This is a genomic window from Sphingobacterium sp. MYb382 (genome assembly GCF_037572665.1).
In the GTDB taxonomy this organism is placed as follows: domain Bacteria; phylum Bacteroidota; class Bacteroidia; order Sphingobacteriales; family Sphingobacteriaceae; genus Sphingobacterium.
In genome coordinates this window covers 230,687-346,029 of the sequence record NZ_JBBGZT010000024.1, presented here as the reverse complement: position 1 = coordinate 346,029, position 115,343 = coordinate 230,687, and the positions used below count along the sequence as shown (strand labels likewise).

Here is a 115,343-nt window from a genome sequence, read left to right as displayed (position 1 = left end):
AGTAGAGTAGTAGGGGCTAAAAAAGCAAGAGGGCTTGTCTCCGTTAGGAAACAGGCCCTCTTTATATACTAAAGGGTGTGTTGCTCTTAAAATCTGAAGATTGGATCAAAGCTCTCACTTCCGGAGTAGTTCTGACCTAAATCAATTAATTCACCAGTTTTGATGTTAATCACCATTCCGTGTACAGCTAATGGCTGACCATTTTTCCAAGCTTTTTGTACGATAGGTGTTGTACATAAGTTGAAAACTTGCTCTTTAACGTTAAGTTCAACAAGTCTATCTACTTTTTTCTCATCCTCCGCAATTTCGTCGATTTCAGCTCTATTCAATCGGTATACATCTTTGATGTGACATAACCAGTGGTCAATAACACCGTAAGATGTATGACTTAAAGAAGCAGCAACACCACCACAACCGTAGTGACCAGCGATAACAATTTGTTTAACTTTTAATACGTTTACTGCGTAGTCTAATACCGATAGCATACTCATGTCGCTATGGATACATAGGTTGGCAATATTACGGTGTACGAAGACTTGACCAGGCTTTTTCCCCGTAATTTCGTTAGCAGGAACACGGCTATCGGCACAGCCAATCCACAATACCTCTGGTTTTTGCCCTTTGGCTAATTGTTCAAATCGACCTGTTGTATCGTTCGCTACAAACTCTACCCAGCTTTTGTTTCCGTCTAAAATTTCTTGAAAGCCTTTTTCTAAATCTTTATTTTCCATATATATATCTTTCTATAGTGGTCGGGTATTTCTCCCGCCGAATTTACTGTATTAATTATTTTCTGACAATTATTTTTTGTAACTAATCGATTCGAGTTCAATATTTAACCCTTTGCTGACGGCATTTAATTCAAAATCACGGAGCACTTCAATGACATCCTTGTCAATAAATTTACTCGCTTTGCCGTCGATACGAATCGAAGAGATGTTTTTCGGTAAGCTGTGTAGCTTCTGCTGAATAGGCACTTTATTTAAGAAAGATACCTCTTCTGCTAAAATCATAACCGCTGTTTGGTCACCTTCTTTACCGGTGATTTCCATTTTGAAAGCATTGTTCATATTGGCACGGATGATATAACATACGGCAACTAAGATTCCAATACCTACACCGACTAATAAATCGGTAAATACGATTGCAACAACTGTAATTGCAAATGGAATAAACTGATCTAATCCTTTGCGTAACATAGATTTGAAAAGCGCAGGGTTAGCCAATTTATAACCTGTGTGCAATAAAATTGCAGCTAAACATGATAATGGAATCAAGTTGATCAACATTGGAATAGCCATTAAAGCAACCAATAACCACACCCCGTGTAACATGGCCGACTGTCTGGTACGTCCACCAGCCTGTACGTTGGCCGACGAGCGGACAATAACAGACGTTAAAGGAAGACCACCCAATAAACCGCTACTCACGTTACCGACACCTTGAGCGATAAGCTCTCTGTTGGTTGGTGTAACACGCTTAAAAGGATCTAGTTTATCTACTGCCTCAATACTAAGGAGTGTTTCTAAACTAGCGATGATGGCTAACGTTGCCGCAACGATCCATACCTCTTTATTAAGTATTTGTCCAAAATCAGGGAATGCAAAGAGACCGGTGAACTCTTGAAATGAATTAACAATAGGGATGAGTACAAAGTGATTAGCTGACAGCGCCATTGTTGTACCTTGGAAGGCAAACGCTAACCCAACACCCAGTAGCACAACAACAAGCGGAGCTGGCACTTTATTCAAACCTTTCAACTTCGGCCAATAGATTAACACGGCAATTGACAATAAACAGATGAGCGTTGCTCCCCAATTGACAGTTGCGGCGATGGTATCACCAAAAGCAGCAATGCCGCCGCCAGCTTCAACCTCAAAAGCATGGTTTTCTAGCATGCCGAGAGCCAAAGGGATTTGTTTTAAGATAATGGTAATCCCAATAGCGGCAAGCATACCTAAGATCACGGATGAAGGGAAATAATTTCCAATCATACCTGCTTTTATAATGCCTAATATAAGTTGCATAATACCAGCGATAACAACCGCTAGCAAGAAGGTTTCATAAGCTCCTAGTTTTTCTATAGCTGTGAAAACAATTACGGTAAGTCCCGCAGCAGGTCCACTTACACTTAAGGGTGATTTACTAATGGCCGCTACGACAAGCCCCCCAATTACACCGGTAACAATTCCTGAAAACAATGGCGCACCGGATGCCATTGCGATGCCCAAGCATAGTGGTAATGCTACTAAAAACACCACAACACTAGCAGGGAAGTCATATTTTAAGTCTCTTTTCGATAATTTCAGAAAAGCAGACGTACGAGTTCCTAACATAAAAGTAATACTAATTTTTGTTCAATTTCATTTGATAAAATCCACACGAGTCCCTATCAAAACATACTAACTATGCTTTGAGCAAACCCCTGAGGCGGGCAAAATGAAAATTAACAGTTAGGAGGCGGAGTGGGTACTGAAGGATGAAAAACTTGAAATAGCTTTTCATTTTTTAGGTAGTGTCTTTCGCGCGCGCTGCTTTCAACGAGCGGAATGAAAGCTTCATAATCTGAAACAATAGTACTGCTGAAAAATTTCGAACCTACCTCGTGTAAATCTTCAGAAAGATTATTCCCTTTGGCGGTATTTTCAATTTCAAGTTGAAGTACTACTTGTAATATCGTTCCTTGATCTAATACATCCACAAAAATAGGCGTAGCCGAAATCAACATCTTGATTACGAATACTGCGAAGCAGATTTTAGCTGCTACGCGCTGTTTTGCCGATATGTATTTACTTGTGATCATCATAGTGAACTAATGCAAAAATACGAAAAAGCATAAAAAGAACAGTAGTTATTCTGTATTATAATTGTTATTTTTTTGTAAAGGATTCCAAAAACGATGATAAATTTTTAACGATAAAGCATGTTTTTTTAAACTATTCCTAGTTATATTAGCGTATGGAAATTAATCAAGCGACTTTCATTGAGCGTATTACCGCCTCGTATGCTCCTAAGGGAGATTCTATTTTACTTGGTGCTGGAATCTGGAATGGGGATATTATCGCCGCGGCGCCCGTTAATTTAGCGTTGAAGATGATGAATCGACATGGCTTGATTGCTGGTGCAACAGGTACCGGCAAAACAAGGACCCTACAATTGATGGCAGAACAACTCTCCGATTCGGGCATTCCGGTTTTTATGCTCGATGTGAAGGGTGATTTGTCTGGGTTGGCAGAAGAAGGGACAACGAATCCGGCTCTTGTCGAACGTGGAAATGCAGTAGGTGTTCCTTTTGTTCCATCGAGTTTTCCTGTGGAGTTGTTTTCATTAACTGGCCACCAAGGGGCATCTATGCGCATCACTGTTGGTGATTTTGGTCCTGTGTTCTTAGCGCGTATTTTGGACCTTAATGACACGCAGGCTGGGGTATTGGCTGCTATTTTTAAATATTCATCCGATCAGCAGCTGCCTTTGGTAGATTTGACAGACCTTAAGAAGGTACTTAGTTATTTGGCTGATGGTCCTGGAGCGGATGAAATTAAAGATGATTATGGCAAGATTAGTACGGCTACATCTGGAACGATTCTCCGGAAGATTGTGGCTGTGGAGCAACAGGGGCTAGCACATATCTTTGGAGAGAAGGCTTTTGAGGTGGATGATCTTATCCGTAAGGAGGATGGAAGAGGTATCATCAGTTTATTGAATATCGCTGATGTTCAAGACCAACCCTTACTTTTTTCTACTTTCCTCTTAAGCTTATTGGCTCAATTATATAAAAACTTGCCCGAGGTCGGCGATTTAGATAAACCTAAATTGGTTTTCTTTTTTGATGAAGCTCATTTATTATTCAACGGTGCCTCAAAAGCCTTCCTAGGACAAATAGAGCAGATTATACGTTTGATACGTTCCAAAGGTGTGGGTGTTTTCTTTTGTACACAAGCGGCGACGGATATTCCAGAATCCGTATTGGCACAATTAGGAAATCGTGTTCAACATGCTTTGCGCGCATTCACACCAAATGATGCTGATAATCTAAGAAAGACAATTAAGACCTATCCGCATTCTGATTTTTATGCTTTAGATAAGACGCTAACTTCTTTAGGTACTGGGCAAGCAATCGTAACCGTTTTAAATGACAAAGGGATTCCTACGGAAGTGGTGGCTACCCATTTGGTTGCTGCCCGTGCGGTAATGGGGCCCGCTTCTGCGGCTACTGTTCAGCGCTTGATAGGCGAATCTTCTTTTGCTGGGAAGTACCAAGAACGGGTAGAAAGACGTACGGCAGCGGAGATAATCGATGAGAAAATGAAAACCTACACGAATGCTCAAGCGCAGGAAGAAGCGAAGAAGGCTACGGAAAAGGCATCGCGTCCGGTAGGGCGACCAAAACAGACGATTACTGAGTCGGTTACGAATGAGATGTCTCGAACTTTAGGCCGTGAGGGAGGAAAGTTATTAAGTCGTTTGTTAACTTATGCTGTGAATTTTCTCTTTAAAAAGAAATAGATTAATAATGTTATCTTTGCACACCTTTTATAGGATTATTAATTACTAAGATTAAGTGAATAATGAGTAAACCAACATTGTTAATACTTGCTGCTGGGATGGCCAGCCGTTATGGGTCGTTAAAACAAATTGATGCTTTTGGTCCACATGGAGAAACGATCATTGATTATTCTATTTATGATGCTATTCGTGCAGGCTTCGGAAAGGTAGTATTTATTATCCGTGAAGAGTTTTTAGACACGATGCGTAATGTTTTCGATGCTAAACTTGCTGGTAAGATTGAAGTTGACTATGCTTTTCAGAGCTTTGATTTAACAAAATTTGGTATTAATCAAGTTGTTGAGCGTGTAAAACCTTGGGGTACTGCGCATGCGGTTATGAGTGCTAAGGATAAAATCGATGGTCCATTCTGTGTGATCAATGCCGATGATTTCTATGGTAGCGATGCTTATGCGAAAATGGCGGCGTTCCTTACAACAGAAGTTAGCGACGATAAAATGGCGTTGATGGGATACGAAGTAGGAAATACATTGTCAGATTATGGTTATGTGTCAAGAGGGGTATGTGAAGTAGATTCTGAAGGACATATGGAGTCGGTGACGGAGCGTACTAATATTTATTATGTTGACGCGGACGGCGGACGTAAAATTGTTTTCGAAGAAGACGGTCAGCAATTTGACCTGGCACCAGAAACACCGGTATCTTTAAATTTTTGGGGATTTACACCACGTATTTTTGATATCGCGGAGCAGATGTTTACTGATTTTGTACCTAAGAATGCTGATAATCCGAAGTCGGAGTTTTTTATTCCTTCTGTTCCAGATTATATGGTTAAAAATAAATTGGCAGATTTTAAAGTTATCCCGACCTCTTCAAAATGGTTTGGTGTCACCTATAAAGAGGATAAACCAATTGTGCAGGCATCTATTTCAAAGCTTGTCGATGAAGGTGCTTATCCACAGAAGTTATTTTAATATAAATCAACGTATACGAAAAAGGCTGACAGTAATGTCAGCCTTTTTTTTGCATAAAAAAAGGGCTCGAAATTTTCGAGCCCTTTTCTATGGATGTAAGATTATTTTACTTCTTCAAATTCTACATCTTGTACGTCATCACCACCTTGTTTAGGCTGACCTGCATCTCCGTTAGGAGCTTGTTGTTGGTCAGAACCTTGTTGTGAAGCAGCATACATCTCTTCAGATGCAGCATTCCAAGCGTTTTGTAATTCTGCAGAAGCAAGATCAATGTCAGCAAAGCTTCTAGCTTCGAAAGCAGCTTTTAACTTATCAAGACCAGCTTCGATAGGTGCTTTTTTGTCTGCTGAAATTTTATCACCGTATTCTTTTAATTGTTTCTCAGTAGAGAAGATTAAAGCATCAGCAGCATTGATTTTTTCTGCTTCTTCTTTAATTTTTTGATCCGCTTCAGCATTTGCTTCAGCTTCTTGTTTCATTTTTTGGATTTCTTCATCAGATAAACCAGAAGAAGCCTCGATACGAATATTTTGCTCTTTACCAGTAGCTTTATCTTTAGCAGATACCTTGATGATACCGTTAGCATCGATGTCAAATGTTACTTCGATTTGCGGTACACCACGAGGTGCAGTAGGGATTCCATCTAAGTGGAAACGACCAATTGTACGGTTTTGTGTAGCCATTGGACGCTCACCTTGTAAAATGTGAATTTCTACGGATGGTTGGCTATCTGAAGCTGTAGAGAAAGTCTCTGATTTTTTTGTAGGGATTGTCGTGTTAGCTTCAATCAATTTAGTCATTACGCCGCCCATTGTCTCAATACCTAAAGACAAAGGAGTAACGTCTAATAACAATACATCTTTAACCTCACCTGTCAATACACCACCTTGGATAGCAGCACCTAATGCTACAACCTCATCAGGGTTAACACCTTTAGAAGGCTCTTTTCCGAAGAAGCTTTTTACAGCGTCAACGATTGCAGGGATACGTGTAGAACCACCTACTAAAATGATCTCGTCGATATCCGCCGTTGTGAAACCAGCGTTTTTCAAAGCCGAACGACAAGGGTCGATAGTACGTTTAATTAAGTCAGCAGCTAAAGACTCAAATTTAGCACGTGATAATGTACGAACTAAGTGTTTTGGACCTGTAGCGTCAGCTGTAATGTATGGCAAGTTAATTTCTGTAGAAGTTGTGCTTGAAAGTTCAACTTTAGCTTTTTCAGCAGCTTCTTTCAAACGTTGTAATGCCATTGGGTCTTTTCTCAATTCGAAACCACCATTCTCATTCGCAAATTCTTCTGCTAACCAGCTGATAATTACGTTGTCAAAGTCATCACCACCTAAGTGAGTATCACCGTCAGTAGATTTAACTTCAAAAACACCATCACCTAATTCCAAAACAGAAACGTCATGTGTACCACCACCACAGTCAAACACAACAATTTTCATGTCTTTGTGTGCTTTATCTAAACCGTAAGCTAAAGCAGCAGCTGTAGGCTCGTTGATGATACGTTTAACTGTTAAACCAGCGATTTCACCAGCTTCTTTCGTAGCTTGACGCTGCGCATCGTTAAAGTATGCAGGAACAGTAATAACGGCTTCTGTAACTTCTTGACCTAAGAAATCTTCTGCAGTTTTCTTCATTTTTTGAAGAATCATTGCTGAAATCTCTTGTGGTGTATATTTACGATCATCGATTTCAACACGTGGCGTGTTGTTATCTCCTTTTACAACATTGTAAGGTACCTGACCAATTTCTTTTGCAGACTCATCGTATGATAAACCCATGAAACGCTTAATTGAATAAACAGTTTTAGTTGGGTTTGTGATTGCTTGACGCTTTGCAGGATCACCTACTTTACGCTCTCCACCATCAACGAAAGCAACGATGGAAGGAGTAGTACGTTTTCCTTCATTGTTAGCAATTACTACTGGCTCATTACCTTCCATTACGGCAACACATGAGTTGGTAGTACCTAAGTCGATTCCTATAATTTTTGACATATCTTGTATTTTGTTATTTACGAATTTAAAATCTCTTTCTCTTCTCTTATCAAGGGTTGTGCCAAGCCTTTTTTTAGACGAAAAAAAGAACGACTGACGCATTTTAATTAATTTGTGCTGTCAATGTGTCATTTTTGCTATTTAAACGTCATGATTTTTTAGCCTGTATTATCCCTTTTCGTCAGCTTGCGTCAGTTTTCGTCAGGTCATCTGAACATCATAAATAACGTTTTTAAGAAGTATTAGTTTGATTTATCATCGATTGGCTTCTTTTCTTTTGACAATAAAGTAACATATAGACACGGAATTGGCGCATGGGCTTTACCAACTATTATTCATAAACTTCGCTATCGTATATTTTTTTACCAAGAATAAATTAGTAAATTCGTGTTGCAAACTTAATATAACATGACCTTTCAGGAGTATTTGGATTACTTTGAACAAATTTTAGCCTCGCCTCAAGACTTTGACCCTTACCAGGATGAAGAGTATTTGAGTTACACCAAATTAAATTGGGCACGTATGAATCGTTGGCTGAAGCGATTTGAGCCAAATGATACCATAAAAAATTTAGTATCCTCGATTACAGAACCACAACATTGGATTCTTATTACAGAACCATGGTGTGGCGATGCAGCACATTCGGCAGCACAGCTTTATCAAATTGTACGTAACAATCCGAATATCGATTTTGATATCGAATTGCGCGATAGCGCTCCTTTTTTAATTGATGACTACCTTACCGATGGATCGAAATCTATCCCTAAGCTTGTCATTCGTAATGATGTTGGGCATGACAAATTAATCTGGGGACCTCGTCCGGCGAAGCTACAAGAGCTATTCTTACAGCTGAAAGCCGAAGGAAAGGCCTTTGAAGAAATTAAAGAAGCTATGCAAAAATGGTATAATGACGATAAAGGCGATGCTTTGCAAGAGGAGCTTGTAGCAGCATTGTCTTAAGCATACATAAGCATGGACATTGAAGCTTTACGCGACTATTGCCTGTCTAAACCTTTTGCAACGGAAGAGATGCCCTTTGGGCCAGAAACATTGGTCTTTAAAGTAGGAGGCAAGATATTCTTGCTAGTGGGGCTAGATCAAATAGATGATCTTCGATTCAATGTTAAGTGTGATCCTGAGTATGCTGTGGATTTGCGGAGTAACTACCCTGATACTGTATTTCCAGGTTATCACATGAATAAAAAACATTGGAATACTGTATGTGGTAATCGACAATTGAGCGATGTACGTTTACAAGATTTTATCAATGACAGTTACGATTTGGTTTATAAATCCTTGTCTCGCGTAGTTCGAGAAGGTTTATCTGAAAGCAGCTATTAAAATTTTGACAACACTATCGTTGTGAAAAAAGCCGGTACTTAATATTAAGTACCGGCTTTTTTATAGCGATTATTTAATAGATTAAATTTTCTAAGAGGTTTCGTTTCAATTGTTTTGAACCGGCTGCTGCACCGCCACCAAACATTCTATTTCCACTCAGTGTTTTGAAGAAATCCTCCATACTCATATTTTTCACTTTCTTGTCACGCCAGTCTTTTGGCATATTTTCTAAGGTAAAATCAACACTCGTTGCCCAGTAGTTGATATGCATTTCAGGTATAACTAAGCCCAATACCATGCCTGGTAAACCGTTAACTAAGGCTGGGCCACCCGATACCGGAATTAGGTCGGTATAGAAAGCTACTAAGTATAAAGAATCTGCTGTTGCTCCGTTTACGCGTCTACATTCATAGCCCGCAATGGTGCGGTATTCATCGGTGAATCTCCAGGTTACTTTTTGCAAGGAATCTTTTAATAGGTACTTTTCATCAAGCTCAAAAGAGATCTCTGCTTCTTGCGTTTTCAAATTTTGATAGAAAACTTTTTCGCTTTGTGATCTTCCGCCTCGGAATCCGCCGCCCCCAACGGGAGCACCAGATGATGTAACGAGCGTACCCATTTGCATTGCTCCGCCGCCGCCGCCCATACCTCTTCCTCCACCTCCGCCACCACCAGTTGCGCGGACGCTAGTGCTCGCATTCATACGGCGGTCGCCACGTGGGCTTCGTGTATCGTTATCTGTAGCTACGGCCAGCATTAGGGTTTCATTCTCGTCAAACTGTAGCGTGAAGTTGCTGACATTCTTTTCGGGCATGTCATCTATATTGCCACGAAAGCTCATCATCATGCCTTGGTTTTGACTAGAGCCAGAGAACTTACTCATCATCTCTCGCATGCGAGCTTTTGTATATACTTCTTTTTCAAATTTGATAACCCCCTTAGTCGGGAAGTAAGCATTTTGTGCTTGACTATTTCTACTGATGCATAGCAATAGTAGACCGATGAGTATGGTGTGTTTAATCATTTTTTTTGCCTAAGTATTTGTTGAAATCCCATTTTAGTCCAAGCATAAAATACTGTGATAGTAGCTGCTGACGTGTTTCTGAGTAGTTGCTATTGCTGAAAGAACGCTGTGTATTGTTGTAGCTATTGAAAACGTCAAACGCTTTGACGCTAAGTAATAACGATTCGCTAGGCAACAGTTTGCGTGTCAATTCAAGATTCATGTAGAACTGTTGGATTGGCTCTGGGAATATTTTTGTTTTCCCGGTATAGCTATAGTTCAATGCTTGTGTTAAGCTAAATTTAAACGGTAAGAAGTACTTTAATTCAGCACCCGTTGTCGAACGTAAGCTTGTGTTGTTAAATTGACTCTGTACCGAGTTTTTCTCATTTGTTAAACCAATATTGAAGTTTAAGAAAAAGTCCACAATTTTAGACGTCTGCTTACTTGCGTTAAAGCCTACCAAAGCGTTGGTGGTATTGTTTTGGTTTAATTTACCATTTATGTACAGGTAGTTGTTGGCATAGGTCAAGTTGGCGGTAGGGCCAAACTGAATAAGTCCTGCAATTATTGGTTTCCCGTAAGAAGCGTTCAAACGCACATTCCAATTTGTTTTATCATTAATATTGACAAAAGTAGCTGTTGTTTTACCTGTTTGATCAATCTCTGATTTATTAACGATGGCGTTGTCAGTGAATGCAATTGTAGCGTTCACCATTAACGACGACGCTTTCAATAGGCTGAATTTATTGTAGTTAATATTGAAAGAGTTTAAGGTCTCACGTTTTAAATCAGGGTTTCCCAACTGCACGAATAGCTCGTTTGTAGGTGGTTGTATCGGCTGTAGTTGGGAGAATGAAGGTACATTACTGCCGTTCTGATAGTCCAAACTTAGGCTCTTTGTGTTACTGATTTTATAAGAGAAACGCGTTACGAAGTTATTTTGCCAGAATGATCTATCTAGTGCAATATTGCGATAGCTATCCGACAAGTTCTGTTGTAGGTACGTCGTTTTGTTGGATAGGTTCACCATGAATTTATCCGTACGGAAGCTGATGTTGAAATCTAATCCGTTGTTATTGAATTTATCCTGCTCGTTCTTGGAATATAAAGAATCTAGCTGTTGTGTATTTCCTGTATTGTTGAACGCATTGACTAAGCCTGTGCGGTTGGATGCATCGAAGGAATAGCCTAACGTTAGGTTAATGTCTTTAGTAATAGGCTCACTAATATTTAGTGAGGCGCCGAATTTATTGTTTTTCCCCTCGTTGAATCGTGTTTGGTTGATGTCTGTTGTTCTTGGATTTACACCCAAACTATCGTATTTGTTTGTGATTTCTCGTACTAAATTTGTTGATTCCGAGTTGGTAAACTGGTTGCTCAACTGCAAATTCATGCTACGGCCACTCTTGTTTAGTCGACGTCTGTAGTTAATGCGAAAGTCTAAGTTTTCATCTTTTGTTTTGGCACTATTGTCACTTGTGAAATCGTTGGCTTTAGTATTTACGTTGTCACCAACACTACGCAATGTTTCACTACTTGAGCTATTGCGTGAGTCTCCACTACCTTTTGTGCCGTTAATTTGTACCTGTAAATTACTTGCCGAATCTACACGCATGCGTACTTGGGCACGTAGCGAATGGTTGATTTTATCTGATGATGATTGCGATTGGCGGTTCGTTTCCTGTGTTTCATTCTCATCGAGTACTTGCTTGTTATAGCTATCGCTTTCGTTAGCATTGCCATTATTGCTGTACCCATATGAAGAGGTAAGGTTCAGTTTTTTCTGTAAGAAGTTATTCTCATAGTTCACTCCAGCGCTGTTGTGTGTAGGCTTCCCAATAATCTGGTTGTTCATCCGAATCATGCTGGCATCACTGGAGTTACCCATATTATTCCAGCTCCCAGTCACACCGATACGCTCGGAATGGTCGAATTTTGCTGTAAACAGGTTGGCATCAAAGAGCTTGTTCGTTCCGAAGTTTACATTGGCATTTCCAAAGACACCAACACGCGCTTCATTTTTAAGAACCACATTGACGGTCTGTAGGCGTACACCATCATCAACACCCGTTAATTCGGCTTGGTCGGATTTACGTTCATATACCTGAACTTTATCTACCGCGTCGGCGCGTACATTTCGAATTGCGATTTTAGGGTCATAGCCGAAGAACTCTTCACCATCTATCAGCACTTTTGAAACGGTTTTCCCCTGTGCCGTAATTTCTCCCGTGTTGGATACGGTGACTCCCGGTAATCTACGCAGAAGGTCTTCAAGTTTTGCGTTCTTTTCTGTCTCGAAACTCGAAGCGTTGTACTCGATTGTATCTCCTTTTATTTTAATTGGAATTTTTTGTGTGACGATTACCTCCTCAAGAATATTCGCTTGCGAGCTAATTTTTATGCTATCTAATTTTAAGCCGCCTTGGCCAACTTGAATCTGCTTGCTGAATACTTCAAATTTAGGATAGCTTACAATCAACAAATGTTTCCCTGCTTTGACCTGCTTGAGTTCAAACTTTCCATCTTTTCCTGCTCGCGCAAATCCTTGCATGATAGAGTCGGTATCCAAAATGACAATGGCGGCATTCACTAGCGCCTTTTTATCGGAGGCATCTACGACAACGCCCGTGACAGATTGTTGCGCGTAAACGTAATTGCACGTAATGAATAATACGAGGAGTAGGGTTCTTATCATATTTGAAGTTAGTTGGACAAAGAAAGGGAGAAAAAGGGTAAATAAATGTTAAATAAGAACGTGTAATAAGTTTGATACAGATACGAGAAAAACGGTTTTTCAGTTAAAGATGCTACATCTATTTTCAGATTAAGGGATGTTTTTTCTATTCATCTCGATTTACTTTTTGCTAAAAAGAAAAATCGTCAATACCTCTATGTGTTGTGGAGGCATTGACGATTTTAGAAACGTTAAGCAAGCCTAACGTTTTTTAGGTGCGATGACCTTGTATTATTTTACTTCAGATACACGGATAGTGTTTGTTCTACCTTTTTCGTGTAATGGAGTAGAAGATGTATTAATTACAATCTGTCCTGGAGCTACTAAGTTTTTCTCTTTCAACAATTTGTTTACATCTTGGATTGTTCCATCAGTACTTTCAAATTTCTCGTAGAAGAAAACACGAACACCCCATACTAAACTCAATTGGTTTAATAAGTTTTTGTTGCCTGTGAAAACATATACGTCAGCATTAGGACGGAAACTAGAGATTTCGAAAGCTGTGTAGCCAGATGAAGTCATAACGGCAATTGCAGAAGCTTCTGTGTTTTCAGCTAAGAAGATAGATGAACTACAGATAGCGTCAGCGATTTTAGTCTTAGCAATACGTTGACCAGACTTGTTGATGTAGTATGGGTACGAAGTAGCTTCAACATGCGTGATGATTTTCGCCATTGTCTCGATAACGATCTCAGGGAAGTCACCTACAGATGTCTCACCGCTAAGCATTACAGCATCAGCACCATCCAATACAGAGTTAGCTACGTCATTTACCTCAGCACGAGTAGGGCGAGGTGTAGTGATCATGCTTTCAAGCATTTGTGTAGCAATGATAACTGGTTTCGATAAATCACGACATTTCTGTACGATCATTTTTTGTAAACCTGGTACCTCTTCCATTGGCATCTCAACACCCAAGTCACCACGAGCAACCATTACAGCATCTGTAGCTTCGATGATAGCGTCAATGTTGTCAATAGCTTCAGGTTTTTCAATTTTAGCGATGATTAAAGCATGGCTACCTTTAGCTTTGATAATTTCTTTACATTGTAAAATATCTTCAGCTGAACGTACGAAAGACATCGCAATCCAGTCAGCACCATGATCTAAAGCGAAGTTTAAGTTGTCTAAATCTTCTTCAGTTAAAGAAGGGATAGAAACTTTAGTGTTCGGTAAGTTAACACCTTTACGGGATGTCAACACGCCACCATGCACAACTTCACAAACAACGCTATCTTTTCTGTTTGTGCTTATTACGCGTAATTGTAATTTTCCGTCATCTAATAAGATGATTTCATTTTCATTAACATCATTAGGGAAGTTCGGGTAAGTAATGTAAACGCGTTTTTCGTCACCGATTAATTCTTCGGTTGTCATTTCTACCGTTGATCCGTTAACCAAGATGGCTCCGCCTTCTTTCATTTTTCCAATGCGGATCTTAGGGCCTTGTAAATCGGCTAAGATGCTCACGTGGAAAGGATGCTCATTGTTGATTTCTTTAATGGTGTTAATAACCTTTAAGTGGTCTTCTTGGCTTCCGTGAGAGAAGTTTAGACGGCACACGTCTACCCCTTTTGCAATCAGGTTGGTCAATATAGCTTTGTCCGCTGATGCAGGGCCGAGTGTAGCGACAATTTTAGTCCTTTTTTGAATCTTGTTCATTTATAATACTTTAATGTAATGAATTTTCTAATTTAATAACTGTTGAATTTCTACAATTATTGTTGCAAAAGTAATAATCTGTTTTTTAAGTTAGGTTTATTATAGTGTAAATTTTACACTTTGTATGCTTCTACGCGCCCAATGTAACTAAAAAATTAGATTTTCCTTTGATTTTAATGAAGTTGGGTCTAGCTCTTTTACTAATAATACTTCATTAATACGCTTAATGTCGTCCATTATTAGGCTTAAATCTTCTTGGTTTATGTAATGTTTCACCATGAGGAAGTAGTCAAAGTTAGGAAGCTCTGGTAGTAATATATTTCCTTCCATGCTTCTATTGCTTATCAAATAGTACTCAAATTCAAAATTCTCATCACAATAACGGTAGATACCGTAATGATATTTTGTTGTTTTCTTCTGTTTTGTTTTCTCAAAGACGATATGATAATCCATTTCATCCTTGTCTTTATCTTTCAAGTAACCTTTATGATCGATATAGTTTTCTTTTCCTCTTTCAAAAATTAATCCGGTGTTTTTGGACATAAAATGACAGAGGCGATAATCCCGCAAGGGGGAGCTGATACCAATCAACGAGAAGTCGAGTTCCAGTTCAAAATCCAGAAATAGATGTTTCTTAGTAATGCTCACGATTTTTAATAATAAATTCGAAATTAACATTTTTTTAAGGATTTAGGTGGATGTTACAGGTTAAAATTGTGAAAGCGTTACTATTCTTGTTTTATATATTTTTTTTTGTTAATATTGGGTATATGCAAGTTATGCCTGTTTTTCATGCTCATTTATCGAGGGATGGGAATGTTATTTTGCATCTAAAAATCAAAAAGGTTTGATTTTTGGGGAAATTTATTTTTCTTTGCACAGATTTATTAAACAATTAAACTATAAAATCATGTCAGATATCGCATCAAGAGTAAAAGCAATTATCGTTGAAAAGTTAGGTGTAGATGAAAACGAGGTAACACCAGAGGCTTCTTTCACGAATGATTTAGGTGCAGACTCACTTGATACAGTTGAGTTGATCATGGAGTTCGAAAAAGAATTCAACGTAGCTATTCCAGACGATCAAGCTGAGAATATCAGTACGGTAGGTCAAGCTATTTCTTACTTAGAAAAAAACGTTAACTAACTAATTTATTAGGCCAAACATATTAATGGAGCTTAAAAGAGTAGTTGTAACAGGGTTAGGTGCCCTTACACCGCTAGGAAATACGGTCTCAGCTTATTGGGACGGATTGATTAACGGTGTAAGCGGTGCTGCTCCTATTACGCATTTTGATGCATCAAAGTTTAAAACCCAGTTTGCTTGTGAAGTAAAGGGTTTTGATCCGCATGATTATATGGATCGCAAAGAGGCGCGCAAAGTCGACCCTTTTGTGCAGTATGCTATTGCCTCAACTGATGAGGCAGTGAAGGATGCTGCTTTAGAATTTGATAAATTAGATACGAATCGTATCGGCGTTATTTGGGGGTCAGGTATTGGTGGTTTAAAAACATTTTTAGACGAGGTTGTTACTTACGCTAAAGGCGACGGTACTCCACGTTTCAATCCGTTTTTTATTCCGAAAATGTTGGTAGACATCGCTCCGGGGCATATTTCTATGCGTCATGGGTTGCGAGGTCCGAACTTTTCGGCCGTTTCTGCTTGTGCTTCAGCAACGAATGCCATGATTGATGCGTTCAACTATATCCGTATGGGTATGGCTGATATCATTATCACTGGTGGTTCTGAGGCGACAATTAACGAGGCTGGTATTGGTGGCTTTAACGCTATGCACGCCCTTTCTACACGTAACGATGACCCAAAGACAGCATCTAGACCTTTTGATAAGGATCGTGATGGTTTTGTTTCTGGTGAAGGTTCTGGAGCTATCATCTTAGAGAGCTTAGAACATGCTTTAGCACGCGGTGCTAAAATATATGCTGAAGTTGCTGGTGGTGGAATGAGTGCTGATGCGCATCATATTACGGCTTCCCATCCTGAAGGGTTGGGTGCCAAACTAGCGATGAGCAAAGCTATTTCCGATGCTGGTTTTCAATTCTCTAATATCGATTATATCAACGTTCACGGAACGTCGACTCCTGTAGGAGATATTAGCGAGACAAAAGCGATTGTTGATCTCTTCGGAGAACATGCATATAAGTTGAACATTAGTTCAACGAAATCGATGACAGGTCACCTTTTAGGTGCTGCTGGTGCGATTGAATCTATAGCATCGATTTTATCGGTGAAGAATGATATCGTTCCGCCTACCATCAACCATTTTACCGATGATCCGGAAATTGACAACAACTTGAACTTCACGTTCAATGTAGCGCAGAAGCGTGTTGTGAATGCCGCATTGAGTAACACTTTTGGTTTTGGTGGACATAATGCATCGATTATTGTGAAGAAATATCAGGCTTAATGTATTTAGGTCGGATGAACGCTAAAATGAATAGGTAGTTTCGACGAGAAGCTACCTATTCCTTATTTCTGTTGAGAATGCCTTTCTCCAAGATTTATTACTTATATTTTTCACCGCATAAGGATTACATCCGTAAGCTAAAGAATATTCTGGGTTTCGTACCCGGGAATATGAAGCTGTATCGTATGGCCTTTCGGCATAAATCAGTTGCGACGCCCATCAAAGATGGGGTTAAGAATAGTAATGAACGCCTGGAGTTCCTAGGGGATGCTGTGTTGGGTTCCGTCATTGCGGAGCTTTTATTCAAGTTGTATCCTTACAAAGATGAAGGCTTTTTGACAGAGCTACGTTCGAAAATCGTTAGTCGTGTGAATCTTAATCAATTGTCTCGTAAGCTCGGTTTGAACGAGTTTATCGAGTATGATGCACGCATGATTAGCTATCCTAATAAACAAAGCTCTCTGCTAGGAGATGCTTTTGAGGCACTTGTAGGTGCTGTTTATGTCGATAAAGGCTATAAATTCACGAAAGAATTCTTACTAACACGTATCATTAAACCTCACGTAGATATTCACACGCTGGAAATTACGGAGACCAACTTTAAGAGCCGTCTTATTGAGTGGTGTCAGCATCTGAGTAAAGATGTGCAGTTTGTGCAAGTAGAGAATCCTCCAGGGGAGTCTACGAAGATGTTTAGTGTGGAAGTGCTGGTCGAAGGTGAAGTTTGTGGTCTAGGTCGTGATTTCAATAAAAAGAGTGCCGAGAAGCTCGCTGCAGAGAAGGCTTGTGAATACTTAAAAGTATTTGAGACCGAAGACTATTCTCGTTCATTATAACCTTTCGCTTTTCACTTGTATATCTTAACTTTGCTGTATGGCAAATATAAAGCCCTCGTTGGCAAAAGGTACACGTGATTTCTCTCCACAAGAGATGGAAAAGCGAAATTTCATTTTCAACACGCTTAGAACTGTTTTCAAGAAGTTTGGTTATAACGAAATCCAAACTCCTACGTTTGAGAACCTTGCTACCTTAACAGGTAAGTATGGTGAAGAAGGCGATAGATTGATTTTTAAAATTTTGAATTCTGGCGACTATTTAGCGAAAGCTCCCGCCGATTTATTAGCAGACAAAGCATCGTTAAAACTTGTTTCTCATATTTCTGAGAAAGCATTGCGTTATGATTTGACAGTGCCTTTTGCACGTTACGTTGTTATGCATCAGCATGAATTGGCGTTGCCTTTCAAACGTTATCAGATTCAGCCTGTTTGGCGTGCCGATCGTCCACAGCGTGGTCGCTACCGTGAGTTTTACCAGTGTGACGTTGATGTTGTAGGTTCCGAATCGTTACTGAATGAAGCGGAGTTTATATTGATTTATCACGAGGCATTAGCCGCTTTAGGCTTACGTGATTTTACGATTAAGGTTAATAATCGCAAAATCCTAACTGGTATAGCGGAGGTTATTGGTAAACCAAGCCTTATTGTTGATATGACTGTTGCTATCGATAAGTTGGATAAAATTGGTCTTGATGGCGTCAATAAAGAGTTGCTCGAGCGTGGCTTTACAGAAAGCGATGTAGAGATATTGCGTCCTATCATTCTTTTGGAAGGTAGTAATGCCGATAAGCTCGCTAGTTTGAAAGCTATTCTAAAGGATTCAGAAACAGGATTAAAAGGAATTGCAGAGATAGAAGAAGTATTCACCTATTTAACGGCTTTTGGTACGGCAGATTTGTTGGATAAGGTCGTTGAGTTAGACATTACTTTAGCGCGTGGATTAAACTATTATACCGGCTGTATCTTTGAGGTGAAAACCAATGAGGTGGCTATGGGAAGTATCGGTGGCGGTGGTCGTTATGATGACCTTACGGGTATGTTTGGTTTAAAAGGATTGACGGGTGTTGGTGTTTCTTTCGGGGCTGACCGTATTTATGATGTTTTAGAAGAGCTGTCTTTATTTCCAGCGACTTCAACGAGCACAACGCAGTTGTTGATTGTTAATTTTGATGCTGCAGGAGAGTCGTTCTCGTTGCCTATTTTGCGTCGTCTACGTGATGCAGGTATTGCTGCCGAATTATATCCGAGCGGAGCGAAGCTGAAAAAGCAAATGAGCTATGCTGATGGCAAAGGTGTACCCTTTGTTTTACTCGTGGGAGAGGAAGAAATACGCACAGGTTTACTTTCTTTAAAAGATATGAAGAGCGGTGAACAGGAGCAATTGACGGTCGATACACTAGTAGAACGATTCAAATAAGGAGATGATTTCCCTTTGTTTTTAATTACTTTTTGGGACTAATAAGATAATTTTGTGACATAAATAGACTAATTCCTGCCTAAAACTTATCCAAAATCTCATTGGAAATGATTAGCTTTGTGGGCGGTTTAGTTAAGAAATTCAATACGTTAAAATGAGTTCAACACCTATAACAAAAGAAACATATTTAGAGTGGTATAAATCTATGCTACTTATGCGTAAATTCGAGGAGAAAACTGGTCAGTTATATGGTCAGCAAAAAATCCGTGGATTTTGTCATTTATACATTGGTCAAGAAGCTGTAGTTGCTGGTACAATGTCAGCCACCAGACCTGATGATTCCGTTATTACTTCTTATCGTGACCATGCACATGCCTTAGCAAAAGGTATGTCAGCTAACGAATGTATGGCTGAGATGTATGGTAAGGTAACAGGTTGTTCTAAAGGTAAAGGTGGTTCTATGCACTTTTTCTCTAAAGAGCACAAAATGATGGGTGGTCATGGTATCGTTGGTGGACAAATTCCATTAGGTGCTGGTATCGCATTTGCGGAGAAATATCTTGGTAAAGACAGCGTGAACGTTTGTTTCATGGGCGATGGTGCTGTCCGTCAAGGAGCATTCAATGAGTCTTTGAACATGGCTATGTTATGGAAATTGCCTGTAATCTTCGTTTGTGAGAACAATGGTTACGCAATGGGTACTTCTGTAGAGCGTACAACAAACATGTTAGATATCTACAAAATGGGCTTTGGTTTTGATATGCCTAGTGCTGCTGTAGATGGTATGGATGTTGTTGCTGTACACAATGCGATGGACGAAGCTGTTCAACGCGCTCGTGCTGGCGAAGGTCCTACTTTCTTAGAGATTCGTACGTACCGTTACAAAGGTCACTCTATGTCTGACCCTGCTAAATACCGTACGAAAGAAGAATTAGAAGAGTACAAAGGAAAAGATCCACTTTTATCTACAAAAGCGGCAATCTTAGAAAACAAATATGCTGATGAGGCATGGTTTGCTGAAGTAGATGCTGATGTGAAAAAAGTGGTTGATGAGTCTGTTAAATTCGCTGAGGAGTCTCCATACCCTGATGCTTCAGAAATTTATGACGATGTCTACGTACAGAAGGACTACCCTTTTGTAATGGACTAATTAATTGAGAGAATTACTTTAACTTAAAGATATAATCTACTATAACAAATGGCTGAAGTAGTAAGAATGCCGAAAATGAGCGACACCATGACCGAAGGTGTTATTGCTAAATGGCACAAGAAAGTCGGTGATAAAGTAAACTCTGGTGATTTAATCGCTGAAGTTGAAACAGATAAAGCAACAATGGACTTCGAATCTTATCAAGAAGGTACTTTGTTGTATATCGGTCCTAAAGAAGGCGAATCAGTAGCAATCGATGCTGTTATCGCAGTTTTAGGCGAAGAAGGTGAAGATTTCCAAGCTTTGTTAGCTGGTGGTGCTTCTGAAGCGAAAGCGGAAGAGCCTGCAGCAGCAGTAGCAGCACCAGCTGAAGAAGCGGCTGCTGGATCAACTGTAACTCCAGAAGAGTTAGGTTGTACGGTAATCACAATGCCTTTGTTGAGTGATACAATGACTGAAGGTGTTATTGCACAGTGGAATTTCAAAGTTGGTGATACCATCAAATCTGATGATGCTATCGCTGATGTAGAAACAGATAAAGCAACAATGGAAGTTACTGCTTATGCAGAAGGTACTTTATTGTATGTTGGTCTTGAAGCTGGACAAGCAGCTAAGGTTAATGATATTATTGCTATCGTTGGTCCTGCAGGGACAGACGTTACGCCTTTATTGAATCAAAAATCAGCTACTGCTCCTGCAGCAAAAGCTGAAGTAGCAGCAACACCAGCGGCAGAAACTGTAGCAGCGTCTACAGCGGCAGCGCCAGCTACGGCAGATGATTCACGCGTAAAAGCATCTCCTTTAGCACGTAAAATTGCGAAAGAAAAAGGTATCAACTTAAACGATGTAAAAGGATCAGCTGATGGTGGTCGTATCGTTAAGAAAGATGTAGAGAACTTTGTTCCTTCTGCAGCTCCAGTAGCGGCAGCAGCTTCTACATCTGCGGCAGCGCCAGAAGCAAAAGCAGCAATTTCTATTCCTCAATATATTGGCGAAGAGAAATATACGGAGCAAAGTGTATCGCAAATGCGTAAAACAATTGCTCGTCGCTTAGGTGAATCGTTATTCACTGCTCCACACTTCTATTTGACAATTTCTGTTGATATGGATAACGCAATGGCAGCACGTGGACAAATCAATGAAGTGGCTCCAGTAAAAGTATCGTTCAACGATATCGTTATTAAGGCCGTTGCTATTGCTTTGAAACAACACCCTGCTGTTAACTCTTCTTGGAGAGGTGACAAGATTCGTTTCAACGAGCATGTAAATGTTGGTGTAGCGATGGCTGTTGAAGATGGCTTATTAGTGCCAGTAGTGCGTTTCGCTGATGGTAAATCTTTATCTCACATCTCTGCTGAGGTTAAAGAATTTGGCCAACGTGCAAAAGCTAAGAAATTACAACCAGCAGATTGGGAAGGTTCTACCTTTACCGTTTCTAACTTAGGTATGTTTGGTATCGATGAGTTTACATCGATCATCAACTCTCCAGATGGAGCAATCCTTTCTGTAGGTGCTATTCAGCAAATCCCAGTAGTTAAAAATGGAGCTGTTGTTCCTGGTAATGTAATGAAACTTACGTTAGGCTGTGACCACCGTGTGGTTGATGGCGCAACAGGTGCAGCTTTCTTACAAACTGTTAAATCATTCTTAGAAGCGCCAATTCGTTTATTAGCGTAGTCTGAAAATAATATTTTAAAAGTCGACTTGATAACTTCAAGTCGACTTTTTTATTTTACAGGATTTTTTCTCTGTAAAAAGCCTGTTGTTTGCCTTTTTTTTGTTGATATTTCTTTTAATAAATACTATTTTGTGAGTCTAGGAAAAAAGTATTATTAGGGAAGTTATATATAAAAGATACGCGTGAGGTTTAGATTGGTTAATATGTTTATTATAAGTGCATTTGTAGCTTTGACTGCTTGCTCTTCTCCGGAAGCTAAGCAAAAAGCAATCGTAGAGCAACAAGCACAAAAGGATAGTGTGTCTTTAATATATGATCCGGCGACAGCCGATAAAGATATCGACGCTTATATGCAAGACTTACATAAGAAAGTAGCCTTTAATGGTGCTGTCTTGGTCGCAAAGAAGGGGAAGATTATTTATCAGAATGTTTTTGGCTGGGCAAATTACTTAAAGAAAGATAGTTTGAAAATTGATTCCAAGTTTGAGTTAGCTTCTGTTTCTAAGCCTTTGACGGGCTTGGGCGTGCTCAAGTTGGTTCAAATAGGCAAGTTGAAGCTGAATCAAACGGTAAATGAGTTTTTTCCAGATTTCCCATACCCAGGAGTGACGATTGACATGTTGCTTTCACACCGGTCGGGATTACCTAATTATGTGTATTTCTCCGAAGGGGTGTGGCCTGATAAGAAGAAGGCCATGAGTAATATGGATGCGATGGCTTTATTAGCGCAACATAAACCGGGACGCTATGGCGCTCCTAATGGAAGATTCCATTATAACAATTCCAATTTTATGGTGCTGGCGGCTATTGTTGAGAAAATAACAGGAAAGGATTTTGCCAGCTATATGAAAGAGACCATTTTTGATCCTGCGGGCATGAAAAATACCGCTGTGTTATCTAAGGTTCAATATGATAAAATTCCAACCAATGTCATCGGTCATGACAAAGTATGGAGACGTTCCGTTGTGCAGAATTATCTAGATGGGCCTGTTGGAGATAAAGGCATTTATTCTACTGTTCAAGATTTGTTTTTGTTGGATCGTGCCATTAAGGATGGGCGCATTTTGGATAAAGCACTTCTTGACTCGGCTTATCTTCCACGTAGTGAGGTGAAGCGTAACAATATTTTTAGCTACGGTTATGGATGGCGTACTTTTACACCTAAGGATGCGCAGGTGGTGTACCATACCGGATGGTGGCACGGTTTTCGCAATTTATATGTCAGAGATTTAACCAACGATGTAACCATCGTTCTATTGTCGAATATGGCTAATGGAAGCTTGGTTCACTTGGATGGTTTATATAAAATTTTAAATATTCCCGTGTTGCGACAAAATGCTTACAACGCAAATGGGGACTTTGTAGTTAACTAAACTTATAGACGGATTATGAAAAAAACACTTATACTCGGAGCTAGTACCAATTCGGCACGCTATTCTTACCTAGTGGCGAATAAATTGGTGCGTAAGGGACATCCTATCGTTAATGTTGGACGTAAAGTTGGTAAAGTAGCTGGGGAAGATATTCAGACTGCTGATGCTATTTTGTCGGATATCGACACGTTAACGTTGTACGTAGGACCTAAAAATCAACCAGTGTATTACGATTACATTTTGGAAACGAAGCCCAAGCGTGTTATCTTCAATCCGGGGACAGAGAATCCTGAACTTCAAGATTTATTAAACAAAGCTGATATTCCATATTTAGAAGCTTGTACTTTGGTCATGTTGAATACAGGACAGTACTAATTTTAAGATAAAAAATATAAAAGACAAAAGCTTACCTCGATGGTGAGCTTTTGTCTTTTAGGATGGTTTTACCATTATCTTTTGGAGGATTGTTATTTTAGGGATATTCCTTTTTCTACTTTATTTAGTCTTTTCGTTGTCGTGTAACGAAAAAGATACTGCCTTAAAGGGTGTACTAAAACGTTTGCGATAATTTTTATAGCCTTCTTGTATGCTTTGCATTGGGATAAGCAAAGCTTTTTTCACATTTTAGATGACGCATCGAAGATGCAATAGACTTTGGTGAATTAAATCTAGTTCTTTCGGAGCCTTTCATAAACCTGACATACATGATTTTTTAATCTACTTATCATGAGAAACAAAGTAGCACTGTTGCTGATACTCTTAATTCCTTATTGGGTTTATGGGCAAAAGCAGATACTAGAACAGAAGGTGTCTCTGGATACGTATGATCAGTTGTTTCGTGGTATCTCCGCTTGGCAAGCGAGTAGGTCGGCCGAATGGGGTTCTACCCTTCACGCGCTTCCTGATGCCCTTAAAAAGCAAATCATTACCGATGCTAATCAAGCTAACAGTTTTACATGGCCTGCACTGCTTGCTTCTCAATACTTAGGCTATAAGCAGCAGGGGAATCGTGTAGACTATGAATCGCCGATGAACCGGCGAAGAGCGGTGCTTAGCCAGCTGGTGTTGGGGGAGATGCTGGAAAGGAAGGGAAAGTATATTCCACAAATTGCAAATGGACTGTGGTTAACGTTGGAAGAAAGTACGTGGGTTAGTCCTGCGCATATTGGTGCTCAGCAGGTCGGTATAGGACTGGCTGACCCCTATGATAGTTATATCGATCTGGGTGCCGCTCGGTTGGCAGCAGATTTAGCCGCTATCTATCAGGCTTTGCCGAAAGAGCTAGACGAATACTCACCGCAGTTGCGCAGAAAAATTAAGTATGAGCTTGATCGACGTATTCTTGTTCCATACGCTACGCGCAAAGATTTTTGGTGGATGAACTATGGAACGGCCACCATTAATAATTGGAATATATGGATTAATAATAACGTATTGCGTACAGCCCTGTTGATGATGGATGGGGGCAAGGAACAGCAACAGCTCGTTTTAAAAATAATGGAGAGCGCTGATAAGTTTATTGATTTTTATCCTGAAGATGGCGCTTGTGAGGAAGGTCCGTCCTATTGGGGGCATGCTGCGGGCGAGTTAGGTGCTATGTTGCAACTTTTAGGTGATGTTACAAATGGGGGATTCGATGTTTCTCAAGATACGAAGCTGGACCGTATGGGGCAATATATTCTCCATATGCATATTGATAGTAATCGCTTTGTGAACTTTGCCGATGCACAAGCTATTGAATACCCTCCTGTGGCAAATGTGGCTGTATTTGGCTTGCTGTATCACGATGATAATCTTCGTGATTTTGCCAATTACTTGTGGGACCTTAGGCCTATTCTCAATACGGGCAATGTGCAGGATGCCTTAATCTTAGCGCGCAATTATGCTTTTATAGCTGCTGGAAAGCCTGTCGCAAGGCAGGAGGCTGTGCTGACCTACCCAAGTTTGGAGCTGGTGAAATGGCGCGCTAACCCTTCGGGTGAAGGCTTAACTTTTGTCGGTATTGGCGGGAATAACGGCGTCAGTCATAATCATAATGATGTCGGCAGTTTTATGCTCTTTGCGGATAATAGACCTGTTCTTATTGATGTAGGTGTAGGGACATACACACGTCAAACCTTTTCTGCCGAGCGCTATGATATCTGGAATATGCAGTCGCAATGGCATAATTTGCCCCTGATTAATGGGCAGATGCAAGCAGCAGGAAAGCAATTTAAGGCGACTTCAGTTTCGTTGCCTTCAGCGAGCGAAAAGTATGCTTTCAGTTTGGATATTGCGAAGGCTTATCCCGCGGCAGCGGAAGTTGATAGCTGGGTGCGTACTTTTCAGTTTGTACCTAAAGACGACGCACTCTTACTTACAGAAAAGTATAGCTTGAAGCAAGCGCAAACGGAGCAGCGTTTTATGTATATCACAGCTGTTGAGCCGGAGGTAAAAGGTGATGAAGTTAGGATCGTCTATGCTAAAGATTGCTATGTAGCGATAACGTATGATACCAAAAACCTTAGTCTGCAGATAGAGCCTCGTGTAATGGATGACCCTCGACTGCAAAAAGTATGGGGAGATAACATCTATCGCATCACTTTCGTTGAGAAAAGTAAAAAACAAAAGGCTACTTATCCATTCTCTATGAAGTTGATTCGCTCGAGTAAGTAAAATTTGATTTGTAGCGATGGTGGGGGTAAGAACTAATTAATATTGAAATAACTAACATATAATCATAAAATGATGAAATTTAAAGTGATGGGACTGCTACTCCTGCTGATTGGTCCTTCAGCGAGTCAGGCTCAAAAAGCCGGAAAACTACATTTGACAAAAGAGTTTGTCAATACGAATCTTCATGACGCTGTTGGTCAGATGAAATATCTAGCAAGCCAAACTGATGCTGATAAAATGCCGCGTTCTTTTGAGAAGGGAAAATTATCCACCTCCAATACGGCTTGGTGGACATCGGGCTTCTTTCCGGGCAGTTTACTTTATTTATATGAAGCAACAGGCGATAAAGAATTATTGAGTCTAGCGAAAGAAAGATTACGCATCCTAGAAAAGGAGAAATTTAATAAAGGAACACACGATTTGGGCTTTATGCTATTTTGCTCTTTCGGTAATGCGCTGCGCTTGACAGGGGACTCGACGGCTTACAAAGAAATATTGGCTACAGGTGCGGAGTCTCTTTCTTCACGCTATAGTCCGGTAACGAAAACTATTCTTTCTTGGGATCATACGAGCTGGCAATATCCAGTAATCATTGACAACATGATGAATTTGGAGTTTTTGACACAATTGACAAAAATTACAGGCAACAAAAAGTATTGGGATATTGCGAAGAACCATGCAAATACAACTATTGCGAATCACTTCCGTAAGGATTACAGTTCTTACCATGTGGTAGACTACGATAAAACAACAGGCAAGGCAATCGGCCACTATACTGCTCAAGGAGCTTTTGATGAATCGGCATGGGCACGTGGTCAAGCTTGGGGTTTGTATGGTTATGTGATGATGTATCGTGAAACAAAGGATAAAACATATTTAGAGCAAGCGCGTAAGATTGCTAAGTTTTATTTAAATCACCCTAAACTACCAGCTGATTTAATTCCATACTGGGATTTTGATAAAGATGACCTTAAGCCAGATAATAAATACTACAAGAATAAAGACCTGCGTGATGTGTCTACAGCATCAATCGTTGCTTCTGCATTATTGGAGTTGAGTTTATATACCAAAGGAAAAGAAGGCGAAGGCTACCTGCGCAAAGCAGAGAAGATGTTAGAATCGTTGGCTTCTCCGGCATATAAAGCTACACAAGGAGAGCTGGACGGATTTATATTGAAGCATTCTGTAGGTTCTATTCCGCACGGAACGGAAATAGATGTGCCTTTAACGTATGCCGATTATTACTACATTGAAGCCCTTATCCGTTATCAGCGTATGCTTGCGGGTGAGCAGGTTATCAAGCAATAAGCGCTATTTTAAGCTGAAACAAAGCCATTTTCCTACCTAGGAAAATGGCTTTGTTTGTGTTAAGGCTGTAGCATGCCTGCTACATGAAATAAAAAAAAAGAGCCTAAAGGCGTATTTTTTTAAAAAATAATGTGCTAACTCTTTGATAGTTATAAAATACTTTGTACTTTTGCAGTCCCTTTAATGGGAATAGTGTGTCTTGAGCGGAGCCCTACTGCTTCGAAGGACGTTTAATTAATTTATTTATAACATGTCAGGAATTATTGGTAAAAAAGTAGGAATGACCAGCCTGTTCGATGCGGAAGGGAAGAATATCCCTTGTACAGTAATTGAGGCTGGGCCGTGCGTGGTTACGCATATACGTACGGAAGAGAAGGATGGCTATGTGGCGATTCAACTTGGCTATGATGATGCTAAGGAGAAAAACACAACAGCACCTCTAAAAGGACACTTTGCAAAAGCAGGAGTTAGTCCTAAGCGTAAACTAGTTGAGTTCAAAACCTTCGAGGATGAGAAACAACTAGGAGACATCGTGGATGTTACCATTTTTGCAGAAGGCGAGTACGTTGATGTAGTCGGTACTTCAAAAGGTAAAGGTTTCCAAGGTGTAATGAAGCGTCACGGATTTGGTGGTGTAGGTGGTGCGACTCACGGTCAGCACAACAGACTACGTGCTCCAGGTTCAATTGGTGCTGCTTCATGGCCTTCACGTGTATTCAAAGGAATGCGCATGGCAGGTCGTATGGGTGGTGACCGCGTGAAAATTCAAAACTTACAAATTTTGAAAGTTTATGCTGATCAAAACCTAATTGTTGTTAGTGGTTCCATTCCGGGAGCTAAAGGTTCTTATGTAATCGTAGACAAATAGTAGTGATGGAAGTTAAAGTATTAAATTTATCAGGTAAAGAAACAGGTGCCAAGGTGCAACTGCCTGAGTCAGTTTTCGGTGTTACGCCAAACGACCATGCGATTTATTTGGATGTGAAACAGTATCTAGCGAACCAACGCCAGGGAACTCACAAATCAAAACAACGTAATGAAATCGCGGGTTCAACGCGTAAATTACACAAACAAAAAGGTACAGGTGGTGCTCGTGCGGGTTCTATCAAGTCTCCATTGTTTAATGGTGGTGGTCGTGTATTCGGTCCTCAACCACGTGACTACAGTTTTAAATTGAATAAAAAATTAAAACAAGTAGCTCGTAAATCAGCGTTAAGCTACAAAGCACAAGAAAACAACGTAGTAGTTTTAGACGAGGTTCGCTTCGATTCAGTAAAAACTAAAAACTATGTAGCTTTCGTTAACGCTTTGAACTTGGCTGATGAGAAAACCTTATTGGTTTTACCAACACAAGATAACAACGTTTATTTATCAAGCAGAAACTTGAAAAAAGCAAAAGTTATCGCAGCTGCAGATTTAAACACATACGATGTGTTGAACGCTACGAAAATTTTGTTTACAACAGATTCTGTTAAAACTTTGGAGGAAGCATTCGCTAAGTAATATGGAAATTATTAAAAAACCTATTTTAACGGAGAAAGCTTCATTATTGACGGAAAAATTAAACCGTTATGCTTTCAAAGTTGACCACAGAGCAAACAAGATTCAAATTAAATTAGCTGTTGAAGCTATGTTCGGTGTTACTGTTATAGCTGTTAATACAGCGGTAGTAGCAGGTAAAACAAAAAGCCGTCATACAAAAGCTGGTTTTGTTTCAGGAAGAGCTCCTAAGTATAAAAAAGCCATCATCACGGTGAAAGATGGCGAAACTATTGACTTTTACAGTACACTATAATAAGAAATGGCAGTTAAAAGATTCAAACCGGTTACCCCTGGTACTCGTTTCAGAGTAGGTGCTGATTATTCAGACGTTACAACTAACGTTCCTGAGAAATCATTAGTAGTTAGCATCAAGAAGTCAGGCGGTCGTAATAATACCGGTAAAATGACTATGCGTTATCTCGGTGGGGGACATAAAAAATCATACCGATTAATTGATTTCAAACGCGATAAAAAAGAAATCCCTGCAAAAGTAGCTACGATCGAGTACGATCCAAACCGTACAGCTCGTATCGCTTTATTACACTATGCAGATGGTGAAAAACGTTACATTATTGCTCCAGCAGGTTTAGAAGTTGGACAAACTGTAATTGCAGGTGAGAAAGTAGCCCCAGAAGTAGGAAATACTTTACCATTAGCTAACATCCCTCTAGGTTCAATCATTCATAACATTGAATTGAACCCAGGTCAAGGTGGTTCAATTGCTCGTTCGGCAGGTACGTACGCGCAGTTGTCAGCTCGTGATGGTAAGTATGCTATTATCAAATTACCTTCTAGTGAAACACGTATGATCTTGTTAACTTGTGTGGCGACTATCGGTTCGGTATCGAATCCAGAGCGCGCTAACCAAGTGTTAGGTAAAGCGGGTCGTAAACGTTGGTTAGGTCGTCGTCCACGCGTTCGTGGTGTTGCTATGAACCCTGTCGATCACCCTATGGGTGGTGGTGAAGGTCGTACTTCAGGAGGTCACCCTCGTTCACGCAACGGCGTATTAGCGAAAGGCTTCAAAACACGCTACAAGAAGAAAACATCGAATCGTTACATCATTGAGAGAAGGAAAAAATAATGGCTCGTTCAATTAAAAAAGGTCCTTATATCGATCACAACTTAGAGAGAAAAGTTCTTTCTATGAATGAAACTAACAAAAAATCAGTTATCAAAACTTGGTCACGTAGATCAATGATTTCTCCTGATTTTGTTGGCCATACCTTCGCGGTTCACAACGGGAATAAATTTATCCCTGTTTATGTAACGGAGAATATGGTTGGTCACAAGCTTGGTGAATTTGCGCCTACGCGTACATTCAAAGGCCACGCAGAAAAGAAAAAATAATTAGGTAATGGAAGCAACAAAGAAACTTAAGAAGTCTGTCTTAATCAGACAGCGCAAAGAGCAGGAAAAAGCTCAAGTAGGAGGAGCTTCTACTGCCAAGTTATTGAACTGCCCTACTTCACCTCGTAAGATGCGTTTAGTAGTGGATCTTATCCGTGGCGAGAAAGTAGAAACTGCACTTTATATCTTGAAACATACAGGTAAAGAAGCAGCAGCTCGTGTTGAGAAATTATTATTATCAGCAATTAAAAACTGGGAAGCGCACAATGAAGGTGCTTCTTTAGAGAGCAGCTCTTTGTTCGTAAAAGAAATATCTGTAGGTGGTGGTCGTCAATTGAAAAGATTGCGTCCAGCTCCACAAGGTCGTGGGTACAGAATCCGTAAGCGTTCAAACCATGTAACTTTGGTAGTAGATAGTTTAAACAACGTTAACAACTAATATTAATAAGAATGGGACAAAAGGCAAATCCAATAGGTAGCAGATTAGGTATCATCAAAGGATGGGACTCTAACTGGTTCGGAGGCAACAACTATTCTGATAAGTTAGTTGAAGACGAAAAAATAAGAAAATATCTTTCTGTACGTATCGCTAAAGGCGGTGTAGCAAAAGTAGTTATTGAGCGTACTCTAAAACGTATCACTGTTACTATTCATACAGCACGTCCAGGAATCGTTATCGGTAAAGGTGGTCAAGAAGTTGACAAGATCAAAGAAGAGTTGAAAAAACTGACTAAAAAGGATGTTCAAATCAACATTTTCGAGATCAAACGCCCAGAGCTTGATGCGAAATTAGTAGCTGAAGGTATTGCTAAGCAATTAGAGGCTAGAATTTCATTCCGTCGTGCAATGAAAACATCTATCGCGTCGACAATGCGTATGGGTGCTGAAGGGATTAAAGTTATGTGTTCTGGTCGTTTAGGCGGTGCTGAAATGGCACGTACTGAGCAGTACAAAGAAGGCAGAACTCCACTTCACACGTTACGTGCTGATATCGATTACGCTTTAGCTGAAGCATTAACTACTTACGGTAAAATCGGTGTTAAAGTTTGGATCTGTAAAGGTGAGGTTTATGGTAAACGTGATTTATCTCCTAACCAAGGACAGACTTCAGGCGTAAAAACACGCGGTGGAAACGAAGGTGGAAATGATCGTCGTGACAACCGTAAAGGTGGTCGTGGTGGTAACAACCGTGGTGGCAACAACCGCGGAGGTGCTAAAAGAGATTAATTAATAACAAGATTTAAAAGTATCTGTTGTTTGAAACAGATTTAAATAGAATACGAACATGTTACAGCCAAAAAGAACGAAGTTCAGAAAGATGCAGAAAGGCCGTATGAAAGGTAACGCTTCACGTGGAGCAGAGTTAGCTTTCGGTTCTTTCGGTATCAAATCAATGGAGCCAGCATGGATCACCAGTCGTCAAATTGAGGCTGCGCGTATTGCCGTTACACGTTTTATGAAACGTGAAGGGCAAGTATGGATCCGTATCTTCCCTGACAAACCTGTTACGAAAAAGCCTGCAGAGGTACGTATGGGTAAAGGTAAGGGTGCTCCAGAATACTGGGTAGCGGTAGTGCGCCCAGGCCGTATGTTATTTGAAGCAGAAGGTGTGCCTTTAGAAATTGCTAAAGAAGCATTGCGTTTAGCTGCTCAAAAATTACCGGTTCAAACTAAGTTTGTTATACGTAGAGACTACGTAGAAGCATAAATCGTTGGTAATGTCAATCGTTTTAGCCTTGTGTCCGTTACCCACAAGGCTATCATAAAACTTGATTGATAACCCAGTATAACAATTGATAAAAATGAAAAATTCAGAAATTATCGAATTATCACAAGAGGATTTAACAGCTCGTCTTAAAGAAGAGAAAGCTGCTCTTAACAAATTGAAATTTGCACACGCTGTTTCTGCAATTGAAAATCCAAATGCAATTAAGGCTGCTCGTAAAAATATCGCTCGTATCGCTACAGAGGTATCTAAACGTAAAAATGCAGCTAAATCTGAAACAGCCTCTGAGGCGTAAAAATTTAAGTCGAAATGGAAAGACAATTAAGAAAAACAAGAATCGGCTTAGTAGTTAGCAACAAGATGGATAAATCTATCGTAGTATCAGTTGAGCGTAGAGTGAAACACCCGATCTATGGTAAATTCGTTAAGAAAACTACTAAATTTAAAGCTCATGACGAAACAAATACCTGCGGTATCGGCGACACGGTATTGATTATGGAAACTCGTCCGCTGAGTAAAACGAAGAACTGGAGATTAGTAGAAATTTTAGAAAGAGCTAAATAACATGGTACAACAGGAATCAAGACTAAATGTAGCTGACAATAGCGGTGCTAAAGAAGTTTTAGTAATCCGTGTATTGGGCGGTACGCGTAAGCGTTATGCATCAATCGGTGATAAAATCGTTGTTACCGTAAAAAGCGCTTTACCTTCAGGAAACGTAAAAAAAGGATCAGTATCTAAAGCAGTAGTAGTTCGTACGAAAAAAGAAATCCGTCGTAAAGATGGTTCTTACATTCGTTTCGATGACAATGCAGCAGTATTGTTAAATAATAACGATGAACCACGTGGAACACGTATTTTCGGCCCAGTTGCTCGTGAATTACGTGAGAAGCAGTTCATGAAAATTGTATCACTAGCACCGGAGGTTTTATAATTATGGCACAAAAAACAACAACAACTCACAAAATCAAGATTAAAAAAGGTGATTTAGTGAAAGTTATCGCTGGTAACTCTAAAGGTGTTCAAGGAAAAGTATTGAGTATTTTGGTTGATGCTAACAGAGCAATCGTAGAAGGCGCTCAAATCGTTAAGAAGCACACTAAACCAAGCGCTGCTAATCCTAACGGTGGTATTATTGAAAAAGAAGCTTCGATCAATATCTCTAACTTAGCTTTAATCGATCCTAAAACAGGTACTACTACCCGTATTGGTCGTAAAGTTAATGCAGAAGGTAAAATCGTTCGTTTCGCTAAAAAATCAGGGGAGGAAATTAAATAATGACTTACGTACCAAGACTAAAGGCGAAATACGCGGAGGAAATCCGTTCAACGCTTAAAGAAAAATTCCAGTATAAAAGCGTTATGCAAGTTCCCAAACTGGAGAAAATTGTAGTATCACAAGGTATCGGTGCGGCTACTGCTGACAAGAAATTAATTGATAACTCTATCAACGAGTTAACAACGATCACTGGTCAACAAGCTGTTCCTACGAAATCTAAAAAAGATATCTCTAACTTTAAATTACGTAAAGGCATGCCTATCGGTGCGCGTGTAACATTACGTGATAACGTTATGTACGAATTCTTAGATCGTTTGATCGCGGTTTCTTTACCACGTATCCGTGACTTCCGTGGAATCAACGATAAAGGTTTCGATGGAAGAGGTAACTACAACTTAGGTATCACTGAACAAATTATCTTCCCTGAGATCGACATTGATAAAATCAACAAGATCCAAGGTATGGATATCACGTTTGTAACTTCAGCAGGAAACGATGTGGAAGCATTGGAGTTATTAAAACAATTCGGTTTACCGTTCAAAAATCAAACACCAAAAGAATCAGACAATGGCTAAGGAAGGATTAAAAGCACGCGAAGTTAAGCGTCAAAAATTGGTAGCTAAATTTGCAGAGAAACGTGCAGCTCTTAAAGCAGCAGGTGATTATGCAGCTTTAGATAAATTACCAAAAAATGCTTCTCCAGTACGTTTACACAATCGTTGTAAATTAACTGGACGTCCTAAAGGATACATGCGTCAATTCGGTATCTCTCGTGTAACTTTCCGTGAGATGGCTTTAGATGGCAAGATCCCAGGGGTGACAAAAGCTTCTTGGTAATAAGAGAAAAAAAAATTACTTTTGCCCAGATAAACCCTTTCCGGGGTTTATCGGGTTTTTTTTGTATTGCAAATTTTTTAACAGACAAGAGGTCTTCTGCTAAGGTAGTGGAGGAAACCGTTGTCATAACATAGTTCTATAATGAATACAGATCCAATAGCGGATTACCTTACACGAGTAAGGAATGCCATTAAGGCCAACCACAGGGTTGTTGAAATTCCTGCATCGAACCTTAAAAAAGAAATTACTAAAGTTCTTTTTGATAAAGGTTACATTGCTAATTACAAATTCGAAGAAAACGGACCTCAAGGTTCAATCAAAATCGCTTTGAAATACCACCCAATTAGCAAAATCTCGGCTATTCGCACTTTGACACGTGTGAGTAAACCTGGTTTAAGAAAGTATGCAAGTGTTGAAGACATGCCACGCGTTTTGAATGGTTTGGGTATCGCTGTTTTGTCAACTTCTAAAGGAGTATTGACAGACAAAGAAGCTCGCTTACAAAATGTAGGTGGTGAGGTTTTATGTTACGTTTATTAATCTAGGAAAAAACACAAAGAAATGTCAAGAATTGGAAAAGCGCCTATCGCCATTCCTTCGGGAGTATCGATCGCAGTATCAGACAAAAATCTGGTAACGGTTAAAGGACCAAAAGGCGAATTAACACTACAAGTAGACAGCGACATTACAGTTAAAGAAGAAGATGCTAACATCTTAGTAACGCGCCCTACTGAACAAAAGAAACACAAAGCATTACATGGCTTGTACCGCTCCTTAATCAATAACATGGTTGTAGGTGTTACAGAAGGTTACAAAACTACACAAGAACTAGTGGGTGTGGGTTACCGTGCTTCAAACACAGGAAACACACTTGAGTTAACTTTAGGTTACTCTCACCAGATCGTTTTTGTATTGCCACAAGAAATTAAGGTTACAACTACTGCTGAAAAAGGTAAGAACCCTACGATTACTTTAGAATCTACAGACAAACAATTGATCGGTCAAGTAGCGGCGAAAATCCGTAGCTTCCGTGCACCAGAGCCTTACAAAGGAAAAGGTATCAAGTTTGAAGGTGAAGTATTAAGAAGAAAAGCAGGTAAATCAGCTAAAAAATAATAACCATGGCAGGAACTAAAACATCGCGTAGAGAGCGAATCAAAAAAGGAATAAGAAAAAGCCTGACTGGATCTGTTGAACGTCCACGTTTATCAGTATTTAGAAGCAACAAAGGCATCTATGCACAAATCATCGATGACACTACAGGTAAAACAATCGCATCAGCATCTTCCATCTCTAAAGATTTGGCAGCATCTGGTAACAAAGTAGAGCAATCTAAAGCTGTAGGTAAATTGGTTGCAGAGAAAGCTGTAGCAGCAGGTATTAGCAAAGTAGTTTTTGACCGTAATGGGTACTTATACCATGGCCGTGTGAAATCATTGGCTGAAGGTGCTCGCGAAGGCGGTTTAGACTTTTAATCAATAAGAACATGGCATTAAGCAACATAAAAAAAGTAAAATCAAGCGAAATTGAATTAAAAGATCGCTTAGTAAGCATCCAACGCGTGGCTAAAGTTACTAAAGGTGGTCGTACCTTCAGTTTCTCAGCTATCGTTGTTGTTGGTGACGAAAACGGTATTGTTGGATTCGGTTTAGGAAAAGCTAAAGAGGTAACTGAGGCTATCACTAAAGGTATCGATGACGCTAAGAAGAACTTAATCAAAGTTCCTATTATCAATGGTACTGTACCTCACGCACAACTAGGTAAATATTCTGGTGGTCGTGTATTGGTTAAACCAGCTGTAGGTGGTACGGGAGTATTAGCAGGTGGTGCAATGCGTGCAGTGTTGGAGAGTGCGGGTATCAAAGACGTATTAGCAAAATCTTTAGGTTCGTCTAACCCACACAACGTAGTTAAAGCAACGATTGATGCGTTATCTAGTTTACGCGATGCGTATACAGTAGCGCAAAACCGTGGCGTCGATTTAAACAAAGTATTTAACGGTTAATTATCATGGCAAAAATCAAAATCACCCAGATAAAGAGCGTTATCGACAGAAGCGAGCGCCAAAAGAGAACTATTGAGGCTTTAGGTTTGAGAAAAATCAACCACTCAGTAGAAGTAGAAGCTACACCTGCTATCATTGGTATGGTGAGAAAAGTGAATCACTTAGTAGCTATCGAAGCTATCTAAAATAGTATAATGTTAATGGAAAGGATGTTCGCGTTCTTTCCATTACGTTTGTTCATAGAATTATTAATCGTTACAACCTGTATAGTGAGAGCGAAGGTGTAACACAAACTTAAAAAAAATGAATTTAAGTAATTTAAGACCAGCAAAAGGTTCTGTAAAAAGTAGCAAACGTATTGGTAGAGGTCAAGGTTCTGGCCGTGGTGGCACATCAACACGTGGTCACAAAGGTGCAGGATCCCGTTCTGGTCACTCTACAAAAATTGGTTTCGAAGGTGGTCAAATGCCTTTGCAACGTCGTGTACCTAAATTCGGTTTCAAAAATGCTAACCGCGTTGAGTACAATGGAGTAAACTTAGACGTATTGCAAGACTTAGTAACAAAGCACAACTTAACAGTTGTTGATTTTGATACTTTGAAAGCACACGGCTTAGTTTCTAAGAATGATTTAGTGAAGATCCTTGGCCGTGGCGAGTTTTCGGCTAAAGTAGAAGTTAAAGCACATGCTTTCTCTGCTACAGCACAAGCTGCTATTGAAGCTGCTGGTGGTTCTATCGTAAAAATTTAATATTACATGAAGAAACTAATCACAACCTTAACCAATATATGGAAAATAGAAGATTTGCGTAATCGTATTATTACGACTTTATTGCTTCTTCTTATCTACCGTATCGGATGTCACGTGGTTTTACCAGGTGTTAATCCTGATGCATTAGCAGTGAAATCTGGTAGCAACGGCAACAACATTTTAGATCTTATCAATATGTTTGCCGGAGGATCGTTCTCTCGTTCCGCCATTTTCGCTTTAGGTGTAATGCCTTATATTTCTGCATCGATTGTCGTTCAATTATTGGGGATAGCGGTTCCAGCGTTTCAGAAAATGCAAAAAGAAGGTGAGTCTGGTCGTAAAAAAATGACTCAGATCACGCGTTACTTGACATTGGCTATTACTTTAGTACAAGCTGTTGCTTATGTGAAAACACAAGTACCTGCTGAAGCTAAAACGTTAGCAGAGCCTTTGTTTACAGTTCTTTCTGCTATTGTTTTGACAGCGGGAACTTTGTTTGTGATGTGGCTTGGTGAAAAAATTACGGATAAAGGTATTGGTAATGGTATCTCTTTAGTCATTATGACGGGTATTATTGCGCAATTGCCTGCCGGTATTGTTGCAGAATGGGGATCGCGCATGAGCCCTAGCGGTGGTGGACCAATTCCATTGTTGTTAGAGTTTGTTGCACTTTTCTTTGTCGTTATCTTTGCCATCTTGGTGGTTCAAGGTATTCGTAAAGTTCCTGTACAATACGCGAAGAAAATCGTTGGTAATAAACAAGTAGGTGGTGTTCGTCAGTATATTCCTTTAAAGGTTAATGCTGCGGGTGTTATGCCTATCATTTTCGCGCAGGCGATTATGTTCTTGCCAATGGCTTTATCGCAATTTTTTCCAAATTTACAATCTGATTTTTTAGCTTCTTTAAGTAACTATACTTCTGTAGCCTATAATGTGACTTTCGCAGTGTTAATCATTGCTTTCACATTTTTCTATACGGCTATCATGGTTAATCCGCAGCAAATGTCGGAGGACATGAAGAAGAATGGTGGATTTATCCCGGGCATTAAACCAGGTTATGACACGAATTCCTTTATTGATGGTGTTATTTCTCGTATTACTTTCCCAGGAGCTATCTTTATTGCAGCAATTGCAATTATGCCAGCTCTAGCAGGTAAGATGGGTGTGAATAATCAATTTGCACACTTTTACGGAGGTACTTCATTATTGATTTTGGTTGGTGTAGTTTTAGATACACTTCAGCAGATTGAGAGTCATTTATTGATGCGTCATTACGACGGGTTGATGAAGACAGGTAGGGTGAAAGGTCGCTCATCAGCAGCGCCTGTAGAAGGTATGGATCAATCAGCAATTTAATAAATGTCTAAAGTTTATTATAAAACAGAAGAACAAATCGAGCAAATTCGAGAGTCCGCAACGGTGCTCTCGGCTTTGCTTGCTGAAATTGCAAAGGTTATAAAACCAGGTATTACCACTTTGTCGTTAGATAAATTGGCCCATGATTATATTCATGATCATGGCGGAACACCTGCTTTTTTAAACTATAATGGTTTTCCATTCTCGCTTTGTATTTCCGTTAACGATCAAGTTGTACATGGTTTACCAAGCTCGTATATTATTCGCGATGGCGATATTGTATCCGTAGATGGTGGTGTTAACCTAAAAGGCTTCATCAGTGATTCCGCTTATACCTTTGGTGTAGGTGAGATTTCTGCCGAAGCGCAACAGTTGTTGGACGTTACAAAGAACTCGTTGTTGAAAGGTGTTGAACAAGCTGTCGCAGGCAAACGTGTAGGTGATATTTCTGCTGCCGTTCAAGAGCATGTTAGTCCTTATAATTATGGGATTGTTCGTGAACTTGTAGGACACGGTGTAGGTTTGTACTTGCATGAAAAACCAGATGTTCCAAACTACGGAAAACGCGGTGCTGGACCAAAATTGGAAGAAGGGTTAGTGATTTGTATCGAGCCTATGATCAATGCAGGAAAGGCTGGTGTTAAATTTTGGAACGACGGCTGGACAGTAAGTACATCCGACGGAAAGCTATCGGCCCACTTTGAACAGATGGTTGCCATCAGAAAAGGGAAGCCCGATGTGTTGCTAACATTTGACGAGGTTGAGAAAGTTTTGAGTAAAAAGTAATTGAGTTTCAATTATTTTTATTTATCTTTGCACTCCTGTTTGTGCAGGCTAAAATGTAAATTAAGTTAAAAATATGGCTAAACAAGCCTCAATAGAACAAGACGGTATCATTAGGGAAGCACTTTCTAATGCTATGTTCAGGGTAGAGTTGGAGAATGGGCATGAAATTATTGCACATATCTCAGGTAAGATGCGTATGCACTATATCAAGATTTTGCCAGGGGATAAAGTGAAGTTAGAGATGTCACCGTATGATTTAACTAAAGGAAGAATCACCTACCGTTATAAATAACGGGGTAGGTTTTCGGTATTTAGCTTTTAAAATATTATTACAATGAAAGTAAGAGCATCAATAAAAAAACGTAGCGCGGATTGCAAAATTATTCGCCGTAATGGAAAAGTTTATGTTATTAACAAGAAAAACCCTAAGTTCAAGCAACGTCAAGGTTAATTCTTTAATATAAAGTTTCTGTAAATCAACAAAGGTCTTGTAGAGCGTTTCTGCAAGCTAGTTTATTAACATAATCGCTTAAAATATTATATGGCAAGGATAGCAGGTATTGATTTACCTAAAAACAAAAGAGGCGTTATAGGCCTTACCTATATTTTCGGTATCGGTAGTACTACAGCTGCTTATATCTTGAATAAAGCAGGTATCAGTGAAGATGTGAAAGTATCCGAATGGAATGATGATCAATTATCAGCTATTCGTACTATCATCAACGAAGAAGTTAAGGTTGAAGGTGCACTTCGTTCAGAAGTTCAGTTAAACATCAAACGTTTAATGGATATCGGTTGTTACCGTGGTCTACGTCACCGTAAACACTTACCAGTTCGTGGTCAACGTACTAAAAACAACTCACGTACCCGTAAAGGTAAACGTAAGACAGTTGCAAATAAGAAAAAAGCTACTAAATAATAATTAAGAAATGGCTAAAAGTAAAAAGGTTACTAAAAAGCGTATCGTAGTTATTGAGCCGATTGGTCAAGCTCATATCAACGCTACCTTTAACAACATCATCGTTACTTTAACGAATAATCAAGGTCAAACGATCTCATGGTCGTCTGCAGGTAAAATGGGCTTCAGAGGTTCTAAAAAGAATACTCCATATGCAGCAGGACAAGCAGCGCAAGACTGTGGTAAAGTTGCACATGACTTAGGCTTACGTAAAGTAGAAGTTTTTGTAAAAGGTCCAGGTGCTGGTCGTGAGTCAGCTATCCGTACATTGCAAACAGTGGGTATTGATGTAACAACAATCAAAGATATTACTCCACTTCCACACAATGGCTGTCGTCCTCCAAAACGCAGAAGAGTTTAATAAGTTTATTGTTTAAGATAAGATTCATCAGCTATAGGCTGATTGATACTTCAAACAGAAAGAAAAAATGGCAAGATATACAGGACCTAAGTCCAAGATAGCGCGTAAATTCAGAGAGCCGATTTTTGGCCCTGATAAAGCATTAGAGAAAAAAAATTATCCTCCTGGTCAGCACGGACCATCTAAAAGAAGAGGAAAACAATCTGAATATGCTGTTCAGTTGTTAGAAAAACAAAAAACTAAATACACTTATGGTGTATTAGAGCGTCAATTCCGTAATTTATTCGGTAAAGCTGCTGCAAAACAAGGTATTACAGGTGAGGAATTCTTGAAATTATTAGAAGCTCGTTTGGATAACGTTGTTTACCGTTTAGGTATCGCAACTTCACGTTCTGCTGCTCGTCAGTTAGTATCCCACAAACACATTACTGTTAACGGCGAAGTTGTTAACATTCCATCATATAGCCTACGTCCAGGTGACGTAATCGCTGTTCGTGAGCGTTCGAAAACATTAGAAGCTATCTCTGCATCTGTAGAAGGTAGAAAAATCAACAAATTTGGTTGGTTAGATTGGAATGCGAATGAGTTACAAGGAACTTTCGTTACTTTCCCAGAGAGAAGCGATATTCCAGAAAACATCAAAGAGAACTTAATCGTAGAGTTATACTCTAAATAATAAAGTACTAAAAGTAAGCGTGATTCTTTTTGGAATCATGCTTCTTTTATTGTATTTTACGTTCATTAATAAAAACTTTTAAAAAGAAATAAATGGCAATTTTAGCATTTCAAAGACCGGATAAAGTTATCATGCAAAAATCTACTGATTTTGATGGTACTTTCGAATTTCGTCCATTAGAGCCTGGTTTTGGTGTAACTATTGGTAATGCTTTACGCCGTATTTTATTGTCCTCCTTAGAAGGATATGCAATTACGTCGGTGAGATTTTCAGGCGTTTCGCACGAATTCTCTACTATTAAAGGTGTTGTTGAAGATGTTACTGAGATCATTTTGAACTTGAAACAAGTACGTTTCAAGAAAACTGGTGATCAAGGAGATAATGAGAAGATTTTTGTCGTTATCAACGGTCAAGAACAATTTAAAGCTGGAGATGTTACTAAGTTCTCTAACAACTTTACGGTTCTAAACCCAGATTTAGTTATCTGTAATATGGATAGCGCTGTAACAATCGAAGTTGAATTGTCAGTGGCTAAAGGACGTGGTTACATAAATGCTGAAGAAAATAAAGTTACTGATGGTCCTGTAGGTTTTATCGCAGTTGATTCGATCTATACGCCAATCAAAAATGTAAAATATACAATCGAGAACTACCGTGTTGAGCAAAAGACTGACTACGAGAAATTGTTGTTAGACATCTCTACTGATGGTTCTATTCATCCTGAAGAAGCTTTGAAAGAAGCTGCTAAGATTTTAATTCAACACTTTATGTTGTTCTCTGACGAAAATATGTTGTTAGAGTCACAAACTAAAGAAGAGACTAAAGTTGTGGATGAGGAGATTTTACATATGCGTAAGATTTTGAAAACAGAACTTGTTGATCTTGATCTTTCAGTACGCGCATTAAACTGCTTAAAAGCTGCCGATATTCGTACATTATCAGAATTAGTAACATATGATGTTGCTGATATGTTGAAATTCAGAAACTTCGGTAAAAAATCATTGAGTGAAATTCAAGAGTTAGTTAAATCTAAAGGTTTATCTTTTGGAATGAACTTGTCTAAGTACAAATTAGACGAAGAATAATAAATTTATATAATAAGCGACCTGTTGCGTAATTCCCCTTTTATGGACGGTACGCACAAAAACAATTAAAAAATGAGACACGGAAAAAAAGTAAATCATTTAGGTAGAACGGATAGTCACCGTAAAGCGATGTTAGCTAACATGGCTACTTCGTTAATCAAACACAAACGTATCACTACTACTTTGGCTAAAGCTAAAGCATTACGTACGTATGTTGAGCCTTTGATTACTAAATCAAAAAACGATACGACTCACTCACGTCGTACGGTATTCGCTTACGTTAAGGATAAAGATGCAGTTTCTATCTTGTTCCGCGAAATTTCTGAAAAAGTAGCTAACCGTCCAGGTGGTTACACACGTATCATCAAATTGGAAAACCGTTTGGGTGATAACGCGGAAATGGCATTCATCGAACTTGTTGATTACAACGAAGTTTACAATGCTAGTGAGAAAACAGAGAAAAAAGCTACTCGTCGTCGTGGCGCTTCTAAAAAGAAAGCTACTGAGGGTGCTGAAACTGTTGAAGTTGTTGAAGAAGTACAAGCAGAAGTTGCTGCTACTGAGGAAACTCCTGCTACAGAAGAGAAAAAAGACTAATTGTCTTTTACTTGATATAAAAAGGCCTATCAGCATCCGCTTGATAGGCCTTTTTATTTTAATTGACTTTTTTCATTTTGTCTTACTTATATTTGCGAGACAAGTCACTAAACTGATTATTTTATAAGCTCATGAACTTATTTAACGTTTATCCAGTAAATCCTATCAACATTGTTCGCGCGCAAGGCTCGACAGTTTGGGATGCTGAAGGTGTAGAATACCTTGATCTTTACGGTGGTCATGCCGTAATCTCCGTTGGGCATACGCATCCGCATTATGTGGAGTCTTTGACCAAGCAATTGAATCAGATTGGTTTTTATTCCAATTCGATTGAGATTCCTATTCAGACGCGATTAGCGAATTTATTAGGTAAAGTTTCTGGAAAGGAAGATTATGCTTTATTTTTATGTAACTCTGGCGCTGAAGCCAACGAGAACGCATTGAAATTGGCTTCTTTTCATAATAAACGTAGGAAAATAGTTGCTTTCGATAAGGCTTTCCATGGTCGTACCTCTTTGGCTGTTGCTGCAACAGACAATAAGGCTATTGTGGCGCCAGTGAATGAAACGGATAATGTTATATTCTTGCCTTTCAATGATGAAGCTGCCTTAACTGCCTTGTTCCAAGAGCAAGGTGATGAAATATCATCTGTTATCATTGAAGGTATCCAAGGTGTTGGTGGTATCCGTGAAGCTTCTAAGTCCTTTTTACAGTTAATCCGTAGCTTGTGCGATACGCACAACGCTGTTTTTATTGCTGATGCTGTACAGTGTGGATACGGCCGTACAGGTGATTTCTATTCACACGATTATTCAGGTGTACATGCTGATATTTACACCATGGCTAAAGGTATGGGTAATGGTTTCCCTATTGGTGCTATTTCCATTGCTCCTCAATTTCAAGCGAGTTTTGGTCTTTTAGGTACTACCTTTGGTGGAAATCACTTGGCTTGTGCTGCTGCAGTTTCTGTATTAGAAATTATTGAGCAGGAACAGCTTTTAGCTAATGCAAAGACAGTAGGGGAATACCTGATTACGGAATTGAATAAGTTTGATAAAGTATTGGAAGTACGTGGCCGTGGATTGATGATCGGTGTTGAACTACCTGCTGAACTAGCTAATGTGAAGAAAGATCTGTTGGTAAAGAATAAGATTTTTACAGGCGAGGCGAAGCCGAATGTTATTCGTATTTTACCAGCCTTGAATATTAATAAAGCAATTGCTGACCGCTTTTTAACGGCTCTTGATGAGCGTTTAAAAGCATAAGGCAATAGCGTTTTTTTGGAGATAGACCTACTGTGGTTTATCTCTGTTTATCTAAAATTTGATTTTATACCATGAATACTTTTTTTTCAGTATCGGATGTTGAAAATCTAAACGCTATCGTTAACGATGCTTTAGCATTGAAAGCTGACCCATACAGTTTATCAGACTTAGGAAAAAACAAAACCTTAGGCTTAGTTTTTCTTAATCCAAGCTTACGTACACGTTTAAGCACCCAAAAAGCAGCAATGAATTTGGGTATGAATGTTATGGTGATGAATATGGATAAGGATGGATGGGCTCTAGAGACCCAAGATGGTGTCGTGATGAACGGTACTACCGTAGAGCATATTCGCGAAGCTGCTGCCGTTATGGGTGAGTATTGTGATATTTTGGGTCTACGTTCATTTCCAGGATTGAAGGATCGTGATTTAGATTATAGTGAAGATTTATTCAATAAGTTTATTGACTATTGTGGTGTGCCTGTTGTTTCTTTAGAGAGTGCTACACGTCACCCATTACAGAGTTTAACAGACTTAATCACCATCACGGAGCACAAACAAGTGGCTAAACCAAAAGTTGTTTTAGCATGGGCTCCACATATCAAAGCTTTGCCACAGGCAGTACCAAACTCTTTCTCTGAATGGATGTGTAAGGCTCAGGAAGAAGGATTAGTAGATTTCACCATTGCACACCCAGTAGGTTATGATTTATGTGATGATTTCACTAAAGGAGCAACTATCGTTAATGATTTAGATGCTGCCTTGGCTGGTGCTGATTTTGTGTATGTGAAAAACTGGTCTTCTTACCGTGATTATGGTAAGGTATATCCTGTTATCCAAAACTGGATGATTGATTCTGCTAAATTGACAAAAACTAACGATGCTAAAGTAATGCACTGTTTGCCTGTTCGTAGAGATTTAGAACTTGCTGCAGAGGTTTTAGATGGACCAAATTCTTTAGTCGTTAAAGAAGCTAGTAACCGCGTGTGGGCTGCACAAGTAGTGTTAAAGCGCATGTTAGAAAAATTAAAATAAACATATTTATTGATGGGGAGTGTGTTGAATATTATTAAGATTGGTGGGAATGTTATTGATGATGAGCAACAGTTACAAGTTTTTTTAGAAAAGTTTGCTGCGTTGCAGGGAAAAAAAATCTTAGTGCATGGAGGTGGAAAAATTGCTACGCGTGTAGCTGCTGCCTTAGGTGTCGAAGCAAAAATGTTGGACGGCCGTCGTATTACGGATGAGCCTATGTTGGATGTGGTGACCATGGTCTATGCTGGTTTAACGAACAAAAAAATTGTTGCTGCTTTGCAACGTTATGACTGTGATGCATTGGGTTTATCTGGTGCTGATGGCAATGTCATTAAAGCGGTAAAACGACCTGTAAGGGAAGTGGATTATGGTTTTGTGGGTGATATATTAGCCGATTCTGTGAACAGCTTAAATATCAAAAAGTTTTTAGATGCGGGCTTTGTTCCTGTTTTCTCCGCGATTACGCATAACGTAATAGGGCAATTGTTTAATACAAACGCCGATACTATTGCTTCTGCATTGGCGATAAGCCTAGCTAAGCTTTATGAAACACGATTAATCTACTGTTTTGAGAAGAATGGTGTATTACGTGATGTGAATGATGATAACTCTGTGATTAAATCTATTAAAGCAGCAGATTTTGAAACGCTCAAGGAAGAAGGTGTTATTTATGAAGGGATGATTCCTAAATTAGAAAATGCGTTTACAGCTATTGCTAAAGGAGTTAAAAATGTCTACATTGGTAATGCCCTAAACCTTCATCTTTATCAACAAGGCGGATTTGGTACTTGTTTGTTAGACAAATAGGTAGAATACCTATTTGCTTAGGCTCGGGGTAGACTAAGATAACATACATTCCATGAATAAAATTACAATTATTGGAAGTGGCAATATTGGACTTTCACTAGCCAAAGGGCTAGTGAAATCCGGTCACTATCCGGCGGAAGCTATTACCTTAACCCGTCGTAATCTCCTCGCTTTAGAAGCGGAAATCGCCGCTGGTTTTCGTGCTAGCGACAATAATCCTGAAGCTGTCCGCGAGGCGGATATCGTTGTTTTGGCTATTCTGCCACAACAGTTAAGAAAAGTATTAGAAGAGATAAAAATCACGGTGCGCCCTGAGCAAATTATTGTTTCGGTTGTTTCTGGTGTTTCTTGTCAGGATGTGAAAGACGTATTGGGCGACGCCATGACAGTGGTACGTGCTATGCCTAATACAGCTATTGCTATTGGCCAGTCGATGACATGTATTGCTACCGATACTGCCGAACAAGTTGCCGTTGCACAAGTAGAGAAGTTATTTGAATCTGTAGGTTCTGTGGTCGTTATTCAAGAAGACTTGATGACCTCGGCTACAGCTCTGTGTGCTTGTGGTATTGCCTTCTTCTTACGTGCTATTCGTGCAGCATCGCAAGGTGGTGTCGAAATAGGCTTTCATGCGCATGATGCTCTTAAAATGGCTGTACAAACAGCCAAAGGTGCTGCCGACTTACTTCTTCAAACACAGAATCATCCAGAAAGTGAGATTGATAAAGTCACTTCACCTAAAGGGTGTACCATTGCTGGTCTAAATGAGATGGAACACAATGGCTTTAGTTCTGCATTTATTAAAGGAATCAAACTGTCTGCAAAGAAGGCAGGAGGCTTATACAATGACTAAAACAATTGAAAACCGCATAGCGGAAAGTACCGAACTACTTCAACAGTTAATTTCTACATCTTCTTATAGCCGAGAAGAGAGTGGGACGGCCGATTTAATCGTTGCTTTTTTTAGCAAAAATCAAGTACCGGTAGAACGCCTGCATAATAATGTCTGGGCTTACAATAAATATTATGACCCAGAGAAGCCTACTATTTTATTAAACTCTCACCATGATACGGTGAAGCCTAATCCTGGTTATACACGTGATCCTTTTGCGCCTACCGTTGAAGATGGGAAGTTGTATGGATTAGGTAGTAATGATGCTGGAGGCTGTTTAGTCTCTTTAATAGCCACATTTTTGCACTATTATAATCAGCCGAATTTAAACTACAACCTTTGTTTACTTGCTTCGGCTGAAGAAGAAGTTTCGGGTAGTAATGGTGTTGAGGAGGCTATTAAACATCTAAAGGCGATTAGTTTTGCTATTGTCGGAGAACCAACGCTACTTGATTTGGCTATCGCAGAAAAAGGGCTTATGGTTTTGGACTGTGAGTCTATTGGCATTTCAGGGCATGCAGCGCGCGAAGAGGGGGAAAATGCCATCTACAAAGCGATGGACGATATTACGTGGTTTCGAAACTATAGATTTGAAAAGGAATCTAATTACTTAGGACCGGTAAAAATGTCGGTTACGTTGATTCAGGCAGGATCTCAGCATAATGTCGTTCCTGCATCCTGTACTTTCGTGGTTGATGTGCGCACAACAGACGTATATAGCAATGCCGAAGTTTTAGCTATTATCGAATCGCATGTACAATCGAACGTAAAAGCACGCTCGACCCGGTTAAATTCGTCACGTATCGCGATGGAGCACCCTATCGTACAGTCTGGCTTAGCGCTAGGACGAGCAGTATATGGTAGTCCAACGATGAGTGATCAAGCTTTAATTCCATATCCTTCAATAAAGGTAGGTCCTGGTGATTCTGCTCGCTCGCATACGGCTGATGAGTTTATCTTCGTTCAAGAAATTGAAGATGGAATACATTTTTACATAAAAATATTAGCAGGATTGCTTTAAGTAGTATTATTTTAAGCTAAAAACTGGTTTTTTTAGAAAAACCCTTTCGATGGAAGGAGAAATCTACATTTTAGACGCTAGATTTCTCCTTTTTTTCGAAATTCGGTGGTTTGAGGTGTCGAAAATGTTCCTATCCCTCTTAAACATTATGGTCTTATAATGTTATTTGTCTTTTAATACTTTCTTCAAGCGATATGATTGTTTCCGTACGTTGAATTCCAGTTAGCGCTTGGATATCCTCATTTAAGACTTTACGCAGATGTGCTGTATCTCTACATACAATTTTAGCGAACATACTGTATTGTCCAGTACAATAATGTAATTCTACGACCTCTTTAATATTCTCTAATTGTTTTACAGCGTCAGAATATTGAGATCCTTTCTCTAAATAGATGCCTAAGAATGCTGTGATGTCAAATCCTACCTTCTGAGGGTTGATAATTAGCTCTGAACTTTTGATAATTCCTAATTCTTCCATCTTTTTCATGCGAACATGGATGGTTCCTCCAGAAACTATGAGTTTTTTTGCTATTTCTGTGTATGGAATTGATGCGTTTTCCATTAAAATAGACAAAATCTGAATGTCTAGATTGTCTAAATCGTAATTTGAATACTTTTTATCCATAAAAATGGTATTTATTTGTTTTAAAATGTTTGTTTTTTATTAATTAGCTAAAAATAACACGAAATTTGCATAAAAAAAACACTTATTATATATTTGTGTTAACAAAACGAAATAAAAAACGTTTTGTTTTTATCAAAAGTGCATGTTACTTTCTCGAAATAACATAGGTTTATAATTGGTTAGTGTAGAAGCTTCTCGCCCGGGAAGCTTCTGCCATTATATACCTTGTTTAATTTCATTCTTTCTTTTAATATTTTTTCAAAAATAACAAGATTTTTTGTAAAATGATTTTGTCTTTTGTAATATTTAGCTGATTATTTGTGAATTTCAAAATAGAGGTCTTCGTTTCCTTGATTGCATATGCGGCAGGCACATGCTGTAGTTCTCTTTATATCCGTATTACTTAAATAACAGCTCGATAGGGGGATTTGTTTGAAAATTTATAAATTCAAGCCGCATCTTTTCTCTTGATTGAAGCTATCGTCGGCAATCCATGTTAAAATTGTATATTTACGAAAAGCGCTCAATTATGGACATTGATGATGTAAAAATATCGCGTAAGAAACCTATTTATGCCGTAGGGCAGGGCTTGGCAAAGTATCTCAAGATTTATCAACGTGATGCTCGGCTTCCTGTTTCTTATGCTGATTTATTGAATTTTACGGAAACAGCACCTATCATGGATAAATATGGGCAGGATACCTATTGGGAAACGCCACTTTACCCACCGTATGTGCAAGATCAGTTGTATGATGGCTTGAAGGTCGTTTATGCAATCTTGAAAGCTTCCGGTAATATTCGTATTGTGCAGCATAAGATTATTGATCGTATTGAGTATTGTACGTTTGGTAACACACGTCCCTTTCGCGTGCGCATTATTAATACGTTGAATGATGTGTATGACTATTTTTACATCAAGCAGGCAGATGCTTCTCGTATTTATGGTTTGGAGTTGGAAGAGATTCTTTCGCCCAACCAGGTTAATTATTTAGTGGATCGAGAGAGTTTGGTTGAAGAGCATATTGTAGGTATTCCTGGCGATGTATTTAGTAAAGTACATATGTATGCGGCAGATTATAATCAAACGCGGATGGCCAAGGAGTTTGTTAAATTTAATGAACGTTGTATTATTTCGCTTTTAGGAGATATGCGTGCCTACAACTTTGTGATGCAGATAACACCTGATTTTGATGATTTTCAATTCCGTATTCGTGCGATTGACTTTGATCAGCAATTTTATGAGGGTAATTCACGGGTTTACATGCCGCAATATTTTAAAGAAAACCTTCCTTATGTAAAGCTGGCTATGGAATACTTAAATGAACAGACCGTATTGCAGTATCAACAGGAAGAGCGCTCTTCTATCGTGCATCGTGTGCGTAGTGAGCGCCACCGTATTAAAGATCTGCGTGATGCCTCTAGTGAACAAATGTTGTCCACTCCCGAGAATATTGAACGTTTAAAAGGGGATTATGAACGCTATCATGAAAACCCCGCTTACGCAAACTGCAAGACAATGACTGATATTGTGGAGCTTAATGTGAAGAATGTAATCAGGCAGGTGACGCTTTAGCGTACCCGTTTTTGATTTTCTTTGGCAAAGGCCTCCCAACCGGAGTAGCTTTTTCCTTCGCTCACGGTATTTTGCTGGAAAGCATGACAAACGGCTGCTGCCAATCCATCTGTCGCATCCAAAAATTCGGGTGTCTCCTTGAAGTTAAGCAATGTTTTGAGCATGGCCGCTACTTGTTCCTTGCTTGCGTTACCATTTCCGGTCACAGATTGTTTTATCTTTCTTGGGGCGTATTCAAATATCGGAATATCAAATTGTAGACCTGCTGCCATGGCAACACCTTGGGCACGTCCGAGTTTTAGCATAACTTGAATATTCTTACCGTAGAATGGTGCTTCTAGCGCCATGCAGTCGGGTTTATACTCTTGTATTAAGGCTGATACCTTCTTGAAGATTCGTTGTAATTTTAAGGCTTGGTCATCAAGGTGTCCCATTTTGACTACGCCAAGACTAATTAATGAAAATTGATTGCCTACTTGTTTGACAAGACCATAACCGAGAACAATTGTTCCGGGGTCAATACCTAAGATGATTCTTTCTTTTGCCTGCTCACGTTGCATCTTACAATATTACGACTTTAACTTGGGATGTCCGCCTGCAGAATTGCGTAAAAATTAGTAACATTGTGCTCTCAAATCTATAGGCATTGACGAAAACACAAAAGAAATACGTAAACCTCGCTATTAAGATTGCTGTTGTCGGCTTGGCAACGTGGTTTATTGTTTCTAAGATTAACAACCAAGATAATCTTCGTGAATTTCAATCTTTAATGGACAGATTAGACCCTTGGACGGTTCGGCTGACGCTACTCCTTGTTATGGTCATGATGTTGGCGAATTGGGCTTTAGAGATGGTGAAGTGGAAGTATCTTTCGCGCCGTATTGAAAAAATAAGCTGGTGGACCACGATTCGTTCTGTTTTTTGCGGACTTACATGGGCTATATTTACGCCTAATCGGATTGGCGAATATGGTGGTCGGGTTATGTTATTAGAGCCTAAGAACCGTGCTTCTGGCGCTGTAGCGATGGGCGTAGGGCTGTTTGCCCAGCTGGTGTTGACCAGTGTTTTCGGAGCAGTGGCCATTGCGTGGTTTGTTTCTACTTATTTGCCAACTCCTGATGCTGTGAAATATGCTATTTGGTTGTTAGCATTTATCTATGCTTTAGCTTTCGTTATCCTTTATTTTAATGTGCATTGGGTAGATGCTATTGTCGGTCGGTTTCGCTTCTTGAGTAAGGTAAAGCCTTTTTTTGCTGTTCTCGAAGATTTTTCATTGCGTGAATTGTTGCATGTTTTGCTGCTTTCTCTTGGTAGGTTTATTATTTTTACTTCGCAGTATGTCGTTTTAATGTTGGTTATTCTCCCGGAATTACCGCTCTTACCTATGATTTTCATGATATTTATTTTATTTTTCGTGCAATCTGCGGTACCTTCATTAGATATTTTTGATTTTAGTGTACGTAGTTTTGTTGCGAGTAATCTATATGGCTATATTACAACGCAAGAAATTGCTGTGATGGCTATCGTTTCCTGTATTTGGTTTGTGAATTTAATTTTACCGGCTATTATTGGATCTTTTTTTGTTTTAAATGTAAATTATTTAGGTGGTAATAAGTCTTAGTTTCTTTTTGTTGGCCATGACGATGGTCTATGTGTTGTTGGTGGTGTATATGCGTCTTGGTTGGTTTAAAATACCGTTCTTTAAACCCGACAATAGTTCTATTCATTCTTCGGTATCTATTCTTATTGCAGCTCGTAATGAGGAAGCAAATATTGCACGCACCCTAGATTGCTTGATGCAGCAAGATTTTCCTAAAGATTTGTTGGAGATTATTGTTGTTGATGATCACTCGACAGATGCTACAGCAGCGATTGTTGCTTCATACGCCGACAGAGGCGTAACCTTAATTCGATTGAATGAGGGCGATTCGTTGAACTCCTATAAAAAACTAGCCATATCGCGTGCTATAGCACAAGCGAAGGGAGAGATTATTATTACTACCGATGCTGATTGCCGCATGGGGTCTTCTTGGTTGAAAACCGTCGTACAATATATGCAACGTGAAGACGCTTACTTGTTGTCTTCCCCAGTGGTTTATTCTGAAGAGAAGAGTTCTTTTGAGCGCTTGCAAACGTTAGAATTTTTATACCTTATAGGCCTGGGAGCTGCAGGTATCGGAAATGGCAATCCTACCACCTGTAATGGTGCTAATTTAGCCTATCGCAAGTCTGTATTTATGGAGTTGGGTGGGTTTAAGGGGATTGATAATCTTGCTTCCGGGGATGATGAACTTTTCCTACATAAGGTAGCCGAGCGTCACCCTAGCCGTATCGCCTTTTGTAAAAGTGAAGATGCCATTGTTTATACAGATGCAAAGCCTGATTTAAAATCTTTTATCAGTCAGCGTAAGCGTTGGGCTTCAAAAAGTACAAAGTATAAAGACAAGAAAGTTGTGTTTCTTGGCGTCAGTATATGGTTGTTTAATGTTGCTTTTTTACTAGGTGTATTTCAGTTTTTAGTTAATTTACCTACTATGTCTTGGCTATTGGTGCTAAGTTTTGTTTTAAAATTAGCTGCTGAATATCTTTTTATCGCACCTTTGTGTCGTTTTGCTAAACGCCCCGAGTTGTTGTTTAAATTACCTATCCTTTCCTTTGTTCACGTGCTTTATTTAGTATATATCGGATTAGCAGGTAACATTGGTAAGTATGACTGGAAAGGGCGTACCGTCAAGTAGTCTTATACTTCTACTTTAGCGCGTATAAGGTCTTCTGCTTGTTTAACAATCTCTTCTACAGATAAGCCTGTTGTGTCTATTGGTGCTAATACTTCCCAACTCATGTTGGTAAAAGGGCGTAATGGGAAATTACCGTATTTAACCATAAGGTAGGAACCACGGATAGCAATCGGCACGATTAGCGCTTCTGGATTTTTCTTCAATAATGTTGCTATACCGCCTACGGAGAAAGGTTTCATTTTTCCATTGCGTGTACGTGTTCCTTCGGGGAATATAAAAGCAGACCAATTTTTTGTTTTCATGTTATTAGCCAGCTGTAATATTTCTGCAATAGACTGTTTAGGGTCTTTACGGTCAATATTTGCGGCTCCACCATGCACCAGATTGAATGAAATACTCGGTATGCCTGCTTTAGCGAGCTCAATCTTAGAGATAAACTTACCATGGAATTTTCGTAGGAAAAAGATAAGCGGGGGTATGTCAAAGGAGCCTTGATGGTTGGCTACAAAAATGATAGGTCTACCCAGAGGTAGATTCTGATTGTTTATAAAAGTCGTTCTATTGAATAATGTATAGTTACATGCTACTAAGAAGGCATTTAATATATCCACACTTTTTTTATGTGCTGCGTATCCACCTAGTTTTAAGGATAGCCATTGTATCGGATGAAAGATGCATAGGCATAATAGAAAGCAGCTATAAAAGATTGGCGTTAAAATGAAACCAGCTAATTTTCTCATAAAATAAATATTTTGTAAAGATACGATTTGTCTTCTTAAATCGGATGAAATGGCTTTTCTGATCCCTTGGATGGGTTCTTGTGGTATAGGTGGTGAGGTTTCACTATTTAGGAAGCCCTCACCACTTCTATTGTCTTTTAAGGGGTTGTATTGGCAACAGGAAGTATCTTTCCGTTGTAGAACTTATGCCCATTCTGTGCAAATTCAGCTACGTAACGGCCCATTTCAAAAGCCAATGTACCTGCTTGAGCATCTGGGAAAGCTTCTTCAAACATCTCTGTTTGTGATGAGCCTAATGCTAAACAGTTTACCTTGATATCTCTATCTTTAAACTCTTCGGCTAAGCACTCTGTTAAAGTCGCTAATGCTCCTTTACTTGCGGAGTATCCTGCTAATCCCGGGAACTTTGATGCCCCTTGAAAGCCACCCATACTTCCTATGTTTACAATATGGCTTCCTTCATTCATAAGAGGAGCGATATGCTGAATCATTTGTATATGCCCTAAGAAGTTGGTTTGAAAAAGCTTAGCGAAGTCTTCCATATTTGTTTCAAGGAAAGGCTTGTTTATGAGTACCCCTGCATTGTTGATGAGGATATCTACTTTGTCAAATTTAGATTTTACAAAAGGAATTAAACCGTTTGCATAGTCGTCAAAGACAATATCAAACTGAACTGGATATAAGGTGCCTCCATCATGGTTTAAGGAGCTAGCTATTTCGTGTAGTTTACGAAGTTTATCCGCAGAGCGGGCTAAAGCGATTACATTATTGTCTTTATTTGCTGTTAAGTCTAAAACAGCTTCGAAGCCGATGCCGCTGCTTGCGCCGGTTATAATGATATTTGCCATGTTATTTATTTTTTTCTAATTCGTGTTCTATTTCTGCCGGCGATGGTAACTTTTCTGCGCCGAGGCGTTGTGGACGTAATACATAATAAATGCCTGAAGAGGCTACAATCAGCGATATTACATAAAATACCAACGAAACGAGTACCGCTAAATGTGGGTCTAGCTTAAAGTAGACTGCACCAAATGATATTAAGTATTCTCGTAGACCTAGTCCTCCAAGTATAGATGGAATAATAGCGACGAGTGAAGACAGTAGAAAGATAAGGAGATATGGTGCAAACTTACCATCGAAATGCATCGCTTGTAGTATAGAAATAGCACTCAAGGTTTGAAAGCCCTGTACTGCCAGTGCCTTTAGGTGAGTAACGATAAAATGGAGGAAGAATTCTTTAAAGAATACATATAAAAAATACAGATAGGTTATCGTTCCTATGACTAAGGCGCCGATAGTAACCTCATTAGGAATCGACAGTCTCGGCATAAAGATAATCAGGAGGCCGGTGATGATTGTCAAAGCCCATACTCCGCTTAAGCGGTCGAAAAATACTGCTGATAGAATCTTACGTCCTTTTATTTCATGGTTTTTGCGTAAGAAATATATTTTGTAGCCATCCCCACCAATGCCGCCGGGCAAGAAGAAATTGTACAGTAAGCCTAGCTGGTAGAGGCGCAGGTTGTGGCGCTCACTTACTTTAATGCCGATAACCTTCAAAAAGCTGTTTAAGCGTGATGAGGCAATAAGTTGTGATATAACATAGCAAAGGAGTGCCAGAACTAAATACCAAGGATTACATTTTGTAAAGGCTTCCTGTAGATCATGTATATTAACTTTTGAAAAGACCCATGCTAAAGCTCCTAGGGTAATGCTTATTTTTAAGATGTTTTTAAGCAGGGGCCAATATGTTTTTTTCGTCATTCGTGTAGGGAGACTAGTCTATTATTTTAATATTAAAAAGCAGGGAATATCCGAACGTAGAGGAGGATAAGGTAGAGCATCAGAAACAAACTGCACAATACAAACAACCAATTGAGGTCTATGCGTTGATATTTGTTTTTTAATACGCCGATAAGTAAGCCCGTAAAGGTTACTAATAACAAAATTGGTGCTAACAGGGCCAATTTGTTGGGAAAACTCACCTGTCCGAGGACATCTGTTTTCTTTTGTGTGAAATATAGAAACACTGGGGTCGCCATAATAATAAGATTGAGCCTTAACGCTGCTTTGGCTGCAAATTTGCTTATGGTATGATTTTTGGGAGCATTCATGCTGTCAAAGTTCTTATATTTGCGAATATAGTCAAAATAAAAAAACTAAAATTTATATTATGCGTAAACATAGCTTATCCCTGGTAACAATGCTATTAGCTGTCATTTTGTTTGCTGCCTGTGGCGCTCAAAAAAGACCAACTACTGGCGGGGGCTCCTCAGCTAATACGGGAGCTGCGGTAAATGAAGGTCCTACTGCATCACAATGGAAAAATGGATTGAAAGGCAAATGGGTTTTAAAATCTGTTGAAAGAGAGGATATTCCTGCGTCATACACGATAAAGAATATCTTGGATGAGGCTCCTGTAGAATGTTTCATCGGTAGTGTTTGGAACTTGCCAGGTGGTAACCAGAAGGGTAGTATTACGTTTAATACCTCAGGTACACTTTGTGCAAACGGTGCTGTACGTAATATCTTATGGAGTGTTTTTGATGGTAAATCTATCGGTGAGCACCCTCAATTTCAGTTCAAGAAGATCTATGCTGGGGAAAAAGCACAGAATGTAATTAGCGGTTACCGTTTGGATTTATCTTTCTCTGATGGACAGAGCTTAGTAATGCGTATGCCTATTCCTTTAGATAATGGTACAGGTAACTTAGTATTTAATTTTTCTAAAATACAGTAACAAGAGATTACATACATTATACGGAAGCTAGGCTTTAAAGCCTAGCTTCTTTTGTTATTAATGGTGGAGACTCTTCAAAAACACTAAAAATTATTAATTTTGTGTAATATTGAGCAATATGAATTCAAATACACCTAAAGTAGCCTTTATAACAGGTATTACTGGTCAAGATGGCGCTTACCTAGCTGAGTTTCTTTTAAGAAAAGGCTATATCGTGCATGGTTTAAAAAGACGTTCTTCTCTTTTTAATACAGATAGAATTGATCATTTATATCAAGATCCACATGTAAGCCAGCGTAATTTTATCTTGCACTATGGTGATTTGACTGATTCAACCAATCTTATTCGGATTATCCAAGAGGTGCAACCGGATGAGATTTATAATTTAGCGGCTCAATCTCATGTTAAAGTGAGTTTTGATACCCCTGAATATACGGCTAATGCCGACGGTATTGGTACACTCCGTATTTTGGATGCTGTACGCTTACTGGGCTTAAAGGATAAAACACGCATTTATCAAGCTTCTACTTCCGAGCTTTATGGTTTAGTACAAGCGGTTCCGCAGAGTGAGACGACTCCTTTCTACCCTCGAAGTCCTTATGCTGTAGCGAAGCTTTATGGCTATTGGATTACGGTGAATTATCGTGAGGCTTATCAAATGTATGCTTGTAATGGTATTCTTTTTAACCATGAAAGCCCTGTTCGTGGGGAAACGTTTGTAACCCGTAAGATTACGCGCGCTGTGGCTAAGATAGCTTTAGGATTACAAGATAAACTATACTTAGGGAATCTTTCTTCACAGCGAGACTGGGGCCATGCTAAAGACTATGTCGAAGCTATGTGGTTGATGCTACAGCAAGAACGTGCGGAAGATTATGTCATTGCGACAGGTGTGACGACTACCGTTCGTGATTTTGTGCGTATGGCTTTTGCGGAGTTGGGAGTAGAAATTGAGTTTAGTGGTAAAGATCTTGCTGAAAAGGGTGTTATTATAGATGTCGACAGAGAACGTTTAGTTGAATTAAATATTCCAGAGGATGCTATTAAATTAGGGCAAACCGTTGTTAAGGTTGATCCTCAGTATTTTAGACCGACAGAGGTAGATTTGTTAATTGGTGATCCTACAAAAGCGCAAAAACAATTAGGTTGGACGCCAAAGTATAATTTGGAAATGCTATTGAAAGAAATGGTTAATTCTGATTTGCAATTGATGCGTAAAGAGGAGTATCTCAAGAAAGGTGGTTTCGCTACAATGAATTATTTTGAGTAAAAGTTAAATCTATTTTAACTTAACGCGCATTGGAATAGTTTTTGTTTGGGCTATTCAAAGTGAAGAAATAAAGTAGGGTTGGCCTCGGTACACGTTTTAGAAATGCAGAATCAAAAAGAGACAAAAGATATAGCTGTTCCAGAGTTTATTCAACAGGAAGAACCGCAAAACCAGCAGAAAAAAGATAATTCTAAGATTTATTTTTTCATTATTGCTATCGTGGCTTTATTGGCTACGAATGTATACTTTTATGTTAAGTATAAGTCTTCGGGCGAGAAATTATATACCCTAGCCATTCAAAAGCAGGATTTACAGATTGAAATCGACCGTATTGAGGCCGAGTTAGACAATCTAAGCGCGCTGAAAGGAAGCACCGTAGATGCTGATTTGGAAGGTTCAGAGTTGAAAGCTCGTCAGATGATTGATGAGTTACGCCAAAAATTAGATGGTCACGGTATTAGCAATGAGGATCTTTTTGATGCGAAGCGCGAAGTGGCACGTTTGAAGGGAGATGTATCTACTTTACGAACGACCTTGAGTGATTTAAAAGCTAAAAACGAAGATTTACTTAAGGAGAATGCTAATCTTGCTGAAAAGGTTGATGTAACTGATAAGAAAGTTTCTTCTTTATCTGAAGAAAACTCGTCTCTTAAACATAAAGTTACGGCAGCTTCCGCATTGAAAGTATCCAATATTCAAGTTAATGGTGTTTCAATCTCTAAGAAAGAAAAAATAGAAACAGAAACTAGAGCTCGTCGTGTAGATAAATTACAGGTTCTTTTTTCCATTGCTGATAATACGCTAGCACAAAAAGGTGCTAAAGAAATTTATGTACGTGTGATTGATCCGGCTGGCAACCTGTATGGTGATGCCAATAACATCTTTTACGTACATGGTGAGAAGCTACAATATACTTTTAAAGAAGCTATTCAGTTTTCAAATAATGGGGAAGAATACCAGCTTTTATGGGAAACTGACAAATTTAAGAAAGGTGCATACACCATGTTGCTGTATAGCGACAACGCCATTATGGGGCGTGCTAGTGTTGTGCTGAAGTAAAAGATACTATTTTTAAAATGGATGAGGAGTTAGTTAAGCTGCGTTTGCAGTTGCGCTAGCTCCTTATTTTGTATTGGGAAAAAACTTGACAGTTAACTGTCCTGCAATTATTCGCTCACGCACTGTGTACGCTGAATCTTCTTGTGCTATTTCTTGTAGCTTAGCGTACAGTTCTTCTTGTGTCGTGTCTTGATCTATGTATCGACTCATAAATTCTTCTTCCTCTCGGAAGTTTAATAAATCCTGCGCTATTTTTTTATATTGATCAGCATATGTTGAATTAGGGTCAACAATCTCTTTGAGTTTAATTACAAAATCGGCATCAGCCATTCCTGGTCTATAATATTGCATAGTAAAACGCTGCAATAAAGCTTGCTCATCATTTTTAGTTGTGGAGCCACGGAATTTTGCGGATAAAAAGAATGACGCTATTTTGAGTAGTAAAAAACCTACTCCGATTACTACAAATAGTATTAATACAATTTTTCCCATAGTGACTAGAAAAGTAAATGTTGTTCCCGACTTCGCTGAATTATTTCGTTTCCAAAACTAAGGTTTTTACTTCTATGCTGTATGTTGATTTGTTATTTTATCTGTGTTTGTAGCGATTCCGCTAATGCGGTGTAGCTGCTTGTAGGGCGCAAGGAGCGTGATTTTTCTTGGTCATTGCTATTTCTGAGGTTATTATAGGCTAGGTTTGTAAATTGTCCGGTCGTCTTTATTTTAATTGACTTTGATTTTGTAAATTGCAAACTAGCAAAAACCCGATTATGTATAACAAATTAAGCATACTTCTCTTGGCCTGCAGCTTTGTAGCCTGTAATGCCGAAAAAACTATTGAATCGAAGGAGGAAATAACATTGAAGCCGTATCCCCAAACAGAAAAAATAGATCAGAAAGATCTTTATTTTGGTACATCTGTCGACGATCCTTATCGTTGGTTGGAAGATGACCTATCCGAAAAAACTAAACAATGGGTAAGCGCTGAGAATGCGGTTACATCCGATTATTTAGCCCAGATTCCTTTTCGTGAAGCAATTCGTAAGCGATTGGAGAATTTATGGAACTATGAAAAGGAAACAGCACCTTTTGTAGAGGGAGATTATACCTATTTCTATAAAAATGACGGCTTGCAGAATCAATACGTTCTATACCGTAAGAAAGGAAATGAAGGGAAGGAAGAGGTGTTTCTTGATCCGAATAAGTTTTCTACCGATGGTACAACCTCTCTAGCAGGTATCTCTTTTAGTAAAGATGGCTCACTGGTTGCCTATCAGCTTTCTGAAGGAGGCTCCGACTGGCGTAAAGTGATTATTTTGAATACGGCCGATAAGTCTGTTGTTGGCGATACGTTGGTTGATGTCAAATTCTCTGGCTTAGCATGGAAGGGGAACGAGGGGATTTTTTATAGCAGTTATGATAAGCCTAAAGCAGGTACTTCGGCTTTGTCAGCGATGACGGATTTACATAAACTATACTTCCATCAGTTGCGTACACCACAAGCGAGTGATAAATTAATTTTTGGAGGACCAGCAAAGCCTCGTCGTTATGTAGGAGCTGAATTGAGTGAAGATGGTAATCTATTGGTGGTTACAGCGGCAAACACAACTTCGGGTAATGAGTTGTATATTAAAGATCTTCAAAATCCGAATGCTGATTTTGTAACGGTTGTTGGCAATATGGATAAAAATCATGCCTTGGTAGACAACGAAGGGCATAAGCTTTTTATTTATACCGAGTTGGATGCTCCTAATGGGCGTTTAGTAACAGCAGACTTTGCAAACCCTCAACCTTCGAACTGGAAGGACTTGATTCCACAGACAGATCAGGTATTGACCGTTTCGACAGGAGGAACAAAACTTTTCGCTAATTATTTGAAGGATGCTACCTCTTTGGTTAAACAATATGACCGTTCAGGTCGTTTAGAGCGAGAAGTTACCTTGCCGGGCATTGGCACGGCTGCAGGTTTCTCTGCAAAGGCGGCAGATAAAGAATTGTATTACACCTTTACGAATTACGTAAACCCAGGTACAATTTATAAATATGATATTGGTGGCGGTGAGTCTTCGATTTATAAAAAATCGGCTGTGCAGTTTGATCCATCACAATATGAGTCTAAGCAAGTGTTTTATACCTCTAAGGACGGAACTAAAGTTCCTATGATTATTACCTATAAAAAGGGAATTAAATTAGATGGAACGAATCCTACGATGCTTTATGGTTACGGAGGTTTCAATATTAGTTTGACACCATCTTTTTCTACAAGTAATATTATTCTTTTAGAGCAAGGAGGCATATTTGCAGTTGCTAACTTACGTGGTGGTGGTGAGTATGGTGAAAGCTGGCATCTCGCAGGTACAAAGCTGAAGAAACAAAACGTTTTTGATGACTTTATTGGTGCTGCTGAATACCTGATAGCGGAGAAGTATACTTCTTCTTCAAAATTGGCTATTTCGGGCGCTTCTAACGGCGGTTTATTGGTAGGAGCTTGTATGACCCAGCGTCCTGATTTATTTCAAGTAGCGCTGCCAGGAGTGGGTGTATTGGATATGTTGCGTTACCACAAGTTTACGGCAGGTGCAGGATGGGCTTTCGATTATGGTACTGCTGATGATAGCGCTGAAATGTTTAACTACTTGTACAAATATTCGCCTTATCATGCCTTGAAAGAAGGTGTAAGCTACCCAGCAACAATGGTGACAACTGCCGATCACGATGACCGTGTTGTTCCAGCACACTCCTTCAAATTTGCAGCACGTCTGCAAGAATACCAAAAAGGGAGTAATCCGGTGTTAATTCGTATTGAAACGAATGCTGGCCATGGTGCAGGTAAATCTACAGCGATGGTTATTGCTGAACAAACCGATAAGTGGTCGTTTATGTTCCAGAACATGAAATTATCCTATAGAGAAGTTAAATAAAACTCATCTATATTAAAGATAGAAGGCGTATCCTAAGTAATTAGGATACGCCTTTTTTGCATCTTCACTATCCGTGAGCGATGTATTGTTCTTTGGACTCTCTTAGGCTTTATGCTTCATTTTATATAGGGGTACCATCTTTTGGTCGTAGACAAAAAATAAGGGCTGTATTTAGAAATACAGCCCTTATTTTTTACGTATATTTATTAAGCTTATTTGATGCCTAATTTTGTTTGTAAACCTTTTTCAATGGCATTTTTGTGTACCAATAATGAAATTGTTTTATAACGAACATACTCTTTAGTTACATACATATAACCTTTGTAGTCATTAGATTCACCCCAAGAGTTTTTCACGATGTAGTATTCTTTACCATTTTGATCTTTAACTAAACCAACAATGTGCATACCATGATCATCTGTTGTTGTGTAGTTATCAAAAGCTTCTTGACGTTGTGCTGGCGTAATTTTTGGCTCAGCTTTAGGACCATTGAACATGTTATCTTGTTCTTCCTTTGTCATTTGCTCGAATGGTTTTTCAGGAACGAAAGCTACACCATTTTTCCAGCTAAAGCTTTTTTCAGATACGTCTGTCGCCCATGCTACAGTATAACCTGTTGCTAAAGCGTTGTCGATAATGCTTGTTAAATCGTTGATTTTAACATTAAGGAAGCTTTCAAACGACCAGTTATCTTGAATTAACAAAACAAATGGTTTGTAGTATTCATGGTCTTCAAACGATGAGATACCTACATAATCATCTGGATTGATACCAACCACTTGATCAGCAAATGTTCTTGGAGTATACGTTTTTCCTTTGTATTGGAATGAAGCAGGAGCTTCACCTAAGTATGCATCCATTGCTGCGGTAAAAGATTTTAACCAGTTATTGCTTGGTTTCTTGCTTTTAGCTACGGTTTGTGTGATGCCTTGTAAGATAGGTCCCATTTCAGAGAAGTTGTTTCTCGTTTGGCCTTCTTGTAAACCTGTATATGCTTCACGTGGTACAGCACCATATTTTTTGAAGATGGTTAATACATCATGCAATTGACCACCATCACCTTGTGCTTGGTCGCCATGTAAACGAACAAAAGTTTTAGCTTTCTCAATGTATGTGTTACGTGCTGTGAAGATTTGAGAAATTTCTACAGGTTGTTTTCCCATTCTGATCATCTCTGACTCTAAGAAAGAGTTTCCAGAGTATGACCAACATGTTCCTGAAGAACCTTGATCTTTAATGGATGTATTAGCCAAGTTGATAACTTCTGTAAATTTGAATCCTGCTTTACTGTTATCGCTTGTGTTTCCTTTAAGTGCATTGATTAGGTTGTCTTGCGCATGTACTTGTGTTGTCGCTGCTCCAGCAAACAAAGCTGCTGCAAGAAATATTGATTTATTCCACTTCATTTGATTAAAATTTTACGAATTTATAAATTTAATAAACGCTTAGCTATTTTTTAATGTAAAAAAGCTAAGACATATAGCATAGCGATAGGTCGCCGCACTATATGTCTTAGCTTTAGTAAGCTTTATTGCGTTAAATCTTCTTTTTTAGGAAATAGAAGAGAGGCTACTACACTAATCACCAAGATAGAGATGATGATGATTAACGAGTGTATGGTCTTAAATCCAAGTTGCTCTAATTGTCCGTGAAGGAGCATTTTAGCACCGATAAATACCAATAAGAAGGCTAAGCCTACTTTCAGGTAATGGAATTTATGAATGATGTTTACCAATAGGAAGAACATCGAACGAAGTCCCAAGACCGCAAAAATATTCGAGAAGAATACAATGTAAGGGTCTTTTGTTACGGAAAATATAGCAGGGATAGAATCTACGGCAAAGATTAAGTCTGTAAACTCAATAACTAACAACACCAAAAATAGAGGTGTCATATATTTTACGCCATTTTCTACATGGAAAAATTTACCGCCATCTAGTTTTGGAGTCACCTTGAAGTATTTCGCGGCGAACTTTACTACAGGGTGCTTCTCTGGGTCAACATCATCTTCTTTATTACGGGTGATATACATGTTAATCCCTGTGTAAACCAAGAATGCCCCAAAGACGTACAAAATCCATCCAAATTGAGCAATAAGCGCTGCACCAATAAAGATGAAAATACAACGTAAAATGATGGCTCCAAGAATACCCCATACTAATACTTTGTGGTAGTATTTTTCAGGAATACCAAATGAAGAAAATAGAAGAACCATCACAAAGATGTTATCTACAGATAGCGCATATTCAACGACATAGCCTGTTAAGTATTCTATAGTCAGGTTAGCATTGTATGCTTTTATACTTGCTGCAATATCGTTTTCATTGATAACGATGTTATGCGCATGTTTTTCTATAATGTGTTTGAGGCTTGCAAAATCTTGAACATCATGAAGCTCATGCCCCCAGTTGTAGAGTACTAACCCAAATAATAGGGCAAATGCTACCCATATAGCACTCATGATGGCTGCCGATTTCAAGGTGATAGGTTTGTCGCTTTTGCTGAACAGACCTAAATCTACGGCTAGCATGAGGATAATAAAAATGATAAATCCTCCAAAAAATAAGAATTCGTGGCTCATGTGTTGGTTATTTTATTTGTTGCGTTCTGTCGTAAATCGTACTAATTGTTCTAATGCTTTTCTGTATTCACTCTCCGGGAAGCTACCTAGAATATCGAAAGCCTCTTTTTGATAAAGAAACATTTGTTCTTGTGCATATTCTAACCCACCACTCTTACGAACGAAATCAATAACTTCAGCTACTTTTTCTTTGTCTTCGCTATGGTTACGCACCAAGTTAATGATACGGCGCTTCTCTGCGCGATCACTGTGCTTTAATGCATAGATAAGAGGTAAGGTCATTTTCTTCTCTTTGATGTCATTGCCCACCGGCTTTCCGACATCATCAGTCCCGAAGTCAAAGAGGTCGTCCTTGATTTGGAAAGCAATACCTACTTTCTCTCCAAACTCACTCAGTCGTTCTACGATTTCTTTGGATGCCCCCGATGAAGAGGCGCCACAAGCGCAACAAGAAGCGATTAGTGAGGCTGTTTTCTTTTTTATAATTTCGAAGTAGATAGACTCTTCGATATCTAGCTTGCGTGCTTTCTCTATCTGTAGCAATTCGCCTTCACTCATCTCTTCTACAGCTTCCGATACGATACGTAATAAATCGTGCTCATTGCTGGCTACAGAGAGTAATAGACCTTTAGATAAGAGGAAGTCGCCAACGAGTACAGCTACTTTATTTTTCCATAATGCATTGATGGAGAAAAAGCCTCTACGTTCATTCGCATTATCTACGACATCATCGTGTACTAAGGATGCCGTGTGTAGTAACTCTACAAGAGAGGCTCCGCGGTAGGTAGAATCGTTGATACTGCCACATAGACCGGCCGATAAAAAAACAAACATGGGACGCATTTGCTTCCCTTTTTGTTTTAAAATATATTGTGTAATGCGATTTAATAGCGGAACAGAGCTACGCATAGATTCTTTAAATCGTACCTCAAAAAGTTCCAGTTCTTTCGCTATGGGAGTTTGTATTTCTTTTAATTTCAGCATGTAAAATGGCTAATTCACCATAATTGAAGTCGTGATAAACTGTTATAAATATACGTAATAGATTACAAAGCTTCGACAGCTAATTCTAATTCTTTATACCAGTCGGCACCGTACTCACGAATTAATGGATCTTTAAGGAATTTATATACCGGTACACCCAATTCTTTTCCGAAGGTACATGCGTCATGACAGATATGCCAACGGTCGTAATGTAATACATCGAAAGATGGGTAACTGGTGGTACGGATAGGGTAGAGGTGACAGGAGATTGGTTTTTTCCAGTCTACTTCGCCTAGTTCATAAGCCTTCTCAATAGCACACTTCGTGATTCCATTTTCCCAGGTTACATAAGCACATTCTTTATTTCCATCTACACAGGTAGTCGTTAGATCACCATCCGGATCAATTACATGCGTTCCTTGTTCTTCAATAGCTTGTATACCCTTTTCTGTCATATAGGGCTTTACTTTCGGATAGATTTCTTTTAAGATAGCTGTTTCAGCTTCTTGTAGTGGTGCGCCAGCATCCCCTTCGATACAACATATTCCTTTACATTTGCTGAGGTTACATACGAAATCATTAGCGATGATATCTTCGTGTACCAACACATTTCCTACTTCTATCATTTTCTTATTTATTTTGAATAACTAACACGTTCACCGAGCTTATGTTTTAAGCCGCTCGCTTGAACTAACTCCATGGTGATTGAACCGATTAAGATTTCAACCTGTGCTTTGACGGGGATACGATTGCCGTCGTTAGTCACCCATAGAAATAACTGGCTATTTTTTTTGAAAATTCGACCTGGAGAAATCTCCGGGCTTAATTTTATACACTCTAAGGTGCCTAAAGAGGTTTTTATCTTTTCAACACCGATATATTTAACGCCAAGTTGAGCAACGGTATCATTTAGGAAGTAGGTAATCTTAAAGCTATCATTTTTCTTTAAGCCTGAAAAATCAAGGTTGCGAGAGAAATAATAAGCCGATAGGAGGTCAAAAAATTGTGCATTAGGGCTTTTGAACGTACCTTTTCTTCCGGTGACCGATTTGTTCTTATGGTCAAAAGTGGCGTTTTCCTTACGGGTATAACGGCCTTCCTTTATATCTTCTGTATATAGATAGGGTAAAAAATTATCACCATCTATGTAAGAGTCATATTGGTTTTTTACGGTATAGAATACCGAAAAAGCACCTGATGTTTCTCCAAAAGCGGAGAGTTGGAAGGTGTTGGGATTACTAAACGACTGTTGTGATTTTTTTACCTGTAATGTTCCTGTCGCTGCAGAAATAATACCATACTTCAGCTTATAAGTCAATTTTTCACCTTCTTTAAAAGTAGGATCGCTCAAATAAGGCAATGCTTGTCCGTAAGTATTCACGGCTAGCGCAATAGTCAGAATAAGAATGGTGTAAAGTTTTTTCATACAGTAATGGACAGTTTATTAAGGAAATAGTTTAACCCTTACGCTTAAATACAGGTACTGTCGAACATGGTTCGCCATACATAATGCTTTTAGCAACTTTACTTAAGCCTATTGTGAAATTTACGAAAGCTGCCTCTGGGATATGAATATCGCCACAGCCTTTCACAACTACGCGCTGATCTTGGTAAACACTGTAATCGATGTCGCGTAAAGCATCTAGGAATAGTCTGTTCTCTACTTCTGCTACGGTGCCGAAATCGATAGAAGCAGCATAAGGCTCTAGTTTATTTGCCAACAGCATATAGGCCCATGTAGGGACGATAGCGTCGGCCGTACAGGTGATAGCGACATGCTGATCTTGATATTGTGCCCAGTCGTGCTCTTTGATAAAGTCACGGAAGTCTTTTTCACGCAGGATTAATCCATGAAACAAGTTATCCTTAATGTCGTAACAAACAATTGCTTGATTTGGGGCATATTTTGCCAAGTCAATGGTTACGAGACCACTTTGCGCTACTTTATTTATGATTTGCTCTTGAATTTCCATATCTATAAAACAAAAAAAGCCGGACAATTTGTCCGGCTATAAAGTTATGAATATATCTTAATAGAATCTAACGCGATTGTCATCAATATTAGCTTTCGCTTGTAAAGCTTGGAAGATGTTATTCCAAGAGCGTTGAGCTCTTGCATTTTGCATTTGTTTCTTTTGGTTACCCATGTCGCTTGCTACTAATTCAGCTGGGTTTGTGAAGCCGTTAACTTGAACTGCATACACACCTTGTGTACCAACTACTGATTTAGACAATTTGTTTGGTTGTAAACCGAATGCTGTACCAACAACAGAAGGCTCTAAAGCTACACCCGGTAATACAGGGTTTGCAAGAACGATGTTCTCTACAGCGATTGCTGATTTACCTAATTTTTGTGCCGCTTGGTCAATTGATGAAGCACCAGCTAAAGCGTTGTTTAATTTTTCTGTTAACATTTTCGCTTTAACTTCATTTTTCACTAATGCCTCGATGTGTGGTTTTACAGCCTCTAGGCTTAAGATACCTTTTGGTTGAACATCTACTACGCGAGCAACGATAAAGTCGTGGTCTGTCTCGTAAACCTTGTCAGAAACCTCACCTTTTTTAGCTTCGAATGCCCAACGTACTAACTCTCTAGGTACTTCTGTACCATTAAAGTTATTGTCCATCGCTACTACACGTTCAGCATCTTCTACTTTCAAGCCATGTTTAACAGCTGTCTCTTTGAAGTTTTTGCTATTCGCTTCGCTGAAGAAATTGTTAGCTTTAGCATATGCAGCATCTGTTGTTGCTTTACCGCTAGCAATAGCTTTATCAACGATTGCCGCTTTTACAATTTTAGAGTTACCGATTTGCTTTTCGATTTTTATAATATGTGTTCCGAAACGGCTGTTTACAACAGCGATATCACCTGATTTACCAGAGAATACTGCTTCATCAAACTCAGGAACCATTTGTCCGCGAGCGAATGTACCTAACTCACCACCGTTTACTTTACTACCTTGATCCGTACTGAACTGAATAGCTAATGAAGCAAAGCTTTCTCCTTTTTGAAGTAATCCTTTGATTGAATCAGCTTTTGCCTTCGCTTTATCTAGACCACCTTCAGCTGTTGCATCGATTAGGATGTGTGAAGCTTTTACAGAGTCAGGGCTAAATTTAACGCTTGCTACTTTCGCAATTTCATAAGCACCGTTTGATAAAATTGGTCCTACTGTAGTACCTGCTGGCGCATTGAAGATCAATGAGTCTAAAGCTGGGCTTACTTGTCCTTTGCGAACATAAGTAAATGGATGTTTGCTATCTGAATTAGAAATTACAAAAAGAGAGTCATTTGTTGACGCGATTAACTGCGTTTTTAACTGCTCGATTGTTGATTTTGTAGCAGCTGTATCGTTAGCTGTTGGTTTCGCATCAAACGAGATGAATTCAATAGATCTGCTTTCTTCTTGGTTTTTGAATGTATTTTTGTGACTATCGTAATACGCTTTGTAATCTGCATCCGTCAATTTGATTTCAGCATCTTTAACACCTGCGAAGTCTAACATTAAGTATTTGAAGTTAGCCAGTTTGTTGCGTTGGTTGTATTCTTCTTGAGCTTCTAGTGCTGTTACGTAAACACTGCTTGCTAGTAAGTTCGAATATTTCTGGTTTAAACGCTCGCTGTGGATGCTTTCCAACAACATTTCCCATTGTTGTTGCATCTGAGGCGTACCTTGTGAGTTGACAGAAGAAACGAAAGTGCTTAACTGGTTTCTATCAAACGTACCCGTTTGCGGGTTTGTAAAAGCCTGAACAATTTGTTGAGACGGATTAGCACCTGTTACTAAGTTGTTTAATTCTTCTTTACCAACGGTAAGGCCAATTTTTTCAATTTCTTGTTTTAGTAACTGTTGAGACACAAACTGATTCCACACTTGTTGTACAGCGTAGTTTTTGATTTGTGGTGAAGCTGCCGCTCCTCCCATTTGCTGTTGGAAGTTGGCTGTAGTTTGCTCTACTTGAGCATTGAAGTCTTGGTGTTCTATGGATTCTCCATTTACACTACCGACTTGATTTCTACTCTTTTGCCAAAAAGGAGTTCCTCTATTGATAACGTCTCCTAACAAAAACGCGACAATTCCTACAACCATGAAGGCTAAAACTATCCCACTAGCTCGGTTTCGCAAAAAGCTCATTAATCCCATAATCTGTCTACTGTGTTTATTTAAATGCTTATTCTTTAGTTATTTAATTGACCTTTATTAAAAACAAGGCGCAAGATACAATTTTTAATAAAAAAAAGTGTAAAAAATGTATAGGCTTGGAAACTAAATTTAAAGATTGTTATCCTCTATTATTTTATTTTCCAAAGGCAGGCATTTGACTTTGCCCCGAAGGGATAAAGAAGCCTGTCATATTTTGTCCCTCAATATGCTTGAATTGTGAGTCCGAAGTGAAAGAAAGTGCATATAAACTACCTCTCTGATCTTTGAAGTCAAAGGTAATAGGTACGGTATTATAGTAGATTTCTTTTTTCTCATCGAAAAACAACTCTTCGGTTTTGATGATGGAGCCGTCGCTCATATTAACCACTACGTTTTTACGGAAGGTTGTTAGTCCTGTATTACTATTTTGTATGGCATAATCTGCTTTGACGCGTTGGGATTCTTTCCCAAGTTCATCGAAGAAACGGATAACTACACCTTTTTTAAATTCATAGCTTCCCGTGCTATCTGGGTACTCCCTAAGCTCAGGGCTCGTTAATTCGGCCTTTACACGTGCAGAGTCACTATAGATGACGGTTACGTGTTTGGAAATATTGACATTCTCTTCAGCCTTGATGTTGGCAATACGATCAACCTCTCTTAAATCGTTCTCACAGCTTAAAAATAAGATTGCCCCAATCATGAAAAACATGTAAAGGGGCAGGCTTTTTATTTTATTTTTTCCTCTATGCATCATAGGGATTAATCTAAGCTACGACGAATAAACCACGAGTCATTAATAGTGAATCCAAGGTTGATATTAATATAACGCTCACGTACTAAGTTGTTTTTCATCGATCCTTGTTGACCAAATTCTGCCGAAATATTAACTTGAGAGAATGTTCTTCCGAAGTTTGATTGCGGTAGTGGTAATCCAAGACCTACTGATACAGCCATGTCGTTAATTTGATTGTTGCGGTACATTACGGCCGTTTTATTGTAACGGAAACCTAATCTGTAATCTACTTGATTTAAGTAGCGTGGTGATGTAGGGTCAGGTTTTATTTGTCCGCCTAAAGCAAAGCCATAGCTTTTACCGAGTTGACTTTCTCCTTCACGTGTTTGATATTTCGACCAATCTGCATATTTGAAGTCAGCACCAATCATCCAGTTGTATCCTTTGGATAAAGTTACCCCGATGTTGTGTTTCAATGGTAAGTTTAATTTGTGATTACCTACCGTAAACATGCTTGTTGTATCCAATGGTGGAGCTTCGTAATCCTCTTCAAAGTTAGGCTCAGATATCGTCACCATACGGTTTGTTTTAGCCGTAATACGGTTGTTTAATGATCCTGAGTAACCAATTGTAAAGTTGTGCTTACGACCAATTGCTTTACTATATTGAACACCATAGTCTAAAGTAGCACCATTGATGTTACGTGTTGTTTTTTGTTGTGTTTGGTAGGCCCCAGCGGTGGTCGGGAATTCTACACGGGTGATGTCGTACAGGTTACCAAATAAGAAACCTACGTTAGCACCAATGCTTAATCCTTTCAATGGAGAAACACCATAACCCACAAATGCCTTGTTAACACCCCCCTCACCAATAGATAGCGTTTTGTATTTTAAGGAGTCGATAGCATGAGATGATGTTGCTGAATAGCCAACATCAGAGTACGGAAGTAATCCGAAAGCCATACCACCAAATTTGCTAAGTGGTACCGCAATAGCAAGGTGACTAAAAGCGAAATCTGCTGTGTGGTCACTACTTTGGTCTTTTGACAGTTGTGTGAAGTTACCATATAAACCTGCGTCCATAACGGTTCTTGTAAGAGCCGAATACGATGCTGGGTTTGCTATATTCAATGTAGGGAATCCATTTAAGTTACGTACACCCGTTGATATACCGCCCATAGCTCTGGTTTGTGGCAAGAGATCTTCACGCATTTGGCCCAAGCCAAATTGCGAATACGGAGAGTGCGAAGTAGACTTTTGTGCATACGTATGTTGTATGCCGAGTAAACTTAAGCCTAGCAAAACTTGACCAGCTATTTTGGGAAACTTTCCTTTTAACAGTATGTGCATATATGTGGTTGATGTTACATTCGAGTAGACTCCATTTTTCTATTCATGTATTAGGCATTCGTTCTGAGCCATATATTTTTATAGGAGTAGCGTTTACTAAAATGATTACTTTTTCAAAATTTGTTACAAAACTATCTAATTTTTAATTATTCCTTTAGTTCAATTTGTTAAAAAAGGTTAATCGTTTTATTTTCAATGTGTTAAATAAATTGAAAATATAGGATAGTCAGGATGATTACAAGATATAAAATTTCGTATACCCATTTCGATTTTGAGTTGCTGAAATAGAAGGCCAAGTAAATAGCCAACGGTGGAGCACACAGAAGGAAATGGTTGATTGTGATGTGGCTATTTAGGTAAAAAGAACCTACAGTGAGCAACATCATAAAGAAGAGTAACTGGAATGATTTGCGTAGGTGGACAACGCTCTTAAAAAAGTGATCCTTGAGGACGAACAAGAAAAATAAAAGCGCAACTACAATAGGGGCTGTTACTAAAAAATCATACACATTAAGACTTAACTCTGTCGGGAATGAGTAGCCTAGTGGTTCAAATATTTCATAGTACTCGTGCAATCTATCTGTCCAGAAATAAATAACACCAAGTAGAAAATAGATGGTAATAAAACCTAGCAATGGCGTAATCCATTCTCGCCAGTTGAAGGGACGGAAAATGACAAGACTAATCCATAGCAGAAGCATCATCACGATGAATGGAAAGTAAATCAAGCTTCCTATAGCTACGATAAGGCCTAAGTCAAACATTAAGCTCCTTACATCGCTTAACTTATAAATGCTGAATAGCTTGCCGAGCATCCAAATAGCGATGAAATTGCAAATCAAAGGCGGGGAAAGTACCAAAAATGGAGCAAATAGACTAACCAAAGTCATATACATCAAAGCAACCATGAAGTTTGGTCGGCTCATGAAGTTGAAATGGTTGATGATACTATTTAGAAAAAAAGCTTGCAGCAGTGTGATGGCTAACGTTAAGAATACGTTTTGCTGCGGCGTTAAATTGGATCCTATTTTTAAGCCTATTAAATTGTCTACGGCAGGTTCTAAGAACACAGGGACAATTTTTTCGGGAAGGTGCATGAATACGCCAAGACATAATAAAAGGCCCATGAGCGCAACAAAGAGAATATTTAAAGGCGTAAATTTTCGATGTTGGCTAATAATCATGATCTCTTTTTAGTCTTTAAGATGGGCGCATTGTTGTGTGTAGATGAATAGCAAGTGCTGGCATACTATCATGCTAGCACTTGTTTTGTTTCTTTAGTTTTCGTTCTTTTCGAGTTTCTTAATGCGTCTATCCAATATGAATAGCGTCACGCCTAAGACAGCGAAGATGGTCAATAGGACCAAGATAACGACGTAAATCTTTCCAGAACTTCTAAGTCCTGTTGCCATTTCTACTTCTTGTGCAAAAGAGCTCAAGCTTATGAATAGGAAAAGACAAAAAGTAAGTATTTTTTTCATGACAGCTGTTATGAATGAGTATCGATTTGATTTCTTTTATTTTCTATTAAGCGGATACGGTAGCGTAAGGTACAAATCCAAGTACCAATAAGTATCCATCCAATTACGGCGGTATAAAATACAGGACGCATATAGTTGTCCATGTCTAAATCACCAAAAGTGCCATTACCACCATTCCCAGGGTGCAATGAATCTGTTAATTTTGGTAGGATGTAGATTAAAACAACCATAATTGGGAAAGAGAAGATGTTGTAGATAGCCGATATTTTGGCTCTTTTTTGTTCTTCTTCCAGGGCATTACGTAAAACTAAATACGCTAAATACATGAGTGTTGCGATAGCTGATCCATTTAGTTTTGGATCGTTGGGCCATGCTTCACCCCATGTTATGTTTGCCCACAGCATACCGGTTAATAAACCCATAGCACAAAACATAATCCCTGTATTTACAGCTTCCACAGCAATAAGGTCGTGTTTTGTATCTCCCGAGCTTAAATATTTAATGCTGTAAATTACCGAAATAAGATAGAGGGTAAGCATTGTAAACCACATAGGTACGTGGAAATATACGTTACGTATCGTTTCGTGTAAGATGGGAAGTTCAGGAACTGGCCCTAAAAAGCCGCCCACAATACTTAAGGCCACCATAACAAGCCCTAAGATTTTCCACCAAGATTTTCTCATGTTCGAAAAATTGTCGTATTAATCTCGCCAAAGGTAAGGAAATAACAACAAAGAAATTGTAATAGTAATTACATTAATTGCTAAAAGTAAAAGGATTTCCCCACTGGAGATAGCCCTGTCAAAGCCTACAATGGCGTTATTGGACAGTTTTATTAAAACGATGAGTAGGGGGATGATAACAGGGAAACTAAGAATAGCCATAATGGTGCTATTGTTTCCTGTTTTTGAACTTATACCTGATACCATTGTGAAGACCGAAGCAAAGCTAATGCTCCCCAGCACCACGGCTAGGAGGTACAATGGGAGGTCGGCTATTGGGTTTTTAAAGATTACCGAATAGATGGTGAAGGCCACAATAGACAGGAAGAGCATGATGATTATATTGTATACTACTTTGGATAGGATAATGGCTTTGGGGCTCACAATACTGTAGTAATACAATTGGCGGTAGCTACTTTCTTGCACAAAGCTACGGCTGATGGCGTTGATACTCGCAAAGAGCATAATAATCCAGAACAGAGCGTTCCAAACAAGCGTGTCTACTGATTTGAATGCTTGGAAGCATACAAAAACAGTAGACACGACATATAATAAGATCCCGTTGATGGCGTACTTAGAGCGCCATTCTAACATTAAATCTTTGTAGACTAAAACTTTTACTTGTTGGAATAAATTCATGCACCGCAAAGATAAGCATACTTCGGTTTGGATGATTGAAAAACTCCTGAAATTATATTCCTAAAGTGTTCATTCTATTTGCGCTACGTACGATTTAACTCGTTTGTTATGCTTTTTTCGCTTCTGTTTTTACTTCACTGATAGCGTCTTGTGTCTTGTTGGCTGCTGTTTTTGCAGCGTCGTTTGCTTTATTTACCCACTGGCTAGCCTTATCGGTTGCCACTTCTACAGCATGTTTACCAGCTTCAATTGCTCTATCTTTAAGGCTGCTTAAGTCCTTTTTCGCGGATTTAGCCAGTTTTTCAGCTTTTCTTCTTTCATCTTTGGAAAGTTTTTGAAGGGATTTCGTTAGGTCTTTAACCCCTTTATTAGCTTTATCCAACTGACGCTTCCCGTCTTCTGTTCCCAACAAATAGTAAGCAGCAGCTCCAGCAGCAAGTCCTATTAAAGCAAACGTAATTAATCCATTTTTCTTTTCCATAACTGTTCTGTTTTTAAATATGTTATAAGATACGTGTATTCAGTAAAATTAACAAGGTAAAGCAGGAAAAGTTTTGTGATTTTTTTGATTTAACAGAAATTAACTACTTACTTGTTGAGCTGATTGCAGCGCATATAAGTGATGGTATAAGCTTGTTTTTTCGGCCATTAATGTGTCGTGATTCCCGATTTCAGAAACTGTTCCATTTTCAACCACAACGATGTAGTCTGCATCTTTGATGGTGCTTAGTCGGTGAGCAATAATAATGGACGTACGATTCTTCATGAGCTCTTCCAGCGCAAGCTGCACTTGTCTTTCCGATTCTGAGTCTAAAGCTGAAGTGGCTTCATCGAGAATCAAAATGGCAGGGTCTTTTAGGAGCGCACGTGCAATAGCAATACGCTGACGCTGCCCGCCAGAGAGCTTCACGCCACGTTCACCCACGGCGGTGTCATAACCTTCGGGGAAGGCCATAATAAAGTCGTGTGCATGGGCACGTTTAGCTGCTTGGATAATTTCATCAGCATCGGCATCCAGTTGTCCATAGCCAATATTTTCTCGAATCGTTCCTCCAAAAAGTAAAACATCCTGTGGCACAATTGCGACTTGGTTACGGATATCTGTTAAGCTAAGGGAATCGCTGGATTTGTCATCGTAAAAGATTTGTCCTTGATTTGGGTGATAAAACTGTAAAATCAAAGAAGCGATAGTAGATTTTCCGGTTCCACTTGGGCCTACTAGCGCTAGTTTCTTGCCAGCTTCTACTTTAAAGGATATGTTTTTTAGAATTTGACTATCTGGTCGTGAAGGATAAGCGAAGCCTATATCACGGAAAGTAAGTCCGCCTTGAAGACGTTGACTAATTTCTTTATTGCTAGCAGATACTTCAATAGCTTCATTCTCTTCTTCCAAAATTTCTAATACGCGCTCACTAGCACCTAAAGAGCGTTGTATATTAGCGTAAAGCTCAGGAAGACTACCCATAGAGCCTGCAACGAACATAGAGTATAAGATATAGGTTGTTAAATCGCCCACAGATATCTCACCAGCGGATACTAAATTAGCACCATACCAAATGACAGCGATAACAGCTCCGAAAATACAAAAGATGATAAAGGAAGCAAAGAAACCACGATAGGTAGCTCCTTTTACCGCTAGACTTACGACACTATCAAGCTTGCTTGAGTAGCGGCGTGTCTCATAATATTCGTTGACGAATGCTTTTACATTACTGATTCCTAATAATGTTTCTTGAACGACACTATTGGATTCGGCAAGTTTATCTTGCGCTTGGCGCGATAGGTTACGGATGAAACGACCAAAAATCATAGCAGCTACCACAATAACAGGTAGGATACATAGGTTCATCAACGCTAATTTAGGCGATACAAAAACGAGTAAACATACACCGACACCTAAACTAATCATTTGGCGAAGTATTTCGGCCAATGTACTTGTTAGCGTATCTTGTATTTGTGCCAAATCTGCCGATAAACGGCTATTTAATTCACCTACACGGCGGTTTGCGAAGAAATCCATCGGTAGGGTAATCAGTTTGCAGTAGGTGTCTTTACGGAGGTTGGCTAAGGCTTTTTCAGCAATTTCCACAAAAAGACGAATACGTCCGAAAGAAATAATAGATTGAAAAAGCAAGATAATCATGGATACACCGCCTATATAAACAAGGCTTGCTGGCAACCATGTGTAGGTTTGTTTCCCTTGTGCCGCGTCTATCATAGCACCAAGGAGTGCTGGAAAGGTGAGCATCGCCAAACTAGAGAGGGTCAGAAAAATCATCCCAAAAATGAACTTCGTCCGAAAGGGACGTAAATAAGATGAAATTTGTAAAGCTTTCTTAAGAAGTTCCTTATTTAACTTTGGTTTGGGTAAATCGTCGGACTGTGTATTACCACTGTTCAATTGCGCTCTTGCCATTCAATACTGTATTTAAAGAACCAAAAATACAGTATTATTTATGGCGACTCATCACTGTTGCGTCAATTTTTTTATCTGTTGACGTTTATAGGCTTGATAGCGAGTGAATAATAAAAATGCGATAACGGCTAATGCAATGTATAGTGCAAGGTTGCTATGTCCTTGATCATCACCAAGCTCATTAATCTGTGCACGTAGTTTGTCGTTCTCGTTTTGCAGCTTTGAGATGGTTTTCATGTGTGCCGTTACTTGTGCATCATATTCTTTTGCTAGCGCTTCATAGCGAGCACTTTCATAGTCTTTAATATCGAGGAGTCTTTTTGTCTCAACAAAAATCTGATTATCGGCAACGATTACCTGCTTTAGGATATCAATAGAATGCTGCATATCGGCCGATGTCTTGAAAATACCGAAGATGCCTGATTTCATCTGTAGGCTGCGGTCAAACTCTCCGAAGCGTTCTTTACGGCTATCGAGAAGATTGTTTATACGCGCACGCTGATCGGCAAAGCTGATCGTGTCCTGTTGGATGCTTGCATGGGCCACCGATAGGAAGGTGCTCAAGAAGAATCCGAAGAAAAATAGTAAGCGTGTTTTTGTATTCATGCTGAATGATTAACAAGTTTTGTAAAAAAAATCAGCTATTGGACTACGAATTCACGTTAAGGATTAACGTGTGTATGGGTGGATTTTATTATTTATTTGGTGTCTAAAAATTCAATCATGATAATTTCATCCTGCTGAAGGCCTAAAAGACGGCTCGCATGTCCTTTGTTGATTGCTATTTCTAAGAAATTGCTAATGCCAAACAAACAAAGTTTCTCCCCCTCAGGTACTTCGTTGTAGTGCCAGCTTAGGGTATTGATGGTTTCATTTCTTTTGAAGTGTAGACGGAAGCTTCGACCACGTTGTACCTCATTAAAGAGCTCCTTACTAATGTTACTGATTACGTTACCAAAGGAGTCGATGTAAGATACATGGCCTTTAATAGCGTTGTTGTCAACAAGGGGTTGCACCATTACCTTTTTCAATGGGCTTTCAATAGGTTGGCCAATTTCTTTTAAGGCACCACCACTTGCAATATGACAAGCAGCCTTACTCAGGATATCCGCTAATGGAAAGTGCAGATAGCGTAAGTCTTGCATGATATCAATTTCGAAGATTTCTTGGATTTCTTTCTCGCCAACGATAATACTAAAGATGCCATTGTCTGCGCCCACAAAAAAGTGGTCGTCATATTTCATCATGGCATAACGCGATCCTTCTTGGAAGACGGTGTCAATTCCGATTAGGTGAACGGTTCCTTTGGGGAAGTAATGGTATACGTTACGCAATACAACAGCAGCTCGTTGAATATCAAACGAGGGTATTTCATGCGTGATATCAATCAAGCGTACATCGGGCAATTGCGATATAATGCTGCCTTTAAGTGCTGCCTGATAGAAATCTCGGTGTCCTAAATCTGTTGTTAGTGTAATTACTCCCATATAGCGTACCCCCTAAAGATACTAAAAGTTAAAATATTTAAGCGTGGAAATTCTTGAAGCCTTGCTGTTTACACAGCGAATTGTTACATGACTATTAAAATGAATACCAAAAGTGCCTACAAAAGTAATAAAAGAATGTACAATGTCCCCTTTAATCGAATCAAATTATGAGTTTTTGTTACGGCTATGACGGTCTTTTGTAGGCTGAAGTTGCTTTTGTATAGTCTAAGGTGTTGCAATACAAAATGTTAAAAATGGCTATAAAATATTATGCTTATTTTCCTGTGAAAAACCAGTATATTTATTTCAGAAATTAAACAGATATCAATTTGAACGAAGTACTTATCGATCTTGATGGCATCAATTTGATGACATTATGGGGAGCCCAGAATGAGAATTTTGAGCTTATTAAAAGAGGATTTCCGAAACTTCGTTTGGTAGCTAGGGGTAATGAGTTGAAAGTGCTGGGGGAGCAATCTGAACAAAGTCGGTTTCAGTCGGTTTTTGAAGGTATTCTACATCATGTCGAACAGTTTCAATCCCTAACGGGGATGGAGCTCGAAACATTGCTTGGAGATTCCGTACGACCCGAGAGGCCTGTAGAGGAAAAGAAAAGTAGTGAACCGGTGGCTTTTAAAGGGGAGCCTATTGTTTATGGACCTAACGGTTTGATTGTGCGGGCACGCACACCGAACCAACGGAAGATGGTCGATAAGCTGGAAACCAATGACATCATGTTCGCCATTGGTCCTGCTGGAACCGGAAAAACCTATACCGCTGTCGCCCTGGCAGTCCGCGCATTGCGCAACAAAGAAATCAAACGTATCATTCTTACCCGTCCTGCTGTTGAAGCTGGTGAAAATTTAGGCTTTTTGCCTGGCGATTTAAAGGAAAAAGTTGATCCGTATTTACGACCTTTGTACGATGCGTTGGATGATATGATTCCTGCAGAAAAGCTTAAAGATTATTTAGAGAAAAGAGTAATTGAGATTGCTCCTTTGGCTTTTATGCGTGGGCGTACGCTCGATAACTGTTTTGTGATTTTAGATGAAGCACAGAATGCGACAGATATGCAGCTCAAAATGTTCCTTACACGAATGGGGCCATCGGCCAAGTTTATTGTTACGGGCGATTTAACGCAAATTGATTTACCGAAGAAAAGCCAATCAGGTTTGGCTACAGCTGTTAACTTGCTGGATAGTATTGAAGGAATTGCGATTGTGCATCTCAACGGAGCCGACGTCGTTCGTCATAAATTGGTTAAGCGTATTTTAGAGGCGTACGGAGATATTTAAGATTATATATACAGAATAGAGGTGTTTAAGCACCAAGAGAATATGAATGCAATAAAAGAAACAAATTTCAATTTTGAAAAGCAAACGGCTTTCTACCGTGGTAAGGTGCGTGACGTTTATACAATCGATGACGCTTACTTGGTGATGGTAGCTTCTGATCGTATTTCAGCTTTCGACGTGGTATTGCCTGAGGCTATTCCTTACAAAGGACAGGTGTTAAATCAGATTGCAGCTAAGTTTTTGGCCGCTACAGCTGATATTCTACCTAACTGGGTGGTGGATGTTGCTGATCCTAGTGCTACTATCGGGCTTCGTTGTGAGCCTTTTAAAGTTGAGGTTGTCATTCGTGGCTACTTATCAGGGCATGCTTGGCGTACGTATAAAGAAGGTGGAAGGCTGTTATGTGGCGTCACCTTGCCTGAAGGATTGAAGGAAAATGATAAACTTCCACATGCGATTATCACGCCAACGACTAAAGCGTCTGAAGGTCATGATGAGGATATCTCCAAAGAAGAGATTATTCGTCAAGGTATCGTAAGCTTGGAAGATTATGAAGCATTGGAGCGTTATGCGCATTTGCTTTTCCAGCGAGGTACGGAGATTGCTGCTGAGCGTGGCTTGATTTTGGTGGACACGAAGTACGAATTTGGTAAACGTGATGGCGAGATTTATTTGATGGATGAGATTCATACACCAGATTCTTCACGTTATTTTTATGCCGAAGGTTACGCGGAGCTTCAAGCGAAGGGGGAGCCACAACGCCAATTGTCGAAAGAATTTGTTCGCCAATGGCTGATAGAAAATGGTTTTCAAGGTAAAGAAGGACAGGTAGTGCCGGAGATGACTCCAGAAATTGTAAAATCTATTTCTGATCGTTATGTGGAACTTTATGTGCATATTACAGGCGAAGAGTTTCAGTACCCTGACCAAGCGGAAAGTTTAGTGCGTTTGGAAAGGAATGTCGCTGAGGCCTTGAAAAAATTAGTATAAACTAAAAAAAGCTGTATGAGATTTATCGTTGATAAACACGAGCGTTATGTCGTGATTGAGCCGCTTATCGATTTTTTGGATCGTGAGTCGGCAGCTAAATTGAAGGGGGAATTTATGTTACGGAATACGAGTGGACAGCGTAATATTGTTCTCAATCTGAGTAATGTGGAATCAGCCAGTGAAGATGTTTTGCGGATGGGTCTTTTGGCGCGTCGCTTGTGTAAAGCTTCCGGAGGTCTGTTTATTCTTACAGGCTTGAATGAGAGTGTGTCCGACTTGTTGAAGGTTTCTGGTTGTGCTCCTCGTTTTAAGATCACCGATACTGTGACGAGTGCTGAAGACATGATTTTTGGTAATGAAATACAGCTTGATTTAAGAAAAGGATAAGAATGTTGCGTTTTGAAGTTTTAATTTTGGGAAATAGCTCGGCTACGCCGATGTATGGACGTCACCCGACGGCCCAAGTTTTGAATTTTAATGAGCAATTTTTTCTTATCGACTGTGGTGAAGGTACACAGATGCAATTGGTTCGTTATGGCATTAAAAGCCATCGTATCAATCATATATTTATTAGCCATTTGCATGGCGATCATTATTTAGGATTACCAGGGCTGCTTTCTTCTCAACATCTAATGGGACGGAAGGCAGCCTTGCATTTATATGGACCTCCTGCGTTGCAGGAGATATTGGATGTGCAGTTTCGTCATTCTGGGGTGCAGCTGCAGTACGATTTAATTTTTCATCCCACAAACCCTACAGCCGAGGAGATTATCTTAGATACGCCAGCATTGAAAGTACGGTCTTTCCCATTAAATCACCGTATTGACTGTACTGGTTTTCGGTTTGACGAGGCGCAAGCAGCTCCACGTTTAAATATTGAACTTGTTGAGCGCTATCATATTCCTAAATCGTACTTAAGCTTGTTGAAGCGCGGTATTGATTATGTTGGTAAGGATGGGACGCTGTTTAAAGCGTCTGATTTTACGCTTCCTGTGGAGAAACTGCGTAGTTATGCATACTGCTCCGATACAGCAAAAACACCAAGCTATTGGTCGGCTATTCATGGCGTAGACTTATTATACCATGAGTCCACCTTTTTGCACGACATGCTGGCGCGAGCTATAGAAACACGCCATAGCACAAGTGTGGAAGCCGCAGAGGTAGCGCGTGCCGTTGGTGCTAAAAAACTTCTGTTGGGTCATTTTTCTGCTCGTTACCGAGATTTGCAACCATTTTTAAATGAATCATATCCGATTTTTGCCAATACTTTGCTTTCTGAAGAGGGCAAATGGTTTTTGGTATAGGGATTATGTGGATTTTTCCTCATATTTACAAGCTCAATCTAAAAGTAAATATGAAAGGCTCTTTCAACCTAAACACTCTGCTAAGAGACAATATTAAGAAACTTGTGCCTTATTCTTCTGCGCGGTCAGAATTTAAGGGGGAAGCTTCCGTTTTGTTGGATGCGAATGAAAACGCATTTGGCTCACCTTATCGTGAAAATTACCATCGTTACCCAGATCCTCTTCAGCATCAGGTAAAAGCAAAGCTTACGAAAATTAAAGGCGTTCCTGCGGAAAATATCTTTTTAGGTAATGGAAGTGATGAAGCTATCGATCTTCTTTTTAGAGCTTTTTGTACGCCAGGTAAGGATAATGTAATCTTAGTGCCTCCAACCTATGGGATGTATGAAGTATCTGCCAATATTAATGATGTCGCTTTTAAAAAGGTAAACCTAACGGTTGACTATCAGTTGGATTTAGATGCTATTGCTGCGGCTATCGATGCGCATACTAAGATGATTTTTATCTGTTCGCCAAACAATCCTACAGGAAATAGCTTAAATCGCCAAGATATAGAAACGGTTTTAGTAAATTTTGATGGGTTGGTAATTGTAGATGAGGCCTATATAAACTATTCTAAGCAGCCTTCTTTTACGAAGGACTTGGCAGAATTTCCTAATCTTGTCGTGCTACAAACTTTATCTAAAGCATGGGGCTTGGCGGCGCTACGCTTGGGTATGGCTTTTGCTAGTACCTCTATCATTGAGGTTTTCAATAAGATAAAACCTCCTTATAACATTAATCAAGCTACACAGGACATCGTGTTGGAGGCTTTGGATAATGTAGAGCAGGTGAATACGTGGATAAAGGCTATTGTGGAAGAACGAGAATCGCTTAGTCAACGACTGCAAGCTTTGGAGCAGGTGGAGCATATTACACCATCGGACGCAAACTTTATTTTGGTGAAATTGGAAGAGCCTAAAGCGCTTTATAATTTTTTGGTTAGCCATGGTATCATTGTGCGTGACCGTTCTAAAGTTGAATTGTGCGAGGGATGTCTTCGTTTAACTATTGGAACTGCCGAAGAGAATGCTGCTGTATTGGCTGCCGTTTACACCTTTTATGGTGTTGAATTAAACTAATCTTTACCCCTAATTATATATTAAAAAATGCCTGACTTCGTGAAAAGAGTTTTGTTTATTGACCGTGATGGTACATTAATTTTAGAGCCGGAGGATCAACAAATTGATTCTTTTGCTAAGCTTAAATTTTATCCAGGTGCGCTACAGTACTTGCCAAGAATCGCTAAAGAGCTAGATTTTGAGTTGATTTTGGTTTCCAACCAAGATGGACTAGGTACTGATTCCCATCCGGAGGAAAACTTTTGGCCGGTGCATAATTTTATTGTAGAAGTGTTGGAAGGTGAAGGAGTGGTGTTTGCAAAGCAACATATCGACCGTACTTTCCCTCATGAGCAAGCGGAGACGCGTAAGCCTGGTATAGGCATGTTGGGTGAATATTTTGATGCTTCGAAATATAACTTGGCTGAATCTTTTGTGATTGGTGATCGCGTTAATGACGTGAAACTAGCGCAGAACTTGAATGCTAAAGCCATTTGGTTACGTAATAATGATGACTTAGGACAAAATGAAAATGTCGTTATCGACGCTTCTTCTGTAGCACTTGAAACGAGTGATTGGAAAGCTATTTATGAGTTCTTGAAATTGGGCTCGCGCAGTGGTGAGCATGTACGTAAAACCAATGAGACAGATATTTACATCGCTTTGAACCTAGATGGTTCTGGAAAAGCAGATATCGATACAGGGTTACCTTTCTTTGATCATATGCTGGATCAGATTGCACGTCATGGATCATTGGACCTAACGGTTAAAGCCAAAGGCGATTTGCATATCGATGAACACCATACTATTGAGGATACAGGAATCGCACTGGGCGAGATCTTTTTGAAAGTTCTTGGTGATAAGCGTGGTATTGAGCGCTATTCGTATACCTTACCGATGGACGACTGCCTTGCGCAAGTAGCACTTGACTTTGGTGGTAGAAATTGGATCGTATGGGATGCTGCTTTTAAGCGTGAAAAGATTGGTGATATGCCTACAGAGATGTTTTTCCATTTCTTCAAATCTTTTTCCGATGCCGCGAAAGCGAATCTGAATATCAAAGCGGAAGGCGAGAATGAGCATCACAAAATTGAGGCTATTTTTAAGGCTTTTGCTAAGTCTATTAAAAAGGCTGTGCGCAGGGATGCTGAGAATATGCAGCTGCCGAGTACTAAAGGTGTTTTGTAGGGTATAGATTTAAAAAAATGATTGGAATTGTAAATTATGGTGCTGGAAATATATTCTCCCTAACTGCAGCGCTAGATCGTATAGGGATTGCCTATGGCATGGTGAATGAAGCGGCAGATTTAGATCTGTATGAACGTATCATTATCCCAGGTGTAGGGCATGCCGGTGCGGCCATGAACAAATTGGTGAATACAGGGCTTGCTCCTCATATTGCACGTTTGAAAAAACCGGTGTTAGGAATCTGCGTAGGTATGCAGCTGCTGACCGATTTTTCGGAAGAGGGAGAGGCGAATCTTTTGGGAATCATCCCGCTGAAGACCTTACACTTTAAGGGACGTATTCAGGATAAGGTGCCACACATGGGGTGGAACAGTGTTGAAATTCCACAGCCTTCAGCTCTTTTTGAGGGAATAGCCAACGAATCCTATTTTTATTTTGTACATTCTTACTTTATTGAGTACAATGTCCAATATACCAGCGCTATTTGTCGTTATGGGTTAGGGTTCTCTGCTGCGGTGCAGCATGATAATTTTTACGGCGTACAATTTCATCCAGAAAAATCCGGAAAAGATGGCGAGCAATTGCTTCTTAACTTTTCTAAAATAGTTTAATCATTGGTTTTAATTAACGGGCTATGTCCCGTTTTATATAAATTTATTAGCATTTAAAATTTTCAGTTATGTATATTATTCCTGCTATTGATGTCTTGGATAAGCGTGTTGTTCGTCTAAGAGAAGGTAATTATTCAGAGGTTACGACTTATGATATTTCCTTAGAGGAACAAATTGCTAAGTACTATGCAAATGGTACAGAGATCGTTCATATTATTGATTTAAATGGAGCTAAAGGTGACTTTAGTAACCAAGCTTATCTTTTCGATATCATCCATAAAACAGATATGAAAGTGCAGTATGGCGGTGGCGTACGTAGCATTGAAAAAGTGAAAGAATTGGTCGACGCAGGTGTTTATCGTGTTATTGTCGGTACACAAGCGATTACTAACCCTACCTTCTTAGAAGAATTAAGCCAGCTAAACGAAGGTCGTGTAAAATATGCCGATCATATCGTTATTGCTATTGATGTCCTTGATGAGGTTATTAAATATTCAGGCTGGCAGGAAAGTTCGCCGATTAAGCTTATTGAATATATTGATAAATGTCTTACGTTGGGCTTTTTCCGTTTCTTATGTACGGACATCAGTAAAGATGGTAAGCTTGAAGGTGTAGGCATCGACTTGTATAAGAAATTAGTACAGCATTCAAACATCATTAAGTTGATTGGTTCTGGCGGCATTAGTTCGATGGAAGACATTGAAGAGCTTGCAACGCTTAAGGGGATTGAATCATGTGTGGTAGGTAAAGCTATCTACGAGAATAAAATCTCTATTGAAGAGATTAAAGATTGGAATTTGAAATCATTAATTAGCTTTTAGGATGCTGGCTAAACGGATTGTTCCTTGTTTAGATGTGAAGGATGGGCGTACCGTAAAGGGCGTCAACTTTGTTGACCTTCGTGATGCTGGTGACCCTGTGGAGCTTGCTTGGCAATATTCACAGCAAGGTGCCGACGAGTTGGTTTTCTTGGATATCACGGCTACGCACGAAAATAGAAAGACGACCTTAGACTTAGTTAAGGCGGTTGCCCGTCAGGTTAATATTCCGTTCACTATCGGTGGCGGCATTAATGCGTTGGCGGATGCAGAAGCTTTACTAAACGCGGGAGCGGATAAAATATCTATTAATTCGGCTGCAGTACGTCGCCCTGCGTTAATTGATGAGTTGGCTAATACTTTCGGTCGTCAGTTTGTGGTGATTGCTGTAGATACGCGAGCGGTAGACGGTAAAGCTTTGGTTCACTTACGTGGAGGCCGTGATAAAACGGATATCGAAACGTTGGATTGGATTAAGGAGGCGGAATCTAGAGGAGCGGGTGAAATATTGCTTACTTCCATGGATCATGATGGCACGAAAGATGGTTTTGACTGTGCTTTTTTAAAGTCGGTGAATGATCAGATTAGCATTCCATTAATAGCATCCGGCGGAGCCGGAACACAGCAGCATTTTGTTGACGTGTTTCAGCAAGCAGGTGTTGATGCTGCTTTAGCGGCTTCTGTTTTTCACTACGGAGAAATCTTGATTCCAGATTTGAAACAGACATTACGCACGAGTGGCGTTGTTGTTCGATAGAATTAACAATAGGTGTCCTGTTTTTTTTATACTTTTGAATAAGCTTCGCTAAACATAATGAAGCTGTTATAACTTTTTGACATGTTAGATTTTGCAAAGGGGGATGGTTTAGTTCCTGTCATTGTCCAAGATGAACAGACCTTAGAGGTCTTAATGTTGGGCTATATGAATCAAGAAGCTTGGGAGAAGACCCAAGCTGAAGGTCGTGTTACCTTTTATTCCAGAAGTAAAGAGAGACTCTGGACGAAAGGTGAGGAGAGTGGTCATTTTTTAAATGTTGTTTCTACGCATATAGATTGCGATAAAGATACCATTTTGATAAAAGTGCAGCCTGCAGGACCTACTTGCCATACGGGAAGTCGTAGTTGTTTTAATACAGAATTCAATCAGAACTTTTTGTTACAGCTAGAGCGTATTGTACACCAGCGTTACGATGAGCCTTCTGAGGAGTCTTATGTAAATCGTCTACGTACACGTGGCATCAACAAGATTGCACAAAAAGTAGGGGAAGAGGCTGTAGAAACTGTTATTGCGGCACTTGCAGAAACAGAAACAGATTTTATCAACGAATCTTCAGATCTTTTATTCCACTTAATCGTGTTGTTACGCGAAAAAGGATTGGACTTAAAAACAATAGCAAAAAATCTAGAAGGTAGACACCAGTAGTCTACGATTTTTTGATAACCTTAGGAAATAGGTATGTTTTGTATATTTGTACAAAACATACCTATTTTTTTATGCATACAGTACAAGTTTCTTTAGCGATGACCTTGGTAGGACATCAAAATCCTATTTTCGCTCTTGACTATGCGCCGGCTTCAGCCAGCTTGTTTACGGCGGGAAATGATCGAGGAATTGTGGAATGGGATATGAACACGGGAAAATTTAATCGTGTATTATGCTCTGTTCCTGCTTCTGTTTATGCCTTACACTTTTTGGAGGCTTCAAACACGCTATTGGCAGGTCTACGGAATGGTGAGATTTGGCTTATCGATGTCGAGAAGCAGCAGTTGCTGAAAAAGATGAAGGTAGATAAAGGGGCTGTTTTTGCCATCCGTTACCTAGCTGAAAAAAATGAACTTTTAGCCATCGGCGAAGAAGGAGTAGCTTATGTATGGTCGTTAGAGAGCTTCGATTTGTTGTACCGCTTTCGTGTATCCAGCACGACGGTGCGTAGTATACAATTTGATGCCGTGAATAATGAGCTTCTTTTTGGTGATAAAGACGGTCATGTTTACCGTTATGATGCGGTTGAGTTTAAAGAGCTGCATAAGCAGAAGATTCATAGCATGCCTGTAACTGCTTTGCTGTTGTCTGGCGAACATCTATTTTCTGGCGGAAGAGATGCGCAATTGTACCGCCTAGGTAAGGAAGATTTGTCCGTTCAGCAGAATGTGACGCCTCATCTTTTTACTGTATATGGAATCCTTAAACATCCAGGAGCTGGAGTGTTGACTACCGTAAGTAGGGATAAAAGTATTAAGTTTTGGGATTCGGAGAGCTTAGCGCTATTGAAGAATGTAAGTATAGAGCGCGGTTTTGACAGTCATCATTTATCGATTAATGCTGCCCTTTATGTAGGAGCAAATAACCAGCTTGTAACCGTTGGTGATGACAAGCTGGTTAAGGTATGGAACGTAGATGTTGCGACTACTTAATCAAGGCGCAGATACGTTCTAAATATTGTTTATCAATCTCATCAAAGTGATCAAGGTGTTCGCTATCTACATCTAATATGGCGATACATTCTTGATTGTGAAATATAGGTACGACAATCTCAGATTGCGATAAGGAGCTGCAAGCGATGTGTCCAGGGAATTGTTCTACATCAGGCACGATAACGGTCTCTTTGCGTTCCCACGCTGCTCCACACACACCTTTGCCATAGCCTATGCGTGTACACGCTACAGGTCCTTGAAATGGGCCTAACACCAATTGTTCTTGTTTGACAAGATAGAAGCCTACCCACCAAAAGTTGAATTGTTCCTTCAAAGCAGCTGCTGTGTTAGCCATGTTGGCAATACGGTCGTCTTCACCTTGAAGCAAAGCTTCTATTTGTTTATAAAGTAAGGCATATTGCTCCTCTTTCGTTCCTGTCGCTATCTTTAAATCTTCTGCCATCTTCTTATTATTCCTAAATACTTCTGTTTACTGTTTTATTAATTATTGGAAAAAGATACGAATATTCACCCCAAAGTTGGTGTATGAAGTCGCATAGTTTTGCGAAGTATATGGTTTTACGACATTAGATTGATAAAACAGCTGTACATTGTAGCGCTGATTAATCACATAGTCTAAAGTCGGGTTAAGACTGATACTCTTGTTTCCTGCTGATATCTCCGCTGTATTAATGTCGGAGCGGTATACCATTGTCTTACGATCATTGATAGCAATGTCTAGCTTAAAGCTTACATCGTTGCTCATCTTACGGTCGCTGAACCAACCGAATGGCATGCCTACATTTGTCTTTCTATATCCCATTCCGAAGATAAAGGCTTGCTCTGTCAACATCGACATTTGGCTATTTGCCAACGTGAAGTTCATGTTGCGCATACGTCTCATCTCCGTTGTGGCCGAAATGTTATTCGCGAAGCGTACGTCAAGACCGATAAGTGGCGTGAACTGATCGATGATTGATACCTGGTCGTATTGGAACTTCGGTAAGAAGTTTTGATTGATATCTCTTGCTGATGGCATGCCGTCGCCTTCAATATAACGTAATACCGAGTTGTAGCCTGTTACTGCATAAATAGAGCTATAGGCATGGTTGATGGCAATGGAAGTGAAGTACTCCGTTAAGCCTAATAAATTAGCCAATCTATTGTAGGAGATACGCCAATTCGGTATTGGGAATCTTAATTGTCTATTGTTTGTACTACCATCAATATTCTTACCAAGGTATGTTGCCAAGAAGGAATTGAGTACTACATCCTGCTGTGCTTTTCCATAACCATCAGCGTAATTATCTGGACCGATACCCACGGAGTTTAAGTTTTGTTCTGCTAGCTTCGCGGATACGACCATTCTGTTTTCCTCGAACAATGCAAATAGTTCGTTGTGATCTTTGAAAGCCGATTTAATAGCAATTTGAGTAATACTATAGTTACCCGTTGTAAAAGGTTTCAGACTTTCCATATTGCCGGTAATGCTGTTGAACTCCGTTGTTGATGACAAGTTGTAGTTATCAATACGTGAAGCACTCAAGTCAATTCTTAACCCTTTGAAAGGCTCTAAGTTGACCATGATGGATAAGTTCTCTGCAAATGTTTTCGTATACATCTGTGTTTGCAGCGTATCTGTTGAAATCCAATTGTTGCGTAATGCCTTTTCTAAAATGTTGGATTGACCACCCAACAAGAAGCCCCATCCTGGCGCATTCTGTTGGAAATCATAACCCAGAATCTTCGTCTTCGGTAAGTAGCCTGGAAGGTACTGACCTTCATTTTTAGTATAGGCCGCGTTTACCGTTCGTATCGATGATAGGAATTGTGCGAGGATTGCTTTTGGCCCTGTCGCATTCGCTCTTGTATTCTCACGGAAGAAACCAAACTTATTGTAGAAACTGCTGAAGTTCAATGTTGGGTTTATCTGTATTGTTCTATTGTTTTGAATGCTGTTACCGATGTTCATGTTTTCATTTTGCAATGCCAACAGAGGAGCACTTTGCCAGTTAAACTGCGTACCGTAACGTGCTACCACGTTCACCCATTCCATGTATGGAATTTTATTAATCGGTAGGGTATAGGTCAAGTTCATCATGTGGTTGTAGTCCGTTGTTCTACCCATCTTCCAGAAGTTGGTCCACATGGTATCTCGCTTCATACCATCAATCTTACCTACAGGCTCGTCGATGATGGAATAGTTGGTCGCGTTGAAATCAAGACGTAAGTTTTTCGTTAGGTCCCAACTGATACCGTAAATACGGGACATGTTGAAATTCTTATTGTAATAGGTCGGCAAGACGTTGTCCGAACTATTATCACGCATGGTGTTTTCGTTGTAAATTCTATTTACATCAACGCGGAAATTGATTAATGAAGGTACAAGGTTGAAGCTAAAATCTCTGATGATTGCCAAATTGCTGTTGCTTATCTTTTTGAAAGGTTCGATAAACTTGATATTTGGGTTACTGAAATTATAGTCTAATGCTGCACGATATGTTTTTTGTATAGAGTTAGCTACGTTATGGTCATAGTGCTGGAAGGCGCTATATGCATAGGATAAGCTAAAGTTCTCGACATGCCAAGGACGTAATGGCGAGTCGTTATCGGTTTTCAACTTACGAACATTCATAAAACTGAATGCCTTGCGTGTCGTCACATCTTGTGCCATGCGCAATACGCTATCACGTCTGTTACGTGATAAGTTTGCTAAGGCTGAGTTTAAGAGGATATCCGGGTTGTAAGGGTCATACTCCGGTGTACCTACTTGTCTCGAATAGTTGAAGTAGAATGGAATACTGATTCCCAAACGTGGATGGAAGAATTTACCTAGCTGAGCATTGGTGCTGATATCAAAAAAGATATCATCAGAACGTCTACGTTGGTTTAACGTTTGTGAAATAGCGCCAAAGCCGATTGTTGTTTTTGTACCTGTAAAAGAAACGTTAGCGAAATCCGCTAGCTTAAGATCCATACGTGCTGTCGCTGCCCATCCGCCTTTGTCATCAAAGTCCGTCAGACGTAGCTCATTGAACCAAAACTCTCCAGAAAGGTCGCGTCCATCATCCATACTGGTGCTGGTATTGCTATTCTTTAGTGGGTTTTTCACACCCAGCATGTAGTAACGTACTTTACTGATGTCAGGTGTACCGACAATAGTTATTTTGTTGTTACCATCCATCACCTCAAATGGAACATCTATAGGCCATGGAGCGCCGTTTAACATAGCTGCATCACGGGCTACTTTTGCATCTTGTAGTTTTTTAATCTTTAAGAGCATTCTGTTTTCTGTAGGCCAGATGATCTCTGCTGATGTTGTTCCGTAAGGCGTAAGTTTAAGTGGAATATCGTATTCGTAATAGTTGTAACGATCGTCTGTTCCGACACGAACAAAGGCACGGAAATCACCATCACGTAAGTTTTCACCTTCGGCGTGGATAAACATCTCTAAGTTACCGTAAGGTCTAAAGTCATGGCTCGATGTGCGGTAGGTACCACGTCCATAACCATCCCTAAGGCGCTTAACATCCATGCTGATGGCCTGTTCGTTTAGCTGTACGTTGTAGTTGTTATTGCCCCAATCTACCTGTCTGTTGATGCCTGGAGGCACAACATAAGGAATAGGACTACGCGTACCGTTTTCTTCGATATTGATGTTCGCTACTGTAAACTCAGAATTGTCTGAAGGAACGACTCCCATAGAAGGATCGCTAATTACTTTATTGGCTACATTCTCTGCATTATATTTACGCCATTCGCCACGGATAAACTGCAGTTTACCCAATCTGATTACGGCAGTATCCGCATAGTTGGTCATAAACATACGGATGTAGCGCATCGTTTTGAAGTCCGTTACATTTCCGTATTTGCTTTCATATTCATTTAATGGAATACGAATTTTTAACCATCTTACAGGTTCTTTATTTCCATTGGCTAGGGTAACTTCTGAGATTACTTCGTCGACAATATTATTTTTTCCGACGATTAAGTCTTGTGTTCTTGTCGAGATACGGTACTGGTAGTACTCGTCAATCTCGTTCATCGTATTGTCTCTATTTAAATCTTCACCGTCAGGAAGTAACGTGTTAGCCGAAGTTTCCACACCAAAATCAATCATGGATTGCTCGTTAGTACGGGAGTTTCCTTCTAATCCGTTGTAATATTGATAGCGCTCTAAGATACCAGCTCCTTGTTGGTCAAACTGGGAAGAACGGAAGTATCTGTAATCATCGGATGAAGGGTCACTACGTAGCCTCGACATCGCCTCTCCTTGAAGAACACCTTGCGCACGAGCTAAGAAGCTAGCGAAAAATACAGCCTCTTCACTATTGCTTAGCCCGTCTAAACCAACATCCTGTTTCAAACGGTTTGCATTGTTATTATCGAAAGCTTGAACTACAGGTTGATTTTTTACAACTAATCCCCAGTTTGTTCTATCTACTTGAGATAAGTCGCCATTCAGTGGAACAGCATTCTCTAGTGCTTTACGACCATCTTTAAGTACGTCTTCAGAAATATTACCAATATTGAAATAGATATCTCCACCAATTTTATTAGGATTTGTTAATGAAGGGTCCATCATCCACATCTCTAAGAAGTCAATGTTTTCAGCTTCAAAATCTGTTTGGTCTAATTTTCTAAAGATACCGCCCCATTTGTTTTTAGGATTGTTAAATGTACCATCGGTGTTCAGATTTAACGTACTGTAGTTGTACGGACCACGCAACGTAGGGTAGAAGGCTAAGTTTAGGGTGTTGACAAAGATGGCACCACCTGTTCTACTTTCTTTATATGGGAAAATCTCGCGTTCCAATACCTCACGAACGCGGTGGTTGGATAGTTCTTGGTTGGTGATGTTTGCTGGTGTCAGCGAACTTCTGTTGTAGAAAATAGGATCTACGTTGTAGTATGAAAGTAAAGAACGGTTGTAGCCATAAGCTAAATCATTCATTAAATCAGACTCCGGGAATAGACGTGGTGTTCCTGAAATTTGCCAAGCATTACGTCCTAAAAGGTCGATGTAGGAAACGCTATTTTCAAAATCGTCAATATAACTAGTTCCTCGTTTGCTGTTTGCCGTGTTTAATCCTTTAGGATGGCCAGGAATCAATTGTGCAAACTCTCCATAGAAGGAAATTTGTGACTCCTCTTTGGTACTTAGGAACGGCAATTTGTCGACCATTCTTGTCAACCAACGGGAAGGACTGTTATAGCTGATGTCAGCACCAATCATGGTGTTAGACATTGGCTCTTGACCGATATTAACTTTTTCTGTCAACGGTTTTTCCGTGAGGTTCATAATCGTTGCCCCTATGTTTATCTTATCGTTTACATGATAGTCAAAACGTCCACCAAGGAGTGTTTTTTGCTGCAAGCCATACATAGCATCATCTTCCATACTTACCGTGATAGGCGTGCCGCTCATCACCATGGCTTCATTGATGATACGTAAAGTTCCTAATTCATAGTTGATGTAGAAATCTTTACCTTCTTCCAAGCGCATACCTCCTGCCATAACACGCACGGAGTTGGGACGGATATTGAATCCTTCAAGTTGGAATTCCGTTCCTGACGTAGAGCTATAACGTCCACGTAAGCTATATCTATTTTTATTTGGGAACTTCTGCTGCGCATCTACTTTTGTGAGCGTGTAGAGTTCTGGATAGGTGTATTTTTCGATTAGTGCACCTTCAAAAGATTCAAACTTGGAGGCTAAATCCTTACCAAAAGGTTCAATAACAGGGAATATGATTTTTCCTCTTCTGGAGTCAATGGTTACCCCTTCTAAATAATCGAATAGACCATCTGGGCTTGCTGCTTGATTTTGATCTAGACGATCTAGATTTACCAATTGTAGCCATGTCTTTCCTTGTGTATTTTGTCCTTCAAACATAGAAGGTCTAGTCGTTCCTGTCTCGTCTTCGGTACGGTAAATTTGTAGGAAGAAATTGTTGTTTGATATGTTGTAGGAGTTCAATGAATAGATGTTTTTCATCATCAAATTCCAGGTAGGTAGGTTTGTCTTTAAGGTCGATGCTTTAAGCAATTTGGCATAAAGCATAGTCGGGTTGGAAGGAGTAACCGGAATGTCGGTACTAAACTCTCCGACTTGATATTCTACACCATTCAATAAATAGCGATAAGATACTGCTAATACCTGATCTTGATTTAATGGGTGAAGAAGGGACACGTAACCGAGTTTGTTATTCAAGAAATAGTCTTTCCCTAAAACAAGTTTTCGTGCGTAGGTTAATTTTTCATAGTTATCTGTTCCACCATCACCGGCAAAGAAGCTTTGCACAAAAGTGCTATTAGACTCACGGCCAGCGTCGCCCAATAAACTCTTTAAATTATTGGAAACATTGTTTGTAGGGTCGCCAGGAATACCTGTAGATGGATTCCGTGCGCTACCACGTGTAATCATTGTGCTATGTGGCGTATATTCACCTAAGTCCATTAAAGCCATGATGTCACGGGCTTCTTCGTAACTGTTGCTGCGGTTACTGATCCACACCTCAATCTGTGTAATATTGATGTTTGTACTCAGAATAGGCGCATTCGCTAGCGACTGATTGTAATTGTCTCTAAAATATTGGTTTAAGAAGTAGTGTTGATTGGCTTCGTAGTTATCAAGCGTAATTTCTAACTGGCTATCCTTGGATCCGTTTGTTATGGTAAATTCTTTCTGTCGTGATCGTTGTTGCGATACTAAACCGGTAAACATTAATTTACCAAACTGTAGCTGTGCTTTAACCCCAAACAAAGATTCAGAACCCGAAATTAGGGTGCTGTTGAGGGACATGTTTACATTACCGACTTCCAATCTACGGAGAATGGCGTCGTCTTTGGCCACATAGTCAAAGCGGATTTGGTTTTCGAAATCAAACTGTGCGCGAGAATTAAAGTTGGCGTTCAACTTGACGCGTTCACCAATTTTTCCGGATAAGTTTAAGTCAATATTTTGATCAAAATCAAAACCCCATTGTTTACGTTGAATTTCGTTAAACATAGGGTTAGCATTTGTGTTCCGTTGTCCACTAAGTAGGACACTTGCACTACCGCGTGGTGTAATTTCTATGGTGTTACCTCCGAATATTTTTTCGAAGGTAGGACTGTTAACTTCAATAATAGGAATGAGTCGACGCTTGCGTTCTTCTACAAGAGACTTTTCAGCAAGCTCTTCCCAGTAGTTTTTTTGTAGACGCTTGAATTCGTAGTCTTTATACTCTGCTAAAGACATGTAAATCGGAGGTCTATACATTTTTGATCCTAGCTTCTCTCTGATGATATAGCGTTGTGATTCAGTGTCGTACACTACTTCGCGCTCGATGTTAGATGGAGAAGTTAAAGAAACGGGGTTGTATGTTTTGGGTAGATTTAAAAAAGGAAAATCTTTAAAACGGTAAGGAACTTTTAAGGAGTCAGCAACGATTTGGTTCGCTGGAGTCAGCCTTTGCGCATAGACAAAAGCGTTGCAAAACAACAGAGTTAAGCAAACACATGTTATATCAAATAGTTTTTTCAAAGGATAATCGCAAGTTAGTAAATCAATATTGATTACGTACCTGCAAATATCACGCTAATTTTATTAATAAACAACTTATAATTTGCTTAGGATAAGTTTAATATGTTAGATTAATTAATAAAATTAACGTTGTAGTTATATCTCTACAATTTTTTCAAAGCTGCTTTTATGAGCTGTTCAACCGATTGATCTGGCTCCATGTTGATTAAACTATTTAAGACCTTCTCTGCTTGCGCTTTAACAAAACCTAACATTACTAAAGCTGCTAATGCTTCTTCTGGTACGGATGCTTTTGTAACAGGTAAAGCTATCAAAGCATCAGGTCCTTGTTTCTTGAGTTTGTCTTGTAGTTCTAAGATTACACGTTGCGCAGATTTGGGGCCTATGCCTTTTATTTTTTGAATGGTTGCTACATGTCCATTTACGATAGCAGATTGGATTTCCTCAGGGGTGATTGATGAAAGCATCATGCGCCCAGTATTAGGACCAATACCAGAAACGGAAATCAGATGGTTGAAGAGTTGTCTTTCACCTTCTGTTGCAAATCCATACAGGGTTTGGGCGTCTTCTCGTACTTGGAAAGAGACAAACAATTTACAATGTTCCTGATCCTTTATTTGCGAGAAGGTGGTCAAAGAGATATGGATATGATAGCCAATCCCGCCCACGTCTAAGATGACGTGGGTAGGGGCTTTAAAAATGAGTTTTCCGGAGAAATAATCGTACATTTTATTTTTGTTTTTCGTGTTCTTGAACGTCTACTACGGCAATTGTTACCATATTTACAATTTCGCGAACGGAACTATCTAATTGTAAAACGTGTACGGGTTTATTCATCCCTAATAAGATTGGACCTACAGCCTCTGCATTTCCTACTTCTTGAAGCAATTTGTAAGCGATGTTACCTGATTCTAAGTTAGGGAATACCAACGTGTTGGCAGGCTCACCATTTAATGCGCTGAATGGGAAGTTAGATTTCAACATTTGCGAGTTTAACGCGAAGTTTGCTTGGATGTCACCATCAACGATTACTTCAGGTGCTTTCTCACGTAATATTTTCGCTGTTTCACGCATCTTCGTTGCTACCTTGCCATCGTTCGAGCCAAAGTTAGAGTACGATAATAACGCAATTCTAGGCTTGATGTTAAAGCGTTTAATTGCATCATTTAACAATAAAGAGATATCAGCTAATTCTTCTGCATTAGGGTCTTCATTAACGGTTGTATCACCAAAGAAGATAGGGCCTTTTTCTGTAAGCATCATGTACATACCTGCAACACGGCTGTTTGGTTTAGCACCAATAACTTGTAATGCTGGACGGATGGTAGAGCCGTAGTTCTTCGTTAAACCAGAGATCAACGTATCAGCTTCACCAAATTGTACCATACTTGCTGCGAAATAGTTGCGGTTAAGCATTAACTTTTTAGCATCATTTGCCGAGATACCACGACGTTGTCTTTTTGCGTATAGGTGATCCGCATATTTATTGAAACGTGCCGTATCAGCCTCTGCTAAAGGATCGATGATCTCTACATCACCAAGTTCGAAATCGTACTCTTTGATTAAGCCTTCAATTTTCTGACGGTTACCTAAAAGGATAGGGAATGCGATTTTCTCCTCTTTAACAATTTGTGCTGCGCGTAATGTTTTGTAGTTATCAGCTTCTGCAAATACGACTTTCTTAGGGTCTTGCTTCGCTTTTCTGGTAAGCATACGCATGATGCCGTCATCTTTTCCTGAACGTTTACGTAAGTCTTCTTTGTACTGTTCCCAGTCCGTGATTTCTTGACGTGCTACACCCGACTCAATAGCTGCTTTTGCTACAGCGATAGATACTTCTGTAATTAAACGAGGATCTGTTGGTTTAGGAATGATATAGTCTGTTCCGAATTTCAAGTTGTTTGTGCCATACGCTTGGTTTACTTCTTCTGGCACATATTGTTTTGCAAGGGCAGCAATAGCTCTTACAGCAGCAATTTTCATTTCTTCGTTGATACGTGTTGCACGTACGTCTAAAGCACCACGGAAGATGTAAGGGAATCCCAATACATTATTCACTTGGTTAGGGTAGTCAGATCTTCCTGTACCCATGATGATATCTTTACGTGTTGCTACAGCAAGATCGTAAGCAATTTCCGGGTTAGGGTTTGCCATTGCCAAAACAATAGGCTTTTCTCCCATTGTTAACAACATTTCAGGTGTTAACACGTCAGCTGCTGAAAGACCGATGAATACATCAGCACCATTTACAGCGTCAGCAAGCGTGTGGATGTCACGTGTTGTTGCAAATTCTGCTTTACTTTTATCAAGGTGCTCTCTGTCTTGGCGAATAACACCTTTACTATCAAGCATTACAATGTTTTCTTTTTTAGCACCTACAGCAATATACATCGAAGTACAAGAGATAGCCGCTGCTCCAGCGCCATTAACCACGATTTTTGTTGTGCTAAGATCTTTACCTGTTAATTCACAAGCATTGATTAAAGCTGCACCCGAGATAATAGCGGTACCATGTTGGTCATCGTGCATCACAGGGATGTTCATCTCTTCTTTCAAGCGGCGCTCGATTTCAAAACATTCAGGTGCTTTGATATCTTCTAGGTTGATACCACCGAAAGTAGGCTCTAACGCTTTAACGATGTTTACAAATTCATCAACGTTTTTAGTGTCAAGTTCGATATCGAATACATCGATATCCGCGAAAATTTTGAAAAGTAATCCTTTACCTTCCATTACTGGTTTACCAGCTTGTGCGCCTATGTCACCTAAGCCTAATACGGCAGTACCGTTACTAATTACGGCTACTAGGTTTCCTTTTGCAGTATATTTGTAGGCATCTTCACTATTTTCAGCAATAGCCAAGCAAGGCTCTGCTACACCAGGAGAATATGCTAATGTTAAATCTCTTTGCGAGCTATGAGGTTTTGTTGGTACGACAGCGATCTTTCCAGGTCTTCCCATCGAATGATAATCCAACGCTTCTTTTTTTCTGTTGTTGTTACTATTACTACTCATTATAATTTTTTGTAAAATGTCTCTTGTTGGCTACAAAACTAAAACATCAATTGTAGATAAACGAATTTTTAAGCTTATTTCAAGTTATCTAAAAAAGTAAACATCGCTTGACGCATTGCTGTAGCAGTTCCTGTATAATTGTTAACTAATAAGCTGAAAGTGAACTCCTGTCCGCTTTTGCTCTTTTGGTATCCTGTGTATCCTAATGTGCCACCAATGGTGCCACTCTTCATGCTCATGTTGTTATAGGTCGGTAAACTCTTCGCAAAGTCTCCAAACCAAGGTCTATTTAGGGCATAATGCATAATTTTTGTCATGGCTAGGGTGCTCACTCTATTTTGAGGGGAGAGGCCTGATCCATCTATCATCACAATAGCCGAAGTTGGTACTTTAAGTTTCTGCTCCCAATATTTAGCAAGGAGTCGTGCTGCTTCATCGCTGTTGGTTTTATTACCGGCAATGAGACCTATCGTTTTTAATAAGGCTTCGCCATAAAGATTGATGCTTTTTTGGTTAAACCAATAAACAATATCTCTTAATGGAGGTGATTGATGGCTGTTGAGGAGTGTCTTTGCTCCTTGTATTTTGATACCTTGATTGAGGAGTAATTTTCCTGTTGTAGGTATACATAGACTATCTACTTGTACCCCTTGTTTCTGTAGGGCGCTGTAAAGCTGCTGCGCTAAATCTAAGGCAGGGTCAGGTACGGATATTTCGATGGTTTTATCCAAATCTTTTCCATGTGTACCACGAAGGTAGATGACATCTGAATACGGAGCAGAGTAGGCCGTCACGTTATCACCTGTACCATTTCCTGCTGTGGTAACTTCGTTTATAACGTGGATGCCATGTAGGTTTGCTGTATAATAGTCTATTGGTGTTGCTTGGCCGATAGTTCCTGGCTTAAAGCGTATGCCTATTTTATTTTCACGCCAATTGAGTCCTGATATTCCAGCACCATAGTAGTTGCCCATATCAGCCCAGTTCCATCCATTTAGCATATTCATTCCATTGAGGAATAAATCGTCGCCAATGATACGCCCGTTGATAGCCGTTATTCCAGCATTCTTAATATGGTAGCTCCACTTGTTAAGCAGTGTTTCTTCATTAGACTCCGGGTAGCGGGAACTTCCTAGCGTAGGGTCACCAGAGCCCTGAATAATAATATCACCTTGTAGGATGCCGAGGCTATCAATCTCTCCGGTATAATAAAGCTGCGTTTTGTAGGTGTATGAAGGACCTAGAATGTCGAGCGCAGTTATGGAGGTGATAACCTTCAGCGTGGAAGCTGTTGGTAATCCCAAATTGCCATTATTTTCATAAACGACTTGCCCTGTCTTGCTATCCATAATAGTGACCGCTGCAATACCGTTTGTTAAACTTCCGGCATTAACAAATTTTTGAAAAGCATTTGTAAAGAGCTGCTTGTTGTCTTGCGCTTTTACGGAGATACCTGCCAATAAGGAGGCACCCAGAAAAAGAGCACACCATTTTTTCTTCATTTTTTTAAGCTGTAATCAACAAATATATGCACAATGACCATGCTATGGTTGCTTTTTTATTGTAAAAATATGCTAGCATTTATGGCTGTTGAGATGTATTCCAATAGTTGGTCTTTGTGTTTTTTTAGCTGCGCAATGTACAAATCATTTTCTGTATATCTAACTCTTTGTGGTCTTTAGAGGGGGAGGGTTTTCTCTTTTCCTGTTATTACGTGTGTCTTTTAAGTAAATAGGTGCATGAACTGATGTTCTTCCTCTATTTATGTTCTTTTGTTTATCTTGATTTTGGCTGTTGCGATAGTCAGCACATATCTTTACCTTGCAATTGTAATCGAATATTTTTGGGATGACACATGTTGAAAAATTAAGCGCTTTACGAAGCGCTATGAAAGCAAAAGGAATTGACGCTTACGTTATACCTTCTTCTGACCCACATATAAGTGAGTATCTACCTGATCGCTATAAATGTATAAGCTGGACTTCTGGTTTTACCGGGTCGGCAGGAACTTTGGCCGTTACACAAGACTTTGCAGGCTTGTGGACTGATTCACGCTATTTTGTACAGGCCAATGAGCAGTTGGCAGGTACTGGTTTTGAATTGGTGAAGCTTAAGGCACAAGGAGCCGCAGAGTATGCACAGTGGTTGGCTGCTAAACTCCCTACTGGAGCGACTGTCGCTTTTGATGGTAATTTGGCTTCTGTAGCGGTAGCACAGGCTATTCAAAGTGCCTTAGTACCAAAAGGTATTCAAGTTGATGGGCATGTAGATTTGTTGGACGCTATTTGGGAGGGACGCCCAAGCCTGCCTACGGCAAAAGCCTACTTGCTGGATGTGGCTGCGGTAGGATTATCAACAGTTGATAAATTAACACAAATTCGTGAAGTGTTGAAAGCCAAGGATGCAGATGCCCACTTTGTTTCATCATTGGATGACTTAGCGTGGATCTTAAATATTCGTGGTCAGGATGTCCCTTGTAATCCTGTTGTTTTAGGGTTCTTATTGGTTCAGGGCAATGAAAACAAGTTGTTTATCAATAAGGAGAAGTTAAGTGCGGCAGATTTAGCAAGCTTAGCAGCTGCTAACGTACAAGTTGTGGCTTATGAAGAGGCTTTCGCAACCATCAAAGCGCTGGATGCTAAACGTATTCTTTTGGATTCTAAAAAGACTTGTTTTTCTTTATTCGACGCAGTTCCTGCGGAGGTGACTATCGTTGAAGCGATGAATCCTTCTACCTTATTAAAGGCATCCAAAAATCAAGTGGAAATCGCGCATACGCGCAGTGCTATGATTAAGGATGGTGTGGCGCTAACTAAATTTTTCAAATGGCTGGAAGAGGAAGTGCCTACGGAACAGCTAAGTGAGATTTCAATTGCAGACAAGCTACAAAGCATACGTGCTTTAGCGGATGGCTTTGTGGATATCTCATTCGATACTATTGCCGGTTATCTTGAGCATGGGGCTTTGCCTCATTATAAAGCAACTGATACAAGTAATGCTACTTTGAAACCTAGTGGTTTATTATTAGTAGATTCTGGAGGTCAATATAAAGATGGTACAACAGATATCACACGTGTTGTTTCTCTAGGTAATATCACGGCTGAAGAGAAGGTGGATTATACACTTGTATTGAAAGGTACTATTGAAGGCTCTATGGCTATTTTTCCTAAAGGTACGCGTGGTTATCAAATTGATGCTATTACGCGTAGACCATTATGGGAAAACCTACGTAACTATGGGCATGGAACAGGGCATGGTGTTGGTTTCTTCTTGAATGTGCATGAAGGACCGCAAGTATTTAATGCTGCCAATGTAGATATCGCTATTGAAGAAGGCATGATTTCCTCTATTGAGCCAGGTTTGTACCGTGAGGGACATTATGGTATCCGTATTGAAAACCTCGTTTTAAGTAAATCATTAGCAAATACACAGTTTGGTGATTTTATGTCTTTTGAAACATTGACGATTTGTTATATCGCTACAGATTTGGTTGACGCCTCTTTGCTTGATCAAAAACATATAGACTGGTTGAATAAATATAATGCTTGGGTATTTGAAAAGTTAGCTGATCAGCTTTCAGAAGATGAAAGAAATTGGTTGAAAGAGAAAACACAAGCGATATAAATAGGAGTCGTCTAATACGGCTATTTAGCGGTACATATAAGTAGTAAAAGAGCCATCTTAGTTTAAGATGGCTCTTTTTGGCATGTATTGTAAATAAACAATCGTTTATTGAAAAAAAAATCACTGTTAAGAAATTATTGCATTTTTATTTTCTAAACTGTTTTTAAGTGTTTTTTTTGATATTAATTATTTGATTGTTAGATTATTTAGATTTTATCAAAATAGATGAAATGTGTTTAATGATACTGTAGTCCACTTGTTTATTGGAAAATAAGATGTACTTTTGAAAAAAAAGTGACGAAAATCACTTTATATAATGCGTGAAAAACAAACTTTTTAGCTTAAAAAATGTTGATATTTACATTGTGAGTTTTACATGTGAGTTAGGTTAAATTATTGTGCTATGAGAAATTATTTATTAACATTAGTATTTTTTATCTGTGGTTTAGTTGTGAACGGACAAACATCTGTTCGACTTAATATCGTGTTAAATCACGTTCAGAATTTAACGGTAAACCCGACTCAAGAGACTACGACCTTAACCTATAATACTGTTGAAGATTATAGTAAAGGGGTTGAAGTTGTTCAAAAAGAACACTTAAATGTATTCAGTACAGGTCCTTTTGTTGTGAAAGTGAAAGTTGCCAATGAAGATTTTGTTCAGATAGGAGCTGATGTAGCACGTCGTATCCATTTGCCTAATGTTAGAGTAAGCGCAAAAGCTGTTGAAGAAACGCCAGGTATTAATACAGAACAACGCCTATTAGGTTTAGATGAAAGCTCTTTGATTACGGGCGACAACCCGATTATGAATCAGAAGTTCGATGTGACTTATAGAGGTCCTGGAAATAATGAATTGATATTATTTAGTGAAATGGGTAAAACCAACACGTTTACAAATATTGTGATGTATAGCATTGAAGCAAAATAGAAAAGAGGACCTTAGTCCTCTTTTCTATTTTTATAGTACAGTAAGGTTATGGATTTAGCATAAACATATTTAGTCTCGTTAACTACAAAAGGAGATGCGTCACTGATGAATCAGTGGCGCATCTCCTTTTTATAGCTATACCATTTGCTTGTTAGGATGGCATTGTCTGATTAAGGGAGTTATTATGTAATAGCCTAAAGTATGGGGCTTTTCTTCTGTCTGGTTCAATTTTAAGAGCCTTTAATTCTTTATTTTTAGGTTTCTTCTGATCAGAAGTATAAAAAATTACGGCTGTATTTTTCTGTTTTATGCTTTTTATTGCTGTTGAAGCCCCCTTCTTAACCTATTTTTCTCCTCGTTTTCGACCGTTTTTTATACTCTTTTTGGGCTAGGTTGATTGAGCCGTAGGTTTACATCTACAAAATATTTTTTGCAGTCCGATTTTTGGTGTCATAACAACGACCTAAAAAGTGGGCACAGCGTGTTTAAACACGGTTTCCGACAATGTAGGTTGATGTTGCAACACCTTTTTATATTTCTGGTGTCGTTTTTTATACCTTTCGGGTCTTGTGAATAGATAATTTTGTCCTGTTAGTTAAAAACAAGATGAACGTAATTGTTAAAAAGAAAATGAAAAAAGGACTTATTTTGGCAGCAGCAGTTTGCCTTTCTATCGCAGGTGCAAAAGCGCAAACAAGTAATGTAAAAGTTAACGTAGTATTAAACCCAGCGTTTTCTATCGAGGTTGACAACTCTACATTAGACAAAACTGATAATGGTTTAGAGCAAAAAGATGCGGTAAACTTAGTATACCGTACGGCTTCTGACTACGCTACGGGTGTTAAGAAGGATATTGCTAACCACTTGAAAGTAACTTCTGTAGGTACAGGTTACAAGATTTTTGCTACTGCAGATTCAAGAAATTTACAGAGAACTTCAGGTGAAGGTGTTCCTGAAATGGCTGGAGAAATTGTAACGGTAAAAGTTGGTAATCAAGGTAACGGTGTTAACATCGCTGCTCTTAACGGAAAAATCAACCAAGTTAACAATGGTAAAAATGGTACTACTGCAAAAGGTGAAGTTGTTTACACACTTGGTAACTCAAACTCGACTGAATCAGTTGTTGGTTTTGGTTTAAATGTAGAGTATGCAGCTAGAGCTTTAAACACTGCTGAAGTAAAAAGTTTCTTAGGTCAAAACAATGCTATTGGTGCTCGTTACACCGTGAATGTAACGTACAGTATCTTAGCTGACTAAATAGCCTTTAATCACAAGCGCTATTTCTAACCACATTAAAAAAAGCAAGTGCCAAAAACACTTGCTTTTTCTTATCCTTTGAATAAAGACTTTCGGTTTCTTTGGTATCTTTGCTTAAGAAACACACATACATTATACCATGACACGTATCCTTATCGCCTTATCTGTACTGCTTATTCAAACTTTATTTGCTACTGCGCAAACAGGTCTTAGTGTTGGTCCGCCGCGTCTATACTTTGTGGCCAATGGTGGACAAAGTCAGAGCTTAACAGTCGATGTGACCAATCCGAGCAAAGACTACACGCTTGAGTTGGCTGCTTCTATGGAAGATTGGGACTACAGTGAATATGGTGATAACGTGTTATACCCAAAAGGAACATTGGCTAAAAGTTGTGCCAATTGGTTGTCTGTATCTGAGCCATTCTTTGCGTTGAAACCAGGAGAAACGAAAACATTACAGGTTAATATGCTCGTTCCTCGTGAGTTGACGTATACCGGTAGCTTACCTGTACATACAGCGATGCTTTTTGTGACGCAACTTAACCCTAAAGAGGGCAATCAACGTGATGGTGCTAATATCCGTATCGCTTTGCGATCAGGCGTGAAAGTATATCACCGTTTCAACGGAATGGATCGTCCTGATTTAGAAATTAGGGATTTACAGTATATAAAAACAGATAGCGTAGGTAGCTTTTTAGAATTAGGCTACGAGATTACAGGTAATATTTGGCTAGAAGGACAGATGCGTGCTGAACTTTTAAATCAGGAGACTGGAAAAAAAGTAAGCTTGGCAAATTCATCTTTTTATGCCTTACCGGGAGATATGCGTAAAAGCTATATTGAGATTCCTAAAGACTTACCTAAGGGTAATTATTTAGCTTCGATTATGCTTTTTTATGGAAATCAACAACTCGTGAAAGCGGGAGAATTGGAATTTAGCTATGAACCACCTCATTAAAAATACTTTCCTTGTTTTTGGGAGCTGTTTATGTTTTATCTCTGCTACTTATGCACAGATACGGCAAAATTTCTACTCGCCAAAATCATTCTATCAGGTTACCTCTTACTTAGGTTATCAAACCTTAGAACGATCTACTGTTTTTCAGTTTGATATTGATGATGCTGCTTATAATCTACAGAAATGGTCTCTTTCTGTTCGATTAGCTTCTCCTGTTACGATTCGTGAGGGTGGACCTAGCCGAAGTGGAAAAATGTTCCCTTTGAATAAGCTTAGTTTCACTTGGAATATGAATAACTACCAACGAATTAGCCCACAGAGTATTGGGGTTAATACCGGTGAGATTATTCTAAATGAAGCTAGTGAAGTGTTCTTAGTGACGAATTCGCAAGCGCCATTAACTGGTTTTGGACAATTTCTTATTGAGAATCATTTCCGCGTCCTTCAAGGTAAATATTTAGATGACTTCCAGAGTGGTTTAGACCAATGGACGTATATCACGTATAATATTCCGTTGGTATTTCAGCTTTATGATTCGCAAAAGAAACCTGTAGGCCCAGCTCAACCCTTATTGTTTAATGTGCAGATAGCGCCTAAATTGTCGGATGGGAATATGGTGGATGTCGAGCCCGAGTATAGCCTTCAATTGGGAGCGGAAGCTAGCAATGCTATTTTACGCTTTGTGAGTACGAAAGATTACAAAGAAGGTGTTTCTTTATTGCTAAAGGATGCCGTTAAGGTTAATGCGAAGACGAATTTTGAACTTCGTGTAAAAGCTTTAGATACAGAGTTGGCACGTACAGGTGGTGGTTCTTTGCCATTATCTATCTTGAATACACAGCTGACGCCTGGAACAGGGGCAAGGCCCGTGACGAGTAATCCGGTAATACAGCTTAGTACAACAGAGAAAGTACTGTTGTCAGGAACTTCCGTGGATAAGAAGAATGCACAATATTTTGATTTAAATTATAGAGCTAAGTTGACGCCAGAACAGGTTACATCTGTTAAAACTGGGGAGTATGCATTATCTCTACTTTATCTATTATTGCCTAAGTAGGCTTTAGTGGTATTGCAATTATGAAATTTCCTCTTTACTTTTTATTTCTTTCGCTTACCTTTTTTGGCTTAACGCCAGTTAAGGCACAGTCTGGTATAAGTCTTACCGTAGAACCTACTATTACACTAAATCGTGGTTTAAATACGGTAGATATCATGTTGCAAAATGATACACAAGAAGATTTTAAAGGTACTCTTTTCTTAAAGTTGCCTAAAGAGTTGACCAGTATTGTTGGCGAGCAGATTTCGGTACATATAGATGCTGGAAAAAAACGCTTTATAGCTTTACGATTGACGACAGTGGCTTTGTCTAGCTTAAAGAAAAAACAGCTTAATTTAGAACTTCGCAATTTAGACCAAAAGATGGTCTTACAACGAACGGTACAGCTTGATGTACCTGAGAAAAGATCGGTTTTTATTCAAGATGTTTCACCATTACAGTACTTTAGGCAAGTTGGTGACTCTATTCATGTTAAGCTACAAGTCGTAAATAATGGAACGACGGATGAGCAGGTTAACATTCTTTTTTCTTCTCCTGACCGTATTGGTGATCGTAACTTTAAAGCGATGCCTATCAGTTTGAGATCTGGACAAGACTCCTTACTACAGTTTTCTTTTGTTGTGGAGCGCTATATGCTAAACCTCGCTCAGTACACGGTGCGTATAACAGGTATTTACTCAAATAGTGATGTCTTTGGTAATGCTTCTATTCTGTTTTCAAATATCTCATCCGATCGGAATTTCCAAAAGATGTTTCGTGTAGAAAGCAATGAAACGGTCTACTCACGTAACTTTGTAGATTTTCAAGTTAATAATCCGTTTGACTCTCGGTCGATGTACTATTTACGTTCGGAAGGTGCTTATCGCCTTGGAGATGGTAAGCTGCGTTATAGTTTTAGTGGAACACAATTTGGAGATTTTGGTAGCAACCCTAATATCAATAGTACGTTTGTTGAGTTTGAACAAGGACAGATGCAAGCTACTTTAGGAAACATACAAGAGAGCGATGAAATTTCAATTTATGGTAGAGGAGCAAAAGTCGCCTATTGGAATGAGGATAAAACAAATAAAGTATCTGCGGGTTTCATTGAGAAATCCAACGATTTATTGGGTTTCTATAATAATGGGAGTTTAGGCTTTTCCGCTTTTAGCAGATTGATGTTGGGCGCGCAAGAGGATGGACGTAAGGCTTACGACGGACAAGTTGTCTATTCCAAAGATAACTCAGATAGTACCCGAAGTTTTCTATTTGCCAATACTTTTGACTTACTGCCTAAGGACTATGATAAGAATTTAAAACTTACTGGTTTTATTGGTGGAGGTCTTTACAGTTCTTTTGCTAACGATGTGCGCACGAATGCAACTCAGCCTTCAGGAGCTTTTGGTTTAAAAGCAAATGGGCGCATTGATAAATGGAGCTACTCTAGTGATAACTTTTTCAGTACTGGTTACTATACCGGAAATAGAAGAGGGGTATTTCAGTTAATGGAGCGCATAAGTCGTAATATAGGTAAAGGGAATTACAGTTTAGGATATTCCTATTTTGAGTATAGCCCTGAGTTTGTGAGTAAGTATTTTAATACATTTAAAAGCACAAACTCGCGTGTTGACGTCAGCATAAATATACCGGTATCGTCATTCTTCAACTGGAATATGCAACCTTATTGGAGTAAAGAGTCTGGCCAATTTTTGTTAAATAATCAGGTTTCAAATCTTACTTCACGCTCTTTACAATTTATGAGTAGTGTGAATTTACGTTCACGTAGCTATAAGCATAATTTGTATTTGACTACAGAAGCTGGTTTAATTTCCGTGGAAGATGAGTTGAAAGATAAGTTTGTCTTTCGAGGGAATTTCTCTTACGGCTATAAAGGATTAGGCCTTTTTGGAACCTACCAGCGTGGTGCATTTCAGGTGTATGAACTCATTAATAGTATCCGCCTAGGACGAGAAGATGAGGACCGTTTTACGGTTGGTGCTTCTTACTCGGGGGCTTTCTTCCGTCGTAAGTTTGTATGGTCCGCTAACTCGTCGGCAAGTTTTGCACCGATATCTGGGAATGGTTATGCTACAAATGTTAATGGTAGCTACCGTGTGGCGACAAACACTATGGTTACCAGCTCGCTGCAATATACCTATACGAAAGGCCCTACAGGGTATGATTATTCATATAGCAACTTCCGTATTGGTGTAAGACAAAACCTTAAAGGTAAAAACCTGGATCTTCCTACCGAGAAAACAGGAAACATGAAAGTATTCTGTTTTTACGATAATAATAACAATAATGTGTTTGATGCAGGCGATGAAATCGCTGATAGCTTCAATTTCACGGTACGTAATGTTCTTTTCATAACCAACCGCAAAGGACATGCAACCTTCAATAAAATGCCATATGGCGAGTATGCTCTCTTTTTTCCTATGCGTAATGGCTATCAGGGGGTTACTAAGCGTGTGGAGATTAACTCTTCTTCACTACTCGTTGAGGTACCTCTTCAAAAAATTGCCATTGTAAAAGGTAGCATAACGATTAATTTTGACCCGAACCTAAGTATGGAGGTGGACCTAAATCTGGATGGTTATAAAATTATGGCGGAGGATGACCAAGGGCGTAGTTTTGAGGTGAAAAGTAGCCAAACGGGAGATTTTGAATTCAATTTGCCGCAAGGGGAGTATACGTTCTATGTGGATGTTGCTTCTATTCCAGCAAATATGTTTATTAACTTCAATCAACAAAAAATGAGTGTTGAAGTAAGTAAGTCCTATACCTTGGAGCCTTTTGTTATTGATGTTAAAGCTAAGAAAGTGGAGGTTAAGCGTTTCGGTGTTCGATAAATTTTGCAATTCGCAATTATGAACTCCGGAAATAATGCTTAACTTTGCTTCATTATGGATGACCCCGCGCAACTGTCCGAATATGGTAAAATACTATTAATAGCAATAATAGGTGCGCTATTGGTGTGTGCAACCATATTCTTAGCACGGTTTATTTCACCTAAGAAGCCTAATCCAATCAAGCTCAGTACATATGAATGTGGGGAACAACCTACAGGTAGTGCATGGGTACAAATCAATCCTCGTTTTTACGTTATCGCCTTAGTTTTCTTGCTTTTTGATGTAGAGCTAATATTTGTGTTCCCTTGGGCCACAGTGTTTGGTGATGCCGAGTTAGTAGCTGCCGATGGTCGTTGGGGATGGTTTACTTTAGTGGAGATGGCTATTTTTCTAGGTATTCTCGTTGTCGGCTTGCTTTATGTTTGGAAAAGAGGAGATATAGCATGGGTAAAACCTCAGCATCAGCGACCTACCGTGAAAATAGGTATCCCTGCTACTGCTTATGGAGCGATCAATAGCATGACCTATGCTATCCGTAACTATAAACAAACCGAGGCGACAGCTGTTGAAGAAACTACTTTAGCTCCTGCTAAAGCATCAGGAGGATTGGGCTTTCGTCCAAAGTTTAAAAGCAACAATTAAGGAAGATGAGTAACGCTAATAATCAACAACAAAGTGGAGGTGTAATTATCGCCAAGATGGACGATTTGCTGAATTGGGCTCGTCTTTCATCCATGTGGCCTGTTAGTTTTGGTATTGCTTGTTGTGCCATTGAGATGATGGGAGCGATGGCATCGACCTACGATTTAGATAGGTTTGGTGTTTTCCCACGCCCTTCACCACGTCAATCTGATGTGATGATTATTGCGGGAACGGTAACCTTTAAAATGGCCGATCGTATTCGTACGCTCTATGAGCAAATGCCGGAGCCGAAATATGTGATATCAATGGGCTCTTGCTCCAATTGTGGAGGTCCTTATTGGCAGCATGGCTATCATGTGGTAAAAGGGGTAGATAAAATTATTCCTGTGGATGTATATGTACAAGGGTGCCCTCCACGTCCAGAGGCATTAATTGGTGCCTTTTTGGAATTACAAAAGAAAATAGAAACAGAAAATATACTTCAGGACAAATTTTTTCCTGAAAACGCTTAATATACTTAAATTAAATATGGCAAAGGATTTTTATGGGGATCTACAATTAGGGATTCTCGGTGGTGGTCAATTAGGGCGAATGCTTATTCAAGAGGCCATTAATTTCAATGTGAATGTTCATATCTTGGACCCTGATAAAAACGCACCATGCCGTAAACTGTGTAACCGTTTTGAATGCGGAGATCTTTCTGATTTTGATACGGTTTATAACTTTGGTAAGGACCTGGATTTAATCACAATTGAGATTGAAAAGGTTAATGTTGATGCTTTAGAGAAGCTTGAAGACGAAGGAGTGATTGTTTATCCGCAGTCTAGAGTTATTCGTCTTATTCAAGATAAAGGATTACAGAAACAGTTCTTCAAACAAAATAATATTCCTACAGCAGGATTTCAATTGATATCATCCGTAGAAAACTTAGCTGAAACAACGATTGCCTTACCTTACATTCAAAAGCTTCGTAGAGATGGCTATGATGGTAAAGGAGTGAAAAGAATAAGTACCGAGCAAGACCTTGAAACAGCTTTTACGGCTCCTTCACTTATTGAAGAACTTGTTGATTTTGAGAAAGAAATTGCGGTTATTGTTGCGCGTAATGATCGTGGCGATGTAACAACCTTTCCTTTGGTAGAGATGGAGTTCAATCCGGAAGCAAATTTGGTGGAGTTTTTAATATCTCCTTCAAACTTGAGTTTTGAAATTCAGATGCAGGCTGATGAGATCGCTAAGAAGATTGCCAATGATTTACAAATCGTAGGTCTACTTGCTGTCGAAATGTTTCTAACGAAAGATGGTCAGATTTTGGTTAACGAGTTAGCTCCTCGTCCGCATAACAGCGGCCACCAAACGATTGAAGGTAATGTTACCTCTCAATTTGCGCAGCATTTACGTGCTATCTTCAATCTTCCTTTAGGTTCTACGGCTGCACGCACTAATGCCGTAATGATTAACCTGTTGGGTGAGCCTAAATATGAAGGTTTAGCTAAATATGATGGGGTAGAAGACGCATTGCGTATTGAGGGCGTGTTTGTACATTTATATGGTAAAAAATATACCAAACCGTTCCGCAAAATGGGACATGTGTGTATTGTGAATGATGACCGCGAGTTAGCAATAAAAAATGCACGTTTGGTTCAAGAAATACTAAAAGTTAAAGCATAAAATATGAGTTTGGAAAATAAACCATTGGTTGGTATTATTATGGGAAGTCAATCAGATCTTCCTGTTATGCAAGATGCGATTGATGTATTAAAAGTATTGCAAGTTCCGTTTGAGGTGACGATTGTATCGGCACACCGCACACCACAACGTATGTTTGATTACGCTACTTCAGCGGCAGAGCGTGGCTTAAAAGTTATTATTGCGGGCGCTGGTGGTGCTGCTCACCTTCCTGGAATGGTGGCATCTATTACGCATTTGCCTGTAGTAGGTGTGCCTGTTAAATCTTCTAACTCTATAGATGGTTGGGATTCTATATTATCTATCTTACAAATGCCTAACGGTATTCCTGTTGCTACGGTAGCATTGAATGCAGCAAAGAATGCAGGTATCTTAGCTGCACAGATTATCGGTACATCCGATGTTCGCGTAGCGGAGAATATCTTAGCTTTTAAGGCTGATTTGAAGGCTAAAGTTGAAGAAACAGCTACAGCGGTAGAGCAGATGAAATTTTAATGTTCTGCTTCGTTGAAGCAAAACCTTTTTATAGAATAAAGGCGACCTCTTGAGGCCGCCTTTATTATTATTTAGCTAAATGTTCCTGAATGTAGGTGAAGCTTTTCTTAATACTTTCAAATTTATTAGGAATATAGATGTCATCCTGCTCAACAAAGGCATATTTCAAGCCTGCTTTGCTTGCATACTGTGCAATGTTGACAAAGTCTATTGCTCCCGTTCCGACTTCCGTGTAGCGGATATTTTTCATGATTTCCATGAAGTCTGCTTTATCAAATTGTTCACCGATGATAGGTGTGGTGAACTGCTTATCCATATCTTTCACGTGCCACATGCTAAAGCGACCAGGGTACTTCTCGAAGTACGACTGTGCGCTGTATCCTGCTTTTTGTATCCAGAATAGATCGAGCTCAAAGTCGACAAGACCTGCTTCGGTAAATGCAATAAGGATATCTAATCCTTTGGTGCCATTGGCGAAGTTTCTAAATTCCCAGAAATGGTTATGATAGGCTGCTTTTATTCCTGATTTTTGAGAAAGCTCACCCGCTTTATTTAAACGCTCCGCTGCATATTGGTAGTCTTCAACCTTCAGGTTGTTTAGGTCGTCCATAGGCGTTACTGGCGCTACGATATACTCCTGGCCTAGTCCATGAGCTACTTCGATATATTTTTCAATACTCTCCGATGTTGATGATCCTCTTTTTAGGTAGGTAGACATATCATAATGGCCACTATGTGTTTTTAAGCCATTATCATCTAAAACCTTTTTCAATTCGGGGATGGATAGCCCCCAGAAGCTACTTTTTGCTGTATCTAAACCAAATGTTTCTACATGCTTGTAACCAATCTTAGCAACTGTTTCTAACGTTTTTATCGGGTCTTCAGCAAGAAGGTCACGTAGGGAGTAAAGTTGTATTCCTAAATTATGGAAGGGAGAGTTTCCCGATTTGTTGGTTTCACATGAAAAAAGATAGGGTGTAAAGAGAGCCGCGGAAAGGCCTAGCCCTGCCTGTTTTATGAAATTTCTACGACTATTATTTTCTTGTTTCATAGGCTTTTATTTTACTTGGTGTATGAATTTAAGCAAAAATATTGAAATGAAAAAGGTCCTTTATGAATAAAGGACCTTTTCGTTGTTTGTAAAACCTGAAGGGTTAAACAGTCATTATATCTTTTTCTTTTAATTCGATCAATTGATCTACTTTAACGATGAATGCGTCAGTTAATTTTTGAACTTCACCTTCGCCTGTTTTGATTTCATCTTCTGAAACACCATCATTTTTCAATTTCTTGATAGACTCATTGGCATCTTTACGGATGTTACGAATAGCAACGCGTCCTTTCTCGGCCTCATCTTTCACTTTTTTCACTAAATCGCGACGTCTTTCTTCTGTTAAAGCAGGTACTGATAAACGAATTACAATACCATCATTTTGTGGGTTTAAACCAATGTTAGAATCAATGATTGCTTTCTCGATAGCGCCGATGATATTTTTTTCCCATGGTTGGATAACAATTGTACGCGCATCTGTTGTATTGATGTTACTCACTTGAGAAATCGCTGTCATGTTACCATAATAATCCACAGAAATACCATCTAACATGGAAGGAGAGGCTTTACCCGCTCTGATCTTTGTAAACTCAAATTCTGTATGCGCGATAGCTTTCGCCATGCTCGATTTACAGTCATCTAGTTCTAAGGAGATTAGTTCATTCATATTTTTATTTTTTCAATTCTTAATTAACTAACTAACTACCGTACCGATATGTTCACCTTCCGCTAATCTTTTCAAATTGCCTGGTTTGTTCATATCAAACACGATAATAGGTAAGTTGTTCTCTTGACACAAAGTAAATGCCGTCATGTCCATTACATTTAACCCATTAGCATACACTTCTTGGAAGCTAATTTTGTCGTAACGTTGTGCTGTAGGGTCTTTTTCAGGGTCAGCAGTATAGATACCATCTACACGCGTTCCTTTAAGTACAGCATCCGCATTAATCTCGATAGCACGAAGCGAAGCCGCTGTATCTGTCGTGAAATATGGATTACCTGTTCCAGCTCCAAAAATTACAATCCTTCCTTTTTCAAGGTGTCTAACTGCTCTACGACGGATAAAAGGTTCACAGATTTGTTCCATCTTGATAGCGGTTAGCAAGCGGGTTTTTAAACCTACTTTTTCTAAAGCATCTTGCAAGGCCATACTGTTAATTACTGTTGCCAGCATACCCATGTAGTCTGCTTGAACGCGATCCATACCTGATTTCTCAGCGCTAAGGCCTCTGTAGATGTTACCACCACCGATAACGATGGCTATTTCCAGTCCTTGGCTGTGAATTTCTTTGATATCGTTAGCATATTGAATCACTCTGTTGATGTCAATACCATAACTTTGTTCGCCCATTAAGGCTTCTCCGCTGAGTTTTAGTAGGATACGTTTATATTTCATGATTGTTTTTTGGGGCATTTCCAAAAGCCAAAGATAAAACTTTTTTTACGCTTCTGCGGATATTATTAAGCTTTTTTCGCTTCCGCGATAACGCTTTCATAATAGCGCTCGTAAAGCGGCAAGATATTAGCAATGTCAAACTCCTTCGCACGCAAGTATGCAGCGTTTTTAAATTTCGTAAGACGGTCGCAATCCTCCAGGATGTAAAGTGCTTTTTTAGCCATATCATCCACATCGCCAACATCACTTAAGAAGCCGCTTTCTCCTTGAATATTAAGTTCTGGAAGACCTCCCGTATTTGAAGAAATCACAGGAACCGAACAGGCCATGGCCTCTAATGCTGCCAATCCAAAGCTTTCTGAAGAAGAAGGCATTAAGAATAAGTCAGAAACAGATAGTATTTCTTCTATGGCATCTTGCTTACCTAGGAAGCGTACATCGTGGCTTATTCCTAGCTGACGAGCTAGCTCTTCCGCATTTCTACGCTCAGGGCCATCGCCCACCATCAGTAATTTGCTCGGTAAAACTTGGTTTACTTGGTGGAAAATACGAATCACATCGCCTGTATTTTTTACTTTTCTGAAATTTGAGGTGTGCATTAAAACACGCTCATTTCCTGGAGCAATAGCACGCTTAAAATGTTCTTTACTTTTATTATGGAAACGTGTGAAGTCAATAAAATTTGGAATTACTTGTATATCTCTTGTGATATCGAAGGACGCTAATGTTTGTTCCTTAAGGTTTTCAGAGACGGTGGTTACTCCATCAGACTGGTTAATGGAGAACGTTACGACTGGGCTAAAGCTTTTGTCTTTACCGACAAGCGTAATGTCTGTACCGTGAAGTGTGGTAACAACCGGAATGTATATGCCATGTGTTGCTAATATCTGTTTCGCTAAATAGGCTACTGAGGCATGTGGAATTGCATAATGTACGTGTAAGACGTCTAATTTTTCAAAACGTACGACATCAACAAGTTTACTCGCTAATGCGGATTCATAGGGTGAAAAATCAAACAGTGGGTATTGCGCCACAGCGACTTCATGGTAATAAAGATTCTCCGAAAAGAAGTCTAAACGAGCTGGCTGTGAGTATGTGATAAAATGAATCTCATGGCCGTTAGAGGCTAGGGCCTTGCCTAGTTCCGTTGCGACGACGCCGCTTCCACCGAAAGTGGGATAACATACTATGCCTATTTTCATCTCTTCTTTTTCTGTTGTTGTATACGTTTTAAGGTTGTTGTCATATCCTATTGAAATATGCGCATTTCAATGGTACAAATTAACTGTTAATTCAGCAGGATATACTCACCTGTTTGCAATAATTGTGCAAAATTTTCTAACGGCTTTTTGATCGCGCTACGCATGGATTAGATTCAAGAAAATATGCCATAAAATTTTTACTTTTGGTATATGATAAACAAGGAAAGCATATTGTCAGAATTATCCTACAAAACGGCCCGTTCTGGTGGTCCAGGAGGGCAAAATGTAAATAAAGTAGAATCCAAAGTTATTCTTCTATGGGATATCGCTGCTTCGTCT

At 39.4% G+C, this 115,343-nt stretch carries 119 protein-coding genes (2 of these 119 running past the window's edge); 78 read left to right on the top strand and 41 right to left on the bottom strand.

The window, feature by feature from the left end; translation table 11 throughout:
• Window position 1, top strand: partial view of a hypothetical protein gene (locus WH223_RS12225; protein ID WP_340047975.1) — a 1-nt sliver only. The gene continues 1,274 nt to the left of window position 1, outside the view; just 1 of its 1,275 coding nucleotides falls inside the window; its start codon lies off the left edge, out of view; the stop codon is cut by the window's left edge — 1 of its three bases falls inside, at window position 1.
• A gap of 85 nt (window positions 2-86) precedes the next feature.
• Here WH223_RS12225 and WH223_RS12220 read toward each other — a convergent pair whose 3' ends face one another.
• The 3 genes from WH223_RS12220 to WH223_RS12210 form a co-directional block, all read right to left on the bottom strand.
• Window positions 87-731: a carbonic anhydrase gene (locus WH223_RS12220; protein WP_340047974.1), complete on the bottom strand. Its 645-nt coding sequence runs from the start codon at window positions 729-731 to the stop codon at window positions 87-89.
• Between the two features lie 69 nt (window positions 732-800).
• Complete coding sequence (locus WH223_RS12215) at window positions 801-2,336, bottom strand: SulP family inorganic anion transporter (protein WP_340047973.1); 1,536 nt, start codon at window positions 2,334-2,336, stop codon at window positions 801-803.
• A 110-nt stretch (window positions 2,337-2,446) separates the two neighbouring features.
• Entirely contained in the window at window positions 2,447-2,806 is a 360-nt protein-coding gene (locus tag WH223_RS12210; protein ID WP_340047971.1) for a hypothetical protein, read from the bottom strand.
• 152 nt (window positions 2,807-2,958) lie between these two features.
• Here WH223_RS12210 and WH223_RS12205 point away from each other — a divergent pair, with 152 nt between their 5' ends.
• Together WH223_RS12205 and WH223_RS12200 are read left to right on the top strand one after the other, a co-directional pair.
• Window positions 2,959-4,506 (top strand): helicase HerA-like domain-containing protein, encoded by a 1,548-nt coding sequence (locus WH223_RS12205; protein WP_340047970.1) that lies wholly within the window; start codon window positions 2,959-2,961, stop codon window positions 4,504-4,506.
• 62 nt (window positions 4,507-4,568) lie between these two features.
• Complete coding sequence (locus WH223_RS12200) at window positions 4,569-5,480, top strand: nucleotidyltransferase family protein (RefSeq protein WP_340047969.1); 912 nt, start codon at window positions 4,569-4,571, stop codon at window positions 5,478-5,480.
• A 101-nt stretch (window positions 5,481-5,581) separates the two neighbouring features.
• On the opposite strand, the gene dnaK is transcribed toward WH223_RS12200, so the two are convergent.
• Complete coding sequence (gene dnaK, locus WH223_RS12195; protein WP_340047967.1) at window positions 5,582-7,486, bottom strand: molecular chaperone DnaK; 1,905 nt, start codon at window positions 7,484-7,486, stop codon at window positions 5,582-5,584.
• A 408-nt stretch (window positions 7,487-7,894) separates the two neighbouring features.
• On the opposite strand from dnaK, the gene WH223_RS12190 reads away from it, so the two are divergent.
• Both WH223_RS12190 and WH223_RS12185 read left to right on the top strand, forming a co-directional pair.
• Window positions 7,895-8,446, top strand: coding sequence for a thioredoxin family protein (locus tag WH223_RS12190; protein WP_340047965.1), 552 nt, complete (start codon window positions 7,895-7,897; stop codon window positions 8,444-8,446).
• A gap of 12 nt (window positions 8,447-8,458) precedes the next feature.
• A complete protein-coding gene (locus tag WH223_RS12185; protein WP_340047964.1) occupies window positions 8,459-8,827 on the top strand; it encodes an MmcQ/YjbR family DNA-binding protein in 369 nt (122 codons plus the stop codon).
• Between the two features lie 73 nt (window positions 8,828-8,900).
• Here WH223_RS12185 and WH223_RS12180 read toward each other — a convergent pair whose 3' ends face one another.
• From WH223_RS12180 to WH223_RS12165, 4 genes are all read right to left on the bottom strand, one after another.
• A complete protein-coding gene (locus tag WH223_RS12180; RefSeq protein ID WP_340047963.1) occupies window positions 8,901-9,851 on the bottom strand; it encodes a GLPGLI family protein in 951 nt (316 codons plus the stop codon).
• Window positions 9,844-12,528, bottom strand: a complete 2,685-nt coding sequence (locus WH223_RS12175) for an outer membrane beta-barrel protein (RefSeq protein WP_340047961.1) — start codon at window positions 12,526-12,528, stop codon at window positions 9,844-9,846. The genes WH223_RS12180 and WH223_RS12175 overlap by 8 nt, the downstream gene beginning before the upstream one ends.
• 270 nt (window positions 12,529-12,798) lie before the next feature.
• Entirely contained in the window at window positions 12,799-14,229 is a 1,431-nt protein-coding gene (gene pyk / locus WH223_RS12170) for a pyruvate kinase (RefSeq protein WP_340047960.1), read from the bottom strand.
• Window positions 14,230-14,376: 147 nt separating this feature from the next.
• Window positions 14,377-14,907, bottom strand: a complete 531-nt coding sequence (locus WH223_RS12165; RefSeq protein WP_340047959.1) for an IPExxxVDY family protein — start codon at window positions 14,905-14,907, stop codon at window positions 14,377-14,379.
• 232 nt (window positions 14,908-15,139) lie between these two features.
• Here WH223_RS12165 and WH223_RS12160 point away from each other — a divergent pair, with 232 nt between their 5' ends.
• The 44 genes from WH223_RS12160 to WH223_RS11945 all read left to right on the top strand — a co-directional run bounded on the left by WH223_RS12160 (window position 15,140) and on the right by WH223_RS11945 (window position 47,398).
• Complete coding sequence (locus WH223_RS12160) at window positions 15,140-15,376, top strand: acyl carrier protein (protein WP_085472507.1); 237 nt, start codon at window positions 15,140-15,142, stop codon at window positions 15,374-15,376.
• 25 nt (window positions 15,377-15,401) lie between these two features.
• Window positions 15,402-16,655: a beta-ketoacyl-ACP synthase II gene (gene fabF / locus WH223_RS12155; protein ID WP_340047958.1), complete on the top strand. Its 1,254-nt coding sequence runs from the start codon at window positions 15,402-15,404 to the stop codon at window positions 16,653-16,655.
• A 77-nt stretch (window positions 16,656-16,732) separates the two neighbouring features.
• Window positions 16,733-17,491 (top strand): ribonuclease III, encoded by a 759-nt coding sequence (gene rnc, locus WH223_RS12150; RefSeq protein WP_340047957.1) that lies wholly within the window; start codon window positions 16,733-16,735, stop codon window positions 17,489-17,491.
• Window positions 17,492-17,528: 37 nt separating this feature from the next.
• Window positions 17,529-18,908 (top strand): histidine--tRNA ligase, encoded by a 1,380-nt coding sequence (hisS, locus tag WH223_RS12145; protein WP_340047956.1) that lies wholly within the window; start codon window positions 17,529-17,531, stop codon window positions 18,906-18,908.
• A 154-nt stretch (window positions 18,909-19,062) separates the two neighbouring features.
• Window positions 19,063-20,058, top strand: coding sequence for a pyruvate dehydrogenase (acetyl-transferring) E1 component subunit alpha (pdhA, locus tag WH223_RS12140; protein WP_340047955.1), 996 nt, complete (start codon window positions 19,063-19,065; stop codon window positions 20,056-20,058).
• Window positions 20,059-20,106: 48 nt separating this feature from the next.
• Window positions 20,107-21,735, top strand: coding sequence for a 2-oxo acid dehydrogenase subunit E2 (locus tag WH223_RS12135; protein ID WP_340047954.1), 1,629 nt, complete (start codon window positions 20,107-20,109; stop codon window positions 21,733-21,735).
• Window positions 21,736-21,939: 204 nt separating this feature from the next.
• Complete coding sequence (locus tag WH223_RS12130) at window positions 21,940-23,109, top strand: serine hydrolase domain-containing protein (RefSeq protein WP_340047953.1); 1,170 nt, start codon at window positions 21,940-21,942, stop codon at window positions 23,107-23,109.
• Between the two features lie 15 nt (window positions 23,110-23,124).
• Window positions 23,125-23,484, top strand: coding sequence for a CoA-binding protein (locus WH223_RS12125; RefSeq protein WP_340047952.1), 360 nt, complete (start codon window positions 23,125-23,127; stop codon window positions 23,482-23,484).
• Window positions 23,485-23,835: 351 nt separating this feature from the next.
• Window positions 23,836-25,764, top strand: a complete 1,929-nt coding sequence (locus WH223_RS12120) for a heparinase II/III domain-containing protein (RefSeq protein WP_340047951.1) — start codon at window positions 23,836-23,838, stop codon at window positions 25,762-25,764.
• Window positions 25,765-25,836: 72 nt separating this feature from the next.
• Entirely contained in the window at window positions 25,837-27,072 is a 1,236-nt protein-coding gene (locus WH223_RS12115; RefSeq protein WP_445265616.1) for a glycoside hydrolase family 88 protein, read from the top strand.
• Window positions 27,073-27,322: 250 nt separating this feature from the next.
• Window positions 27,323-27,940, top strand: a complete 618-nt coding sequence (gene rplC / locus WH223_RS12110) for a 50S ribosomal protein L3 (RefSeq protein ID WP_340047948.1) — start codon at window positions 27,323-27,325, stop codon at window positions 27,938-27,940.
• Between the two features lie 5 nt (window positions 27,941-27,945).
• Complete coding sequence (rplD, locus tag WH223_RS12105) at window positions 27,946-28,575, top strand: 50S ribosomal protein L4 (protein ID WP_340047947.1); 630 nt, start codon at window positions 27,946-27,948, stop codon at window positions 28,573-28,575.
• Between the two features lies 1 nt (window position 28,576).
• Window positions 28,577-28,867 carry a 50S ribosomal protein L23 gene (gene rplW / locus WH223_RS12100; protein WP_340047945.1) on the top strand — a complete coding sequence of 97 codons (291 nt, stop codon included), beginning with the start codon at window positions 28,577-28,579 and terminating at the stop codon, window positions 28,865-28,867.
• A gap of 6 nt (window positions 28,868-28,873) precedes the next feature.
• The gene (gene rplB, locus WH223_RS12095; protein WP_340047943.1) at window positions 28,874-29,698 is read left to right on the top strand and encodes a 50S ribosomal protein L2; all 825 of its coding nucleotides are present in this window, start codon (window positions 28,874-28,876) and stop codon (window positions 29,696-29,698) included.
• Window positions 29,698-29,964, top strand: a complete 267-nt coding sequence (gene rpsS / locus WH223_RS12090) for a 30S ribosomal protein S19 (RefSeq protein ID WP_037498931.1) — start codon at window positions 29,698-29,700, stop codon at window positions 29,962-29,964. Before rplB ends, rpsS begins: the two co-directional genes overlap by 1 nt.
• A gap of 7 nt (window positions 29,965-29,971) precedes the next feature.
• The gene (gene rplV, locus WH223_RS12085; RefSeq protein ID WP_340047941.1) at window positions 29,972-30,403 is read left to right on the top strand and encodes a 50S ribosomal protein L22; all 432 of its coding nucleotides are present in this window, start codon (window positions 29,972-29,974) and stop codon (window positions 30,401-30,403) included.
• A gap of 11 nt (window positions 30,404-30,414) precedes the next feature.
• Window positions 30,415-31,191 carry a 30S ribosomal protein S3 gene (rpsC, locus tag WH223_RS12080; protein WP_340047939.1) on the top strand — a complete coding sequence of 259 codons (777 nt, stop codon included), beginning with the start codon at window positions 30,415-30,417 and terminating at the stop codon, window positions 31,189-31,191.
• A 58-nt stretch (window positions 31,192-31,249) separates the two neighbouring features.
• A complete protein-coding gene (rplP, locus tag WH223_RS12075) occupies window positions 31,250-31,672 on the top strand; it encodes a 50S ribosomal protein L16 (RefSeq protein ID WP_340047938.1) in 423 nt (140 codons plus the stop codon).
• Window positions 31,673-31,766: 94 nt separating this feature from the next.
• Window positions 31,767-31,985, top strand: a complete 219-nt coding sequence (gene rpmC, locus WH223_RS12070) for a 50S ribosomal protein L29 (protein ID WP_340047937.1) — start codon at window positions 31,767-31,769, stop codon at window positions 31,983-31,985.
• A 14-nt stretch (window positions 31,986-31,999) separates the two neighbouring features.
• Window positions 32,000-32,254, top strand: coding sequence for a 30S ribosomal protein S17 (gene rpsQ, locus WH223_RS12065; protein WP_340047936.1), 255 nt, complete (start codon window positions 32,000-32,002; stop codon window positions 32,252-32,254).
• A 1-nt stretch (window position 32,255) separates the two neighbouring features.
• The gene (gene rplN, locus WH223_RS12060; protein WP_002997484.1) at window positions 32,256-32,624 is read left to right on the top strand and encodes a 50S ribosomal protein L14; all 369 of its coding nucleotides are present in this window, start codon (window positions 32,256-32,258) and stop codon (window positions 32,622-32,624) included.
• 2 nt (window positions 32,625-32,626) lie between these two features.
• A complete protein-coding gene (gene rplX, locus WH223_RS12055) occupies window positions 32,627-32,968 on the top strand; it encodes a 50S ribosomal protein L24 (RefSeq protein WP_340047935.1) in 342 nt (113 codons plus the stop codon).
• Window positions 32,968-33,543, top strand: coding sequence for a 50S ribosomal protein L5 (gene rplE / locus WH223_RS12050; RefSeq protein WP_340047934.1), 576 nt, complete (start codon window positions 32,968-32,970; stop codon window positions 33,541-33,543). Before rplX ends, rplE begins: the two co-directional genes overlap by 1 nt.
• Window positions 33,536-33,805 (top strand): 30S ribosomal protein S14, encoded by a 270-nt coding sequence (gene rpsN, locus WH223_RS12045; RefSeq protein WP_172390137.1) that lies wholly within the window; start codon window positions 33,536-33,538, stop codon window positions 33,803-33,805. Before rplE ends, rpsN begins: the two co-directional genes overlap by 8 nt.
• A 141-nt stretch (window positions 33,806-33,946) precedes the next feature.
• Window positions 33,947-34,345: a 30S ribosomal protein S8 gene (gene rpsH, locus WH223_RS12040; RefSeq protein ID WP_340047932.1), complete on the top strand. Its 399-nt coding sequence runs from the start codon at window positions 33,947-33,949 to the stop codon at window positions 34,343-34,345.
• 21 nt (window positions 34,346-34,366) lie between these two features.
• Complete coding sequence (rplF, locus tag WH223_RS12035) at window positions 34,367-34,921, top strand: 50S ribosomal protein L6 (RefSeq protein WP_340047931.1); 555 nt, start codon at window positions 34,367-34,369, stop codon at window positions 34,919-34,921.
• Between the two features lie 5 nt (window positions 34,922-34,926).
• Complete coding sequence (gene rplR, locus WH223_RS12030; RefSeq protein ID WP_340047930.1) at window positions 34,927-35,280, top strand: 50S ribosomal protein L18; 354 nt, start codon at window positions 34,927-34,929, stop codon at window positions 35,278-35,280.
• Between the two features lie 11 nt (window positions 35,281-35,291).
• Entirely contained in the window at window positions 35,292-35,810 is a 519-nt protein-coding gene (gene rpsE / locus WH223_RS12025) for a 30S ribosomal protein S5 (RefSeq protein WP_445265614.1), read from the top strand.
• Between the two features lie 5 nt (window positions 35,811-35,815).
• On the top strand, window positions 35,816-35,995 hold the full coding sequence (gene rpmD, locus WH223_RS12020) for a 50S ribosomal protein L30 (protein WP_340047929.1): 180 nt from the start codon (window positions 35,816-35,818) through the stop codon (window positions 35,993-35,995).
• Between the two features lie 118 nt (window positions 35,996-36,113).
• Window positions 36,114-36,560 (top strand): 50S ribosomal protein L15, encoded by a 447-nt coding sequence (gene rplO / locus WH223_RS12015; RefSeq protein WP_340047928.1) that lies wholly within the window; start codon window positions 36,114-36,116, stop codon window positions 36,558-36,560.
• Window positions 36,561-36,566: 6 nt separating this feature from the next.
• Window positions 36,567-37,916, top strand: a complete 1,350-nt coding sequence (secY, locus tag WH223_RS12010) for a preprotein translocase subunit SecY (RefSeq protein WP_340047927.1) — start codon at window positions 36,567-36,569, stop codon at window positions 37,914-37,916.
• A 3-nt stretch (window positions 37,917-37,919) separates the two neighbouring features.
• A complete protein-coding gene (gene map / locus WH223_RS12005; protein ID WP_340047926.1) occupies window positions 37,920-38,702 on the top strand; it encodes a type I methionyl aminopeptidase in 783 nt (260 codons plus the stop codon).
• 73 nt (window positions 38,703-38,775) lie between these two features.
• On the top strand, window positions 38,776-38,994 hold the full coding sequence (infA, locus tag WH223_RS12000) for a translation initiation factor IF-1 (RefSeq protein WP_002997456.1): 219 nt from the start codon (window positions 38,776-38,778) through the stop codon (window positions 38,992-38,994).
• Between the two features lie 42 nt (window positions 38,995-39,036).
• Window positions 39,037-39,153, top strand: a complete 117-nt coding sequence (gene ykgO, locus WH223_RS11995; protein ID WP_340047923.1) for a type B 50S ribosomal protein L36 — start codon at window positions 39,037-39,039, stop codon at window positions 39,151-39,153.
• Window positions 39,154-39,243: 90 nt separating this feature from the next.
• The gene (gene rpsM / locus WH223_RS11990) at window positions 39,244-39,621 is read left to right on the top strand and encodes a 30S ribosomal protein S13 (protein WP_340047922.1); all 378 of its coding nucleotides are present in this window, start codon (window positions 39,244-39,246) and stop codon (window positions 39,619-39,621) included.
• Between the two features lie 10 nt (window positions 39,622-39,631).
• On the top strand, window positions 39,632-40,021 hold the full coding sequence (gene rpsK, locus WH223_RS11985) for a 30S ribosomal protein S11 (RefSeq protein ID WP_340047920.1): 390 nt from the start codon (window positions 39,632-39,634) through the stop codon (window positions 40,019-40,021).
• 67 nt (window positions 40,022-40,088) lie between these two features.
• On the top strand, window positions 40,089-40,697 hold the full coding sequence (gene rpsD, locus WH223_RS11980) for a 30S ribosomal protein S4 (RefSeq protein WP_340047919.1): 609 nt from the start codon (window positions 40,089-40,091) through the stop codon (window positions 40,695-40,697).
• Between the two features lie 92 nt (window positions 40,698-40,789).
• Window positions 40,790-41,782 (top strand): DNA-directed RNA polymerase subunit alpha, encoded by a 993-nt coding sequence (locus tag WH223_RS11975; protein ID WP_340047918.1) that lies wholly within the window; start codon window positions 40,790-40,792, stop codon window positions 41,780-41,782.
• Window positions 41,783-41,854: 72 nt separating this feature from the next.
• Window positions 41,855-42,379: a 50S ribosomal protein L17 gene (gene rplQ, locus WH223_RS11970; protein ID WP_340047917.1), complete on the top strand. Its 525-nt coding sequence runs from the start codon at window positions 41,855-41,857 to the stop codon at window positions 42,377-42,379.
• A 131-nt stretch (window positions 42,380-42,510) separates the two neighbouring features.
• Window positions 42,511-43,644: an aspartate aminotransferase family protein gene (locus tag WH223_RS11965; protein ID WP_340047916.1), complete on the top strand. Its 1,134-nt coding sequence runs from the start codon at window positions 42,511-42,513 to the stop codon at window positions 43,642-43,644.
• A 71-nt stretch (window positions 43,645-43,715) separates the two neighbouring features.
• Window positions 43,716-44,678, top strand: coding sequence for an acetylornithine carbamoyltransferase (locus WH223_RS11960; protein WP_340047914.1), 963 nt, complete (start codon window positions 43,716-43,718; stop codon window positions 44,676-44,678).
• Window positions 44,679-44,690: 12 nt separating this feature from the next.
• A complete protein-coding gene (gene argB / locus WH223_RS11955) occupies window positions 44,691-45,485 on the top strand; it encodes an acetylglutamate kinase (protein ID WP_340047912.1) in 795 nt (264 codons plus the stop codon).
• A gap of 52 nt (window positions 45,486-45,537) precedes the next feature.
• A complete protein-coding gene (gene proC / locus WH223_RS11950) occupies window positions 45,538-46,338 on the top strand; it encodes a pyrroline-5-carboxylate reductase (RefSeq protein WP_340047911.1) in 801 nt (266 codons plus the stop codon).
• Window positions 46,331-47,398 carry a M20 family metallo-hydrolase gene (locus WH223_RS11945; protein ID WP_340047910.1) on the top strand — a complete coding sequence of 356 codons (1,068 nt, stop codon included), beginning with the start codon at window positions 46,331-46,333 and terminating at the stop codon, window positions 47,396-47,398. Before proC ends, WH223_RS11945 begins: the two co-directional genes overlap by 8 nt.
• A 154-nt stretch (window positions 47,399-47,552) precedes the next feature.
• Here the strand turns inward: WH223_RS11945 and WH223_RS11940 are convergent, their stop codons facing one another.
• Entirely contained in the window at window positions 47,553-48,023 is a 471-nt protein-coding gene (locus WH223_RS11940) for an Lrp/AsnC ligand binding domain-containing protein (protein WP_340047909.1), read from the bottom strand.
• A gap of 529 nt (window positions 48,024-48,552) precedes the next feature.
• Between WH223_RS11940 and WH223_RS11935 the strand changes: the two genes are divergently transcribed.
• Entirely contained in the window at window positions 48,553-49,596 is a 1,044-nt protein-coding gene (locus WH223_RS11935; RefSeq protein WP_340047907.1) for a hypothetical protein, read from the top strand.
• On the opposite strand, the gene ruvC is transcribed toward WH223_RS11935, so the two are convergent.
• Window positions 49,593-50,156 carry a crossover junction endodeoxyribonuclease RuvC gene (ruvC, locus tag WH223_RS11930; RefSeq protein WP_340047906.1) on the bottom strand — a complete coding sequence of 188 codons (564 nt, stop codon included), beginning with the start codon at window positions 50,154-50,156 and terminating at the stop codon, window positions 49,593-49,595. The genes WH223_RS11935 and ruvC overlap by 4 nt on opposite strands.
• 86 nt (window positions 50,157-50,242) lie before the next feature.
• Here ruvC and WH223_RS11925 point away from each other — a divergent pair, with 86 nt between their 5' ends.
• The gene (locus WH223_RS11925; RefSeq protein WP_340047905.1) at window positions 50,243-51,217 is read left to right on the top strand and encodes a lysylphosphatidylglycerol synthase domain-containing protein; all 975 of its coding nucleotides are present in this window, start codon (window positions 50,243-50,245) and stop codon (window positions 51,215-51,217) included.
• Entirely contained in the window at window positions 51,201-52,334 is a 1,134-nt protein-coding gene (locus WH223_RS11920; protein ID WP_340047904.1) for a glycosyltransferase family 2 protein, read from the top strand. The genes WH223_RS11925 and WH223_RS11920 overlap by 17 nt, the downstream gene beginning before the upstream one ends.
• Before the next feature lie 2 nt (window positions 52,335-52,336).
• On the opposite strand, the gene WH223_RS11915 is transcribed toward WH223_RS11920, so the two are convergent.
• The 4 genes from WH223_RS11915 to WH223_RS11900 form a co-directional block, all read right to left on the bottom strand.
• A complete protein-coding gene (locus WH223_RS11915; protein WP_340047903.1) occupies window positions 52,337-53,074 on the bottom strand; it encodes a lysophospholipid acyltransferase family protein in 738 nt (245 codons plus the stop codon).
• A 137-nt stretch (window positions 53,075-53,211) separates the two neighbouring features.
• On the bottom strand, window positions 53,212-53,922 hold the full coding sequence (locus WH223_RS11910) for an SDR family NAD(P)-dependent oxidoreductase (protein WP_340047902.1): 711 nt from the start codon (window positions 53,920-53,922) through the stop codon (window positions 53,212-53,214).
• Between the two features lies 1 nt (window position 53,923).
• On the bottom strand, window positions 53,924-54,838 hold the full coding sequence (locus WH223_RS11905) for a lysylphosphatidylglycerol synthase transmembrane domain-containing protein (protein ID WP_340047900.1): 915 nt from the start codon (window positions 54,836-54,838) through the stop codon (window positions 53,924-53,926).
• Window positions 54,839-54,870: 32 nt separating this feature from the next.
• Complete coding sequence (locus WH223_RS11900) at window positions 54,871-55,188, bottom strand: hypothetical protein (RefSeq protein ID WP_340047898.1); 318 nt, start codon at window positions 55,186-55,188, stop codon at window positions 54,871-54,873.
• 59 nt (window positions 55,189-55,247) lie between these two features.
• Between WH223_RS11900 and WH223_RS11895 the strand changes: the two genes are divergently transcribed.
• The 3 genes from WH223_RS11895 to WH223_RS11885 all read left to right on the top strand — a co-directional run bounded on the left by WH223_RS11895 (window position 55,248) and on the right by WH223_RS11885 (window position 58,143).
• Window positions 55,248-55,814, top strand: a complete 567-nt coding sequence (locus WH223_RS11895; protein ID WP_340047896.1) for a hypothetical protein — start codon at window positions 55,248-55,250, stop codon at window positions 55,812-55,814.
• A 118-nt stretch (window positions 55,815-55,932) separates the two neighbouring features.
• The gene (gene gmd / locus WH223_RS11890) at window positions 55,933-57,084 is read left to right on the top strand and encodes a GDP-mannose 4,6-dehydratase (RefSeq protein ID WP_340047895.1); all 1,152 of its coding nucleotides are present in this window, start codon (window positions 55,933-55,935) and stop codon (window positions 57,082-57,084) included.
• Window positions 57,085-57,186: 102 nt separating this feature from the next.
• Entirely contained in the window at window positions 57,187-58,143 is a 957-nt protein-coding gene (locus WH223_RS11885; protein WP_340047894.1) for a hypothetical protein, read from the top strand.
• Between the two features lie 63 nt (window positions 58,144-58,206).
• Here WH223_RS11885 and WH223_RS11880 read toward each other — a convergent pair whose 3' ends face one another.
• Entirely contained in the window at window positions 58,207-58,635 is a 429-nt protein-coding gene (locus tag WH223_RS11880; RefSeq protein WP_340047893.1) for a hypothetical protein, read from the bottom strand.
• Between the two features lie 278 nt (window positions 58,636-58,913).
• On the opposite strand from WH223_RS11880, the gene WH223_RS11875 reads away from it, so the two are divergent.
• Window positions 58,914-61,064 (top strand): prolyl oligopeptidase family serine peptidase, encoded by a 2,151-nt coding sequence (locus WH223_RS11875; protein ID WP_340047892.1) that lies wholly within the window; start codon window positions 58,914-58,916, stop codon window positions 61,062-61,064.
• 212 nt (window positions 61,065-61,276) lie between these two features.
• Here the strand turns inward: WH223_RS11875 and WH223_RS11870 are convergent, their stop codons facing one another.
• From WH223_RS11870 to WH223_RS11790, 17 genes are all read right to left on the bottom strand, one after another.
• Window positions 61,277-62,470, bottom strand: a complete 1,194-nt coding sequence (locus tag WH223_RS11870; RefSeq protein WP_340047891.1) for a C1 family peptidase — start codon at window positions 62,468-62,470, stop codon at window positions 61,277-61,279.
• 122 nt (window positions 62,471-62,592) lie between these two features.
• On the bottom strand, window positions 62,593-63,645 hold the full coding sequence (locus tag WH223_RS11865; RefSeq protein WP_340047890.1) for a TerC/Alx family metal homeostasis membrane protein: 1,053 nt from the start codon (window positions 63,643-63,645) through the stop codon (window positions 62,593-62,595).
• Window positions 63,646-63,657: 12 nt separating this feature from the next.
• Window positions 63,658-64,629 carry a polyprenyl synthetase family protein gene (locus WH223_RS11860; RefSeq protein WP_340047889.1) on the bottom strand — a complete coding sequence of 324 codons (972 nt, stop codon included), beginning with the start codon at window positions 64,627-64,629 and terminating at the stop codon, window positions 63,658-63,660.
• 62 nt (window positions 64,630-64,691) lie between these two features.
• Window positions 64,692-65,255 (bottom strand): DUF3109 family protein, encoded by a 564-nt coding sequence (locus tag WH223_RS11855; RefSeq protein ID WP_340047887.1) that lies wholly within the window; start codon window positions 65,253-65,255, stop codon window positions 64,692-64,694.
• Window positions 65,256-65,263: 8 nt separating this feature from the next.
• A complete protein-coding gene (locus WH223_RS11850; RefSeq protein ID WP_340047886.1) occupies window positions 65,264-66,055 on the bottom strand; it encodes a DUF3108 domain-containing protein in 792 nt (263 codons plus the stop codon).
• 31 nt (window positions 66,056-66,086) lie between these two features.
• Complete coding sequence (locus tag WH223_RS11845) at window positions 66,087-66,602, bottom strand: DUF2480 family protein (protein WP_340047885.1); 516 nt, start codon at window positions 66,600-66,602, stop codon at window positions 66,087-66,089.
• 57 nt (window positions 66,603-66,659) lie between these two features.
• Entirely contained in the window at window positions 66,660-68,765 is a 2,106-nt protein-coding gene (locus tag WH223_RS11840) for a peptidylprolyl isomerase (RefSeq protein WP_340048295.1), read from the bottom strand.
• A 163-nt stretch (window positions 68,766-68,928) separates the two neighbouring features.
• Window positions 68,929-69,528, bottom strand: a complete 600-nt coding sequence (lptC, locus tag WH223_RS11835) for an LPS export ABC transporter periplasmic protein LptC (protein WP_340048294.1) — start codon at window positions 69,526-69,528, stop codon at window positions 68,929-68,931.
• Between the two features lie 8 nt (window positions 69,529-69,536).
• A complete protein-coding gene (locus WH223_RS11830; RefSeq protein WP_340047884.1) occupies window positions 69,537-70,859 on the bottom strand; it encodes a hypothetical protein in 1,323 nt (440 codons plus the stop codon).
• Between the two features lie 200 nt (window positions 70,860-71,059).
• Entirely contained in the window at window positions 71,060-72,043 is a 984-nt protein-coding gene (locus tag WH223_RS11825; protein WP_340047883.1) for a DUF6427 family protein, read from the bottom strand.
• Between the two features lie 93 nt (window positions 72,044-72,136).
• Window positions 72,137-72,340, bottom strand: coding sequence for a CcmD family protein (locus tag WH223_RS11820; protein WP_340047882.1), 204 nt, complete (start codon window positions 72,338-72,340; stop codon window positions 72,137-72,139).
• Between the two features lie 8 nt (window positions 72,341-72,348).
• Entirely contained in the window at window positions 72,349-73,023 is a 675-nt protein-coding gene (locus WH223_RS11815) for a cytochrome c biogenesis protein (protein ID WP_340047881.1), read from the bottom strand.
• An 18-nt stretch (window positions 73,024-73,041) separates the two neighbouring features.
• Window positions 73,042-73,701, bottom strand: a complete 660-nt coding sequence (locus WH223_RS11810) for a heme exporter protein CcmB (protein WP_340047879.1) — start codon at window positions 73,699-73,701, stop codon at window positions 73,042-73,044.
• 106 nt (window positions 73,702-73,807) lie between these two features.
• Window positions 73,808-74,182 (bottom strand): hypothetical protein, encoded by a 375-nt coding sequence (locus tag WH223_RS11805; RefSeq protein WP_340047878.1) that lies wholly within the window; start codon window positions 74,180-74,182, stop codon window positions 73,808-73,810.
• 99 nt (window positions 74,183-74,281) lie between these two features.
• Complete coding sequence (locus WH223_RS11800) at window positions 74,282-76,117, bottom strand: ABC transporter ATP-binding protein (RefSeq protein ID WP_340047877.1); 1,836 nt, start codon at window positions 76,115-76,117, stop codon at window positions 74,282-74,284.
• A 51-nt stretch (window positions 76,118-76,168) separates the two neighbouring features.
• Window positions 76,169-76,723, bottom strand: a complete 555-nt coding sequence (locus WH223_RS11795) for a hypothetical protein (protein WP_340047875.1) — start codon at window positions 76,721-76,723, stop codon at window positions 76,169-76,171.
• A 92-nt stretch (window positions 76,724-76,815) separates the two neighbouring features.
• Window positions 76,816-77,604: an SAM hydrolase/SAM-dependent halogenase family protein gene (locus WH223_RS11790; RefSeq protein WP_340047874.1), complete on the bottom strand. Its 789-nt coding sequence runs from the start codon at window positions 77,602-77,604 to the stop codon at window positions 76,816-76,818.
• A gap of 329 nt (window positions 77,605-77,933) precedes the next feature.
• On the opposite strand from WH223_RS11790, the gene WH223_RS11785 reads away from it, so the two are divergent.
• The 11 genes from WH223_RS11785 to WH223_RS11735 all read left to right on the top strand — a co-directional run bounded on the left by WH223_RS11785 (window position 77,934) and on the right by WH223_RS11735 (window position 87,325).
• Window positions 77,934-78,899 carry a PhoH family protein gene (locus WH223_RS11785; protein ID WP_340047873.1) on the top strand — a complete coding sequence of 322 codons (966 nt, stop codon included), beginning with the start codon at window positions 77,934-77,936 and terminating at the stop codon, window positions 78,897-78,899.
• A 42-nt stretch (window positions 78,900-78,941) separates the two neighbouring features.
• Window positions 78,942-79,889 (top strand): phosphoribosylaminoimidazolesuccinocarboxamide synthase, encoded by a 948-nt coding sequence (locus WH223_RS11780; RefSeq protein WP_340047871.1) that lies wholly within the window; start codon window positions 78,942-78,944, stop codon window positions 79,887-79,889.
• A gap of 15 nt (window positions 79,890-79,904) precedes the next feature.
• On the top strand, window positions 79,905-80,276 hold the full coding sequence (locus WH223_RS11775; protein ID WP_340047869.1) for an STAS domain-containing protein: 372 nt from the start codon (window positions 79,905-79,907) through the stop codon (window positions 80,274-80,276).
• A gap of 5 nt (window positions 80,277-80,281) precedes the next feature.
• Entirely contained in the window at window positions 80,282-81,193 is a 912-nt protein-coding gene (locus WH223_RS11770; protein ID WP_445265615.1) for a ribonuclease Z, read from the top strand.
• A gap of 50 nt (window positions 81,194-81,243) precedes the next feature.
• Window positions 81,244-82,314 carry a histidinol-phosphate transaminase gene (gene hisC, locus WH223_RS11765; protein ID WP_340047866.1) on the top strand — a complete coding sequence of 357 codons (1,071 nt, stop codon included), beginning with the start codon at window positions 81,244-81,246 and terminating at the stop codon, window positions 82,312-82,314.
• Window positions 82,315-82,341: 27 nt separating this feature from the next.
• Complete coding sequence (gene hisB / locus WH223_RS11760) at window positions 82,342-83,481, top strand: bifunctional histidinol-phosphatase/imidazoleglycerol-phosphate dehydratase HisB (RefSeq protein WP_340047865.1); 1,140 nt, start codon at window positions 82,342-82,344, stop codon at window positions 83,479-83,481.
• Between the two features lie 17 nt (window positions 83,482-83,498).
• Window positions 83,499-84,092, top strand: coding sequence for an imidazole glycerol phosphate synthase subunit HisH (hisH, locus tag WH223_RS11755; RefSeq protein WP_340047863.1), 594 nt, complete (start codon window positions 83,499-83,501; stop codon window positions 84,090-84,092).
• 68 nt (window positions 84,093-84,160) lie between these two features.
• Window positions 84,161-84,913, top strand: a complete 753-nt coding sequence (locus WH223_RS11750) for a 1-(5-phosphoribosyl)-5-[(5-phosphoribosylamino)methylideneamino]imidazole-4-carboxamide isomerase (protein ID WP_340047861.1) — start codon at window positions 84,161-84,163, stop codon at window positions 84,911-84,913.
• Between the two features lies 1 nt (window position 84,914).
• A complete protein-coding gene (gene hisF, locus WH223_RS11745; RefSeq protein ID WP_340047860.1) occupies window positions 84,915-85,667 on the top strand; it encodes an imidazole glycerol phosphate synthase subunit HisF in 753 nt (250 codons plus the stop codon).
• An 81-nt stretch (window positions 85,668-85,748) separates the two neighbouring features.
• Window positions 85,749-86,333: a bifunctional phosphoribosyl-AMP cyclohydrolase/phosphoribosyl-ATP diphosphatase HisIE gene (gene hisIE, locus WH223_RS11740; RefSeq protein ID WP_340047858.1), complete on the top strand. Its 585-nt coding sequence runs from the start codon at window positions 85,749-85,751 to the stop codon at window positions 86,331-86,333.
• 71 nt (window positions 86,334-86,404) lie between these two features.
• Window positions 86,405-87,325, top strand: a complete 921-nt coding sequence (locus tag WH223_RS11735) for a WD40 repeat domain-containing protein (RefSeq protein WP_340047857.1) — start codon at window positions 86,405-86,407, stop codon at window positions 87,323-87,325.
• Here WH223_RS11735 and WH223_RS11730 read toward each other — a convergent pair.
• From WH223_RS11730 to dacB, 5 genes are all read right to left on the bottom strand, one after another.
• Window positions 87,318-87,788, bottom strand: coding sequence for a GAF domain-containing protein (locus WH223_RS11730; RefSeq protein WP_340047856.1), 471 nt, complete (start codon window positions 87,786-87,788; stop codon window positions 87,318-87,320). The two genes, WH223_RS11735 and WH223_RS11730, sit on opposite strands and share 8 nt — an antisense overlap.
• A 42-nt stretch (window positions 87,789-87,830) precedes the next feature.
• Entirely contained in the window at window positions 87,831-94,853 is a 7,023-nt protein-coding gene (gene sov, locus WH223_RS11725; protein WP_445265613.1) for a T9SS outer membrane translocon Sov/SprA, read from the bottom strand.
• A gap of 143 nt (window positions 94,854-94,996) precedes the next feature.
• Entirely contained in the window at window positions 94,997-95,581 is a 585-nt protein-coding gene (gene ruvA / locus WH223_RS11720) for a Holliday junction branch migration protein RuvA (protein WP_340047854.1), read from the bottom strand.
• Window position 95,582: 1 nt separating this feature from the next.
• Complete coding sequence (locus tag WH223_RS11715; RefSeq protein WP_340047853.1) at window positions 95,583-97,868, bottom strand: NADP-dependent malic enzyme; 2,286 nt, start codon at window positions 97,866-97,868, stop codon at window positions 95,583-95,585.
• A 74-nt stretch (window positions 97,869-97,942) separates the two neighbouring features.
• Window positions 97,943-99,370 (bottom strand): D-alanyl-D-alanine carboxypeptidase/D-alanyl-D-alanine endopeptidase, encoded by a 1,428-nt coding sequence (dacB, locus tag WH223_RS11710; protein ID WP_340047852.1) that lies wholly within the window; start codon window positions 99,368-99,370, stop codon window positions 97,943-97,945.
• Window positions 99,371-99,716: 346 nt separating this feature from the next.
• On the opposite strand from dacB, the gene WH223_RS11705 reads away from it, so the two are divergent.
• The 10 genes from WH223_RS11705 to purE all read left to right on the top strand — a co-directional run bounded on the left by WH223_RS11705 (window position 99,717) and on the right by purE (window position 111,352).
• Window positions 99,717-101,492, top strand: a complete 1,776-nt coding sequence (locus WH223_RS11705) for an aminopeptidase P family protein (RefSeq protein ID WP_340047851.1) — start codon at window positions 99,717-99,719, stop codon at window positions 101,490-101,492.
• A 403-nt stretch (window positions 101,493-101,895) separates the two neighbouring features.
• The gene (locus WH223_RS11700; protein WP_340047849.1) at window positions 101,896-102,423 is read left to right on the top strand and encodes a hypothetical protein; all 528 of its coding nucleotides are present in this window, start codon (window positions 101,896-101,898) and stop codon (window positions 102,421-102,423) included.
• A 630-nt stretch (window positions 102,424-103,053) separates the two neighbouring features.
• On the top strand, window positions 103,054-103,680 hold the full coding sequence (locus WH223_RS11695) for a hypothetical protein (protein WP_340047848.1): 627 nt from the start codon (window positions 103,054-103,056) through the stop codon (window positions 103,678-103,680).
• A gap of 139 nt (window positions 103,681-103,819) precedes the next feature.
• Window positions 103,820-104,638, top strand: a complete 819-nt coding sequence (locus WH223_RS11690) for a fimbrial biogenesis chaperone (protein WP_340047847.1) — start codon at window positions 103,820-103,822, stop codon at window positions 104,636-104,638.
• Window positions 104,622-105,695 (top strand): hypothetical protein, encoded by a 1,074-nt coding sequence (locus tag WH223_RS11685; RefSeq protein WP_340047846.1) that lies wholly within the window; start codon window positions 104,622-104,624, stop codon window positions 105,693-105,695. Before WH223_RS11690 ends, WH223_RS11685 begins: the two co-directional genes overlap by 17 nt.
• A 20-nt stretch (window positions 105,696-105,715) precedes the next feature.
• Window positions 105,716-108,526 carry an MSCRAMM family protein gene (locus WH223_RS11680; protein ID WP_340047844.1) on the top strand — a complete coding sequence of 937 codons (2,811 nt, stop codon included), beginning with the start codon at window positions 105,716-105,718 and terminating at the stop codon, window positions 108,524-108,526.
• Between the two features lie 54 nt (window positions 108,527-108,580).
• Window positions 108,581-109,168, top strand: coding sequence for an NADH-quinone oxidoreductase subunit A (locus WH223_RS11675; RefSeq protein WP_340047843.1), 588 nt, complete (start codon window positions 108,581-108,583; stop codon window positions 109,166-109,168).
• A gap of 5 nt (window positions 109,169-109,173) precedes the next feature.
• Window positions 109,174-109,680 carry an NADH-quinone oxidoreductase subunit B gene (locus WH223_RS11670; protein ID WP_340047842.1) on the top strand — a complete coding sequence of 169 codons (507 nt, stop codon included), beginning with the start codon at window positions 109,174-109,176 and terminating at the stop codon, window positions 109,678-109,680.
• A 16-nt stretch (window positions 109,681-109,696) separates the two neighbouring features.
• Window positions 109,697-110,839: a 5-(carboxyamino)imidazole ribonucleotide synthase gene (locus WH223_RS11665; RefSeq protein ID WP_340047841.1), complete on the top strand. Its 1,143-nt coding sequence runs from the start codon at window positions 109,697-109,699 to the stop codon at window positions 110,837-110,839.
• Between the two features lie 3 nt (window positions 110,840-110,842).
• Window positions 110,843-111,352 carry a 5-(carboxyamino)imidazole ribonucleotide mutase gene (purE, locus tag WH223_RS11660; RefSeq protein ID WP_340047840.1) on the top strand — a complete coding sequence of 170 codons (510 nt, stop codon included), beginning with the start codon at window positions 110,843-110,845 and terminating at the stop codon, window positions 111,350-111,352.
• Between the two features lie 67 nt (window positions 111,353-111,419).
• Here purE and WH223_RS11655 read toward each other — a convergent pair whose 3' ends face one another.
• From WH223_RS11655 to bshA, 4 genes are all read right to left on the bottom strand, one after another.
• Window positions 111,420-112,403: a sugar phosphate isomerase/epimerase family protein gene (locus WH223_RS11655; protein ID WP_340047839.1), complete on the bottom strand. Its 984-nt coding sequence runs from the start codon at window positions 112,401-112,403 to the stop codon at window positions 111,420-111,422.
• Window positions 112,404-112,506: 103 nt separating this feature from the next.
• Window positions 112,507-113,070 carry a ribosome recycling factor gene (gene frr / locus WH223_RS11650; RefSeq protein ID WP_340047838.1) on the bottom strand — a complete coding sequence of 188 codons (564 nt, stop codon included), beginning with the start codon at window positions 113,068-113,070 and terminating at the stop codon, window positions 112,507-112,509.
• A gap of 27 nt (window positions 113,071-113,097) precedes the next feature.
• Complete coding sequence (gene pyrH, locus WH223_RS11645) at window positions 113,098-113,802, bottom strand: UMP kinase (RefSeq protein WP_340047837.1); 705 nt, start codon at window positions 113,800-113,802, stop codon at window positions 113,098-113,100.
• 65 nt (window positions 113,803-113,867) lie between these two features.
• Complete coding sequence (gene bshA, locus WH223_RS11640; protein ID WP_340047836.1) at window positions 113,868-115,004, bottom strand: N-acetyl-alpha-D-glucosaminyl L-malate synthase BshA; 1,137 nt, start codon at window positions 115,002-115,004, stop codon at window positions 113,868-113,870.
• Window positions 115,005-115,214: 210 nt separating this feature from the next.
• On the opposite strand from bshA, the gene arfB reads away from it, so the two are divergent.
• On the top strand, window positions 115,215-115,343 hold the start of the coding sequence (arfB, locus tag WH223_RS11635; protein ID WP_340047835.1) for an alternative ribosome rescue aminoacyl-tRNA hydrolase ArfB. 276 nt of this gene lie beyond the right edge of the window; the window shows 129 of its 405 coding nt (coding positions 1-129); its start codon is at window positions 115,215-115,217; its stop codon lies beyond the right edge, outside the window.

Bases quoted from the DNA above. Each gene is read 5' to 3' on its own strand.
- hisIE (WP_340047858.1), top strand. From the start codon at position 85,749: ATGTTAGATTTTGCAAAGGGGGATGGTTTAGTTCCTGTCATTGTCCAA.
- rpsK (WP_340047920.1), top strand. From the start codon at position 39,632: ATGGCTAAAAGTAAAAAGGTTACTAAAAAGCGTATCGTAGTTATTGAG.
- WH223_RS11750 (WP_340047861.1), top strand. From the start codon at position 84,161: ATGTATATTATTCCTGCTATTGATGTCTTGGATAAGCGTGTTGTTCGT.
- rplF (WP_340047931.1), top strand. From the start codon at position 34,367: ATGTCAAGAATTGGAAAAGCGCCTATCGCCATTCCTTCGGGAGTATCG.
- WH223_RS11880 (WP_340047893.1), bottom strand. From the start codon at position 58,635: ATGGGAAAAATTGTATTAATACTATTTGTAGTAATCGGAGTAGGTTTT.
- WH223_RS11670 (WP_340047842.1), top strand. From the start codon at position 109,174: ATGAGTAACGCTAATAATCAACAACAAAGTGGAGGTGTAATTATCGCC.
- rpsC (WP_340047939.1), top strand. From the start codon at position 30,415: ATGGGACAAAAGGCAAATCCAATAGGTAGCAGATTAGGTATCATCAAA.
- WH223_RS11825 (WP_340047883.1), bottom strand. From the start codon at position 72,043: ATGATTATTAGCCAACATCGAAAATTTACGCCTTTAAATATTCTCTTT.
- WH223_RS12175 (WP_340047961.1), bottom strand. From the start codon at position 12,528: ATGATAAGAACCCTACTCCTCGTATTATTCATTACGTGCAATTACGTT.
- gmd (WP_340047895.1), top strand. From the start codon at position 55,933: ATGAATTCAAATACACCTAAAGTAGCCTTTATAACAGGTATTACTGGT.
- rpsQ (WP_340047936.1), top strand. From the start codon at position 32,000: ATGGAAAGACAATTAAGAAAAACAAGAATCGGCTTAGTAGTTAGCAAC.
- WH223_RS11695 (WP_340047848.1), top strand. From the start codon at position 103,054: ATGAAAAAAGGACTTATTTTGGCAGCAGCAGTTTGCCTTTCTATCGCA.
- WH223_RS11820 (WP_340047882.1), bottom strand. From the start codon at position 72,340: ATGAAAAAAATACTTACTTTTTGTCTTTTCCTATTCATAAGCTTGAGC.
- WH223_RS11735 (WP_340047857.1), top strand. From the start codon at position 86,405: ATGCATACAGTACAAGTTTCTTTAGCGATGACCTTGGTAGGACATCAA.
- WH223_RS11655 (WP_340047839.1), bottom strand. From the start codon at position 112,403: ATGAAACAAGAAAATAATAGTCGTAGAAATTTCATAAAACAGGCAGGG.
- rplD (WP_340047947.1), top strand. From the start codon at position 27,946: ATGGAAGTTAAAGTATTAAATTTATCAGGTAAAGAAACAGGTGCCAAG.
- WH223_RS12135 (WP_340047954.1), top strand. From the start codon at position 20,107: ATGGCTGAAGTAGTAAGAATGCCGAAAATGAGCGACACCATGACCGAA.
- WH223_RS11815 (WP_340047881.1), bottom strand. From the start codon at position 73,023: ATGAGAAAATCTTGGTGGAAAATCTTAGGGCTTGTTATGGTGGCCTTA.
- WH223_RS11775 (WP_340047869.1), top strand. From the start codon at position 79,905: ATGAGATTTATCGTTGATAAACACGAGCGTTATGTCGTGATTGAGCCG.
- WH223_RS11675 (WP_340047843.1), top strand. From the start codon at position 108,581: ATGGATGACCCCGCGCAACTGTCCGAATATGGTAAAATACTATTAATA.
- rplV (WP_340047941.1), top strand. From the start codon at position 29,972: ATGGAAGCAACAAAGAAACTTAAGAAGTCTGTCTTAATCAGACAGCGC.
- WH223_RS11690 (WP_340047847.1), top strand. From the start codon at position 103,820: ATGACACGTATCCTTATCGCCTTATCTGTACTGCTTATTCAAACTTTA.
- WH223_RS12190 (WP_340047965.1), top strand. From the start codon at position 7,895: ATGACCTTTCAGGAGTATTTGGATTACTTTGAACAAATTTTAGCCTCG.
- WH223_RS11845 (WP_340047885.1), bottom strand. From the start codon at position 66,602: ATGGAAATTCAAGAGCAAATCATAAATAAAGTAGCGCAAAGTGGTCTC.
- WH223_RS12130 (WP_340047953.1), top strand. From the start codon at position 21,940: ATGTTTATTATAAGTGCATTTGTAGCTTTGACTGCTTGCTCTTCTCCG.
- hisF (WP_340047860.1), top strand. From the start codon at position 84,915: ATGCTGGCTAAACGGATTGTTCCTTGTTTAGATGTGAAGGATGGGCGT.
- rplW (WP_340047945.1), top strand. From the start codon at position 28,577: ATGGAAATTATTAAAAAACCTATTTTAACGGAGAAAGCTTCATTATTG.
- WH223_RS11915 (WP_340047903.1), bottom strand. From the start codon at position 53,074: ATGAGAAAATTAGCTGGTTTCATTTTAACGCCAATCTTTTATAGCTGC.
- dnaK (WP_340047967.1), bottom strand. From the start codon at position 7,486: ATGTCAAAAATTATAGGAATCGACTTAGGTACTACCAACTCATGTGTT.
- WH223_RS12125 (WP_340047952.1), top strand. From the start codon at position 23,125: ATGAAAAAAACACTTATACTCGGAGCTAGTACCAATTCGGCACGCTAT.
- WH223_RS11685 (WP_340047846.1), top strand. From the start codon at position 104,622: ATGAACCACCTCATTAAAAATACTTTCCTTGTTTTTGGGAGCTGTTTA.
- infA (WP_002997456.1), top strand. From the start codon at position 38,776: ATGGCTAAACAAGCCTCAATAGAACAAGACGGTATCATTAGGGAAGCA.
- ruvA (WP_340047854.1), bottom strand. From the start codon at position 95,581: ATGTACGATTATTTCTCCGGAAAACTCATTTTTAAAGCCCCTACCCAC.
- WH223_RS12205 (WP_340047970.1), top strand. From the start codon at position 2,959: ATGGAAATTAATCAAGCGACTTTCATTGAGCGTATTACCGCCTCGTAT.
- WH223_RS11810 (WP_340047879.1), bottom strand. From the start codon at position 73,701: ATGAATTTATTCCAACAAGTAAAAGTTTTAGTCTACAAAGATTTAATG.
- WH223_RS12180 (WP_340047963.1), bottom strand. From the start codon at position 9,851: ATGATTAAACACACCATACTCATCGGTCTACTATTGCTATGCATCAGT.
- WH223_RS11840 (WP_340048295.1), bottom strand. From the start codon at position 68,765: ATGAGCTTTTTGCGAAACCGAGCTAGTGGGATAGTTTTAGCCTTCATG.
- WH223_RS11935 (WP_340047907.1), top strand. From the start codon at position 48,553: ATGGACATTGATGATGTAAAAATATCGCGTAAGAAACCTATTTATGCC.
- WH223_RS12200 (WP_340047969.1), top strand. From the start codon at position 4,569: ATGAGTAAACCAACATTGTTAATACTTGCTGCTGGGATGGCCAGCCGT.
- rplE (WP_340047934.1), top strand. From the start codon at position 32,968: ATGACTTACGTACCAAGACTAAAGGCGAAATACGCGGAGGAAATCCGT.
- WH223_RS11805 (WP_340047878.1), bottom strand. From the start codon at position 74,182: ATGGAAAAGAAAAATGGATTAATTACGTTTGCTTTAATAGGACTTGCT.
- WH223_RS12160 (WP_085472507.1), top strand. From the start codon at position 15,140: ATGTCAGATATCGCATCAAGAGTAAAAGCAATTATCGTTGAAAAGTTA.
- WH223_RS11855 (WP_340047887.1), bottom strand. From the start codon at position 65,255: ATGATAGAAGTAGGAAATGTGTTGGTACACGAAGATATCATCGCTAAT.
- WH223_RS11830 (WP_340047884.1), bottom strand. From the start codon at position 70,859: ATGCACATACTGTTAAAAGGAAAGTTTCCCAAAATAGCTGGTCAAGTT.
- hisB (WP_340047865.1), top strand. From the start codon at position 82,342: ATGCCTGACTTCGTGAAAAGAGTTTTGTTTATTGACCGTGATGGTACA.
- WH223_RS11860 (WP_340047889.1), bottom strand. From the start codon at position 64,629: ATGCTGAAATTAAAAGAAATACAAACTCCCATAGCGAAAGAACTGGAA.
- rplR (WP_340047930.1), top strand. From the start codon at position 34,927: ATGGCAGGAACTAAAACATCGCGTAGAGAGCGAATCAAAAAAGGAATA.
- WH223_RS11960 (WP_340047914.1), top strand. From the start codon at position 43,716: ATGAATACTTTTTTTTCAGTATCGGATGTTGAAAATCTAAACGCTATC.
- rpmD (WP_340047929.1), top strand. From the start codon at position 35,816: ATGGCAAAAATCAAAATCACCCAGATAAAGAGCGTTATCGACAGAAGC.
- WH223_RS12220 (WP_340047974.1), bottom strand. From the start codon at position 731: ATGGAAAATAAAGATTTAGAAAAAGGCTTTCAAGAAATTTTAGACGGA.
- rplX (WP_340047935.1), top strand. From the start codon at position 32,627: ATGGCACAAAAAACAACAACAACTCACAAAATCAAGATTAAAAAAGGT.
- WH223_RS11895 (WP_340047896.1), top strand. From the start codon at position 55,248: ATGCGTAAACATAGCTTATCCCTGGTAACAATGCTATTAGCTGTCATT.
- dacB (WP_340047852.1), bottom strand. From the start codon at position 99,370: ATGAAGAAAAAATGGTGTGCTCTTTTTCTGGGTGCCTCCTTATTGGCA.
- pdhA (WP_340047955.1), top strand. From the start codon at position 19,063: ATGAGTTCAACACCTATAACAAAAGAAACATATTTAGAGTGGTATAAA.
- rpsE (WP_445265614.1), top strand. From the start codon at position 35,292: ATGGCATTAAGCAACATAAAAAAAGTAAAATCAAGCGAAATTGAATTA.
- rplN (WP_002997484.1), top strand. From the start codon at position 32,256: ATGGTACAACAGGAATCAAGACTAAATGTAGCTGACAATAGCGGTGCT.
- WH223_RS11680 (WP_340047844.1), top strand. From the start codon at position 105,716: ATGAAATTTCCTCTTTACTTTTTATTTCTTTCGCTTACCTTTTTTGGC.
- hisH (WP_340047863.1), top strand. From the start codon at position 83,499: ATGATTGGAATTGTAAATTATGGTGCTGGAAATATATTCTCCCTAACT.
- fabF (WP_340047958.1), top strand. From the start codon at position 15,402: ATGGAGCTTAAAAGAGTAGTTGTAACAGGGTTAGGTGCCCTTACACCG.
- WH223_RS11910 (WP_340047902.1), bottom strand. From the start codon at position 53,922: ATGGCAAATATCATTATAACCGGCGCAAGCAGCGGCATCGGCTTCGAA.
- hisC (WP_340047866.1), top strand. From the start codon at position 81,244: ATGAAAGGCTCTTTCAACCTAAACACTCTGCTAAGAGACAATATTAAG.
- WH223_RS11940 (WP_340047909.1), bottom strand. From the start codon at position 48,023: ATGGATAAAAAGTATTCAAATTACGATTTAGACAATCTAGACATTCAG.
- argB (WP_340047912.1), top strand. From the start codon at position 44,691: ATGGGGAGTGTGTTGAATATTATTAAGATTGGTGGGAATGTTATTGAT.
- frr (WP_340047838.1), bottom strand. From the start codon at position 113,070: ATGAATGAACTAATCTCCTTAGAACTAGATGACTGTAAATCGAGCATG.
- WH223_RS12165 (WP_340047959.1), bottom strand. From the start codon at position 14,907: ATGTTAATTTCGAATTTATTATTAAAAATCGTGAGCATTACTAAGAAA.
- rpmC (WP_340047937.1), top strand. From the start codon at position 31,767: ATGAAAAATTCAGAAATTATCGAATTATCACAAGAGGATTTAACAGCT.
- rpsH (WP_340047932.1), top strand. From the start codon at position 33,947: ATGAATACAGATCCAATAGCGGATTACCTTACACGAGTAAGGAATGCC.
- rnc (WP_340047957.1), top strand. From the start codon at position 16,733: ATGCCTTTCTCCAAGATTTATTACTTATATTTTTCACCGCATAAGGAT.
- rpsM (WP_340047922.1), top strand. From the start codon at position 39,244: ATGGCAAGGATAGCAGGTATTGATTTACCTAAAAACAAAAGAGGCGTT.
- ykgO (WP_340047923.1), top strand. From the start codon at position 39,037: ATGAAAGTAAGAGCATCAATAAAAAAACGTAGCGCGGATTGCAAAATT.
- WH223_RS11850 (WP_340047886.1), bottom strand. From the start codon at position 66,055: ATGAAAAAACTTTACACCATTCTTATTCTGACTATTGCGCTAGCCGTG.
- pyk (WP_340047960.1), bottom strand. From the start codon at position 14,229: ATGAACAAGATTCAAAAAAGGACTAAAATTGTCGCTACACTCGGCCCT.
- WH223_RS11875 (WP_340047892.1), top strand. From the start codon at position 58,914: ATGTATAACAAATTAAGCATACTTCTCTTGGCCTGCAGCTTTGTAGCC.
- WH223_RS11715 (WP_340047853.1), bottom strand. From the start codon at position 97,868: ATGAGTAGTAATAGTAACAACAACAGAAAAAAAGAAGCGTTGGATTAT.
- WH223_RS11905 (WP_340047900.1), bottom strand. From the start codon at position 54,838: ATGACGAAAAAAACATATTGGCCCCTGCTTAAAAACATCTTAAAAATA.
- bshA (WP_340047836.1), bottom strand. From the start codon at position 115,004: ATGAAAATAGGCATAGTATGTTATCCCACTTTCGGTGGAAGCGGCGTC.
- rplC (WP_340047948.1), top strand. From the start codon at position 27,323: ATGTCAGGAATTATTGGTAAAAAAGTAGGAATGACCAGCCTGTTCGAT.
- WH223_RS12215 (WP_340047973.1), bottom strand. From the start codon at position 2,336: ATGTTAGGAACTCGTACGTCTGCTTTTCTGAAATTATCGAAAAGAGAC.
- ruvC (WP_340047906.1), bottom strand. From the start codon at position 50,156: ATGCAACGTGAGCAGGCAAAAGAAAGAATCATCTTAGGTATTGACCCC.
- WH223_RS11795 (WP_340047875.1), bottom strand. From the start codon at position 76,723: ATGAATACAAAAACACGCTTACTATTTTTCTTCGGATTCTTCTTGAGC.
- WH223_RS12185 (WP_340047964.1), top strand. From the start codon at position 8,459: ATGGACATTGAAGCTTTACGCGACTATTGCCTGTCTAAACCTTTTGCA.
- hisS (WP_340047956.1), top strand. From the start codon at position 17,529: ATGGCAAATATAAAGCCCTCGTTGGCAAAAGGTACACGTGATTTCTCT.
- WH223_RS11790 (WP_340047874.1), bottom strand. From the start codon at position 77,604: ATGGGAGTAATTACACTAACAACAGATTTAGGACACCGAGATTTCTAT.
- WH223_RS11800 (WP_340047877.1), bottom strand. From the start codon at position 76,117: ATGGCAAGAGCGCAATTGAACAGTGGTAATACACAGTCCGACGATTTA.
- WH223_RS11865 (WP_340047890.1), bottom strand. From the start codon at position 63,645: ATGAGCCACGAATTCTTATTTTTTGGAGGATTTATCATTTTTATTATC.
- lptC (WP_340048294.1), bottom strand. From the start codon at position 69,528: ATGCATAGAGGAAAAAATAAAATAAAAAGCCTGCCCCTTTACATGTTT.
- map (WP_340047926.1), top strand. From the start codon at position 37,920: ATGTCTAAAGTTTATTATAAAACAGAAGAACAAATCGAGCAAATTCGA.
- rpsS (WP_037498931.1), top strand. From the start codon at position 29,698: ATGGCTCGTTCAATTAAAAAAGGTCCTTATATCGATCACAACTTAGAG.
- WH223_RS11945 (WP_340047910.1), top strand. From the start codon at position 46,331: ATGACTAAAACAATTGAAAACCGCATAGCGGAAAGTACCGAACTACTT.
- purE (WP_340047840.1), top strand. From the start codon at position 110,843: ATGAGTTTGGAAAATAAACCATTGGTTGGTATTATTATGGGAAGTCAA.
- WH223_RS11665 (WP_340047841.1), top strand. From the start codon at position 109,697: ATGGCAAAGGATTTTTATGGGGATCTACAATTAGGGATTCTCGGTGGT.
- WH223_RS11965 (WP_340047916.1), top strand. From the start codon at position 42,511: ATGAACTTATTTAACGTTTATCCAGTAAATCCTATCAACATTGTTCGC.
- proC (WP_340047911.1), top strand. From the start codon at position 45,538: ATGAATAAAATTACAATTATTGGAAGTGGCAATATTGGACTTTCACTA.
- rplB (WP_340047943.1), top strand. From the start codon at position 28,874: ATGGCAGTTAAAAGATTCAAACCGGTTACCCCTGGTACTCGTTTCAGA.
- rpsN (WP_172390137.1), top strand. From the start codon at position 33,536: ATGGCTAAGGAAGGATTAAAAGCACGCGAAGTTAAGCGTCAAAAATTG.
- WH223_RS12120 (WP_340047951.1), top strand. From the start codon at position 23,836: ATGAGAAACAAAGTAGCACTGTTGCTGATACTCTTAATTCCTTATTGG.
- secY (WP_340047927.1), top strand. From the start codon at position 36,567: ATGAAGAAACTAATCACAACCTTAACCAATATATGGAAAATAGAAGAT.
- rplP (WP_340047938.1), top strand. From the start codon at position 31,250: ATGTTACAGCCAAAAAGAACGAAGTTCAGAAAGATGCAGAAAGGCCGT.
- WH223_RS11730 (WP_340047856.1), bottom strand. From the start codon at position 87,788: ATGGCAGAAGATTTAAAGATAGCGACAGGAACGAAAGAGGAGCAATAT.
- WH223_RS12115 (WP_445265616.1), top strand. From the start codon at position 25,837: ATGAAATTTAAAGTGATGGGACTGCTACTCCTGCTGATTGGTCCTTCA.
- rplO (WP_340047928.1), top strand. From the start codon at position 36,114: ATGAATTTAAGTAATTTAAGACCAGCAAAAGGTTCTGTAAAAAGTAGC.
- pyrH (WP_340047837.1), bottom strand. From the start codon at position 113,802: ATGAAATATAAACGTATCCTACTAAAACTCAGCGGAGAAGCCTTAATG.
- WH223_RS11975 (WP_340047918.1), top strand. From the start codon at position 40,790: ATGGCAATTTTAGCATTTCAAAGACCGGATAAAGTTATCATGCAAAAA.
- rpsD (WP_340047919.1), top strand. From the start codon at position 40,089: ATGGCAAGATATACAGGACCTAAGTCCAAGATAGCGCGTAAATTCAGA.
- WH223_RS12210 (WP_340047971.1), bottom strand. From the start codon at position 2,806: ATGATGATCACAAGTAAATACATATCGGCAAAACAGCGCGTAGCAGCT.
- WH223_RS11700 (WP_340047849.1), top strand. From the start codon at position 101,896: ATGAGAAATTATTTATTAACATTAGTATTTTTTATCTGTGGTTTAGTT.
- WH223_RS11705 (WP_340047851.1), top strand. From the start codon at position 99,717: ATGACACATGTTGAAAAATTAAGCGCTTTACGAAGCGCTATGAAAGCA.
- WH223_RS11870 (WP_340047891.1), bottom strand. From the start codon at position 62,470: ATGAAGTGGAATAAATCAATATTTCTTGCAGCAGCTTTGTTTGCTGGA.
- WH223_RS11885 (WP_340047894.1), top strand. From the start codon at position 57,187: ATGCAGAATCAAAAAGAGACAAAAGATATAGCTGTTCCAGAGTTTATT.
- rplQ (WP_340047917.1), top strand. From the start codon at position 41,855: ATGAGACACGGAAAAAAAGTAAATCATTTAGGTAGAACGGATAGTCAC.
- WH223_RS11780 (WP_340047871.1), top strand. From the start codon at position 78,942: ATGAATGCAATAAAAGAAACAAATTTCAATTTTGAAAAGCAAACGGCT.
- WH223_RS11900 (WP_340047898.1), bottom strand. From the start codon at position 55,188: ATGAATGCTCCCAAAAATCATACCATAAGCAAATTTGCAGCCAAAGCA.